This window comes from Ruegeria sp. YS9 (assembly GCF_024628725.1).
Taxonomy (GTDB): domain Bacteria; phylum Pseudomonadota; class Alphaproteobacteria; order Rhodobacterales; family Rhodobacteraceae; genus Ruegeria; species Ruegeria atlantica_C.
The window spans coordinates 1,361,009-1,472,946 of record NZ_CP102409.1; the positions used below are offsets into that span (position 1 = coordinate 1,361,009).

The window sequence follows — 111,938 nt, forward strand, 5'->3', positions numbered from 1 at the left end:
CCTTCGCTCAACACCGGCGTGGTGATCCACGTTCACGACGTGTTTTTGCCCTACGAATACCCCAAGCGCTTCTTCTATGACTGCCCAGGTTGGGGAGAGCAGTACGTGTTGCACAGCTTGCTTCAATCTGGCGCGTATTCAATGCTTTGGCCGGGATATTACCTGCAACAGGATCGGCCCGATGCCGTTGCCGCCTTGCCGTTCCTGGCCGAGGGGCGGGCGCAGAGCATTTGGGTGCAGCTCAAGGAAAACTGAAACCAGAGTGATCCATTGCGGCAAAAGCCCCGTACCCCTTTCCATAACAAGCTGGAGAGGAGAAGACAGCCATGTTCCGTCGTACATTCATGGGCGCAGCCGCCGCACTTGCATTCGCCATGCCGCTCAAGGCTCAGGCCGCTGATATCGTCGACACCGCCGTTGCCGCCGGGTCGTTCAACACTTTGGTTGCCGCCGTTCAGGCCGCAGGTTTGGTTGATACGCTTAAAGGGGAAGGTCCGTTCACCGTATTTGCACCCACGGACGAAGCCTTTGCCGCGCTTCCTGAAGGCACTGTCGAGACGCTTTTGAAACCCGAAAACAAGGATCAACTGGTCGCCATCCTGACCTATCACGTGGTTCCGGCCAAGGTTATGTCCGGTGATATCGCAGGCAAACGCGCCAAGGTTCTGACCGTTCAGGGCGATCGATTGAGCGTCAATGCCAAAAACGGCGTGAAAGTGAACGACGCCAAAGTCGTGCAGGCAGACATTGAAGCCAGCAATGGAGTGATCCACGTCGTCGACGCGGTGATCCTGCCGGAATAAACGCCGGGTTCCGAAAACAACAAAGCCCCGGCGATCGACCGGGGCTTTGGCTTGTCAGAAGGGGGGATCAGACCAGACGAACCTGTGTTCCGACCTTGACCAGCGGATACAGTTCTTCGACATGCTGGTTGTACAGGCCGATGCAACCTGACGAGCTTTGGCGACCGATCTTTCGCGTGTCGTGCGTTCCGTGAACCAGATATGCAGGCCAACCCAGATACATGGCGCGGGTTCCCAGCGGGTTGCCTGGGTCGCCACCTTCCATCCGAAGCGGCAGCGATGGGTCCCGTTCGCGCATCGATGCCGTGGGGGTCCAGCTTGGGAATTCGGTTTTGCGCACGACTTTCGTGTACCCGCGTTTGGTAAGCTCTTCGCTCATGGGTACGGAGCTTGGGTACAGTTTGTAGGTGCCGTCAGGCCCCCAGTAATGGACGGCGCGGCTGGTGATATCGGCCAACAGGCACCCGACGCCCAATTCATCGAAATGGTCCTGCCAGTTCTGCTGCGAGAAGGACGATATGTTGCGCCGGACCGGCAATTGCGTACTGATCGCGTCTTCCGTTTCCGGGAAAGCATCCGTGCTTTGCGCCCGAACAAGGGCAGGTGTTGCCACCAAAGAGGCCACGCCCAGCAAGGCAGAGCGACGGGTCATACGGGATTGGGACAAGTTTGCCTCCGATAAGTTCACTGCTCGGTAATCTGTTGGCGCCAAAATATGGGCATTGGTTGGTTTTTTCCAGAGTGAACCACTTGAATTTCCTGTGACCGGGCGGACGACAGCAGGTTTTTCGGCGGAAAGATGCAAAAAGCCCGGCCGTTGAACGGGCCGGGCTTCAAGCGTCAGGAAGCTGTGGGATCAGTCCATGGCCTTGAAGTTGAACTCGCCACCTTCCTTGATGCCCGACGGCCAGCGTGCGGTCACGGTTTTGGTGCGGGTGTAGAACTTGAAGCTGTCCGGGCCGTGCTGATTCAGGTCTCCGAACATGGATTTCTTCCAGCCGCCAAAGGTGTGATAGGCCAGCGGAACCGGGATCGGAACGTTGATGCCCACCATGCCGATATTGACCCGGCTGGCAAAGTCACGTGCGGTGTCGCCGTCACGGGTAAAGATCGCGGTGCCGTTGCCGTATTCGTGATCCATCGCCAGTTTAAGGGCCTCTTCGTACGAACCCGCGCGCACGGTGGACAGAACCGGGCCAAAGATTTCCTGTTTGTAGATGTCCATCTCGGGGGTCACGTTGTCGAACAGGTGCGGGCCGACAAAGAAGCCGTCCTCATAGCCTTGCAGGCTGAAGTCGCGGTTGTCGACAACCAGTTTCGCACCCTGTTCGACGCCTGAGTTGATCAGGCCCAGAATGCGCTGTTTCGCGGCAGCGGTCACAACCGGGCCCATGTCGACATCATCGCCGGCAGTGTAGGGACCAACTTTCAACTTTTCGATGCGCGGCACCAGTTTTTCGATCAGTGCGTCCGCGGTTTCTTCGCCCACGGGAACAGCCACCGAAACGGCCATGCAGCGTTCGCCTGCCGCACCGAAACCGGCACCAACCAGCGCGTCAGCGGCCTGATCCAGATCAGCGTCGGGCATGACGATCATGTGGTTCTTGGCGCCGCCGAAGCACTGGGCGCGTTTTCCGTTCGCCGTTGCGCGGCTGTAGATATACTGCGCGATCGGGGTTGAGCCGACAAAACTGACGCCCTGAATGATCTCGCTGTCGAGAATGGTATCAACCGCTTCCTTGTCGCCGTTTACGACCTGGAAAACGCCTTTGGGCAGGCCGGCTTCGACGAACAGTTCAGCCAGCATCAGGGGCACGGACGGGTCGCGTTCGGACGGTTTCAGAACAACGGCGTTACCGCAAGCCAGAGCAGGGCCAACGTGCCAGAGCGGCATCATGGCCGGAAAGTTGAACGGCATGATCGAGCCGACAACACCCAAAGGCTGACGCATGGAATACATGTCAATTCCGGGACCCGCGCTGTCGGTAAACTCACCCTTCAGCATCTGTGGCGCACCAATGCAGTATTCGATCACTTCCAGACCACGCTGCAAATCACCCTTGGCGTCTGGAATGGTTTTGCCGTGCTCGCGGCTCAGCGCTTCGGCCAGTTTGTCCATGTCGCGGTTCATCAGGCCGACCATGGCCATCATGACGCGCGCGCGCTTTTGCGGGTTGGTTGCGCCCCATGCGGGCTGGGCGGCGGCGGCGGCCTCGATCGCGGCGGTGGTTTCCGCCGCACTTGCCATCGGGCACTTGTATTGAACTTCGCCCGTTGCCGGGTTGTAGACGTCGTCGAAACGACCGGACGTTCCGGCGACCATTTCGCCGTTCAGGAAATGGGTCAGGTCTTGCATCAATAGCTCCTCCGATAGATTTGCGCGCAGAATAGGCTTGCAGAAATCCGGCGAACAGAGGCAATGTCTCAAAAGAGTTTTGCAAAAATGCAAAAGGGATCAAAATGACCCCAAATTGGGATGATATGCGGATTTTCCTGGCTGTCGCGCGCGAGGAAAGCCTGTCTTCCGCTGGTCGCATCCTGAAGATCGACCCTGCCACCGCCGGTCGGCGCATAGCACGCTTGGAGGCAACGCTTGATTCCACATTGTTTACCAAGTCGCAGCAAGGCTATGTTCTGACCCCGGCGGGACAGCGGCTGTTGGAACATGGGCTGCACGCAGAAGAGGCGATGCGCGCGGCGGCCGGGGCGGTAACAGGGCCAACAAAAACGCTAAGCGGGCAAATCAGGATTGGCGCGCCGGACGGCAGTGCCAACTATCTGCTGCCGCAGGTGTGTGCCAAAATCAGCGACGCAAACCCTGATCTGGACATCCAGATCCTTGCGCTTCCGCGCGTGATCAACCTGTCCCGACGCGAGGCGGATATGGCGGTTACGGTCAGTGCGCCGACCGCCGGTCAGCTGCTGGTGAAGAAAATCAGCGACTACAAGCTGCACATGGTCGCGACCGAAGAGTATCTGAAGCGACATGATCCGATCCGGAGCATCGCTGACCTGAAGGGCCACAGGTTGATCGGCTATATCCCCGACATGATCTTTGACCGGGAACTGGATTACCTGAATGATATTGGCGTTGACCGTGTCGCTCTTGCATCGAATTCGGTATCGGTTCAACTGCGGCAGGTCTGTCTGGGAACTGGCGTTTGCGTGGCGCATGATTTCACCTTGCCGTTCCACCCGGGGCTTCGGAAAATCCTGACGGATCAAGTGAGTTTGACGCGCAGCTTCTATCTGGTCCGGCATCAGGGAGACCAGCGCAACGAGCGGTTGAACCGCTTTGCTGATGCCCTGACACGCGGCATTCGCGATGAAGTGCTTCGTTTGGAAGCAGGCCCCGACGCTTGACAGGTCGCGGCAATCGCGCAACGCTTTGGAATAAGTGTTATTATTCCGGAGGTATTCTTCATGCTAGTTCAGGCCATCCTGAAGTCCAAAGCGACAGATGGTGTCGTGACCGTGGCGTCAACGGCGACAATCTCAGAGGCCTCGAAGATTCTTGCGGACAAGCGCATCGGTACGGTCGTTGTTTCCGACGACGGTGGCGAAACCGCGGCCGGCATATTGTCGGAACGTGACATCGTCCGGGAACTGGCGGCCAGCGGCAGTGGTTGTCTGAACCAACCGGTAAAGTCGTACATGACGCAGAACCTTGTCACGGCGACGCGCCAGACCACCGTGGAAGACATCATGTCCCGCATGACAGAGGGGCGCTTTCGCCACATGCCGGTGGTTGAAGATGGAAAACTCGTAGGCATTGTCACTTTGGGTGATGTGGTGAAGGCCCAGCTTGCCGAACTTGCGATGGAAAAAGATGCCCTCGAGGGCATGATAATGGGGCACTGACGCCACGGGTCGCCCAAGCAATCACTTGCACCCGCAGCAAAGTTATGTTTGCTTGCGCAGAAATTTTGTTGCGCAGGAGGGCGCGATGCGGGTTGGATTGTATCCTGGAACCTTTGATCCCATCACGATGGGGCATATCGATATCATCCGTCGGGCGGCAGCTTTGGTGGACAAACTGGTTATCGGTGTGGCCATCAACCGGGACAAAGGCCCTCTGTTCTCGCTGGAAGAGCGCGTGGCCATGATCGAGGCGGAATGCGCCCGGCTTTCGGAACAGACCGGAACCGAAATCATCGCGCATCCCTTCGAAAACCTTCTGATTGACTGCGCGCGGGATGTAGGCGCGCAAATCATCGTACGGGGCCTGCGGGCGGTCGCCGATTTCGAATACGAGTTTCAGATGGTCGGTATGAACCGGGCTCTGGACGATTCGATCGAGACCGTCTTTTTGATGGCCGAAGCGCGCCATCAGGCGATCGCGTCCAAACTGGTGAAGGAAATCGCCCGGTTGAACGGGGACGTGTCGAAATTCGTCACGCCCCGTGTCAATGATGCGCTGAAACAGCGTTTAGGCTAGGGCACCCATTGCGGCCGCCGTATCCAGCATCCGGTTCGAAAAGCCCCATTCGTTGTCATACCACGCCAGCACACGAACCAATGTGCCATCAGTGACTTTGGTTTCAGCCAGTGAAACGGTCGAGCTGTGCGGATCGTGATTGAAATCAATGGAGACCAGAGGGCGGCTTTCCGCCGCAAGCACGCCGGGGATTCTGGCTGCTGCATCGACGAACAGCTGGTTGACCTCTTCTTCGGTCGTGGGGCGTGAAACCTCGGCCACAAGATCAACGACCGAGACATTCGGGGTTGGAACGCGGATGGCCTGACCGGTCAGTTTCCCTTTGAGTTGCGGCAGCACCAGGCCCACGGCAGCGGCCGCACCGGTTGTCGTGGGGATCATCGACAGCGCCGCTGCTCGGGACAGGTAGGGATCTTTTCCAACTGTATCATGCACCGGCTGGCTGGCAGTGTAAGCGTGAACAGTGGTCATGTTGCCGTGCTTGATACCAAGGCCGGCATCCAGAGCCGCAGCAACAGGAGACAGACAGTTGGTGGTGCAGGACGCGTTTGAGACCACCAGATCCTCGGCGGTCAGTTCGCTATCGTTGACACCAAAGACGATGGTTTTCACACCGCCGTCGCCCTTTGCAGGGGCAGAGATCAGAACTTTCCGGGAGCCGTTTTTGAAGTGACGTTCCGCCGCCTCGCGCGTACGAAACACACCCGTGCATTCCAGAACGACGTCAATATCCGACCAGGGCAGATCCTCGGGATTGCGCTCGCTGCTCAGCCGAATTGGACCACGACCCACGTCCAGACCTGCATCGCTGAGCGTGACCGGGTTGGGGTAGCGGCCGTGAACGCTGTCAAATTCAAACAGGTGCGCGTTCATGTCGGGTTTGCCAAGATCGTTGATCGCGACGATCTCAACGTCCGTACGTCCGCTTTCCATCACCGCGCGCAGAACCCCGCGCCCGATCCGTCCAAATCCGTTGATCGCCAGTTTCAAGGTCATGGTCTGCTCCGTCCAAATGTCTCAGCAAGATGAGTTAGCGCTAACAAAGCCAGATCAGGCGAAATGTCAAGGAAAACCTCAGTCACCGCCAGAAAGCGAGCCAGTCCAGAAAGTCGTAAAGCTTCTTTCCGAGGAAAAGCAGATCTTCGGTGCCATACAGCGCCACATCCAGCATGATACCGCCGAGCAGAAGAAGGCCGAGCCAGATAGCGATTTGGTTGGTCATGGCTGTCCCGAACGTAAAATGCCCGCTCAGATAACCTGAGCGGGCATCAAGGTACAAGCGAAGTCCGAAGGGTCAGTTAAGGCGGCCCATCGCAACAGCAACGTCGGCCATACGGACCGAGAAGCCCCATTCATTGTCATACCAGGCCAGAACGCGGACCATGCGGTCATCGACAACGCGGGTCTGATCCGGTGCAAAGATCGAGCTTTCCTCGGTGTGGTTGAAGTCGGTCGACACCAGCGGAGCGGGCTCATATCCCAGAACGCGCTGCATCGGGCCTTTGGCGGCCTCTTCGACGATCGCGTTGATTTCCGCCGTTGAGGTGTCGCGCGAGGCACGGAACGTCAGGTCTACCGCCGAAACATTCGGGGTCGGAACGCGAATGGCGGAACCGTCCAGACGGCCTTTCAGGTTTGGCAGAACTTCACCCAGCGCCTTGGCCGCGCCGGTCGAGGTCGGGATCATCGACATTGCCGCAGCGCGGGCCCGGTAGAGGTCGCTGTGGCGACGGTCCAGCGTAGGCTGGTCGCCTGTATAGGCGTGGATGGTGGTCATGATGCCGTGTTCGATGCCGACGCCTTCGTCCAGTACCTTGGCCAGCGGGGCGAGGCAGTTGGTCGTGCACGAACCGTTCGAGACCATGTTGTCATTGGCGGCCAGCGTGTTGTGATTGACGCCGAAGACAATGGTCTTGTCCACGTTCTTGCCCGGAGCAGACAGCAGAACCTTGCCAGCGCCACGTTCCAGATGCGTTTTGGCCTTCAGGCCATCGTTGAACTTGCCGGTGCATTCGAGAACGACGTCACAGCCTTCCCAGTCCAACTCGGACATGTCGTAGGTCGAGAACATCTGCATCGGGCCGCGACCCAGATCCATGGTGTTGCCGTCAATGGTGACGTCGCGCGGAAACCGCCCGTGAACACTGTCATATTTCAGCAGATGCGCCGAGGTTTCCAACGGGCCAGTTGCGTTGACTTTGATCACTTCGATGTCGTTGCGCCCGGACGCGGCGATGTGCGACAGGGTGCAGCGGCCAATACGGCCAAAACCATTGATACCGACCTTGATGGTCATATGACGTCTCCAGATGCGCTTGCTTTCAGGGCCATATAGCGGCGAAAAGGGAATCTCAAAAGGGCAAAAACGGCATATTTTTAAGGTGTTAGCGCAAACCTGCGCCGGTTGCGCTAACGCTTGCGCTAGCCGTTGGATCAGGTAGGGTCCGGTTTGCAGCAGCAGATGTGAAGGGAAACGCGATGAGTGGTCTTTTGGCCCTGTTGGACGATGTGGCGGGCATTGCCAAGGTTGCGGCGGCATCAGTGGATGATGTGGTTGCAGCAGCAGGCAAGGCGGGGGCCAAAACCGCTGGTGTGATCATTGATGACGCGGCGGTGACACCGAAATACGTGCAGGGCTTTGCACCGGCGCGGGAATTGCCGATCATCTGGCGCATCGCGCGCGGTTCGGTCTTCAACAAGATCATACTCTTGCTGCCTGTGGCCTTGTTGCTGGCCAATTTTGCTCCGTGGCTGATCACGCCTTTGTTGATGCTTGGCGGGTCATATTTGTGTTTCGAAGGGGCTGAGAAGATTTTTCACGTTCTGTTTCCTCATGGCAGCCATGTCATTGAGGAAGACATGAAGAACCGCGATCCGGGCCATCTGGAGGAACAAAAGGTCAAGGGCGCCATCAAAACTGATTTCATTCTGTCTGCCGAGATCATGACCATTGCATTGGCGGCGATCGAAGCCCCGAACCTGTGGATGCAGGCCGCAACGCTGGCCGTTGTCGGGATCGGCGTGACGGTGGCCGTCTATGGGTCGGTGGCGTTGATCGTGAAGATGGATGACGTGGGGCTGTTTCTGGCGAATAACGCTCCAACTCCCGTTGGTCGTGGTATGGGCCGCGGCTTGGTCAAAGCGATGCCCGGGGTGATGAAAACCCTGTCGATTGTGGGAACCGCGGCGATGCTGTGGGTCGGCGGCTCGATTGTGATCCACGGGATGGAGGTGCTTGGATTTGGCTGGTTGCAGCATCAGATCTACGACTTGGCCAAGGTGATTGCGTATTCCGCACCTGAGGGCTGGACGGCTGCGGTGAAATGGTTGTCCAAGGCGACGATGGATGGGGTTCTCGGTCTGGCCTGGGGATTGGTTTTGATCCCGGTGGCGACCAAGGTCATCATTCCCCTGTTCAGCAAGTCCGATACGTATTGAAACCAAAATGAAAAGGGCGGCCAGGGCCGCCCTTTGCTCGATCAGATGGGACTGATTTACTGCCCCAACAATTCCTTGACTTTGGCAACGGTTGCTTCGGCCGTGATGCCGAAATGCTTGTACAGGTCACCGGCAGGGGCCGAGGCGCCAAAGCTGGACATGCCGATGAAGCCTGCCTTGGCTTCGCGGCCACGCTCGCCCAACAGCCAGCGATCCCAGCCACAGGCGCGCACGGCGGCCTCGATACCGACGCGAACCGGACCGGCGGGCAGTACGCGCTTGCGATAGGCTTCGTCCTGCTGTGCGAACAGCTCCATGCAGGGCATGGAGACGACGCGGGTGCCGATGCCTTCGGCCTCGAGCATCGCCTTGGCTACCATTGCCAGCGAAACCTCTGAACCTGTTGCAATCAGGATCGCCTGACGCTTGCCCTCGGCCTCGGCCAGAACATAGGCGCCTTGTGCGGTCAGGTTCTTGGTCTTGTGATCCTTGCGCACGGTTGGCACGCCCTGGCGGGTCAGCGACAGCACCGAGGGGCTGTCTTTAAAGGTCAGTGCCAGTTCCCAGGCTTCTGCGGTTTCGATTGTATCGGCGGGGCGGAACACATAGGTGTTCGGCGTCGCGCGCGAGATGGCTAGGTGTTCCACCGGCTGGTGTGTCGGGCCGTCTTCGCCCAGACCGATCGAATCGTGGGTCATCACGAAAACCGACGGGATCTTCATAAGAGCCGCAAGACGCATCGATGGGCGGGCATAATCGGTGAAGGCCATGAACGTACCGCCATAGGGGCGGATGCCACCGTGCAGGGCCATACCGTTCATCGCTGCGGCCATGCCGTGCTCGCGGATACCGTAGTGAATATAGCGGCCCTTGCGGTTTTCCGGCAGGAAGACACCCATATCAGCCGACTTGGTGTTGTTCGATCCGGTCAGGTCAGCCGAACCCCCAACGGTTTCGGTCATGATCGGGTTCACGACGTTCAGAACCTTCTCAGAAGAGGCGCGGGTGGCCAGTTTCGGCTGTTCTTCGGACATCTGCTTTTTGAACGCACGAATGGCACCAGCCAATCGCTTGGGGGCCTCAAACGCATAGGCGCGGTTGAACTCGGCCTGCTTGCGCTCGGACAATTGTGCGAAACGTTCTTCCCAAGCGGCACGCTCGACTGCGCCACGTGCGCCAATGGCTTCCCAAGCGGTTTTGACGTTGCCAGGAACTTCGAAAGCGCCGTGGGGCCAGCCATAGGCCTCTTTCGCGGCTTTCAGCTGATCCTGATCTGTCAGTGCGCCATGACCTTTCGAAGTGTCCTGCGCCGCATGACCCAGAGCGATGTGGGTTTCACAGGCGATCATAGTTGGTTTCCTGGACTTTTTCGCCTGAACAATGGCCGCATCGATGGCTTTGGGGTCATGGCCGTCGATTTCGATCACATGCCAGCCCGAGGCCGCGAAACGGCGGACCTGATCGGTGCGATCCGCAATATCGACAGTGCCATCGATGGTGATGTTGTTGTTGTCCCAGAAGACGATCAGTTTGCTCAGCTCGTGGCGGCCGGCCAATGTGATCGCTTCCTGACTGACGCCTTCCATCAGACAGCCGTCGCCCGCGATCACGTATGTATAGTGATCCACGACTTTCTTGCCGTAATGCGCGCGCTGGATTTCCTCGGCCATGGCAAAGCCCACCGCGTTGGAAATGCCCTGACCAAGAGGCCCGGTGGTGGTTTCAACACCGTCGATCAGAAAGTTTTCGGGGTGACCCGCGGTCTTTGCGCCCAACTGGCGGAAATTCTTGATCTCGTCCAGCGTCACATCGGCGTGACCGGTGAGGTAGAGCAGCGAATAGACCAGCATCGAACCATGGCCAGCCGACAGGATGAACCGGTCGCGGTCCGGCCAGTTCGGGGCCGAGGCATCAAATTTCAGGTGCTTTTCGAACAGAACGGTCGCAACATCGGCCATGCCCATGGGCATTCCGGAATGGCCGGAATTTGCGGCGGCGACGGCGTCAAGGGTCAGGGTGCGGATTGCCGCAGCTTTGTCCCAGTGTTCGGGGTTGGCTTTGCGCAGCGCAGTCAGGTCCACGGGCGTTGTTCCTTTGGATAAAAAGCAGATTGCGCGCTCAATACCATTCAGCACCCAAAGTGCAAGCGGAACTGGGCCTTGATTGCACCGGGCGGGTGAAGAGTGCGGCCCAAGTGGTTGAAACCAAACAGTGGGTATTTTCTGTCGCATTCCGTTAGACTGTCAGCAGGCGGGATTCGGTTTTGATTCGGATCACTTCGCGACAGAATGAACCTTGATAAAGAGGTGACAGGGGCATGAGCCAGTTAGAGGAACTACAGCACCGCATTGTTGCGGCGATAGACCGTATCAGTGCGGGCGTCGAGGGGTTGGGCGGTGCGTCCCGGAATGCTGAGGCAAGTGAGAGGCTTCAAGCCGAACTTGAAGACGAAAGAGTCGCCAATGCGCAGCTTCAGGAACGCCTGAAAACCCTGAAGGAGCAGCACGAACAGCAAGTGGACGGGCTGCGTGCCGATCTGGAAGAGTTGAGGACAGCCCCAGCCGACTCTGACGAAACAGATGCGTTGCGCGCAGAGTTGGAAGAAGCCAGAGCAAAAATCACGTCTGTTGAAGCAGCCCGCGCCGAGCTGGCCGAGGCCAAGGCGGCGTTGGACAACAGTGCTGAACTGGAAGCGTTGAAGGCCGAGAACGAAAGGCTGCGTGCCGAACTTGACGGCATCGAAGATCCTTCGGCGTTGAAGGCCGAGCTTGAGCAAATGCGTGAATTGCTTGCTCAGGCAAAAGAAGTTGAGGCGGAAAACAGCCGCCTCAAGGCCGAACTTGAAGATACGGAACGGGTCAATGAACTGAGCGCAGAGCTCGAGATGCTGCGGGCCGAGAGGGCTAGCCATGGCGCTGCGATGTCCCGGCTGGATGACGATCTGCAACGTATGCGCAAGGCGAACGAACAGTTGCGGAATTCGGTCGAAGAATTGCGTTCTGCGGCCGCAGAAGGGCTGACGGATGCTGAATTGCTGAACCGCGCCACCGTCGCCGAGTTGGAGGCGACACGTGCCGCGCAGGCTTCGGACGCCGCCGAAGCACAGGCCGTGCTGGCACGGTTGGAACCTCTGTTGTCGCAGGCGAAACTTGTAGAAGGTGAGGTAGAGTAATGCCCGAGGTAACAATTCATATCGGCGGGCGCGGTTTTGACGTGTCCTGCCGGGACGGGGAAGAGCCCTTTCTGCACGCGGCTGCCAAAATGCTGGATGACGAAGCGCAGGTACTGTCCGATCAGATCGGGCGGATGCCGGAAGCGCGCATGTTGCTGATGGCGGGGTTGCTGCTGGCCGACAAAACGGCGGCAACGGAAGATAAGGTCAAGGCGTTAGAGGCCAAGCTGGCCGAGGCCGAGGCCGAGCTTCAATCGCTGAGAAACGCGCCTGCGCCGGAGCCCGAGCGCATTGAAGTCGCGGTCGTCCCGCCATCCGTCACGGATACGCTGGCAGAACTGGCGGCACGTGCAGAAGCGCTGGCTTCGGTGGTTGAGGAGAAAACAGCACAATGACGCACCTGCGCAATCTCTTCTGCGGTGCTCTGCTTGTTTTCCCGACAACGGCGGCGCTCGCCGAAATCGACATTCTGTCTGTCACCTTTACCTGTGAGAACGGAGTTCCGTTGCCGGTGACCTATTTCAACGCGCCCGACGGTTCAGGCGCGGCGGCGACGATGGTGGACAACACTCTGGTTGCGATGCGCCAGGTCGAAAGCGGGTCGGGCATCCGCTATGAGTCTCTCGGAGCCGAAGGAACCTATATCCTGCGCTCAAAAGGCTGGAACGCATCAATCAGCTATTTGGCGGCAGGCGCCGCCAATGAGCAGGTGATTTATCAGGACTGTTCCAGCCGGTAGGCCGGATTACGCGTTTGCTTCGCGGATTTTGTCGGCTGCTTCCTTGTTGTAGCCGACACCGTTTTCGTCAAACAACGTGTCCAGTTCACCCGAAAGGGTCATTTCGGTGATAATGTCGCAACCGCCTACGAATTCGCCCTTGACATACAGCTGCGGCACGGTCGGCCAGTCGGAATAATCCTTGATGCCCTGACGCACATCTTCGTCGGCCAGCACGTTCACGTCGGTGTATTCGACGCCCATATAGTTCAGAACACCGGCCACGCGGGACGAGAAGCCACATTGAGGCATTTCCTTGGTGCCTTTCATGTACAGCACCACGTCATTGGCTTTGACGGTTTCGTCGATCTGGGTTTTTACATCGGTCATTTTGCGTTTCCTTTGCTCTTCGGCATCATAGCTTTGGCGTAGTCTTGAGGGTCTTTGGGGACACGATACTGCGTGGAATGCCCTTCGCCAGACCCGCCTGAATCATAGTTTGCGTGGATTGTGCGATAACCTATCCCAGGAAGCGATCCGCGCTTTGGTTGCGGTTCGTTTTTGGATCGGCTCCAAGCCAATAGCGCGACAAGCACGACAAAGACAGTGACCGCAATTGAGATTACAATCGCATGTTCCATTTTACTCCGGCACTTTGGTGGTCAGCGCCAGCGCGTGCAACTCACCATCCGGGCCATCCATCTTGCCTTTCAGCGCGGCATAAACGGCACGCTGCTGTTGTACCCGGTTCTTTCCGCGAAAGCTCTCATCCACCACCATGGCAGACATATGAACACCGTCCTGGCCACCGACCTGAATCTCGGCATGAGGAAAGGCTTCGCGCAGCAGGTGTTCGATTTCGTGGGCGCTCATCGGCATGTAGGTAACTCCAGAAGGTCTTTCCCAAGATGTAGAGCGCATGAACCGGGCGTGCAAGGGCACCGGCACATGCAATAACAACGAAACCCGCACCGGTTCACAGCGCGGGTTTCGATTGGTTTTCGTGTCGCGTTGTCAGGCCACGGCCTCGGCAAAGCTGTTGCGGTAAATCGCGGCAAGTTCATCAAGCGAGGCTTCCGAGCTGCCGATCCTGACCGTCTCGCCGGTGAAACGACCAACCGCATTCAGCGGAACACCGGCTTGACCGGCCGCAATCATCAATGCCTCGGCCTGATCGAAGTTGCAGGCAACAAGATAGCGGGCCTGATCTTCACCGAACAGGAATTCAGTCGGGGCGTCGTCCAGACATACGCCAACGCCTGCGGCTTCTGCCAGTTCGAAGGCAGCCAGAGCGATACCACCATCGCTGAGGTCGGTGCAGGCCTTGATCATCTCGCGGTTGGCGCGGATGAAATCACCGTTGCGCTTTTCGGCATCCAGATCGACATGCGGGGCGTCGCCGTCTTCGCGGTTGAACACCTCGGCCAACAGGGCGGATTGACCCAGATGACCCTTGGTTTCACCGATCACCAGCGCGACATGACCTTCGCGCACCTCATTGCCGATGACTTCGTCCGAGTGCTGCAACAGGCCGACTGCACCAATGGTGGGGGTCGGCAGAATGGCCTGTCCGTCGGTCTCATTGTACAGAGAGACGTTGCCCGACACGATCGGCATATCCAACGCGCCGACTGCGGCGCCGATGCCCTGAATGGCGCCGACAAACTGGCCCATGATCTCGGGCTTTTCGGGGTTGCCGAAGTTCAGGTTGTCCGTGGTGGCCAGCGGCTTGGCTCCGACGGCGGTGAGGTTGCGATAGGCCTCGGCCACGGCTTGTTTGCCGCCCTCAAAAGGGTTTGCGCGCACATAGCGCGGGGTCACGTCGGATGTGAAGGCAAGCACCTTGTCGGTCCCGTGGACGCGGACCATGCCCGCACCCAGACCCGGCGTGCGGACGGTATCCGCCATCACCATGGTGTCGTACTGTTCATAGACCCACTGCTTGCCTGCGTAGTTGGGCGAAGCGAGCAGGGCGCGCAGCCCGTCAATCGGGTCGATCTGAGGCACTTCGGCCAGTTCTTCTGCCTCTGGCGTAGGCTCCCATGGGCGGTCATACTCCGGCGCGGTAGAAGACAATTTGGACAGAACCAGATCGGCTTTGACTTCACCGTTATGCATGATCAGGAAGCGGTCTTCGGCAATGGTTTCGCCGACGATCGCGAAATCGAGATCCCATTTTTCGAACACGGCGCGGGCCTCGGCCTCAAGCTCGGGCTTGAGGACCATCAGCATACGCTCCTGAGATTCGGACAGCATCATTTCATAGGCTGTCATGTTTTCTTCGCGCTGTGGGACGTTTTCCAGATCAAGGCGCACGCCAAGGCCACCCTTGTCGCCCATTTCAACGGCCGAGCAGGTCAGGCCCGCCGCGCCCATGTCCTGGATCGAGATCACCGCACCGGTCTGCATCAGTTCCAGCGTCGCCTCCATCAGGCGTTTTTCGGTAAAGGGGTCGCCGACCTGAACGGTGGGACGCTTTTCCTCGATTGTGTCGTCGAATTCGGCAGATGCCATGGTTGCGCCGCCCACGCCGTCGCGACCGGTTTTTGCACCCAGGTAGACGACGGGCATACCTACGCCCGAGGCTGCCGAGTAGAAGATCTTGTCACTGTCGGCCAGACCGGCTGCAAATGCATTCACCAGGCAGTTACCGTTGTAGGCAGGGTGGAAGCGGACTTCGCCGCCGACGCAAGGCACGCCGAAGCAGTTGCCATAGCCGCCGATACCCTCGACCACGCCGTTGACCAGTTGACGGGTCTTGTGGTGGCCGGGTTCGCCAAAGGACAATGCGTTCATGGACGCGATGGGGCGTGCGCCCATGGTGAAGACGTCGCGCAGGATGCCCCCCACGCCGGTTGCCGCACCCTGATAGGGTTCGATGTAAGACGGGTGATTGTGGCTTTCCATCTTGAAAACCACAGCCTGACCGTCGCCAATATCGACCACGCCTGCGTTTTCACCGGGTCCGCAAATCACCTGAGGCCCAGAGGTGGGCAGGGTGCGCAGCCATTTCTTCGAAGATTTGTAGGAACAGTGCTCGTTCCACATGGCCGAGAAAATGCCAAGCTCGGTGAAAGTAGGTTCACGCCCGATGATCTCGAGGATCATGTCATATTCCTCGGGCTTTAGCCCATGTGCGGCAATCAGATCGGGTGTGATGGCGGGCTCTTGCATCTTCTGTCCTGTGTCCAAGTGGGCCGAGATTGCGCGCCTTGTAGGGCAAGCGCGCGCGTGTGGAAAGGGTCAAGACGGCGCAGGTTGCGTCTTTCAAAGAAAAACGGAACCGGCATCACTGCCGGTTCCGAAGGAATGCACCACGGTACTGGCGCAAAATCCAAGGCGTAAACCGTGACGGTTACGCTGACCCCTGGTCTTTGTTGAGTTGAGCTGCGGCTGCGGCGCCTACAGCGGCCTTCTGTTCCGGGGTAAGGTTTTCGGCCTCTTCCTGCCCCGGTATCGCCACGCGCACCTCTCGGCGGGCAAAGTCGATGCCGTTTTCCTTGAAGGCCGCCTTGACCCGGTTGAAGATCTCCTTGCGCAGGGTGAACTGCTTGCCGGGTTTGGCCATGAACTTGCCGCGGATGATCATGCCGACATCGTCGAAGTCGAACACGCCCTGCGATTTGAACGGTTGCAGGAAGCCATCCTTGTGGGTTTCGTCCTCCATCATTTCGGCACCGATCTTCTTGAAGATCTTCTTGACCTTGTTGGGGTCGGTATCGAACGGCACGGTGAATTTCAGCTTCATGATGACCCAGTCGCGGCTGAAGTTTGTCAGCTTCTGAATCTCACCATACGGGATCGTATGCACGGCACCTCGGTGGTGACGCAGTTGCATCGAGCGAACCGAGATCTTCTCGACCGTTCCCATCGTGCCGCCGACGTCGACATATTCTCCGACGCGGAAGGCATCGTCTATCAGGAAGAAAACGCCGCCCACGATGTCAGCAACCAGTTTTTGCGCACCAAAACCGATCGCCAGACCCAGAACACCGGCACCGGCCAAAAGCGGTGTGATATTGATGCCCAATGCGCCCAGCGCCAACAGGCCAAAAATCACGGCAATCGTGATCTGGGCCGTGATACGCATCAGGGGCAGGACCGTCGCCAGACGAGAACCGCCGGCGCCGCCGCCTTCACCGCCGGCTTCTTCGTCCAGCGCCTCGGCCGCAGTCTGTTCCCTGGCCAAACGGCGGTTGATCCACAGCGAGACGACCTCGTTCAGGATATAGCCAACGGCGATGATCAGCAGGAATTCGATCACGGCACCGCCAACTTCGGCACTGACACCGGCCGACGCGACATTGCGCAGGTCAAGGTGCCACGCGCGTGCAATCATGAAGACCACGACCAAGCCCGCGATAACGCGACCAATCCGGATATAGCTGCGTTTCGCGGAACGGTAGGCGCGTTCGGCAAGAGGGCCTTCGCCCGACATGGGCGGTTGCAAATGCCGCACGAGACCACGGATCAGCGTATCCAGCGCAGGGGCAATCAACAACCAGAACATCGTCGTGAAATGCGCGCCGCCGGTCAGCAATCTCAACGTCGCTGGATCACGCTGTGCGACCAGGAATTCGACCAGAAGCCAGATTGCCACCGAAACGCCGATGGCAAAATAGGGGTAATAGTGCGCAACTTCTTCATCGAATTTCGTGTGATCCGGGTCCGTCCCCAGCATCATTTGCGACAGACCTTCACGCGCGGTCCAGGCGATTACGGCGATATAGACGTGAATTGCCGCGTTCAGCCAGAAGCCAATGCGGGTATCGTCACCCGTGATGCCATTGAGCGCGTTGAACCGAACGACGAACAGCGTGAATCCGATAAGGATCAACAATCCGATCAGGTTGCGATGCAGGTACTTGGCCCAGTGGTCGTCGATATTGACCAACCGGAATTGCGGCTTCTCCGGCGCCAGAACAAACCGTGACGCAGCCGCGCCCAAACGCGGCACCCAGATAAGATAGAATACAAACGGTGCAGCATAGGTGATCTGTTCCGTCGTCAGAAGACCGCGGCCAACCGCGCGGATCACGACATAGAATACGATCAGACCGGCGATTTCGCGGCAGAACCGGCGAAACAGGTAACTGACGGCGCCCCAAAGGTCGGCCTCGCCCGCCGCTTCAGTTGCTTCATGCCAGCGACGGGTCAGGAAGATGAACAGCTTTTCCGCTATGAACCCGACGACAAGCACTGAGAGGACAAGCCCAAACAGAGTAAAGACACCAGTCGTTCCGAACGTATCGCTAAAATTGCTGAACGCGGTTATCTGTGCCGTGATGATGTTGGGAGCGGTGGTCAGAACATGCGTCCAGGACGTGACCATGGCTGCCCAGATATCGCTTATCTCAGTCAACGGGTCTTCTACGTTCGCTTTCTCGGCAGCTTGTTTTTCCGCCACGGCATCAAGGCGTTCCAATAGAATGGCGCGAACCTGGTCATCGGACATGCGCGCGACCAGATCGTCGACCTGTTCGGGTGTCAGGTCTTCCGGAATGGTCACAGTAGAAGTTGAACCGGTGTCTTGTGCGTATAGCGGCACCGCCAAGAATATTGCGGAGATGATCGCCAGAACGAGGCGGGGTAGGTGGAACATGTATTTTCCCTCAAACACGAATTTGTATCGTTTTTTGGGGATCATATTCCTATGCGTGTATTTTTCCCAGAGCTTTCGCTGACTTAATGCAGGGTCCGGCCAAAAAAAAGGCCGAGCTATAAGCTCGGCCGTAGTCCAACAGGGAGGTATGAAGATGATGAGCGTTTCAGCATCACCGCCTTCGAGTGCTCATTTAGGGGTCAGTTTGTTAACGTTCAAGACAATTAACCCTGTGATCTATTCATGTCTGATATGCTGTTTGCGCATAGCTACAATTTTCCCATCTGTTTCAATTGCTTGCGCTGCGCGATGATTTCGTCCTGAACAAAGTCACGAAACGCGCCAACGCGCTTTGAGTGTCGCAATTCTTCCGGGTAGGCCAGATAGACCGGAACATCTGCGGCTTCGATGTCTGACAGAATGGGCACGAGGTGCGGAAAATCCTGTGTTACGTAATCGGGCAGAACACCGATGCCCAGATTGTGCAAAACGCCCTGAAGCACGCCAAAATAGTTGTTTACCGTCAACAAGGATGCCGGATTGTAGGTCATCAGGTGGCGCACCATGGCTGCGCCGGCCCCAACCTGCGGTGCCGCAGGGGTCTGGCAGATCAGACGGTGGTTCTTGATCTCTTCCAGGGACTGCAACATGCCGCCGTGGCTTTCGATATAGTCCTGGGTTGCATATAGTACCATCTGAACTGTCATCAGGCGCTTGCGCACCAGGTCGGCCTGGCTGGGCTCTTTCATGCGGATGGCGACGTCCGCTTCGCGCATCGGAAGATCCAGAACGCGTTCTTCAAGCATCAGGTCGATGTTCAGATCAGGGTATTGCTCGTACAGTTTGGGCAAACGCGGTGCCAGCCAGAGTGTGCCAAAGCCGAAGGTCGTCGTGACCCGCAAAACACCAAAGACTTCTTCCTCGCTGTCCCGAATGCGCGCCGCTGCTGCATCCAGCCGTTTCGACATGGCGGATGTGGCGTCGAACAACAACTCGCCCTGTTCGGTGAGAATCAGCCCCCGTGCATGGCGGTGGAACAGTGTGGCATCCAGAGACTCTTCCAATGCGCGGATCTGTCGGCTTACGGCGGATTGAGACAGATTAAGCTTGTCTCCGGCGTGCGTGAGGCTGCCGGCATCCGCCACCGCGTGAAATATTCTAAGCTTGTCCCAATCCATCGCCGCAACTTTCGTTATCTTTCAGAAGCCCTATATGAAATAGGTAACAAGTTCTACATTCAAAGGACGAAATCGTTACATATCAGTGGATAAATTCTATACAGGTCAGAAATTATGACCTAAAATGAACCCAAGTAAAGCACACTGATCTGACGAGGGGAGACGTCTGATGAGCCAGCCACAGATTACGCTGAACGACCGGTTCGATCTTGAGAAAAGCCCGGTTCTTCTGAACGGAACACAGGCGCTTGTGCGCTTGATGCTGATGCAAAAGGCCAGAGACCGGCAAGCGGGTCTCAACACCGCTGGATTGGTCACTGGATACCGCGGGTCTCCTTTGGGGGCCGTAGATCAGCAAATGATGCGGGCCCAGAAGCCGCTGGCCGAAAGCGATGTCACGTTTCAGTTCGGTTTGAACGAAGACCTGGCAGCCACCGCGCTTTGGGGCAGCCAGCAGGCGGGGCTGCGCGGCGACGGCAAATTCGATGGGGTATTCGGGCTTTGGTATGGCAAGGGTCCGGGCGTCGACCGATCCGGTGACGTCATGCGCCACGCAAACATGGCGGGTACAGCCAAACATGGCGGTGTGCTCATGGCGATGGGGGATGACCATACCGGCGAAAGCTCGACGGTGCTGCATCAATCCGAATGGTCGCTGGTCGACATGTATATGCCGATCGTCAGCCCTGCCGGCGTTCAGGAAATCCTCGACTATGGCATTTATGGATTTGCACTCAGCCGATTCGCGGGTGTCTGGGTCGGCCTGAAGACGATGAAGGACACGATCGAAGTCACCTCGGTCGTGGATGGCAGTCCGGACCGGATGCAGGTGGTCATCCCTGAATTCGATATGCCGGATGGCGGATTGAACATCCGGTTGGGGGACACGCCGCACATGCAGGAAACGCGTGTCATCGATTACAAAAGGTTCGCGGCCGAGACGTTTTCGCACGCCAACAAGCTGGACAAACGGATGTGGGGCAAACCCGGCGCCAAGATCGGCTTTGTCGCGGCTGGCAAGAACTGGCTGGACCTGACACATGCGCTTTCGCTTCTGAATATCGATGAAGCCGAGGCCGAGCGTCTGGGCATTACCACCTACAAGGTGGGGCAGACCTTCCCGTTGGATATGGCCGGATTCCACGACTGGGCCGAGGGGCTGGATCTGATCGTGATCGTCGAGGAAAAGCGCAAGCTGATCGAGGTTCAGGTCAAAGAGGCCATCTTTGACGACCGGCGCGGACGCCGGGTCTATGGCTGGTACAAAGGCGGGGCCGGGGCGTTGCACCGGGAAGAACTGTTCCCGACGCGCGGTGCGCTTGACCCGATCATGATCGCTGAAAAGCTGGGCGAAATCCTGATTGAAGAGGGTCGAGAGACCGATGGTATCCGGGCCGGGCTGGCATCTTTGTCAGAAGCGCGCCGGGCTGACAACGCGCAGGAAATTGCGACGCGTCTTCCGTATTTCTGTTCCGGCTGTCCGCACAACAGCTCGACCAAGGTACCGGAAGGCAGCCGCGCCTATGCCGGCATCGGCTGTCACTACATGGTACAATGGATGGATCGCGAGACGACCGGATTTACGCAAATGGGTGGGGAAGGCGCCAACTGGATCGGCGAGGCTCCGTTTTCGACGACCAAGCACGTGTTCCAGAACCTTGGCGATGGCACGTACAACCATTCGGGCGTTCAGGCGATCCGGGCCGCGTTGTCCGCAGGTACCAACATCACTTTCAAGATCCTGTTCAACGACGCGGTCGCCATGACCGGCGGGCAAGAGAATGAAGGCGGCCTGACGGCCGAACGGATCGTTGCCGAGGTCAAGGCAATGGGTGTCCGAGAAGTGGCCCTGGTTTATGACGAAAAGGAAGACGTCAACTTCAAGGCTCTGCCCGACAGCGTCCAGACATACGAGCGTGCCGACCTCATGCAGGTGCAGGAGAAGTTTCGCGAGATCGAGGGCGTATCGGTCATCGTTTATGTTCAAACCTGCGCCGCCGAAAAGCGCCGCCGACGCAAGCGCGGTACATTCCCCGATCCCGACAAGCGGGTGTTCATCAACACCGATGTATGTGAAGGCTGTGGCGATTGCGGTGTACAGTCAAACTGCGTGTCGATCGTTCCCAAACAGACTGAGCTGGGCCGCAAGCGGGCCATTGATCAATCGAGCTGCAACAAGGATTTCTCGTGTCTGAACGGTTTCTGTCCTTCGTTTGTAACGCTTGAGGGCGCGAAAATTCGCAAAGAGGCGACGACCGAAATTGATCTGCCGGATCTGCCGATGCCGGATCTGCCGAAGATCACCGGTACGCACAACGTCGTGATTACCGGCGTTGGCGGTACGGGGGTCGTCACCATTGGCGCGATCCTTGCGCAGGCGGCGCAGATCGACGGAAAAGGCGCGGGCATGATGGAGATGGCGGGCCTGGCGCAGAAAGGCGGCGCAGTCCACATCCACTGTAGATTGGCCAACCGCCCCGAGGACATCAGCGCGATACGCGTCGCCACAGGCGAGGCCCATGCGCTGATCGGCGGTGATCTGGTGGTCTCGGCCGGCGCCAAGACGCTGGGCCTGACGCGCACCGGACGTACGGGGGCCGTCGTGAACAGCCATGAAACGGTGACGGGCGACTTCACGCGTGATACCGAGTTCCGCATTCCGGTGGATCAGCTGGAACTGGCCCTGCAAGCGCGGCTGAAAGAAGATGTTTCGCTGTTTGATGCGACAGAACTGGCGCGCGCGGTGATGGGGGATTCAATCTATTCCAACATGATGATCTTCGGCGCGACCTGGCAGCGCGGACTGTTGCCGGTCAGCCATCAGGCGATATTCGAGGCCATCGAGTTGAACGGCACAGCAGTCGAACGCAACAAGCGCGCGTTTGATGTCGGCCGTTGGGCGGTTCTGCATCCAGACGAAGTACAATCCATCCTTTCGCCAACCGTGGCCGAGATGCCCAAGACGCTGGACCAGATCATCGCGTTTCGCGCGCAGCACCTGACGGACTATCAAGGTGCACGGCTGGCCAGGCGGTACCGCAAGCTGGTGGACAGTGTAGAGGACGCGGATGTGCGCGAAGCGGTGGCAAAAGGCTACCACAAGCTGTTGTCGTACAAGGACGAATACGAAGTTGCGCGCCTTCTTCTGACCAGTCGGGAAAAGGCGGCGGCCGAGTTTGATGGTGACTTCAAGATAACCTTTCACCTTGCCCCGCCGATATTCGGCGGATCGGGCAGCAATGGCAGGCCGAAAAAGCGTGCCTTCAGCGAATCCATCATGACTGCGTTGAAACTGTTGACCAAACTCAAGGCATTGCGCGGCACACCACTGGACATTTTCGGGTATTCATCCGAACGCAAGATGGAGCGCGCCCTGATCCGACAGTATGAAAAGGATATGCGCGAGGTTCTGCCCCTTGTGTCGCAGGGCACCCGTGATGCGATTGCCGCCCTGGCCCGCTTGCCGCTGGATATCCGCGGATTTGGGCCGGTTCTGCGGGAAAATGAGGCCAAGGCTGCCAAACGGCGAGAGGAGCTGCTGGCGGTCATCCGCAGCGGTGGGCCTGAATTGCAAGCCGCGGCAGAGTAATTCGTCACAAGGGTGTCACGATAGCTGGTCAAACCTGTTGCTTGCATTTATTTTGCGCGCAGCAAAACGGAGCCCTACATGTCTTCTCGCCGTCATGTCGTTCGTGACATCTCGTATGCGCATTCCGCCGAAACCAAGGGGGGGCGGCTGGTCATCAGGCTGATGGAGAACACCACGGGACGGTTGCGTCTGATCAAACGGGCGGACGGCTACGAACAAGAAGTTGCAAAGGGTCGGGATTTCTGGTCGGTCATGGTCGATCGCTATGGATTGACCTTGGATGTCGTTGGTGGCGCACTGGAGAATATCCCCAAAGAGGGTCCGCTTATCCTGATTGCAAACCATCCGTATGGAATTCTGGATGGGCTGATGATGGGGCATATATTGTCGCAGACCCGTGGTGATTTCCGGATTCTCGCAAATCGCGTTTTCCGCAAGGCCGAAGACCTGAACCGTATCGTTTTGCCTGTTTCGTTTGATGAAACCAAAGAAGCGGTGAAACTGAATCTGGATACGCGGAAAACCGCATTGAATTACCTCGGCGATGGCGGCGCGATCGGGATTTTCCCTGGGGGTACGGTCAGCACCGGCGTCAATCCGTTCGCGCATCCCATGGATCCGGGGTGGCGCGGTTTCACGGCCCGCATGGTGGCGAAATCCAATGCCACCGTCGTTCCGGTGTTCTTCGACGGGCACACGTCACGTTTGTTTCAGATAGCAAGCCATATGCACAACACCCTGCGCATGGGCTTGCTGATCAAGGAGTTCAAAAAGCGTGTCGATACCCCGGTCAAAGTGGTGATTGGCACGCCTATCGGGCGCGACATTCTGGATCCGCTGGGCAAGGATACGCGCAAGATGATGGATTTCCTGCGCAAAGCGACGTATGAGCTGTCTCCGACACCGCTGAAGTCTTATGACTATGGCTATGAATTTGAGGAACGGCATCGCGCCTGAAGGGGCTAATGGCAGTAGGTATCTTTGATTCCGGATTGGGCGGTCTGACCGTCCTGAGCGCCGCGCAGACACGTCTGCCTGACGTTGATTTCCTGTATTACGCGGACAGCGCGCATGCCCCGTACGGTGTGCGCGATGCCGAAGACATCTATCAGCTGACCCGAAAGGCCGTGCAGGACCTTTGGGATCGCGGCTGCAATCTGGTGATTCTGGCTTGCAACACCGCCAGTGCGGCGGCGCTGCGTCGGATGCAGGAAGAAGGCGTGCCCGACGGCAAAAGGGTTCTTGGTGTCTTTGTCCCATTGATCGAAGCCCTGACCGAACGGCAATGGGGCGACAACTCCCCACCACGCGAAGTGGCGGTCAAGCATGTCGCCTTGTTCGCCACGCCCGCCACTGTGTCCAGCCGTGCCTTTCAGCGCGAGCTGGCGTTCCGGGCAATTGGCGTGGATGTCGAGGCGCAGGCATGTGGTGGCGTCGTGGATGCCATCGAAGACGGTGACATGATCCTTGCCGAGGCGTTGGTGCGCAGCCATGTGGAAGCCCTCAAGCGCAAGATGCCCGAACCGCAGGCGGCCATTCTGGGCTGTACGCATTACCCGCTCATGGCCGAAGCATTTCAGGCGGCATTGGGACCTGACGTGCAGGTCTACAGCCAGGGAGAGCTGGTTGCTGAAAGCCTTGCGGATTACCTGCATCGCCACCCCAACATGCTGGGTACCGGCCCGGGAGGCTTCCTGACGACGGGGAAACCCAATGTGGTGAGCGATCGGGCGACCCAGTTCCTCCGACGACAAATCACATTCGAGGCCGCCTGACTTAGGTCAAGGACGCGGCCGTTCTGCTTTCATTATTCCAAGACCGTCGCATCGGCGGTCGTAACATGTGACACACGTTGAGAAGAGGTCTGACATGACCCATAAAATCGCAATTCTGGGCGCCTCGGGCTACACCGGTGCGGAACTGGTGCGGCTGATCGCCGAGCACCCGAACATGGAAATCGTCGCGCTGGCCGCCGAACGCAAGGCGGGGATGACCATGGCGCAGGTTTTCCCCCATCTGCGCCACATGGACCTGCCGGATCTGTGCAAGATTTCCGAGATCGATTTTTCCCGGATCGATCTGTGTTTTTGTGCCCTACCGCACAAGACCAGCCAGGAAGTGATCAGTGCGCTGCCCAAGGATCTGAAGATCATCGACCTGTCTGCTGACTTCCGGCTGACTGACCCGGACGAATATGAAAAGTGGTACGGAAACCCGCATACCGCGCTCGCGCAGCAGGAAGAGGCCGTTTATGGCCTGACCGAGTTCTACCGCGACGAAATCCGGGACGCACGGCTGGTGGCGGGCACAGGGTGCAACGCGGCAACCGGTCAATACGTTCTGCGGCCGCTTGTTTCTGCCGGGGTGATTGATCTGGACGATATCGTGCTGGATCTGAAATGCGCTGTTTCCGGGGCAGGGCGGTCGCTGAAGGAAAACCTGCTGCATGCCGAACTTAGTGAGGGCACCAACGCCTATGCCGTCGGCGGGACCCACAGGCATCTGGGTGAGTTCGATCAGGAGTTTTCCAAACTGGCCGGGCGTACGGTTCATGTGCAGTTCACCCCGCACCTGATCCCTGCAAACCGGGGCATTCTGGCCACGACCTACGTAAAAGGTGACCCGCTGAGCATCTATGAAACGCTTGCAAAAGCTTATGCGGATGAGCCTTTCATTCAGATGCTGCCGATGGGCGAGACACCGTCGACCCACCATGTGCGCGGGTCCAACTTCTGTCATATCGGTGTTGTGGCAGATCGGATCGAACGGCGTGCGATCGTGATCGCGGCGCTGGATAACCTGACAAAAGGTAGCAGCGGCCAAGCCTTGCAGAACGCCAACCTGATGTTAGGTGAGATTGAAACCCGGGGCCTGATGATGGCGCCGTTATTCCCATGAGGACGGTATGAAAACGCTCAAGAAACGTCGCCGAGTACAGGTCATTCTGGTAGCTATCGTTGCCTTGGTGGCATCGACGGCGTTGATTGGCTATGCCATGCGCGACGGGATCAACTTTTTCCGCTCGCCAAGCCAGGTGATTGCCGAACCGCCCAAGCCGACCGAGGTCTTTCGGATTGGCGGCCTGGTCGAAGAAGGTTCGATCATCCGTGGGCAGGGCGAAACCGTACATTTTGTCGTCACCGACGGCGGCGAAAGCGTCAAGGTTTCTTTCACCGGGGTCCTGCCTGATCTGTTTTCGGAAAATCAGGGCATGGTCGGCACCGGGCGTTACGTGAACGGTGTGTTTGAAGCCACTGAAATTCTTGCCAAACATGATGAAACCTACATGCCGAAGGAAGTCGTGGACGCGTTGAAAGAGCAGGGCGTCTACAAAGAGGCTGAAGAAAGCTGACCTGACCAATATCCATGTTGAGGGCGTTGCGCGCGGGATGCGGGCAGCGCCCTCGGCCGTTCAGGCTTGTTAATTCTTTTTCGGGATCGTCAGTGCCATTCAACGAAATGAGGGCGCTATGCAAACGGTTCGGCAGATTGCCAAGGAAATTGTGCGTCGGGAAGGCGGATTCGTGAATGACCCGGACGATCCGGGCGGGGCAACCAAATATGGTGTCACGATCCACACGATGCGCAGGCTTGGACTGGATCTAACCGGGGATGGGCTGGTTGACATGGCGGATGTCCGGGCGCTTACTCAGCGCGAGGCGGTCGATATTTTTGTTCAGCACTACTTTGAAAAGCCACGCATCGCGCTGTTGCCGGATATTCTGCACGCCCCTGTCTTTGACATGTACGTCAATGCCGGTGCGCAAGCAGTAACAATCCTGCAACGGCTTTTGCGTGAAATGGGGTTTGACGTCGTGGCAGATGGCGTGATCGGCACGCAAACGGCGCAGGCGTGCGAAGACGCGGCCCGACCAGATCCCAACGCGTTGCGCGATGCGTACGGCGTAGCGCGGCGGAACTATTATTTTCGGCTCGCCGACAAACGCCCGGCATCCAGAAAATACGCGCGCACCCGATCTGGTGGCAAAGGAGGCTGGATCAAACGGGCCGAAGAGTTTCTGTCGCCACGCTATCGTCTGACGGAAATTGAATTCAAGGAAAGGGTTGCGGCATGGGGTTGATCTCGGGGGTATTGGCTCTGCTGTTCGGGGGCGGTCGCAACGCTGTGCGTGAGACGGTTGAAATATACCGGGAAAACGCCGAGTCCCGTGCTGAGAGAGCAACAGCGTTGCAAAGCCAGGCAATGATGCAGTTCGGCGGAGAGTTCGTGGTTCCTCAAAAAGGCCTGTTCGACCGCGTCATGGATGGTGTGAACCGGTTGCCGCGCCCGGCATTGGCGCTTGGAACGCTGGGATTGTTTGTTGCCGCAATGGTGGATCCGCTGTGGTTCGCCGAACGCATGCAGGGCATTGCACTGGTGCCGGAACCTCTTTGGTGGTTGCTGGGCGTGATTGTGTCTTTCTATTTTGGCGCGCGCCATCAGAGCAAAATGCAGGATTTTCAGCGGGATATAGGCGCAGCCATGCAACGCCTGCCGACGGTAATGGAGAACATAGAAACGGTGCGGGCCATGCGCAGCGACAGCCCGGGCGTCGCCGACCCCGGCCCCGATGCCAACCTGATACAGAACGCCTCGATTCCTGACGCGAATCCAGCGTTGACCGATTGGCGCAAGCTTCGGGGGCTTTGACCCGCGACACTATGTGCCCCCGGATCATGCGAAAGTTAATGGCCCCCGGTTCGGCCTCGGAGTATATTCCGGGGCATGATTACAGAGCTTGGCCACTTCGCCCTTATCCTTGCCTTTTTCGTCGCCATCGTGCAAAGCGTGGTGCCTCTGATCGGTGCGTCAAAAAACTGGACCGGCTGGATGGCTTTTGCCGAGCCTGCTGCCATCGTCCAGTTCCTGCTGACTGCTTTTTCCTTCGGTGCGCTGATCTGGGCTTTCATAATGTCGGATTTTTCGCTGCGGATCGTGGTCGAAAACAGTCATTCAGCAAAGCCGATGCTTTACAAGATCAGCGGGACGTGGGGGAACCACGAGGGGTCGATGCTGCTATGGGTGCTGATTGTCACTCTGTTCGGAGCGATGGCAGCTTTCTTCGGGGGCGGGTTGCCCCCAAGCCTGAAGGCGCGTGTGCTGGCGGTACAATCATCCATCGCGGTCGCGTTTTTCGCATTCATTCTGCTGACTTCGAACCCGTTTGACCGGCTGGCAATTGCGCCGTTTGACGGGCGGGATCTGAACCCGCTGTTGCAGGATCCCGGTTTGGCCTTCCACCCGCCATTTCTGTATCTCGGCTATGTGGGGCTGAGCATGGCGTTCAGTTTTGCCATCGCCGCGCTGATCGAAGGGCGTATCGATGCGGCATGGGGCCGCTGGGTTCGCCCATGGACGCTGGCTGCCTGGGTGTTTTTGACCATCGGTATCGCGCTGGGGTCCTGGTGGGCGTATTATGAGCTGGGCTGGGGCGGTTTCTGGTTCTGGGACCCGGTTGAGAACGCTTCGTTCATGCCGTGGCTTCTGGCGGCAGCACTGCTGCATTCGGCAATCGTTGTCGAGAAGCGCGAGGCGCTGAAAAGCTGGACCATCCTGCTGGCAATCATTGCCTTCGGGTTTTCGCTGATCGGGACATTCATCGTTCGTTCGGGGTTGCTGACCTCGGTTCACGCCTTTGCCAATGACCCGGAACGCGGGGTGTTCATCCTGTTCATTCTGGTGGTTTTCATCGGTGGGGCGCTGACTTTGTTTGCCGCGCGGGCGCAGGCGATGGAGGCCAAGGGTGTCTTCGGCATGGTCAGCCGCGAAAGCGCGCTGATCGTAAACAACGTCCTGCTGGCGGTCAGCTGTTTCGTGGTCTTTGTCGGCACCATGTGGCCGATGGTGGCCGAGATGATGTTTGATCGCAAACTCTCGGTCGGGGCGCCGTTTTTCAACGCAGCATTCTCTCCTTTCATGGTTTTGTTGGGATTGATCCTTCCCATTGGGGCCATGTTGCCGTGGAAACGGGGACGGATTGGAAAAACGGCCTGGTCGCTGCGCTATGCCTTTGGTCTGGCCTTGGCGATTGCTTTGCTGGTTTGGGCGATGCAGACCGGCCGCAGCGCTTTGGGGCCGGTGGGTCTGTTCCTTGGGGCGTGGATTACGTTTGGCGCCATCGTTGATCTGTGGAGCCGTACGGGGCGCAACGGCAGCCTGAAACGCTTGCTCCGTCTGCCGGGGGCGGATTGGGGTAAAGCCGTCGCTCATACCGGGCTGGGAGTTACCATCTTTGCCATCGCAGGTCTGACTGCGTGGGAGGACGAGGATATTCGCGTCGCCCAACTCAACCAACCTTTCGAAGTCGGACAGTTCACGCTGACATTGCAAGACGTCCGTCAGGTTGAAGGGCCGAACTATTTCTCGACCACGGCGGATGTTCTGATTGAAAAGAATGGCCGCCCGATCGGGACATTGCATCCCGAAAAGCGGGATTACCCCGTTGCGCGGATGCCCACGACCGAAGCGGCGATCGATTATCGTTTCCTCGGGGACCTTTACGTCGTGATCGGCGATCGACAGGCAGATGGTGGCTGGGTGATGCGAACTTATATCAAGCCGCTGGCAAACTGGATCTGGGGCGGCTGTATCCTAATGGCGCTTGGCGGTGTCCTGAGCCTGTGTGACAGGCGCTTCCGCGTGGCCGCAGGCGCAAGAAAAACCCCGGTCGGCGGAGTACCTGCGGAATGAAACGCCTTGTTCTGATTCTGATGATGCTCGCAACCCCTGTCATTGCGGTGCAGCCTGACGAGGTTCTGGATGATCCGGTTCTGGAACAGCGGGCGCGGGATCTCAGCGCCGGGCTGCGCTGCCTCGTGTGCCGCAATGAGAGCATCGACGAAAGCAACGCGGATCTGGCGCGTGATCTGCGCGTGTTGTTGCGGGAACGGTTGGTGGCTGGGGATACGGATGAACAGGCGATCGCATTTATCGTTGACCGGTATGGCGAATACGTACTTCTGAAACCGACTGCCAGCGGCTCGAACCTGTTTTTGTGGCTGGCCGGGCCAATCATGCTGTTGATCGCTGCCGCGGTTGGGCTGAACTTTCTCCGCACCCGGGCCAAGGCCCGTGCTTCGGTGGACTCTGTCGCGTTGAGTGGGGACGAAAAAGAACGTCTGCGTCAAATTCTTGAAGACTGACGCGTGGTTCTGCTTTTCCCGTCCCGTCCGGGCCAGTAAGTGTGCAAAAACACATGGCGCGACGGGAGGGTTTTCATGAATTACGAAACGGTTGCTCTGGAGATTGCAGACGGTCTGGCAGTTTTGACGCTGAACAGGCCGGACAAGATGAACGCCCTGACCACTCAGATGCGTGCAGAGATTACGCACGCCATGAAAGATGCAGCGGTCAAGGCGCGCTGTGTCGTCATCACCGGTGCTGGTCCCGCGTTTTGTTCGGGGCAGGATCTGGGTGATGCGTCTTCAACCGGCAAGATCGATCTGGAACGGTCGCTGCGCGATGAATACGAACCGATGTTGGAAGCGATCCACAATTGCCCGGTACCCACGATTGCCGCGGTGAACGGACCGGCGGCCGGGGCAGGCGCGAACCTTGCCCTTTGTGCCGATGTGGTGATTGCCACGGAAAGCGCCTATTTTCTTCAGGCATTTGCCCGTATCGGTCTGCTTCCCGATGCCGGGGGAACATGGTTCATGCCCCGTCAGATGGGGTTGGCCAAAGCGATGGGCGCGGCCTTGTTTGCCGACAAGATCACTGCAAAGCAGGCGGATGAATGGGGCATGATCTGGGAAGCCGTGCCGGATGACGCTTTCGCCGATCATTGGCGCAAGAGGGCAGAGTATCTGGCAAAAGGACCCACGGCCGCCTATGGCGCGATCAAGCGGGCCATTCGCGGAACGTATGAAAACACCCTGCAACAGCAGCTTGCGACCGAGGCGCACCTGCAAGGCGAATGTGGCCGTTCCAGGGATTTTGCCGAAGGTGTCGTGGCCTTCATGGAAAAACGCCCTCCGAAATTCGAAGGGCGCTGATCAGGCTGGCATCATGCGCGGCGGCGGCGGCGTGTGCGGCGTTCCGGCGCCGCATCGTCATCCGTCCCGTCCGAGGCGGATGTGAACGGACCCAGCGCATCAGTGATCTGATCGAGCGTCGGGCGTTCACCACGCGGCGTGGTGTCCAGCGCCTCACGCATCTTGCGCAGGTGGTCGGGCATGGTTCCGCAGCACCCGCCAATAATCGTCGCGCCGGCATCCCGCGCCATGGCGGCATACTGCCCCATCAGTTCGGGTGTTCCGTCATAATGGATGTGACCATCCACGTATTTCGGAATGCCTGCGTTGCCCTTCGAGATCAGCGGGCGTTCAGTGCCTTGCGCGGCAAAACCCAGCACGGTGCGCAGAATGTCGGACGCGCCGGTGCCGCAATTTGCACCAAAGGCGATGGGAGGATTCGGCAGAGTTTCGACCAGCTGGGCCAGATCGGCCGAGGTGACACCCATCATCGTGCGTCCGGCCGTGTCAAAGCTCATTGTGCCGCACCAGGGCATGTCGGTCAGGGCAAAGGCTTCGGCGGCGGCGCGAAACTCTTCGGGGGCGCTGATGGTTTCCACCCACAGAACATCCACGCCACCGTCTTTCAGCGCTTCCGCCTGTTCGTGGAACATTTCCACGGCTTCCGCGTGCGACAGGCTGCCGACCGGTTCCATGATTTCCCCGGTTGGGCCGACCGATCCTGCAACGACGACTGGTCGTCCGGCCTTGTCGGCGATTTCGCGTCCCAGCTCTGCGCCGATGCGGTTCAGTTCGCCCACGCGGTTGTGGGCGTCATGCAATTTCAACCGTGCCGCCGTGCCGCCGAATGTGTTGGTCAGGAACAGGTCGCTGCCTGCATCAACCGACCCCCGATACAGAGCCCGGATCTTGTCCGGGGCATCCACGTTCCAGAGTTCGGGAGCGTCACCAGATTGCAGGCCCATGTTGAACAGATTCGTCCCCGTGGCACCATCGGCCAGAATGGCGTCATTGGATTCCAGAAGCTTGCTCAGCGCGTTTGTCATAGGGTTGTTCCAGGAAAAGGCGCAAAACGCCGTTAAAAAAGAGACGCCCCGTGTCTCATGACCAAGGCGTCAAATCAAATTCATAAAACTCATGAAGATCATGAGTCAGACGCCGAAGGCTCAGTTGGTCTCGCTCAGGACCTGTGCCTTGGCTTCCGGCAGTAGCTCGGCCATTTTTGCGCGAATTTCATCGTCCGAGGACAGGTTGCCCAGATCGCCCGAAACCTTGCGAACGACATCTTCGTGCCCGGCTTCCTCGAAGTCGGAAATCACGACCGTCTTTGCATATTCTTCGGCGTCGGCACCGGATTTACCCAGTTTTTCAGCAGCCCACAGACCCAAAAGCTTGTTGCAGCGGGCTTGTGCCTTGAACTGCATCTCTTCATCATGGGCAAATTTGGCTTCAAAGGCGTTTTCGCGTTCGTCGAACGTGGTCATAGGGTAAGGACCTCTTGGGTTATGTCTTCTTTCCTGATGATATGACTATACGACGTCTCTTGCGCAAGGGATTTGCGCTGCGTCAAAGCCTCTCGGCTACATGAACTTGCGGGAAATGGGTGCTTGGACTATGAGGACGCCAACGTGAGGGGACTCATTCCCTCTGTGCAGAGTGGAAAGGTCGCTTATGGCGCGTCGCAAGAAAATCTATGAAGGCAAGGCCAAGATTCTGTACGAAGGCCCCGAACCGGGCACGATCGTCCAGTATTTCAAGGATGACGCCACCGCCTTCAACGCGGAAAAGAAGGACGTGATCGACGGCAAGGGTGTGCTCAACAATCGCCTGTCCGAATTCTTCATGACCGGCCTGACCCAGATCGGCATTCCGAACCACTTCATTCGCCGCCTGAACATGCGTGAACAGCTGGTTCGCAACTGCGAAATCGTTCCGCTGGAAGTGATCGTGCGCAACTATGCCGCCGGATCGATGTCCAAGCGCCTGGGCATTGCAGAAGGCACGCAACTGCCGCGTCCGATCGTCGAGTACTGCTACAAGGACGATTCGCTGGGTGATCCGCTTGTCACCGAAGAACACATCGCCGCCTTTGGCTGGGCCAGCCAGCAGGACATGGACGATATCCTCAGCCTCGCCCTGCGGGTGAACGATTTCATGAGCGGTGTGATGCTGGCGGTGGGCATTCGTCTGGTCGACTTCAAGATCGAGATCGGCCGCGTGTTTGAAGGCGACTATCAGCGACTGATCGTTGCTGACGAAATCAGCCCTGACAGCTGCCGCCTGTGGGATATCGAAACCGGCCAGAAACTGGACAAGGACGTCTTCCGCCGCGATTTGGGCAGTTTGACCGACGCCTATTCCGAAGTTGCACGCCGACTGGGTGTCCTGCCCAGCAACAATGTCACCAAACCGACATTGATCAACTGAGCAGGGTTGGGTCGGAACCTCGCCAAAGCGCCGCAACCGTGTTTGCGGCGCCTTTTCGTTCGCGGTTGAATTTGACAGCTTCCCGTTTCCCAAGCATGTTTGCCACGGGCAGGCGCAAAAGGTTCAGGATGGGTGTCAAATGGCGGAACTGTTTGATCAGACAGTATTTCTGAAGTTTCTGGCCGCCGTGCTTGCAATCTTCAATCCGCTTTACAACATCCCGATTTTTCTGAGCATGACGAAGAACTGCTCGGCGGCTGAACGCCGCCACGTTGCGGTTGTTGTCATGATCTCGGTTACCGTCATTGCTCTGACCGCTGTCGTGATCGGGGAAGAAGTGCTTGGGGTGTTCGGCATTGATGTGCCGGCTTTCCGGATTGCCGGGGGGATCATCATTTTCGGTATCGGGATGTCGATGTTGAAGGCCGAAGACCGGCCACCGGGCGATCAGGCCGCGATGGAAGACGGGCACGAGCGGAAACTGAATTTCGCCGTCGTACCGCTGGCGATACCTTTGACCATCGGGCCGGGCACGATTGCCATCACGATCGTTTTTTCGCACCAACTGTCGAACGGCGCCGAAATCGTGACGCTGGGTTCGGCGATCCTGATTGCCTGCGCGATCGTGGGGCTGGGATTGTTGTTCGCAGATCAGATCTCGCGCCTGTTGGGTGAGACAATGATCAATGTCCTGACCCGGATCATGGCAATCCTTCTGGTCGCCGTCGCGGTCGAGATGGTTCTGACCGGCACGTTCCATGCGATTGACGCGCATTATCCGGGATTGGCCAAAGAAGGCGGATAGCTGGATTGCTGCGGCAAACTGCTTTGCAAACAGGGTTGTCGAAAGCCATTTGGCGCGCTATCCCCCGCGCAACGAAATGGGCCTCGGATTGCGGGCCGCAGGTGGAGTTGCCAAAATGAAAGCACGGGTTCATGTGATGCTCAAGAACGGGGTGCTGGACCCGCAGGGCGAAGCAGTTCGGCACGCATTGGGTGCAATGGGCTTTGATCAGGTCGAAGGTGTCCGCCAGGGCAAGGTGATCGACCTTGAACTGGCCGACGGCGCGACCGAAGCAGATGTGACCGAGATGTGCGAAAAGCTGTTGGCCAACACGGTTATCGAACGCTACGAGATCGAACTGGTCTGATGGAATGCGGGCCGCGCGTCTGATCACCTCCCAACAACCGCTCGAGGTAATGACGATCCCGGACCCCGCACCTGCGGAGGACGGCGTGGTCGTGCGGGTGCTGGCCTGCGGCGTGTGCCGGTCAGACTGGCACGCGTGGTCTGGTTCGGATCCGGACGTCGTCTTGCCCATCACCCCCGGGCATGAGTATTGCGGAGAGGTGGTTTCCGTCGGCGCGCGCGTCACCCGGTGGCGTGTCCGGGATCGGGTGATCGCACCTTTCATTCTGGCTTGCGGCCGGTGTCCGGATTGTGCGCAGGGTCATCAGACGATCTGCCCCGATCAGGTTGTACCGGGGTTCACCTGTGACGGCGCTTTTGCGGAATATGTCGCGGTGGCCCATGCCGATGCGAACCTGACGCCCTTGCCGGACAGCATAGCGCCGGACATTGCGGCCGCGTTGGGATGCCGCGTGACGACAGCCTGGCAGGCATTGGTCGGACGGGCACAGGTGCAGGGCGGTGAATGGATTGCCGTCTTCGGCGGCGGTGGTGTCGGGATTTCCACTTTGCTGCTGGGCAAGGCGCTTGGCGCACGTGTCGTGGTTGTCGACATCACGGATGATAAACTGAATTATGCCAAGGCTCTGGGCGCTGACGCGGTGGTCAATGCGGCAACCTGCGATGCGCCGCAGGCGGTGAAGGATCTCACCGGTGGCGGTGCCCATGTCGCGATCGAGGCGCTTGGCGTTGAAGTGACGACCGTTTCCGCAATGCGTTCCCTGCGTAAAATGGGGCGCATGGTGCAGATCGGGATGCCAGCCGGGGATCACACGCAGATGGCGTTACCGATGGATGTTCTTTATTCCGGTCAGCTTTCCGTCTTCGGAACGCGCGGCATGCCAAGTTGGCGCTATCCGTCTTTGCTGTCGCTGATCGCGGGCGGCGGAATTGACCTGAGCCCGTTGGTCACGCGAAAAATATCTCTGAACCAGGTGAGCGCCGAGCTTGCCGCCTTTGACCATCCAACCCCTCCGGGCGTTGCGGTCGTCACCGATTTTGTCTCGTAGGAGGGCCCGCCATGCGCGCAGCCGTAATCGTTTTCCCCGGATCAAACTGTGACCGAGACCTTGCGGTCGCTTTCGAGCAGGCCGGTTTTCAGGTCGACATGGTCTGGCACAAGGATGCCGCGCTGCCGGAAGGCATTGATATCGTGGGCGTCCCAGGTGGTTTTTCCTATGGCGACTATTTGCGCTGCGGTGCAATTGCCGCGAAATCTCCGATCTGCAAGGCCGTGATCAATCACACCGAACGCGGCGGTTACGCCTTGGGGATTTGCAACGGATTTCAGGTTCTGACGGAAACGGGGATCCTGCCGGGGGCGCTGTTGCGCAATGCAGGGCTCAAATACATCTGCAAGACTGTGGGCCTGAAAGTTGAAACCAGCGACAGCGTCTTTACCGGTGGCTATAACGCAGGCGACGTGATCGGTATTCCGATCGCTCATCACGACGGCAACTATTTCGCGGATGACGCGATGCTGGCGGCGCTGAGAGATCAGGACAGGATCGCATTCACCTATACCGAGAACCCCAATGGCTCGGTCGGTGATATCGCGGGGATCCTTTCCGAAAACCGTCGTGTTCTGGGTATGATGCCGCATCCCGAGCGCGCGGCCGATCAAGGGCATGGCGGCACCGACGGGGCGGCGCTGTTCCGCGCATTGTCAGGTGTGTTTGAAGCGGCGTGACTTGAGGTCACGCGCGCCCGCGCGTAACGTCTGATCATGAACTCGGACGTGCGATCAGGCTGGTCAAAGCTGCTGAAACCGTTTCGCGGCGCCCCGTTGGGGTGGCGGCTGCGGCTGGCTGTTCTTGTTTTGATGGTGGCAACAATCGCAACGGTTTGGACCACCAACCGCTTGTTGACTGACAGGTTCACCGAATCCACCCGCAACCGGGCCGAGCTGCGCCTTGCGCTGTATTCCGGCAATTTGCTGAGCGAACTGCGCCGCAACTCGATCGTGCCCCAGTTGCTGGCGCGGGACCCGACCCTGATTTCGGCACTGCAATCCAGGGACTATTCGCTGTCGACGCAGCGTTTGATTTCGTTCGTAGAGGAAATCGGTGCGGCGTCGTTGATGCTGTTGGATGGAGACGGGCGAACGGTTGCGGCGACGGACCGGAACAGGCTGGGTGAGGCGCACCGGAATATTCCTTATTTTGTGGACGCGATCCGGTCAAATGCGACGATCTTTTCCGTTATTCCCAAGGAATCCGGCGGATACAGCTTTGTCTATTCCCGCCGGCTTGAAAACAGCGCGGAAATACTTGGCGTGATCGTTGTCGAAGTTGATCTGCAAAAGTTTGAACAGGCATGGGCCGGTATTTCGGATGCGGTGATGGTCACTGACAGCACCGGAACCATCATTCTGTCCACCGAACCGCGCTGGCGGGGTCTGGATGAGGGGGCGGCCCTGCTGCGTCAACCGCCGCAAGGGGCGATCCAGCGGGCCATTCGCGCAACGACCGACTGGACCGCTTTGCCGCCTGACGCCTACCTTCAAGGCGAGGCGGTAATGCGTCTGGAAACCCGCATCCCGTTCCGCGGCTGGCAAATGACATCATTCACGACCTATGCCTCGATCCGCGAGAAAGTGAACAGCGTTCTGGCGCTCGAGATCATGGGCTTTGCGATTCTTCTGGCGCTGGCGTTCTACGCGCTGAGCCGACGCGCGACGTTGCGCATGACCCTGTTTCAGCGCGAGTCGGCAGAGCTTCGCGCATTGAACGCCAGGCTACAGCGGGAAATCGCTGAGCGCGAACGGGTTGAAAAGACGTTGGATTTGGCCGAACAGACCCTTGCCCAAAGCTCGAAACTTGCTGCTCTGGGTGAGATGTCAGCGGCCGTCAGTCACGAGCTGAATCAACCGCTGGCTGCAATGAAAACCTATCTGGCCGGTGCCCGTCTGCTGTTGCGTCGAAACCGGCCGGAAGAAGCGTTGGCAAGTTTTGGGCGCATCGATGGCCTGATTGAACGGATGGGGGCGATTACGCGGCAGCTCAAATCTTACGCCCGCAAGGGGGCGGATGCGTTTTCACCTGTAAATCTTGGCGAAGCGCTGGCCTCGGCCTTGTCGATGATGGAACCGCAGCTGCGCCAGCGCCATGTGAAGATCACCCAGATCCTGCCGGAAGAACCGGTGGTGGTGATGGGGGACCGGATGCGGATCGAGCAGGTGATGGTCAACCTCTTGCGCAATGCGCTGGACGCCACCAAATCAGTGGCAGAGCCGGATGTGGAAATCATCCTGGCGGCGGGTGACACGGCTGTGCTGACCGTGCGCGACAACGGGCATGGGATCGAAGATATCGAGAACCTGTTCGAACCGTTCTATACCACCAAACAACCCGGAGATGGAGTTGGGCTGGGGCTTGCCATCTCGTCGGGGATCGTGAACGACCATGGGGGACGGCTGACTGCGCGCAACGGCCAATACGGCGGTGCGGTGTTTGAAATGCAGTTGCCAGCACTGGGAAGCGACGGCCTCGAGGCCGCGGAATAACGAGGAATGACTATGGCACAGGCCATGAAAATTGCCATTGTGGATGACGAACAAGACATGCGCCAATCGATCAGCCAATGGCTTGCTTTGTCCGGATATGACACGGAAACCTTTGCCAGCGCGGAAGACGCGCTCAAGGTTCTGGGGCCGGATTATCCGGGGATCGTGATCTCGGACATCAAGATGCCGGGTATGGATGGCATTCAGCTTCTGAAAAAGCTGATGGGTGCCGACAGCACCCTGCCGGTGATCATGATCACCGGTCACGGCGATGTTCCGATGGCGGTCGAGGCGATGCGGGTTGGCGCGTTTGATTTCCTTGAAAAACCGTTCAATCCAGACCGTATGTCCGAGCTGGCCAAACGCGCCAGCAATGCGCGCCGACTGACACTGGACAACCGTGCGCTGCGGCGCGAGCTGTCCGGTGGCACGCAGATCATGAACAAGCTGATCGGTGCCAGCCCGGTCATGGAGCGGCTGCGCGAGGATATTCTGGATCTCGGCCAGGCCGACGGCCATGTGTTGATCGACGGTGAAACCGGTACCGGGAAAACGCTTGTGGCTCACGCGCTTCATGCCGTTGGCAGCCGTGCAGGCAAGAAATTTGTCCTGGTGTCCTGCGCCGCGCTTGAAGAAGATGCACTGGCCAAGCGTCTCTTTGGCCCCATGATGCCCGAGGATGCGCAACTGCCTGCCATCGAAGAGGCGCGGGGTGGAACGCTGGTTCTGGAAGATGTGGAAGCGTTGAGCGATACGTTGCAGGCCAAGCTGCTGAGCGTGATGAACGAGCAGGGCACACCTGCCGAGACCCGGATCGTTGCCATCTCGAACTTGCAGGAGGCGGGCAAGACATCGGAAGACGTGCTGCGCCCGGACCTGTTCTATCGTCTGGCCGCGCTGCGCATCACCATGCCGCCACTGCGGCAGCGGGGCGAAGATATCCTGACCCTGTTTACGCGGCTGAGCGAGCAGTTTGCCGAGGAATACGGTTGCGATGCACCCCAGGTGAGCGCGCAGGAGGCTGCGCAACTGTTGCAGGCCCCTTGGCCCGGCAATGTGCGTCAGTTGATCAACATTGCCGAACGGGCGGTGCTTCAGTCGCGCCGTGGCTCGGGCACCATCGCGTCTCTGTTGATGTCCGATCACGAAGAGATGCAGCCTGTGATGACGACCGAGGGCAAGCCGTTGAAGGAATATGTCGAAGCGTTCGAGCGAATGCTGATCGACAACACGATGCGCAGGCACAAAGGCTCGATTGCGTCCGTCATGGACGAGCTTTGCCTTCCTCGCCGGACGCTGAACGAGAAGATGGCCAAATACGGCCTTCAGCGGTCGGACTATCTGTAAGCGATGCGATTTGGGGGCTCTGCCCCCGTCGCCTGTGGCGCCTCCTCCGGGATATTTTGGGCCAGATGAAGGGGGCTGCACCGTTGGTTTGGGGGCGGAATGCAGTTTGCCCATTGTCTTTTCCACAGGGTTGCTTTTATTGTGGCGGAACGGGCCGGGCGAATTTGACGCCTGCAAGTCCCGAATCTTTGAGTTTCGCTGCTGATCCGTTGGTGAGGGTCAAGACCTCGCGGTTCAGCAGACCGATTATGCCCCTGAAGGGGCAGTGGAGTACCTGAGCCCGGGATCCCCGGGCGAAAGGAATAAATGGGCAGGCAGCATTCAGACGCACCTGTCGGAGAAGAACCGCGATGACGCGCGCGCAACGATTGAGAGAACGGGCAGGGGGCCACAGCGCCAGACCCTGCCGCGCGCCGTCTGATATCGCCCTGACAAGACACCTCCCCAAAAGCGCCTGTCCGCCTGGACAGGTCAGGACAACGCGTTTGGCGCGGTGCACCAAGGACAAATGGCTAAGAAAATGCTTATCGATGCCACCCACGCGGAGGAAACCCGCGTCGTGGTGGTTGACGGAAACAAGGTCGAGGAGTTCGATTTTGAATCCGAAAACAAACGCCAGCTTGCCGGCAACATCTATCTTGCAAAAGTAACTCGGGTTGAGCCATCGCTTCAGGCGGCCTTTGTGGACTATGGCGGGAACCGGCATGGTTTCCTGGCATTCTCGGAAATCCATCCGGACTATTACCAGATCCCCGTCGCCGACCGTGAGGCGCTGATGGAGGAAGAGCGCGCCTATGCCGAGGCAATGAAGGCGCGCGATGAGGCAGAAGAGGCCAAATCCAAGAAGCGGCGGTCTCGGTCTCGCTCGAAGGCTGCTGACGTGAAATCGGATGATCCGGTTGAAACGATGGAGGTTTCGACCGAACCAACCGGCATGGAAACCATCGATCTGGACGAGGGTGAAGAAGCAGGTGTTGAGGTTCCGGAAGGAACGTCGCCGATGGAAGTCGTCGCTGAAACTCCGGTAGAGGAGCCAGTTGACGATGACGTGCCGGCCACTGATGACGCAACCGAAACCGCATCGGATGAGGCTGCGTTAGACGACGTAGCCGAGGAAGCCGCTGAACAGGCTGTCGAGGCGTCGGACGACGACGCGGAGGACCAGGCCGAAGAGGCAGTGGAAGCCGGTGAAGAGGTTCAATCGGAAGGGGAAGAAGCCCAATCCGAGCCCGAGCAAACAGAAGAACTTGTTGAAGCTGCGGATGATGAACTGGACGCGGATGAGGACGGCAGCGACAGCCAAAGCACGGACGCTGCATCAAAAGACGCATCGATTGAATCGGTTGCCGATGAGGATGACAGCGAAGACATTCGGCCGCCACGCAAACCGCGTCCGCGTCGTTACAAGATACAGGAAGTCATCAAAGTGCGTCAGGTTCTGCTGGTGCAGGTTGTCAAGGAAGAGCGCGGAAACAAGGGTGCTGCGCTGACGACCTATCTTTCGTTGGCAGGACGGTATTGTGTTTTGATGCCCAATACCGCACGTGGCGGTGGCATCAGCCGCAAGATTACCAATGCGGCGGACCGGAAAAAACTGAAAGAGATCGCAACGGATATCGATGTGCCGACCGGGGCGGGTTTGATCATTCGAACCGCCGGGGCCAAGCGAACCAAGTCCGAGATAAAGCGCGACTATGAATACCTTCAGCGCTTGTGGGAACAGATCCGGGCGCTGACACTGGAATCCATCGCGCCGGCAAAGATTTATGAAGAAGGCGATCTGATCAAACGGTCGATCCGAGATCTTTACAACCGCGATATCGACGAAGTCTTGGTCGAAGGCGAGGGCGGGTACCGCATCGCCAAGGATTTCATGAAGATGATCATGCCGTCTCACGCCAAGAACGTGAAACGGTATGAAGATGCGCTGCCACTGTTCGCGCGCTATCAGGTGGAAAGCTATCTGGCGGGGATGTTCAACCCGACCGTACAGTTGAAATCCGGTGGTTATATCGTGATCGGCGTGACGGAAGCGCTGGTGGCGATCGACGTGAACTCGGGCCGTGCCACCAAGGAAGGGTCGATCGAGGAAACCGCACTCAAGACCAACCTTGAGGCCGCTGAAGAGGTTGCACGCCAGTTGCGTCTGCGCGATCTGGCCGGTCTTATCGTGATCGATTTCATCGATATGGATGAGCGCAAGAATAATGCGGCCGTTGAAAAGCGCATGAAAGAGCGGTTGAAAACCGACCGTGCGCGAATCCAGGTGGGGCGTATTTCGGGCTTTGGCTTGATGGAAATGAGCCGTCAGCGTCTGCGCCCCGGCATGATCGAGGCAACGACACAGCCGTGTCCGGCCTGTCACGGCACCGGCCTGATCCGCTCGGACGACAACATGGCCTTGTCGATCCTGCGTCAGATCGAAGAGGAAGGTACCCGTCGCCGTTCGCGCGAAGTTTTGGTGCGCTGCCCTGTCAGCATCGCCAACTTCCTGATGAACCAGAAACGAGAACATATTGCGCAGATCGAAGCGCGGTATGGGCTTTCGGTGAGGATTGAAGGGGATATCCATTTGGTCAGCCCGGACTTCTCGATGGAGAAGTTCAAGACGGCCAGCCGGATCGTTCCCGAGGCCACGGCGCCCGTTGTTTCTGTTGATGCGTCACTGATGGATCTTGTCGATTCATCGGACGCGGAAGAGGCCGAAGAGGAAACCGTTCAGACCGAAGAAGAGGCAAAGCCCAAGCGCAAGCGCCGCCGTCGTCGCCGCAAGAAAGGCTCGGGCAATGGCGATGCGCCCGAGCAGATCGCTGAAGAGGGTGAAGCGCCCGCACAAGAAGACGCAGAGAGCGATACGCCTGTCGTTGAAAATGCTGAACCGGCTGAAGCTGAGGCTTCGGAGGAAGAAAAACCGGCCAAGCCCAAGCGCAAACGCGCCCCGCGTCGTCGCAAGAAAGACGCGGTTGCCGAAGAAGTTGCGGAACAGTCTGAAGAACCAGCCGTCACGACGGCGGACGCCGTGACCGAAGAACCGGCAGCCGAGGAAGCCGGTGAGTTCATCGAGGGCGAAAGTGCCGAGGACGTGGCGGAGCAGGTCGAGGTGGCCGCCGAACCAGCCGAAGTACAGGCTGATGCTCCGCTGCCGGCAGAGCAACCTGCAAACGGTGTGGATGCGGCGCCAGCGGTTGAAGAAGCGGATGAGGCGGAAAAGCCGTCCGCGGAAGCTGTAGAAGCCTCTGAAATCACGGAAACCGACGATCCTGCCGAAGACGGGACAGCAGAAGCAACGCCCGAGCCAGTGCTTGAAGGCGTAGCGGAAGAGCCTGAGCCTGTACCGGCCAAGCCCAAACGACGCGGTTGGTGGTCGCTGGGAAGCTAACGAAAAAGGCGGGCTGATTGGCCCGCCTTTTTTTGACCTGAAACATAGGTCAGCTGGATTTTTGGATCAGATAGATCTGATGTGCGCCGTCAGTGTCCTGCGAAAGCAGTCTATGCCCAGCCTCGGCACAAAAATGCGGAACATCCACGATGGCCGCAGGATCATCGGCCAGAACCCGCAGAACGGCACCCTCCGGCATGGATTTCAGTCGTTTGCGGGCTTTCAGGACGGGCAAGGGGCACAACAGGCCCAAGGCGTCCAGGGTATCTGAAATTTCTGACATGATTTTCGGGATAGGGTGAAGTTGTAATATTGTCCAGATTCCGTGCACGAGGATGTGACCGTTTGGCCCCGTGACGGATCGCTCTTCATCACATATGTGCAGAAACATGTTCGGAATCGAAATCATAGACGCGGGACTTCTGCCCGCCATGTTCGTCGCGCTACTGGGTGGCCTGATCAGCTTTCTGTCGCCTTGCGTATTGCCCATCGTACCGCCTTATCTGGCCTATATGAGCGGCGTTACCATACATGAGATGCAGGACGAGGCCCGCGCGCGGCGCAAGGCGACCATGTCGGCGCTGTTCTTTGTCATGGGCCTGTCGACCGTCTTTCTGCTGCTTGGCTTTACCGCATCGGCCTTTGGTGCGTTTGTGCTGCAAAATCAGGTGCTGTTCGCCAAGCTGTCCGGTGCCGTCGTCATCGTCTTTGGCCTTCACTTTCTGAATGTCTTCCGGATTCCTTTTCTGGATCGCGAAGCACGGATTGAAACCGGCGATTCCGGTGGTTCGGTCTTTGGTGCCTATATCCTTGGCCTTGCTTTTGCATTCGGCTGGACCCCGTGCATTGGGCCACAACTGGGGGCGATCCTGTCATTGGCGGCGAACGAAGCGTCGGTCGCGCGTGGTACGTTTCTGCTGGGTGTTTACGCTGCGGGCTTGGGTATTCCGTTCTTGTTGGCAGCCATGTTCCTGAATCGCTCGATGACCGTGATGAACCGGATCAAACCGTATATGGGCACGATCGAGAAGGTCATGGGCGGCCTGCTGTTGTTTGTGGGCATCATGCTGATAACCGGGCTTTTCACCCGCTTCAGCTGGTGGTTGCTGGAGACTTTTCCGGCGCTGGCAAACTTCGGGTGATCAACTGACGCACTTACCTTGACCTCAAGCCTGCGTTAACCTGCGCATCAGAAGGTAAGGGCATGAGCAGTCACAAAAATCAGCCGCAGGTGCGCAGACGTCGGATGTTCTATATTCCCGGCTATGATCCGATGCCGCCCCGGCGATATCGCGAGCTGTATCGCACCGAGTCTCAGAAACAGGCCCGGATCTCGGGGTACGAGATCGCAATCGCCCCAAAGACAACGGACGGACGTTTTGGCTGGCGCGTGACCTCGGAACAAGATGGCCTGACCGTTGAAACGGAATTCGAGGTTCTGGTGTGGTCCGACATCGTGCGCGACAGCATGTCGGTCTCGATCCCGGCGACCTATTGGCAATTGGCCCGCACGGCGTGGATTTACATATCAACCGGTACGTTGTGGCGTCTGATGCGATTGCGCAAGGGCCCGGTGATCGCGGCGTTGTATCCAGTGGCGATGTTGGTGTCTCAGCTGCTGATCGCGCTTGCGGTGGCATGGGCATGCATAGCCATGGCCGGTTGGTGGGGGCTGTTCCCGGGAGCGGCCGCAGCCGTTGCGCTGTTGTTATGGTTTCGCAAGGTCGACAACCGGCTGTTTGCGTATTACCTGATGCATGATTACGCCTATTCAGCGCAGTTGAACGGGCAAATGCCGGTCGAGCTAAGGGACAGGTTGGCTTCGTTCCGAGAGACGATCGAAGCTGCGCTGAAGTCCGATGTGGATGAGGTGCTGGTCGTTGGCCATAGCTCGGGCGCGCATCTTGGGGCGTCTGTTCTAGCCGGGCTGATCCGAAAAACGAACGTGCAGGAGCGGCGGGCAGCACTGTCTTTCCTCAGCTTGGGGCAGGTGGTTCCGATGGTTTCGTTTCTGCCTCGGGCATACGATTTGCGGTCCGATCTGCATTTCCTGTCCACGCGGTCCGAACTCACCTGGATCGATGTCTCGGCCCCCGGTGATGGCTGCGCCTTTGCGCTTTGCGATCCGGTTGCGGTCACGGGCGTGGCCGGCGCCGACAAACGTTGGCCGCTGGTCCTGTCGGCGGCTTTCACGCAAACCTTGTCTCCGGAACGCTGGAAGGTTTTGCGATGGCGGTTTTTTCGCCTGCACTTTCAGTACCTTTGCGCGTTCGACAAGCCGGGAAGCTATGACTATTTCCGGATAACGGCTGGCCCTTTGACGCTGAAGCAAAGGTTTGCGGATCGTGAGGCTTCGCGCAGCCGCATCGAGACGCCTGTGTCCAAGTTCACCTCGGTACGCCCATGACCCCGCCCAAGCCAGACCCGCGCCCTGATAAGGTTTCTTTGCTTCGCTATGTGAAACTGTTCAGACATGACCTGCTGTCGGCGCAGCCAGCCCGGTTGTATCGCGCGTGGATGGCAGAATTCAAAACCCCGTTCTTCCGATCGTTCCTGATCAATCAACCGGACCTGATTCAAACTGTTCTCAGGAAACGGCCTGACGATTTCCCCAAATCCGGCAGGATCAGCGAAGGCCTGCGGCCGTTGCTTGGCAATTCGGTGTTTCTGACCAATGGCGAGGTCTGGAAACGACAGCGGCGGATTATCGATCCGGCGTTCGAAGGCGGGCGTCTGAAGGATACATTCCCGGCCATGCTGGCCGCTGCCGAGGCATGTGTGGAACGGCTGCGACCTTGTGTCGGCGGGGAACTCGAATTCGAAGAACAGACAAGCCATGCCGCGGCGGACGTCATATTCCGCACCCTGTTTTCCGTTCCCATCGAAAACGCTATCGCCAGCCAAGTGTTTGAAAAGTTCCGGGCCTATCAACGCGCGCAACCTTTGCTGAATCTCGCGGCTTTTGTTCCATTGCCAAAGTGGCTGCCCCGGTTTCATTCCAGGGCGACCAAACAAAACGCGCGGGATATCAGGGCGCTGATTGCCGAACTGACCAGAACACGCGCAAAGGCCATCAAGGACGGAACGGCACCTGATGATCTTGCGACCAAGATCATGACGACGGCTGATCCCGAAACCGGACAGTTCTTCGACCCCGACGAGATGGTTGATCAGGTAGCGATCTTTTTTCTTGCCGGGCATGAAACCAGTGCGTCAGCCTTGGCCTGGACGCTGTACCTGATGGCCCTTTACCCGGAATGGCAACAGAAGGTTGCAGATGAAGCCGCCGTTCTGGATGATCCTTCATTTGGCTGTATTTCAAAACTCCGGATCAGCCGGGATGTGTTTCGCGAAGCGCTGCGTCTTTATCCTCCGGTGCCCATGATAGTTCGCGAGGCCACGTGCCCCGAACGGTTCCGTAACCGGGATGTGCCGGTTGGCGCGCAAATCGTGATCAGCCCGTGGCATTTGCACCGTCAGGCGCGTTTGTGGGACGATCCGGATGGTTTTGATCCTATGCGTTGGGGCACGGAAAACGGCAAGCGCTGCCAGCGCGACGCTTACATCCCGTTCTCTGCGGGTCCCCGAGTGTGCACCGGGGCCGGGTTTGCAATGGTCGAAGGGCCGCTGATCCTGTCGATGCTCTTGCGCCGTTTCAGGTTCGAAACAATCCCGGGAAAAACACCTGTTCCGGTCGCGCATCTGACGGTTCGATCCAAAGATGGCATATGGTTGCGCCTGTTTGAGCGCTAACAACCTACCATCGGTTCACGCCCTGTTGTATGCGGGGAGGAACATCGGAATCATCATTGAACGGGAAAACAATATGTCCAAAGCAGAACAGCGCGCGCAGATGATCAACGGCACGGGCTTTATCGCGGCACTGGATCAAAGCGGCGGATCAACCCCGAAAGCGCTTGCGTTGTATGGTGTCGAGGCATCCGACTACAACTCAGACGAAGAGATGTTCGGTGAAATCCAGAAGATGCGTGCCCGCATCATTCTGGCCGACGATTTCACAAAGGACAAAGTGATTGGTGCAATCCTGTTCGAACGTACCCTGGGCGAAGAGATCGAAGGCCGCAAGGTTGCCGATTACCTGTGGTCGGTCAAAGGTATCGTGCCTTTCCTGAAGATCGACAAAGGCTTGGAAGAACAGGCAAATGGCGTTCAGATGATGAAACCGATCCCCGGTCTGGCCGAGACCCTGGCCAAGGCCGATGGTGTGTTCGGCACCAAGGAACGCTCGGTCATTCACGAAGCGAATGCCGACGGCATCGCGGCGGTGGTTGCGCAACAGTTCGACGTCGCCCGCGAAGTCACCGATGCCGGTATGGTTCCGATCGTGGAACCCGAAGTGAACATCCATTCGGAAACCAAGGCCGAAGCAGAAGACATCCTGAAGGCTGAAATCCTCAAAAACCTCGATCAACTGGCCGAGGGTCAGGAAGTGATGCTGAAGCTGACGATCCCGACAAAGGCAAACCTGTATGACGCGCTGGCAGACCACCCGCGGGTATTGCGGGTTGTGGCCCTGTCGGGCGGTTATTCGACGGAAGAAGCCTGCGACCTGTTGAGCCGAAACGGCAAAATGATCGCATCCTTCTCGCGGGCTTTGACCGAAGGTCTGTCGAAGCAGCAGTCAGATGCAGAATTCAACGCGGCCTTGGGTGGCAACATCGACAAGATTTACAAAGCCTCGGTCTGATCCGTCAGACAGGTTTGATGAAAGAGCGGCGCATCTGTGCCGCTTTTTTTCTGCCGATGCAGCCCTCGGCGTGGTCATTGACAAGCCCCATGGCCTGCATGAACGCAAACACGGTTGTAGGGCCGACAAACTTCCACCCCCGTTTCTTGAGATCCTTCGACATGGCCACGGATTCGGGTGATGTGGATGCTGTTTGCGGGGGCGGAGGCGTTTCAGCCTCATAACGCCAGACATAAGCCGCCAGAGATCCTTCGGCGGCCACAAGGTCCTGCGCGCAACGCGCATTGTTGATCACCGCTTCAATCTTGCCGCGATGACGGATGATCCCGGCGTCCTGTAGCAGGCGTTCCACATCTGCATCAGAAAACGCGGCCATCTTGTTGAAATCAAATCCGCAGAAGGCTTTCCTGAAGTTTTCGCGCTTGTTCAGGATTGTCCGCCAGCTGAGGCCTGACTGAAAGCTCTCGAGGCACAGTTTTTCAAACAACCGTCGGTCATCGTCGACAGGGTAACCCCATTCATTGTCGTGATATTCAAAGAATTCAGGCGCGGCCTGACACCATGTGCATCTTTGCTGCCCATCCGGCCCGGTAATGGTGTCGCTCATGGTTGTACCCTTTTTGTTCCAGCTCACGTTACACGTCGAGGCGACGGCGTGACAAGTCTCAATCAGGGTTTCGGAACCAGTTCAGCACAAAGACGCGTATGGCCGATGCAAGACCCGTTTCCGGGTCGCGCTCCACATCAATCTCAGCCGCCAAGACATTGATTGGCTTATCTTGTTCCTGAGCGATCTCGCGAAAAGCACGCCAGAATTCATCCTCGAGTGATACCGAGGTTCGATGCCCTTTCAGGGTCAAAGAGCGTTTGACAGGGCGGCCGCTCATTCGTCCAGCTCATGATTTTCGAGGTCGCGCTTTTGTTTTTTCTGTTGAAGCTTCACGACTTCTTTTTCAGCTTTCGTTCGCCCAAACGCGACGGCGTTCCGGTCGGCGCGGGCCTTTTTCACGGCCCGCGCTTTTTCTTTTCGATACCGGTTCAGATTGACCGGCTTGCCCATCAGTCTTTCGGGCCGATCATCTGTTCGGGGCGGACGACGGCATCAAAGGTCGCTTCGTCCACGAAGCCCAGTGCGATGGCTTCTTCCTTGAGGGTGGTGCCGTTCATATGAGCGGTTTTCGCAACGGTGGTCGCATTGTCATAACCGATTGTAGGGGCAAGCGCCGTGACCAGCATCAGCGATTCCTTCATCAGTTTGTCGATGCGCGGCTCGTTCGCTTTGATGCCCAGCAGCATCCGCTCGGTAAAGCTGTCGGTGGCATCCCCCAGCAACTGGATCGATTGCAGCAGGTTGTAGGACATCATCGGATTGTAGACGTTCAATTCGAAATGACCTTGCGACCCGGCAAAATTCATCGCCGCGTTGTTGCCCATCACATGCGCGGCGACCTGCGTCAGCGCTTCGGCCTGCGTTGGGTTTACCTTGCCGGGCATGATCGACGAGCCGGGCTCATTTTCCGGCAGGATCAGCTCACCCAGGCCGGAACGAGGCCCGGAGCCCAGGAAACGAATGTCGTTTGCGATCTTGTAGCAGCTGCCGGCAATCGTCGCCAAAGCGCCCGACAGGAAGACCATGGCATCATGGGCGGCCAGCGCTTCGAACTTGTTCGGTGCCGTCACGAAGGGCAGGTCGGTGATCTGGGCCATATGGCCTGCGACGGCCTTGTCCCAGCCGTGCTGGGTGTTCAGGCCGGTGCCAACGGCCGTACCGCCCTGGGCCAGTTCATAAATCCCCGGCATTGCCGCGTGTACACGTGCGATCCCCTGACGAACCTGGTGGGCATAGCCACTGAATTCCTGACCCAGTGTCAGCGGTGTCGCGTCCTGCGTATGGGTTCGGCCGATCTTGATGATGTCCTTGAATTCCTCGGCCTTCTGCTCGAGCCCGGACGCCAGTTTCTCAAGCCCCGGAAGCAGCACGTCACGCACGCTCATCGCTGTTGCGATATGCATGGCGGTTGGGAAGGTGTCGTTCGACGACTGTCCCATGTTGCAGTGGTCATTCGGGTGTACCGGGTCTTTGGATCCGATCTTTCCGCCCAGAATCTCGATAGCTCGGTTGGCGATGACCTCGTTCGCATTCATGTTCGACTGGGTGCCCGAACCCGTCTGCCACACGACCAACGGGAAGTTGTCGTCGAACTTGCCCTCGATCACCTCGCCTGCGGCCTGAATGATCGCATCTGCTATCTTTGCGTCCAGTTTGCCCGTTGCCTTGTTTTCCATGGCGCAGGCTTTCTTGATCACGCCCAGCGCGCGCACGATGGCGACCGGCTGCTTTTCCCAGCCGATGGGAAAATTCATGATCGAGCGCTGCGTCTGCGCGCCCCAATATTTGTCGGCAGGAACCTCGAGCGGGCCAAAGCTGTCGGATTCTGTGCGGGTTTGAGACATCGGTCACTCCGTCTGGTATGCAGTTGTATGCCGTTTAGCCGCAGCCACGCCGTGACGCAATCGGCCAGTTGCGCGCACCTTAAACTCAAGGACGTCAAAGGTATAGGCGCAGGGTGCGTCACTTTAATCGCTATTGGCGGGGAATGTGCATTGTTTGCGGACACCTCTGGGCTACAATAGAGAAATGACCGCCCAGGAGGATAAAATGCCAAATTTACATCGCCTTAAGCTTGAGAAAGCTGCCGCGATACTTGCAGTTTGCGCTTTGTGGCTGTCGATTCTGAGTTTGCAGGCCCGCGCGGCAGAGATTACACCGTTCATAGGAGATTATGTCGGTTCAGCCGAAGTAGTGGACGCGGATGGCACGACAACGCCCCGCGACATGAGCGTTTCCATCGTCGAGACCAAGAACGGCTTCAACGTCAGTTGGCGGACGACGACATACAAGCCGGACGGACGTGTTAAGGACCAGAAATTCTCGATAGATTTTGTTCCGTCAGACCGCCCTGATGTGTTTTCGGCGGCGATGAAGCGCAATGTCTTTGGTCACGAAGTGCCATTGGATCCGATGAAGGGCGAGCCGTTTGTATGGGGCCGCATTGTCGGCGACACGCTGACTGTGTTTTCGTTGTTTATAGATGAGGACGGAGGATATGAGTTGCAGCAATTCGACCGTACGCTGGCCGAGGGCGGGCTGAACCTCGCATTTTCACGATTCATAGATGGTAAAAAATCCCGGTCGGTCGAAACTTTTCTGATGAAACGATAAACCCCGCGCCGGGCGGGGTTTGAAGGTTCATTTCCGGAAGCTGTCCAGCGACACGATATCCGCATCGTGATGTATTTCTTCTTCTTCGACTTCGATGTCGTCTTCGATGATCTGATCTTCTTCGATTTCGTCTTCCGGGCTTTCAAAGCGAAGGCCGAATTCCACGGATGGGTCCACGAAAGTCTTGATTGCGGAATAGGGGACGTACAGCGGTTCTGGGGCATCGCCAAAGTTCAAAGTGATGCCAAAGCCGAGGTCACCAACTTCGAGGTTCTCGAACCAGTGCTGCATGACGATGGTCATTTCTTCGGGATAGCGTTCACGCAGCCAGTCGGCGATTTCCACACCATCTTCACGTGTGTCGAAAGTGATGAAAAAGTGATGCGCCCCGGGTAAACCGGTTTCAGAAACTTCCTTCAGCACTGTTTTTATCAGGCCGCGCATGGCGGTGTGCATCAGGTTTCCATAATCGATGCCTTGCGACATGTGTGATCCTCAAAAGTGGTTATGCTCAGCATAGGGGTTTTGTTCGGAAACGAAAGGGCGGGTACGACCGGATTGATCAGATATTGTGTGCAGCCAGGCCGGCAATCGACATCAGGGCAAGCACGGTTCCCATCCCTAATTTCAGTCGAAAAATCAAGGCCCCAGCAAGGATAGTTAGACCGAATGCGGTAAAATTCAACGCGGAAATCTGCGGCGTGGGGATTGCCAGAGGACCCCATGATTTTTCAGACACCGATTCGAAAAGAACATTCAGGGCGAACCACACGGAAAGGTTGAGAATCACTCCGACGACGGCCGCGGTGATTCCATGCAGGGCCGCAGACAGGCGGGGACGCGCGGCCAGACGGTCGAGATATGGGGCCGCAAGAAAAATCCAAAGAAAGCACGGAACGAACGTCGCCCACAATGCAACCGCGCCGGCGGCAAGCGCCAAGGTGTACCCGCCGGTCAGTTGCCCGGTCAGCATGGCGACAAACTGAGTGACAAGTATGAGCGGCCCCGGAGTCGTTTCCGCCAGACCCAGCCCATCAATCATCTGATCCGTGCTGATCCAGTGGTACTGGTCGACAACGGTTTGGGTCATATAGGCCAATACGGCATATGCGCCGCCAAAGGTCACGACTGCAAGTCGGGCAAAAAACCAGCCCAGCTCGCTCAGCAGTTGATGGCCTGTGACGCTCAGAGCGACAAGCGGGCCCAACCAAAGTGGCAACCAGACAGCAATCGTTCGCAGAGACCGCGCCAGTTGTGGTGTTCCTTCTCGTTTCGGCGTTTCAACGGATCCTTTGAAGGTCACATAGCCCCAGAAAGCGGCAGCGAAAATGATCGCCGGAAACGGGAGGTTCAGCAGAAAAATGGACAGGAAAGACAGAATTGCGATTGTCCGATGCTCTCGATCGTTCAATGCCTTGCGCGAAAGGTTGCGAAGCGCCTGCAAAACGATCACGATGACGGTTGCCTTGATGCCCGTGAAGGCCGACTGCACCAAGGGAATATCGCCAAACGCTGAATAGAGCGCGACCAGAACCGCAATCACCACCGCGCCGGGCAACACGAACAAGCTGCCGGCAATCAGCCCGCCGGCAACACCGCGCAGACGCCACCCCGCATAGGTTGCCAGCTGCATCGCCTCGGGACCCGGTAGCAACATGCACAAAGACAGGGCGCGCAGGTACGTCTGTTCATCCAGCCAGGGTCGACGCTCGACCAATTCCTGATGCATCAAGGAGATCTGAGCCGCAGGACCGCCGAAAGACAGCAGGCCGATCCTGCTGAAGACCTTGAAAATCTCGGCCAGTGTCGGTGTCATGACGTTCGCCCGGTGGGCCAGTCATGGCTTTCGTCAAACCCATCGCGCGCCCAGCGATACAGCGCGTCGTAAAGGGTTATCCCGGCCTCCAGGTTTTCATGGTCATCGCGATACTGTCTTGAAAGCCCGACCGAAACCGCCAACAATCCCGCCGCTTCGGGCGCAAGCATGTGCCGGTTCGTGTCCGCTGCCCGGATGACCGTCGCCAACCGGTCCAGTGCAGGAGAGTGAAGATCGAATTCATCCAACATGGTGTCAAACGTGCAATTGTCGCCCCGGTGGCTCCAGAACGTGTTCTCGATATCAAATGGTGACGCCCCGAAAGCAGTCGAAACGCTTTCGACTTCGCCGGGTGCCACAAACAGGAATTTGGCGTCGGGATCAACAAACCTGCGTATCAGCCAGGGACATGCGATTCTGTCGATCTTTGGTCGGTGGCGCGTGACCCACAGCGTATGGCCTCCAATCCGTTCAGGAATGCGGGCTGCGGGTACACGTGGCGCGTCGGTCAATTCGCGCCAGGCCTGCATTCCACCTTCCAGATATTCGGCTTGATGCCCTTCGCTGCGCAGCCAGGAGACAACGCCCTGGCTCAGCTTTTTGCCCTTTTGACAGATAATCACGGCCGAGCGGCCGGAGATCTTGCACAAAAGCCCCCGAAGATCTGTGACCGGGTGCCGGATTGACGCGGGGATCAGATAGGGATCTTCTTCAAAATCGTCATTCAGGCAGACGTCGAATAGAACGGGCGCATTCGGAGTGCCAATCAGACGCAGAAGTTGCTTGGGGGAAATAGAGTTGGGCGATGCCATGGCATGTTTCCTTGTAACCGCGGATACATGCGAAACTTGGGCTGTCGCCTCACGGGGCGTTCGCAATCTTGCCCCATGGCACTTGCTACCGCGCAAGGGTCATGGGGGTCAAGATTGCGTTGTATTCACGCCCAGTCCAGGCGCTGCCCTGTCATGCATACGGGCAGGGTGTCCGATGGAAACTGGCCCAGTTCTTCAAAAAACGAGATGAAGTCAAAATGGTTGTAGGCCTCGACCATCTTTTCGTCTTTGAACCGTGCCATGACCTGGCCCGTGACTTCCAGTGGCGCGCCATTGTCGGCCCGAAAAGTACGAACATGCAGAATGGCAGACACCCAGTCGCCGTTTTCGATGATCTTGGGCAACTCGACCTTGATGTCCCCCAGAATATGGCGGAACGCCATGACCAGATCCCGGAAATCGTCCGCACCGACCTGCATTTCCGGAATCAGCCCCTCGGCCATCGTTTCGGGCGCGAAGAACTGATCAATCGCTTCGGTGTTTCCATTTTCCCAAACTTCGGAGTACCACTTTCTGAGTATCTCTGAATTCGTCATCCCAGTTCTCCTGTCCAAGTGCTGGCACGATGGCAAAAAGGAATGAATAAACTCTGAATCCGCCAAGGGACGGGTAAATAAATTCAGACATGTGGGGGATTAATGCAGGTTTCTGTTGCCAGGTACCTGCGAACCCCGCCTTACGCGGCTAGGCGCAAGGGCTTAAGTTTCGGTCTTGCTACTGCTTACGCAGCAACTGCAACCGGAGCACGATTGTCGTTTGCAATTGTACTGTTTTCGCCGGTAACGGTGGCAGACAGCCGGGACAAAGCTAACCCCTTTAGACGTTCGTCGATCCTATTTCGGCCCCCCGGTTCTGAAAGTGATCCCCAAACGAAGGATGCCCCCAGAAGGTGTATGGTGGAGCCGCCGGGTACCGCCCCCGGGTCCGATCCGCTTATTACGAGCGCGTTTATGTCCATAGTCCCGAAGGACATCTCTTATATAGGTGAGGTGATGGATGGATGCAAACTCAGAATGAAGTCTGCCGTATCCTATATTTCCAATCCGTTAGGAGGCTTTGTTGAAGTTTGCAGAGATAAGCCAAACCGCCAGAACCAGTTCGATTCCCCCAAAGATCAACGCCCTGGCCAAGGGGGGATTGTCCAGCGCGACCGATACAAATCGGCCCAGCGCTGCACCGGAATAGACAATGCCCAGCATGACATAGGCCATTGGGTTGTTCAGCCAGATAACGGCGATCCCGGTCACAACAAACAAACCACCGACCGAGGCGCGCATCTCGGACAACCCCATCGTGCTGTTGGTCGGGGCCAGATCCAGGGCCGACGCGGTGTGGGCCGGGGCTAGAAACCCGAACGCGCCGAACCCGATGGTCAGCAATGCTGCAATGACGTTCAGAGTTGCGACCATGGCGGCCTCCTGGGTTCAGGCCGCATAGGCGGCGTCAAAGAAATCACGTTCCAGCTCGATGGCGCGATGAAACAGTCGCGTGACCTCGGCCTGTTCAGCCGCATCCAGCGTCGGCCAGACGTTGTCCAACTGACTGCGCAGATATTCCACGACGCTTTCGAACCCTTCGCCCGCATGTAGCGTGATCCATTCCGCAAACCAGAACGGCAAGCCGTCTTTGGGCGGGTTTTCCGGGCTGGCCCAGCCTAGGTAAACCCATTCCGCCACGACGAGAACCGCCAGCATGTTCTGATAACGGCCAGAGGCTGCGGCTTCGGCCATCAAATCCTGAAACGCGCGTGTGGCGGGCGCGGGCTCGGTGCTGGGCTCAGTGCCCAAAGCGTCCATAGCGCGCAGGAAATAGGTGTTCTCGGGGCCTGTGATCACCGCCAGAAACTGCGCGGCCGGGACGCTGTCTGCAAGGGTCGGCGCATGCGCGATGGCGCTGGCCAAAAGACGCACGAAGCCGTCGACGAACTGATAATCCTGTTGCAGGTACCAGCGCATTTTATCCTCGGGCAGGGTGCCGTCAGACAGTTCGCGGGTGAAGGCCTGGGTTGTGGCGGCCGTCCAGTCGTCGATTTTACCCTGACGCAGCACATCGGTTGGGCGGGTTTGGTCCTGCATTCGGAAGCTCCGTTTTGTCTTGATGCAGACAAAGCGCGTTTCAAAACAAAGTACAAGGTCAGCCGAGTGCGGACCAAAGACCCAGACCACCGACCAGAATGAGGCTCAGGGCCCAGATGAGCTCCAGGTTGAACCAGCTGCGCGACAGGAATTGCAGGCCAAGCCAACGATAGACCGCAAAGGCCAACAGCCCGCCACCCAGAACCATGGCGGCCGTATGCAGCGCGGCGACGCCCAGAACCAAAAGGGTGTTCGTCGTCATGATCTGGGAAATCGCTTGATGTCCCGCGTCCAGTTCATCCACGGCACAAAGGCCCAGATAAATTGGAACCAGCATCAGGGCGGCCCCGTGGGCAAGCGCCACCAGAAAAGACCAAAGCGCAAGCCTGCTTGGCGGGATCCGCGAAAGAAAGCGGGGATGACGGCGGGTTATCGCGATGTACAGGCCCATGCCAATGACGACCAGGGCCGCGCCGATACGGATTTCATTTTGATAATCGACCAGTACGGCCATCAGGGCAAAAGGTAGAAGTACGCCCAGCATGGCCACGAAATGCCCACCAGCCAAAGCCGCGAGTGCGCTCCACAGGGCGGATTGGCGTTGTTCCATCAGAGCCGAAGACACCGCCAGCGGCCAGCCCATGCCGGGGTTCAGGCCGTGATAGGCGCCGCTCAGAACAACGGCCAGCCACAGGCCAGCCGTTGATGACATCAGAACGTCCAATTCAGACCGACGGATAGCAGAAGCTGTCGGTTGAACAGTCTCCGCCCTCCAACCGGATCTGGTGGCTGCGATAGCCCTTGGGGAACTCCACCCAGAACTTCGGATCCAGCGTCAGCCCGCCATTCTCGCCGACATCAGCCTTGACCATGGCCGCACCGCCTTCCTCGGGGTAGAACTGGTCGTCCCACGTGGAATAGAGCGAATTGGTCCAGTAGACGCGTTTGCCGTCGCGGCTGATTTCGACCATCTGTGGACCATATCCAAACGTCTGGCCGTTGGGGTGTTTGGTCTTTTTTACAATCCCTCCAATTTCGACCTTGCCGGCAAGGGTGGGGTTCATCGGGTCGGATACATCGTATTGATGCATCTCGCCGGTACCCCAGCAGGCGACGTAGAGGTACTTGTCGTCCAGGCTCAGGTCGATATCGGTAACCAGCGGCGGAACGGCAGAGAAGCCCTTCAGAAGCTCAGGAAGATCATCGGGATCAGCGGGTTGCGGATCGATTGTTATGGTCTTCTTGGCTTCGAACGTGCCGTCTTCATTGCGCCACCAGGTGAAGATTGCACCTTGCAGGTTCGTTGTATCGACGACAACGCCGCAGAACCCGTATTGCTTTACGGGATCATGAGCGGGACGGATTTCCAAGGCCATCTGATGGTTTTCACCCAGATCGATGGTTTGAATATTCGTCCGGTTTCGAAGGTTCCAGAAATGGATGCGGTGGCCGTATTTATTGGACAACAGGTCTTCGGCCACCAGCCCGTTTTCGAATTGCGGTGGCAGGCCCCATTCGGAACTGACCATGTAGTCACGCGGCAGGTTCCACCAGAAATCATAATGCTTGTCCTGTACGCCGCGCTCGATCTCATAGCGCCCGATGATGTCGAAGGTTTCGCAATCCATGATGAAAATGCCCGGAGGGCCATCTGTGCCGTCGGGGCCACCACCGCCAAGGGTGCTGACATAGATCCCCTCGGGCCCGCAATGGATCGTGTGCGGACGGGAATACCCTGTCTTTGCAAAGACTTCTTCGGGTTCGATGATCTTGTGAATCTTGGCTTCGAGCGGGTTTTTGACATCGATGACATAAATCCGGCTGGACCGGATGCCCGGAATGATCAGATAGCGCCGCTCCAGAAACGCGTGACCGCTGAGCGGCGACAGGGCCGAAGAACAGGCGTTCCAACCGAAATGGTGAAACTCGTCGCCCTTTTCGGGCATGATCACCTGATGCACGATCTTTCCGAAATCGTCCGAGCTTGGATCGACATTCACAACCGCCAGTCCGTCGGGTTGTGAAAAGTCAGGGCTGAGCATCAGCGTGAATGCAAGTGTCTCAGCGGGGCCCTCCATCGCCAGTTTTGCGGATGGATAAAAACTTGGGTCCGGTCTTTGGTTCATAACGTCCTCCCGTAAGTCATTGAACTTCAATTCATATTGAAAGTTCCGATCTTGGCGCCGGATGACAATCTGCCTGCTCGTGTGCCCCTTGTTCTGATCTTGTTTCGAATGCGGCTCTCAGGTCGGTTTACGTTTGCTTTCGACCACGTCGTGGGCCAGCCGTCGTGTGTAATGTTCCAGATCAATAAGTGCGGTGTCTACGGTGTCCGCGTCTTTTGCCTCTAGCGCGTCCACTATTCTGCTGTGCAGTCCGATGATCTCTTCGCGGGATCGCGCCGTGAAGGTGATCATATTCATCAAGGGCTGCATCGCTTCCACGGCGCCCGCCAGCTGATAAGACAGGACCGGGTTTCCAGCCCCATCCACCAGCGCGCGATGGAAAGTCACGTCCGAGGCGCAAAAGGCTTCGTCCGTCAGGCCCGGTTGGGACTGGCGGAATATTTCCGCCCGCATGGTCGCCAGGTGATCTGCCGTGCGCCGCTGCGCGGACAAGGGCGCACAGGCCCTTTCCAGGGCATATCGCGCCTCGCATGCGGTATCGAAGCTGACCGCATTCATCGACAGCAGCAATGTCGAAGTCGTGACTTGCTGAGAATAGGCATCCTCAAAGCTCAGGCGATTGACAAACGCCCCGCCGGAAGCGCCGCGTTGGGTGCGGATCAGCGACTGCGCTGCCAGTCGTTTCAGCGCCTCGCGCACTGTGGGGCGAGAGACCTGGAACTGATCCGACAGTTCGGCTTCGGAGGGCAGGCGCGCGTCCACGATCAGCTCACCCGAAACGATCGCATCCCGAATGGCCTGGGCGATCTGGGCAGACAGGTCTGCGGTTTTTCGGGGCGCGGTTTTCATCTTCAGACGACCTTGGGCAAATTTTTATTTGTCTGACATTTAAAAGTCTGACATTTGAAAAGCAAGGGAGTTGAGTCGGGAGGCCGAAGTGAGTCGTACGTGGCTGCGCAGCGGAATGTGGCTGGGCTTTTTTGTTCTGATCCTGTGGGCGTGGTGGGTCATGTTCTCGATGAGCCGGGACATGGACCTCGATCTGATCGGCCGTCCGGGGCCGATGGGGCAGGCGATGGCCGCGATGGATCCGCGCATGGATATGTACATGCCCATGGCCGAGTTCGGCCCGCTGTTTTCAATGTGGGCGATCATGATGGCGGCCATGATGCTGCCGACCCTGATCCCGACCCTGCGCAGTTACGATGACCTGATCCGCAGTGCAAATGGCAGCCGCGCCGGCTGGCTGGGGGTTCTGGCCGGGTACTCCGTCGTCTGGGTCGGGTTTGCGGCTCTGATCGCAGGAATTCAGCTGGTTCTGCTGTTTGGCGGCGTTGTCGATATGCTGGGAATTGCCAAATCCGGCTGGGTCGCGGGCGGTCTGATGATTGCCGTGGGCGCCTTTCAGTTTTCCCGCGTCAAAGAGGTTTGCCACGGTGTCTGCCATGCCCCGATGACCTATTTCCTGGGGCATTGGAGAACCGGTTTTGCAGGTGGCGTGCGCATGGGCCTGGGTCTTGGTGCCTTTTGCGTCGGCTGTTGCTGGGGCTTCATGGCACTTGGCTTTGTCGGCGGTGTCATGAGCCTGTTGTGGATGGGGCTCGCGACCCTGTTCATGGTTTTGGAGAAACTTCCTCAGATCGGGCACGCCGTGACCCGTCCGATGGGGTTTGTGCTGATTGCGGGCGGTCTTATCCTGCTCGTGTATCCAATTAGCTACGGAGGATAAACCAATGGCTAAAAACAGAAAACCAGACGCCGATCGGCTGCCCGTCAGTCAGCGCATCGACAGCCGCATGCCCAATCCCAAGCGGCGAGAGATGAGCCCGACGGAATGGGCCATCAAGGGCGAGCTGATCCTGAACTGTTCATGTGACGTGTTCTGCCCCTGCGTGGTGTCACTGGGCGCGCATCCTCCGACGGAAGGTCATTGTCATGCGTGGATGGGTATCATCGTTGATGAGGGCCACTATGAAGGCGAGGATCTGTCGGGCCTGAATGTCGGGTTGCTGGTCGATATTCCGGGCCGGATGGGTGAAGGCCAGTGGAAAGTCGCCGCTTATGTCGACGAGCGCGCAAGCGGCAAGGCTTATAACGGTTTGTTGCAAATCTTCAGCGGTCAGGCGGGCGGCACCACCGGTCTGTTTACCATGCTGGTCAGCGAGATCATTGGGGCGGAACGAGCTCCGGTCCAGATTGAGCGTGACGGAAACAAACGTCGGATCGCGATTGGTCGCAAGATCCAGGGCGAGATCGAGATGCTTGCGGGCAAGGATCCGGAGCATCCGGTGATGGTTTCAAACTCCAAATACTGGATGGGACCTGACATCATCGTGGCGCGTGGCACCAAATCGAAGGTGCGCGACTATGGCCGGGTCTGGGACTTTGGCGGCAAGTCCGCTGAAATCTGCCCCATCGACTGGCACGGGCCCAAATGATGATCACGGGTGGGTATGCGCAGGAAATGGCGCGGTACAATCACTGGCAGAACAAGCAGTTGGCAGAGTTTTTGCAATCTCTGACACCGAAGGAACTGACACTTGAACGCGGGGCGTTCTTTGGCTCGATCATGGGCACGGTAAACCACTTGTTGTGGGGCGACTGGATGTGGATGTCGCGTTTCGAAAAGCGCGACGGGCCCGACGGCACTATTCACAATGCCGGCGGGGGTATCCATGAAAGTGTATACCTGTGCCCGGACCTGCAAAGCTGGTTGGCGTTACGCGAAAAGATCGACGCGCGTATCCTGAACTGGGCCGAAGGGTTGGGGGATGATCCGCTGACCGGCTCGTTCACGTGGTATTCCGCCGCGAAAGAGGCTGATGTCACAATGTCTTACGCGTTGTGCGTGATCCATTTCTTCAATCACCAGACCCACCACAGGGGACAAGTGCATAAAATGCTGACCGAGACGGGCTCGGAAGCGCCTGTGAGTGATATCGTCTTTATGCCTCAGGAGGTATGAATGCCACAGATTTCCGCGTCACGCCGCTTGCGGCGCACTCCGTTCTCTGAAGGGGTCGAAGCTGCCGGGGTCAAGGGCTATACGGTCTACAACCGTATGTTGTTGCCGACGGTTTTTGAAAGCGTTGAAGCCGATTACCGGCACCTGAAGAACCATGTGCAGGTCTGGGATGTGTCGTGCGAGCGGCAGGTTGAATTGCGTGGCCCTGATGCTGCGCGCCTGATGCAGATGCTGACCCCGCGTGATCTGCGCGGTATGCTTCCGGGGCAGTGTTTCTATGTGCCTATCGTTGATGAGACAGGCGGCATGTTGAACGACCCGGTCGCGGTGAAGCTGTCTGAAGACCGCTGGTGGATCTCGATTGCAGACAGCGATCTGTTGCTGTGGGTCAAGGGTATCGCCGTTGGCTACCGTCTGGATGTGCTGGTGGACGAACCGGACGTGTCGCCGCTTGCCGTTCAGGGCCCGAAGGCGGACGAGCTGATGGCCCGTGTCTTCGGGGACCGCGTGCGCGACATCCGGTTTTTCAAATTTGATATGTTCGAGTTCGAGGGGCGCGATCTGGCCGTCGCGCGATCCGGTTATTCGAAACAGGGTGGTTTCGAGATATACGTGGAAGGTGGCGATATCGGCATGCCTTTGTGGAACGCCCTGTTTGCCGCCGGCGAAGACCTGCACGTGCGCGCGGGTTGCCCGAACCTGATCGAACGCATTGAGGGCGGTCTGTTGTCCTATGGGAACGACATGACCGATGACAACACCCCGCATGAATGCGGTCTGGGAAAGTTCTGCAACACGCACACCGCGATCGGCTGCATCGGTCGGGACGCTCTGTTGCGTGTCGCCAAGGAAGGGCCGGTGCAGCAAATCCGACCTATCGCCATTGATGGTGATCCGGTGCCGGGTTGCGATCGTCCCTGGGGTATGTTTGCGGACGGAAAGCGTGTGGGGCAGGTGACTTCGGCGGCCTGGTCTCCGGATTTTGAAACCAATGTGGCGATCGGTATGGTGCGCCTGAGCCATTGGGATGCCGGGACGGAACTGGAAGTGGAAACACCGGCCGGGATGCGCCGCGCGACCGTGCAATCGCATTTCTGGATCTAGCAGAGCCAAGGACGCTGCCGCGTCGACCTCGGGATATTTTGAACCAGCTGCCGACATGGGCTGGTCACTGAACACGAAAGGAATGACAGATGTTCAATGCACTTGTGATGGACAAGGATGAAGAGAGCGGAATTGCCACCGGCTCGATCAAACAATTGTCGGTGGATGACCTACCACATGGTGATGTCACGGTTGCGGTCGAATATTCCACGGTGAACTACAAGGACGGCCTGTGCCTGTCTCCGAAAGGGGGCGGGCTGGTGCGAGCCTATCCACATGTCCCCGGCATTGATTACGCCGGCACGGTCGAAGCCTCATCGGATGACCGCTACAAACCCGGTGACAAGGTTGTTCTGACCGGATGGCGCGTGGGCGAGGCTCACTGGGGCGGCTATTCGCAAAAAGCCAACGCGCGGGCCGATTGGCTGGTGCCGCTGCCCGATGGGCTGACAACGCGTCAGGCAATGGCCGTGGGCACTGCCGGGTTCACTGCGATGCTGGCGGTCATGGCGCTGGAGGATCATGGGCTGACCCCGGATCGTGGACCGGTATTGGTGACCGGGGCCGCGGGCGGTGTCGGGTCGGTGGCCACGGCCATTCTTGGCAATTTGGGCTATGAGGTCGCTGCGGTCACCGGACGGCCCGAAACCGGGGACTATCTGAAATCACTTGGTGCGACGACCATTGTGCCGCGCGACGACCTTAACGAGACCACAAAACGCCCCCTTGAAAGCGAAACCTGGGCGGGCTGCGTTGATGCTGTGGGCGGTGCCATGCTGGCGCGTGTTCTGGGCCAGATGAAATACGGATGCTCCGTTGCCGCGGTTGGTTTGGCAGGGGGCGCTGCTTTGCCTGCGACAGTGATTCCGTTCCTGCTGCGCGGTGTGAACCTTTTGGGTATCGACAGCGTGATGCAGCCCTATGACAACAGGGTGCGCGCGTGGAAACGGATCGCCACGGATCTGCCGATGGACAAGCTTGAAGCGATGGTTCAACCGGCCGGTCTGTCCGATCTGCCGCAATTGGGCGCCGACATTCTGAAGGGCCAGGTCAAGGGGCGTGTCGTGGTGGACGTGAACGCCTGAGGCTGACCCATGAACTCGACCTGGCCGGAGGAACTCGGCCAGGTTCCGGAAAAACGATGTTTGTCCGAATTGGTCGCAACACCTCTGGCCATTGATACAATTCCCGATCATGATTGCTATACATCCCAATTGCGATGGCGTAAGACCCATCCAAAGAGTACCTGAAGACGGGGAGTGAGCAGAATGTCTGACGACTTCGAACTGGACACCGATGATCTGCAGCGCCGCATGGATGGCGCAATGGCCAATCTGAAAACCGAATTTGCATCATTGCGAACAGGGCGTGCTTCGGCCTCGATGCTGGAACCTGTCATGGTTGACGCTTACGGCTCGATGACACCGATCAACCAGGTGGGCACCGTGAACGTGCCCGAACCGCGTATGGTTACTGTAAACGTCTGGGACAAGTCACTGGTCGGTAAGGTCGAAAAGGCCATCCGCGAAAGCGGCCTTGGTATCAATCCGCAATTGAACGGCACCATCATAATGCTGCCGATACCCGAATTGAACGAAGAACGCCGCCGCGAATTGAGCAAGGTCGCGGGTCAGTACGCGGAAAGCGCGCGCATTGCGATCCGCAACGTGCGTCGCGATGGCATGGATCAGATCAAGAAGGCCAAAGCGGACGGCATGTCGGAAGATGACCAGAAGCTTTGGGAAAGTGAAGTTCAGGACATGACGGATGAGATGATCAAGGCCGTGGATACTGCGCTTGAAACCAAGCAAGCCGAAATCATGCAGGTCTGAGCCGGACTGATGCCAAAAGACCCGCAAACCGAGCTGGAGTCCGGCCCGCGCCATGTGGCCATCATCATGGATGGCAATGGTCGTTGGGCGCAGGCGCGCGGCCGTCCCCGGCTGTTCGGCCACCATGCCGGGGCGCGGCGCGTGCGCGAGGTTGTCGAGGCCTGCCCGGGATTGGGAATCAAGTACCTGACGGTGTTCGCGTTTTCGACTGAAAACTGGAAGCGGACCCAGGTCGAGGTGGCTGGTCTGATGAACCTGTTCCGCCGCTATATCATCAAGGAAACCCGGACACTTGCGGATAATGGCATCCGGGTTCGGTTCATCGGAGACCGGGTCCGGCTGGATTCCAAGTTGATCGAGTTGATGGACTCGCTGGAAGAAGAAACCAAAAACAACGATCTGGTTCATTTGACCGTCGCGCTGAATTACGGTGGGCGCGACGAGGTCGCGCGCGCCACCAAGCGTCTGGCGCGGGATGTGGCAGAAGGGCGGCTGAAACCCGAAGAGGTGGATGAAGAAACCCTTCCCAAGTATCTGGATACGCGTGTTCTTCCTGATCCCGACCTTGTGATTCGAACCAGCGGTGAAGCGCGGATTTCAAATTTTCTTCTGTGGCAGTCGGCTTACTCGGAATACGAATTCATCGATACGCTCTGGCCGGACTTCACTGCTGATGAACTGGCCCGTCTGTGCCAGAATTACGGCTCAAGAGATCGGCGGTTCGGAGCGGTTCTGGCATGAGAGACGGCCGATGGTCTGACCTGACAACACGGGTTCTTTCTGCTGCTGTTCTGGTCGTGATCGGATCAATCGAGGTCTGGCTTGGCGGGTGGTGGTTCGAAACCTTCATCGCCGCAGCCTGTGGTCTGATGACGTGGGAATTGGTTCGGATGATTGACCCGCAGGCCCGCGGCGTGGCCGTGCAATTGGGAATTCTGACAAGCGTCACCGTGGTTCTCAGCTATCATCTGCCGCCGATTTATACTTTGCCGGTCGTACTCGCGCCAGCGCTTGTGGGTGTGGGGCAGATCAGTCGCTCGAAGGTTCTGTTCGGGCTGTTTGTGGTCTGGATCGTCGGGGCCGGGCTGGGTTTCATTTCTATCCGGGAAAGCTTCGGTTTTGGCTGGATGGTTTGGCTGATCGCGGTCGTGGTCGCCACGGATGTCGCGGGCTATTTCGTGGGCAAGGCGGTTGGCGGCCCGAAGTTCTGGCCCAAAGTCAGCCCGAAGAAGACGTGGTCGGGAACCGCCGGCGGGTGGGCCGCCGCGGCATGTGTCGGCGCGGTTTTTGCAAGCATGGCCGGCTTTGGATTCGCTTTTGTCGTTGTTTCCGTTTTTGCCTCAATGGCAAGCCAGGCCGGTGATATTGTTGAAAGCGCAGTCAAACGTAAGTTCGGCGTCAAAGACAGTTCGAACCTGATACCGGGTCATGGCGGCTTTCTGGATCGGTTTGATGGCATGATGGGCGCCGCGCTGTTTGTTCTGATCGCAGGGCTGATCTATTCGCCGGGTGAAATGTAATGCGAAAGGTATCTGTTTTCGGGGCCACCGGGTCGATCGGGCAGAATACGATTGATCTGATTTCGCGCGCACCGTCCGAGTATGACGTCGTGGCTTTGACCGGTGGCGCCAATATTCAAAAACTTGCGGATGATGCGCGTCGGTTGGGTGCTGATATTGCCGTCACCGCTCATGAAGACCGGCTTGATGACCTGCGTTCCGCTTTGGCCGGCAGTGGCGTCGAGTCGGCTGCGGGCCCCGGCGCCATCGTCGAGGCTGCGGCACGTCCGGCGGATTGGACTATGTCGGCCATTGTCGGCTCGGCCGGGTTGGCACCGGGAATCGAAGCGTTGAAACAGGGAACGACCCTGGCACTGGCCAACAAAGAGACATTGGTCTGCGCCGGGTCATTGGTTCTGGAAACGGCCAAACAGCATGGTGCGCGATTGCTGCCGGTCGACAGCGAACATTCGGCGGTGTTTCAGGCTCTGGTCGGTGAAGACGTTGAAACAGTCGAGCGTGTGATCATCACCGCCAGTGGCGGGGCGTTCCGTGATTGGCCCCTGAGTGAACTGGTAAACGCGACTGTGGAACAGGCCTCCAGCCATCCGAATTGGGATATGGGGCAGCGTATCACCATCGACAGCGCCTCCATGTTCAACAAAGCGTTGGAAGTCATAGAAACAAAAGAATATTTCGGTGTCGAACCGGATCAGATCGAAGTGCTGGTGCATCCGGAATCCATAGTACACGCCCTTGTCGGGTATCGTGATGGTGCGATGATGGCCCATTTGGGGGCACCCGATATGCGCCACGCAATCGGTTACGCGCTGCATTGGCCCGAAAGACGGGACTTGCCGATACAGCGGCTTGACTTGGCCCAGCTGGGGCAATTGCGTTTCAATGAACCGGATTTGGCGCGGTATCCGGCCCTGAAGCTCGCGCGGGACGTGATGGAGCGTGGCGGCCTGGCAGGCGCTGTTTTCAATGCCGCCAAGGAACGCGCGCTGGATCATTTTATCGCACGCCGGATCGGGTTTCTGGATATGGCTGATGCCGTCGCCGCGGTCCTGGACAGGTTTGACGCGTCAGACAGCCTTATTGATGCCCCGATGACCCTTGATAACGTACAGCAAACCGACCATCTGGCACGTCAGTGGGTCGATGACACTGTGGTGGAACGAGCAGGATAGAATTTTGGACGTACTTTCGCTAATCCCCCAATTTGGCAATCTTCTCTGGACGATTGTCGCGTTTGTCATCGCGTTGTCGGTCATCGTCGCGGTGCACGAATACGGACATTACATTGTGGGGCGCTGGTCCGGTATCCATGCCGAGGTCTTCTCGATCGGGTTTGGCCCGGTTCTGTGGAGCCGTATCGACAAGCGGGGAACCAGATGGCAGATCGCGTTGCTGCCGTTTGGGGGCTATGTAAAGTTCCTGGGCGATGCCAATGCCGCATCCGGCAAGGATGAAGAGGCGATGGAAGGCATCGCAACCCAAAGCCCGGAAGAGCTGCGCCGCACCATGCACGGCGCCCCTTTGTGGGCGCGTGCCGCCACGGTCGCGGCCGGGCCTGTCTTCAATTTTGCAATGTCCATTCTGGTTTTCGGTCTGATCTTCTGGTCACAGGGCGTATCGAAAGAGCCGCTGACAGTCGGATCGTTGAAACCCTTGCCCGGCACCGTGCAGGAACTGAGAGAAGGTGATGTGATCACGGCCATCGCCGGTATTCCGACACCTGATTACGATGAAGAGGGGGCCTGGCAGGACTTTATCGAGGCGCTGCCTGTGGAACCGGTTCTGGACTACACGGTTATCCGGGACGGTGAAACCCTGGATGTTCAAGCACCATGGATGTTTCCACCCCTGATCCGCCAAGTGGCCCCACGCAGCGCGGCGATGGATATTCAACTGAAACAAGGCGATGTCATCACGGCGGTGAACGGGGAACCGATCTTTGCCTTCGAGCAGCTGAAGGATTTTGTCGAAGGGTCCGACGGCCGGGTTCTGCTTTTGGACGTCTGGCGGGATGGATCCGAGCTGGAATTCGCATTGGCCCCCCGACGCACGGATGAACCTCAGCCGGAAGGCGGTTTCGTCACCCATTGGCGGATTGGGATCATTGGGGGCATGATGTTGGAGCCGGCAACTGAACCGGCTGGTATTCTGGATTCACTGACCGGCGGTGTCAGGCAGACGGGTCGCATTATCGAAGGGTCGCTGTCGGGCATGTGGCACATGGTGACGGGTGCAATCAGCACCTGCAACATCTCGGGACCGATCGGAATCGCCGAAACCTCGGGGGCAATGGCCAGCCAGGGGGCGCAGAACTTCATTTTCTTCATCGCGGTTCTGTCGACGGCGGTCGGATTGCTGAACCTGTTTCCGATCCCGGCATTGGATGGCGGGCATCTCGTGTTCTACGCCTATGAAGCCATTGCAGGGAAACCACCCAGTGACGGGGCCTTGCGGGTGCTCATGGGGCTAGGGATCACGATAATCCTCACCCTCATGCTGTTTTCAGTAAGCAACGATCTGTTCTGCTGATTGTGGCGCTCGGTGCAAAATTGAGCCGCATTATCGCCTTATTTGAGCGCTATTCTCTTTGCGTCTGAGGGAAAAGCCATGACCAAAACGCTGAAAAAATCGTATCAGAGCTTTAGCTTCCTGTTCGTGTTGAATTGGGATGTTCTGCTGAGCTTTGCGGTTACGGCTTTGGCTATGGCAGGTGCCGCCTATCTGGCGGCCATGTGATTCTTGCTGAAATCAACGTCGACAAATTGACTGGCAGTCTGCGCGGTTGCTTCGATTTCGCCTTTTGACAAGCTCATTCAATCCCGCTACTCAGCATTAAAGTCTTAAATTCTGGGTAGAGCATAAAATGACTGACAGGCGAGGGGCGGGCACATCCTGCGGGCAGCAAATGCCAACAAACAATATTTTGTGGCAGGCGCTAGCGGTTCTTTTCCTTTTTGTTGCTGCAAGCTTAATGACTTTTCCGCATGCAGCACAGGCGCAAAACTTTACGATCAATTCCTTTGACGTTGAGGGCAATCGCCGGATCGAAACCGGTACGATCATCGCCCGAACGGGAATCGAACCTGGCCAGACCGTAACTGCGGGCCAACTCAATGATGCCTATCAGCGTTTGCTTGACAGTGGTGTATTTGAAACAGTCGAACTGACGCCGCGCGGCTCGACGCTGGTCATCACGGTTCAGGAATATCCGACGATCAACCAGATCAGCATCGAGGGCAACGCCCGTGTCAAGGACGACGTTCTGCTGGACGTCATCGAATCTCAGCCGCGCCGCGTCTTTACCCCTCAGGTGGCCGAGTCTGACGCCGATATGATTGCTGAAGTGTACTCAGCCCAAGGCCGTGTTGCCGCGACCGTGATCCCTCGGATTATCCGCCGCAGCGACAACCGGGTTGATCTGGTTTTTGAAGTGGCCGAAGGCACGACCATCGAGGTGGAACGTGTCAGCTTTGTCGGCAACCGTGCCTTTTCCGACCGACGCTTGCGCCGCGTTCTGGAAACCAAGCAGGCAACGTTTCTGCGGACGTTCTTCCGGAACGACACGTTCATCGGCGATCGTATCGAGTTCGACAAGCAGGTCATCCGGGACTTCTACCTGTCACGAGGCTATGTCGACTTCCGCGTGAACAGCGCCAACGTCGAATTTACCCGTGAACGGGATGCGTTTTTCCTGGTGATGAATGTAACCGAAGGCCAGAAATTCTCGTTCGGTAAGATCACGACCGTCAGTGAGATTCCGGGCGTGGATCCGGCCCCTTATCAGGACGCGTTGAAGATCAAGCCCGGCGTAACCTATACACCGTCTCTGGTTGAAAACTCCATTACACGCCAGGAACGTCTGGGTCTGAAACAAGGCGTGGATTTCCTTCGGGTGGAACCACGTGTCACACGCAATGACCGCGATCTGACTTTGGATATCGAATTTGTCCTGACAAAAGGTCCTCGGATTTTTGTCGAGCGGATCGATATTGAAGGCAACACAACCACCCTGGACCGGGTGATCCGCCGTCAGTTCGACACCGTCGAAGGAGACCCGTTCAATCCCCGCGAAATCCGTCAGGCCGCCGAGCGCATCAATGCCCTGGGTTTCTTCGCTGTCGCGGAAGTCGAACCGCGCGAAGGATCTTCGCCCAGCCAAGTCATTCTGGATGTGGACGTTGAAGAACAACCTACCGGCTCGCTGAGCCTTGGCGGCAGCTACTCGGTTACGGACGGTTTCGGGATTGCGGTCGGTCTGAACGAATCCAACTTCCTGGGTCGTGGCCAGAACCTCGGTGTGTCGATCTCGACCGCGCAGGACTCGGAACAATACACGCTCAGCTTCACCGAGCCTTACCTGCTGGGCCGCAAGCTGCGCTTTGACATTGGTCTGGGGCTGTCGGCCACCAATTCCGGGTTTGCAAGTTACGACACAAGCAGTCTTTTCTTTGCACCACAGCTGACCTATGCGATTGGTGAATTGTCGGCGTTGCGGCTCCGTTATCGCTGGGACCGCAGCGAGATGACGCAGCAGGACAACGAAGTTAACGGTGCGGTGATTGCTTCTGAAATCGCGCAGGGCAAACGGACGTCCAGCTCTTTGGGACTGTCGTACATTTATGACAGCCGTCTCGGCGGTCTGGACCCCAATACCGGCTTTCTGTTCGAGATTGGCGTTGATGCCGCCGGACTTGGTGGGGACAACAAATACTTCAAGACCACGGCGCGTGGTATCGCGCAAACCCGAGTATGGAACGAAGAGGTGGTGCTTCGGGCAACGATGGAGCTGGGCGCTCTGCACTGGCGCGGAAACGATTTCAGCCGCACTGTGGACCGGTTCGTGCTGGGGCCCAATACCTTCCGGGGTTTCGAACCAGCGGGTATCGGACCGCGTGACCTGTCCAACGGTCAGGATGACGCAATCGGGGGCAACTATTACTGGGTTGCCCGGTTCGAAACCGATTTCCCGCTAGGACTGCCCGAGGAATTGGGGCTGCGTGGTGGCCTGTTCTATGATGTCGGCAACCTCTACAACATCGACAACGTCAATACGGCAGGTTCAACTATTGTAGGTGCAAACGGATCGATCCGCCACGTGATCGGCATTTCGGTGCTGTGGGAAACTCCGTTCGGGCCGTTGCAGTTCAACTTTTCGCAGCCTCTCAAGAAAGAATCTTTCGACAAGGAGCAGAACTTTGACTTTACGATCCAGGCCCGGTTCTGATCCGCGATGCTGAACAGATTGCTTGGCAGAACACGGGGCCCGCTTTGGGCCCTGTGTGCGTTTTTGACGATGGTCCTGGCGCCTTTGGCAGATGCTCAGCAGCTTGGTGTGCCTCAAGCCAGTGTGGTCACCCTGTCCAGTGAAGAGCTGTTTGCCAAGTCTGCCTTCGGACAGCGCGTTTTGCGCGAAATCGAAAAGGAAAGCGCGTTACTGGCCGAAGAAAACCAACGGATTGTCGCGGAATTGAGCCGCGAAGAAAAGGAACTCACCGAGCAGCGCGCCATCATGACGGCCGACGAGTTCCGCCCCCTGGCCGAGGCGTTTGATCTCAAGGTTCAGTCCCATCGCGAGGGGCAAAGGGCAAAGCTGGACGTTCTGGCCCGTCGCAGCGAAGAAGCCCAGCAGACCTTTTCCGAGATCGTGCGCCCCGTACTTGTCGATCTGTTGCGCGAAATTGGGGCCAGCGTGATGATCGAGCGATCCAATGTCGTCGTCAGCACTTCCGACATCACCGAAGCCGCGATCCTCCAAATAAACGCCGCGATTGGTGATGGAAGCGATTTGCAAGAGGGGCAGGGCGAATAGGTTCGCTTGCCCTTGCAGTGCTGTATTGCTAACCACGCAAAAAAAGAAACATCCAAAACGGGATATCTGCACCATGAGCACAGAAACCAAAAGCGCAGACATTCAGCTGATCCAGAGGATTCTGCCGCACCGCTATCCGTTTTTGCTTGTCGACAAGGTGGTAGATATTTCGGGCTATCAGTCGGCGCGCGGAATCAAGAATGTCACCATGAATGAACCGCATTTTCAGGGGCATTTCCCCGGTACGCCGATCATGCCGGGCGTCACCATTGTCGAGGCAATGGCACAGACCGCCGGTGTGATGCTGGGTGTTGGAATGGACGTCATCGACACCGAGCTGTTGATTTACTTTATGAGCATCGACAAGTGCAAATTCCGTCGCAAGGTCGTGCCCGGTGATGTGCTGGAAATGCATGTGGAAACCGTGCGCGGGAAAAAAGGCGGCAAGCTGTTCAAGTTCAGCGGCCGTGCCACCGTCGAAGGTGACGTGGCCGCCGAGGCGGAATTCTCGGCCTATGTCGACTGGGATATGGAAAAAACAACATGAACGGAGTCCATCCCAGCGCAATTATCGAAGACGGTGCGCAGATTGGACAGGATTGCATCATCGGTCCCTTCTGCCATGTGGGCGCACAGGTGAAACTGGCCGATCGGGTCGAGTTGAAATCGCACGTGGTCGTGACGGGTGACACCTCGATCGGCGAAGATACCGTTGTGTTCAATTTCTCGGTGATTGGTGAGATCCCTCAGGATTTGAAGTTCAGTGGCGAAAACACCCGTCTTGAGATTGGCAAACGCAATCGCATTCGCGAGCATGTGACAATCAATACCGGAACCCAAGGTGGCGGTGGTGTCACGCGGATCGGTGACGACTGCCTGCTGATGGCGGGGGTTCACGTGGCCCATGATGTTCAGATCGGCAACCGTGTGATCATGGTCAACCATGCAGGCGCGGCGGGGCATTGCATCGTCGAAGATGACGTGATCGTCGGCGGCATTTCCGGGCTGCATCAATGGGTGCGCGTTGGACGCGGGGCCATTATTGGCGCGCTGACCATGGTACCCAAGGATGTTATTCCTTATGGCCTGGTACAGGCGTCGCGAGGTGAGCTGGATGGCTTGAACCTTGTCGGTCTCAAGCGCAAGGGTGTATCACGCGAAGATATCTCGGCGCTGCGCGCGGCCTTCAAGGAATTGTCCGACGGCGAAGGCACCTTTATGGATCGCGCCAGTCGGATCGGTGAAGGCAACGAAAGCGACTATGTGCAGCAGATCGTGGATTTCGTCACCGGCCATAGTGACCGATCATTCCTGACCCCGAGGAAATAGGGTCATGCTTGCGTTGATTGCGGGAACTGGGGCGCTGCCGACCGAAGTTGTTGCGCAGTTGGCAGAACGTCCCCTGATCTGCGCGATGGAGGGGTTTCTGCCGGACACCCTGAGCGCAGATGTCGTGTTTCCTTTGGAACAGTTGGGCAGTTTCATCGCTGACCTGAAGACGCGGGGCGTGACTGAAATCTGCCTTGCCGGCGCTGTTCGGCGCCCGCCAATCGACCCCTCGCGCATCGACGCCGCGACGCTGCCGTTGGTTCCGATCATCCAAAAAGCCATCCTGTCCGGGGATGACGGAGCTTTGCGCGCCGTGATCGGAATTCTCGAGGGGGCCGGTCTACACTTGCGGGCCGCGCATGAGATCGCGCCCGGTTTGTTGCCGCCTGTGGGATGTCTGACCGAGGCCCAGCCCTCGGATGCCGATATGGCCGACGCTGACCGCGCCGCCGGGATTCTTCGGGCAATGGGGGCGGCTGATACCGGGCAGGCCTGTGCCGTGTCCAAAGGGCAGGCGCTGGCTATCGAGGGGGTGTTCGGTACCGCGTGGATGCTGCACTCCCTGACGCAACGCCCCGACGCAGGCGGCGGCATTCTGTTCAAAGGTCCCAAACCCGATCAGGATCGGCGCGCCGATTTGCCCGCTATCGGGCCGGAAACCGTCACCGATACGGTTGCGGCAGGTTTGTCCGGGATCGTATTGGAAAAAGGCGGTGTGCTGGTTCTGGAAAAAGATCGTGTCATCGCTGAATGCAATCGCCTGGGTCTGTTCCTTTATATCCTCGAGCGGGCGGTCTGATGCGTGTCTTTCTGGTCGCCGGTGAACCTTCGGGTGACCGGTTGGGCGGTGCGCTGATGGAGGGGTTGAAAACCCTGGTGCCTGATGTTGAATTCGACGGGGTCGGTGGCCCGTTGATGCAAGCGCAGGGTCTGCGCAGCCGGTTTCCCATGTCCGAGCTTTCGGTCATGGGGCTTGTTGAAGTTCTGCCGAAGTTTTTCCACCTGAAACGACGTATTTCCGAGACAGCACAGGCGGTGCTAGACACGAAACCGGATGTATTGATTACGATAGACAGCCCTGATTTCAGCTTGCGCGTCGCCAAGATCGTCAAAGCCAACAGCAAAATCCGAACCGTGCATTATGTCGCGCCCAGTGTCTGGGCCTGGCGCCCCGGGCGTGCAGACAAGATGGCAAAGGTCATCGATCATGTGCTGGCGCTTCTTCCTTTTGAACCTCCGTACATGGAGCGGGCAGGGATGGACTGCGACTTTGTCGGTCATCCTGTGGCCAGCGAGCCGATTGCCACACCAGACGAGATCGCGGCCTTTCGGAACCGCTTCGATCTGGCTGACGCCCCAATCCTGCTGGCTTTGCCCGGGTCACGGCGGGGTGAGATCGAACGCCTTGCAGAGTCTTTCGGCGGCGCGTTGCGGTTGTTCGTCGATGCCCACCCGAATTACCGCGTGGTGATCCCGACCGTTGGTGCGACAACCGATCTGGTAAATGAGGTGGTGCGAAAATGGCCCGGCACCCCCGTGGTGCTGGACCCTCGCAATGCAGGCGCAGAGCAAGCCACAGCCGACAAACGTGCAGCCTTTGGCGCCGCAGATCTTGCCCTGGCGGCCTCGGGGACGGTTTCGCTGGAACTTGCGGCGCAGAATACGCCGATGGTGATTGCGTACAAACTCAACTGGCTGACGCAGAAGGTGGCAGAACGGATGGTCAAACTGGACACCGTTACTCTGGTCAATCTGGTCTCGGACACGCGCGCCGTGCCGGAATGCCTGCTGGATGATTGTCAGCCTGAAAAGATCGCCGAAGCCTTGCGAAAGGTAGCCGACGCACCCGACGCGCAACAGCACGCCATGAACCTGACAATGGACAGGTTGGGGCGAGGGGGCGAAGCACCCGGCTTGCGCGCGGCGCGGGCGGTTTTGAACAGAATGCAGCCACGCAATGCTTGATCACGCGCTGTTTGGAGTCTCTGCGGGGATCGCGATGATCTCTACCAATCTGGACAATCTTGCTGTCTTGTTGGGCTTGATTCTGGTGATGGAACAGCGCCGTGCGATCGTGGGCTTTGCGGTCGCTCAGACGATCGTACTTTCCCTGGCCATGACCGTGGCCGTGGGCCTGAACCAGAGCGGCCTTCCGTTTTGGATCGGCTACCTTGGCCTTGTCCCATTGGTGTTTGGCTTGCGCGGAATCTGGCATCAGTTTCGCGAGGCGGACAACGAAGGTGCTGTGTCAAAAGGGGCCGTTACTTCGGTGGTGACGCTTTTCCTGAGCCTCTCGATAGACAGTTTTGCGGTAATGACCCCTCTGCTTGCGGATTCGGCGCCGTCCTATCGGGTCGTGGCGTTGATCGGTGCCGCCAGCGCGGCCGCCTTGCTGGTTGTTGTTGCGGCATGGGGGGCACCCCACGCCAAAAGCCTTGGCCCGCGCGTTGCCCGGCTGGATCGGATTGCGCCATATATCATGGTCTGCGTCGGGCTCTATATTCTCTTCAACTCTCCCACCGACATGCTGTGACCCGGCAAAGAGAGCGCTTCGTCTCGCATATGTGACCTGCAAAGGTCTGTTGCAGTGATGCAGGTCCAAGGTATCGTGATTCAGAAAAAGGAGCTTTCGACATGACCCGCATTCCCCCTTTGTCGGATCAGGACATGACCGCCGACGCGCGCGCATCCCACGCAGCATTGGGCGCGTATGGTCCGTTTGACAACTGGGCCCGCGTTGCGGCGTATTGCCCTCCGGTTCTGAACCATGTCACGGGAATGCTGACAACCTTGCGAGAGCAGGAGAACCTGCCGCGCCGTGCGTTGGAACTGGCCATGGTGACGGTTTCGAAACTGAATGCCTGCGATTATTGCGTCTCGCATCACACACCGCTGCTGGCCGTGGCGGGGCTGAGCCCCGAAGGTGCGGCGCGTCTGCCAGACGTCGAGGATCATCCGGAACTGGATGCCTGTGACAAGGCGGTTGTCCGCTATGCCAAAGCCGTGACGATCCGGTCGGGCCGCATGAAGGATGCCGAAGTGGCGGAGCTGAGGGAATGGTTCACGGATGCTCAGATCGTCGAACTGACCTGGCGCATCGCCTTGTGCGGTGCGTTCAATCGGTTCAACGATGCATTGCAGATTCAGATCGAACCCGAGGTCAAACCGGTTTCAGCTTAATACCCGCGCCAGATCCAGCCGCCGCCGAATACGCGGCTGCCCTCGTTCGCGTAAAACACACAGGCCTGCCCTGGCGAGATACCTTCCTCGGGGGTCAGCAGTTCGACCTCGGCCGTGGTGTCCGACAGCGGCCGAATGATCGCCTCGCGCGGCGGGCGGGTCGAGCGGACCTTGACGGACAGGTGCCATTCATCGCGTGACGTGAAGGGTTCATCGCCCAGCCAGTTGATCTCGCGCACCGGAACGACGCGCGTTGCCAGCATCTCTTTCGGGCCGACAACGACCTGCTTTTTGTCGACGTCCAGTTTGACGACGTAAAGCGGCTCGCTGAGGCCGCCGATGCCAAGACCGCGACGCTGCCCGATCGTATAGTGGATTACACCGTTGTGCTGCGCCAGAACGCGGCCATCGGCGTGAACGATCTCGCCGGGTTCCGCAGCTCCGGGGCGCAGTTTTTCGATGACGCTGGCATAGTTGCCGTCAGGTACGAAGCAGATATCCTGACTGTCGGGCTTGTCCGCCACGGACAGCCCATACTGCGCCGCCATCTCACGGGTTGCGTCTTTTGACGGCAGGTGGCCCAGCGGGAAACGCAGGAAGTTCAGTTGCTCGGGTGTGGTCGAGAACAGGAAATAGGACTGATCGCGATTGGCGTCTTCGGCGTTGTGCAGTTCCGGACCGTTGGCGCCCATCTTGCGCTGAATGTAGTGGCCGGTAGCCATGCAGTCTGCCTCGAGATCCTTGGCGGTTTCCAGAAGATCCTTGAATTTCACGCGCTCGTTGCAGCGGATGCAGGGAACCGGCGTTGCGCCTGCCAGATAGCTGTCGGCGAACTCGTCGATCACGGCATCCTTGAAGATGTTCTCGTAATCCAGAACGTAATGTGGAAATCCACGCTCTTCCGCCACGCGGCGCGCATCATGAATATCGATTCCAGCGCAACAGGCACCTTTCTTGGCCAACGCCGCGCCGTGGTCATAAAGCTGCAACGTCACACCGACCACATCATAGCCCTGATCGGCCAGATAGGCCGCGACAACGGAACTGTCGACGCCTCCCGACATCGCCACAACGACCCGCGTTTCCGAGGGCGGTTTGGCAAAGCCAAGCGAGTTCAGCGGGGTCTCGGTATCGAGGGCCATTGCAGATTCCAGTCCGGGTTAAGAAAGACCGGCAGAATATATGAAAATTCTACACACTCTCAAGGGGCGGTTTCACGCGACTTTAAGTAGGCTGAGGTCAGCTTTGGTGCAGCAAGAAGGGTAAAGCGATGTATTTGCACAAAGTTGAAGGGCCAAGGTCTGTTGCTCTGCCGGATGGATCCATTTTGACGCATGCGGATTTACCGCCGGCGAACACAAGGCGATGGGTGGCGTCACGCAAAATTCTTGTCGTGCGCGGCGTGCTTTACGGGCTGATCAGCCTGTCTGACGCAAAAAAGAAATACGGCCTGAGCGACGAAGAATTCAACGGTTGGGTTTCCTTGGTCGCGGAACACGGCGTCGAGGCGTTGAAAGCGACGGCGCTAAAAAAGTATCGACAACCTAAAGGAGAGCGTGAATAAATGATTCAACGGTAACGTCAGATTAACCATTCTTGGTCAGGTTTAATTTCAATTGGAATTATTGACCCGAATTGGAGCAGTGAAAAATGCGCATACTTCTAGTCGAGGATGATCCGACCACGTCCAAAAGCATCGAATTGATGCTGACGCATGCGAACCTGAACGTCTATGCGACGGATCTTGGCGAAGAAGGAATCGATCTGGCGAAACTCTATGACTACGACCTGATCTTGCTGGATCTGAACCTGCCGGACATGAACGGGCATGAGGTTCTGCGCCAGTTGCGGATCGCAAGGGTGGAAACGCCGATTCTGATTCTGTCCGGCGCTGATGATACTGAAAGCAAGATCAAAGGCTTTGGATTTGGTGCGGATGATTATCTGACCAAGCCCTTCCATCGCGAAGAATTGGTGGCGCGCATCCATGCCATTATCCGCCGTTCCAAAGGGCATTCGCAGTCGATTATTCATACAGGGCGTATTGCGGTGAACCTTGATGCAAAAACCGTGGAAGTGGATGGCAAGACCGTTCATTTGACCGGCAAGGAATACCAGATGCTCGAGCTGCTCAGCCTGCGCAAGGGGACGACTCTGACCAAGGAAATGTTTCTGAATCACCTCTATGGCGGCATGGATGAACCCGAGCTGAAAATTATCGATGTGTTCATCTGCAAACTGCGCAAAAAGCTCAGCAATGCGACCGGCGGTGAGAACTATATCGAAACCGTCTGGGGCCGTGGCTATGTGCTGCGAGATCCGCAAAGCAACACGCTGGACGAAACACGGATGGCAGTCGGTCTCTGATTTGAAACACCAGTGCCGCCGGTGGTCCAGGGCGGCACATTGCACTCACGGCTCAGCACGTCTGGACCTGGCCATGGCCTCGCCCTATCACTGAGGTCCAAGTACGCGTGACAGGGCGAGGCCATGAGTAAACCGATTTCCATATCCGAGCTGACAGAAGATGAGGCACGTGCCGAACTTGCACGTCTGGCCGAACTATTGTCGAAAGCGAACACGCTGTATCACACGGCTGACGCGCCTGACATGTCGGATGCCGACTATGATGCTCTCAAACGGCGCAATGCCGAGATAGAAGCGCGCTTCCCTCACCTCAAGCGTCCCGACAGCCCGACGGATCAAGTGGGTGCAAAGCCTGCTGATGGTTTTTCGAAAGTCACGCACGCCGTGCGCATGATGTCGCTGGGCAACGCTTTCGATGATGAGGACGTGGCAGATTTCGACAGATCGATCCGGAAATACCTGGGCCTTGGCTCTGGGGAAAGCCTTGCCTACACGGCCGAACCCAAGATTGATGGCCTGTCCCTGTCATTGCGGTATGAAAACGGTCAGCTTGTTCAGGCTGCGACGCGTGGAGATGGTGAAGTCGGTGAAAATGTAACGGCCAATGCCCGCACGGTATCCGATATCCCGCAACACCTGCAAAACGCGCCCGAGGTTCTGGAAGTCAGGGGTGAGGTTTACATGTCTCATGCGGATTTCGAGGCGTTGAACGCGCGGCAGGCCGAGCGAGGCGGCAAACCCTTTGCCAATCCAAGAAACGCGGCGGCGGGGTCTTTGCGGCAACTGGATCCGGAAATCACGCGCTCGCGCCCGCTGCGTTTCTTTGCTTACGCCTGGGGAGAGGTTTCGGAACCATTGTCCGACTCGCAGATGGGGGCGATCGAGCGGCTTAAATCACTTGGTTTTTCGACGAATCCGCTGATCCGTCTGTGCGCAACGACGCAAGAGATGTTGGAGCATTACCGGGATATCGAAGCGCAACGTTCCACCTTGGGCTATGACATCGACGGGGTTGTCTACAAGGTGAATGATCTGTCGCTTCAGGCGCGTTTGGGGTTTCGCTCAACCACACCGCGATGGGCGATCGCACACAAGTTTCCGGCCGAACTGGCCTGGACGAGGCTGGAGGCGATCGACATTCAGGTCGGTCGCACAGGCGCGCTTAGCCCGGTTGCCCGGTTGCATCCAGTGACTGTGGGTGGTGTTGTCGTGTCCAACGCCACATTGCACAACGAAGACTATATCGCGGGACGCGATGCCAAGGGCGGCACGATCCGCGATGGCAAGGATATACGTGTCGGTGACTGGGTTCAGGTATACCGCGCCGGGGATGTGATTCCGAAACTGTCAGATGTTGATCTGTCCAAACGCCCGGCCGGTTCGCAGCCCTTTATCTTTCCGACGCGCTGTCCGGAATGTCAAAGCGAGGCGATCCGTGAAGAAGGCGATGCAGTCCGCCGCTGCACCGGTGGCTTGATTTGCCCCGCGCAGGCCGTTGAAAAACTGAAACATTTCGTCTCGCGCAAAGCGTTTGACATTGAAGGCCTTGGCGCGAAACAGATCGAGATGTTCTATGATGATCCGATCCTTCCGATAAAGACTCCGGCGGATATCTTTACATTGGAACAGCGTGACAGGGCCAATCTGGCTCGGCTGAAAAACCGGGATGGGTGGGGGGAAACCTCGGCCAGAAATCTGTTTGCCGCGATCGACGAAAAGCGGACCATTCCGTTTGCGCGCCTGTTGTTTGCTTTGGGTATTCGACATGTAGGTGAAGTCGGAGCACGCGATCTGGCGCTGTATTACCGCGATTGGGAGACCCTGACACAAGCCCTGGACACCGCGCGCGCGGCAGCTCTGGCGCAGCGGCAAGCGGATGCGGCGGAAGATGCCGAACGGGCGGCCGCGCTGGCAGAAGGTCGTCGGGCGCGTGTCAAGGAAGCCCGGGATGCTGCCATCGCCGCGGCGTGTGTTCCGCCGGATGCCAATGCCGCCTGGGCGGAATTGATCGGAATTGACGGGATCGGCGCAACGCTGGGTCTGTCTCTCTCCGATGCGTTTTCGAACGTGGAAGAGAGGCGCGCGTTCGATACGTTGCGCAAGGAATTGAAAATAATCGCACCTGATGCGCCCGCCTCAGACAGCCCGGTGGCTGGCAAGACGGTTGTGTTCACCGGGACGTTGGAAAAGATGACCCGCGCCGAGGCCAAGGCCCGGGCCGAGGCGTTGGGTGCGAAGGTTTCCGGTTCCGTCAGCAAGAAAACCGATATTCTGGTCGCCGGGCCCGGTGCAGGTTCGAAAGCCAGGAAAGCGGCAGAGCTGGGTATCGAAACCCTGGATGAGGATGGCTGGTTGCAGCTGATCGAAGGCGCATGAGCGGGAGGCCGGAACAGCTGTTCCCGCTGTTTGCGGGGCTGGAAACACTCGAGGGCGTTGGCCCCAAAACCGCGCAAGTCCTGGAACAGGCCGGCGTTGAGAGCCCACGCGACGTTCTGTTCGGCTTGCCCTATGCCGTCGTCGACCGACGCCGGCGAGAGACGATTCAGGGCGTCGATCTGCCCGCCACGTTGACCGTCGAAGTGACGGTCGGCCCACACAGGCCGCCGCGCAACAAGGGAGGCGCTTACCGCGTGCATGTCGAAGACAGTCAGGCCGATTTTCAGCTGGTGTTCTTTCACGCGCGCGGTGACTATCTGAAGAAAGTGCTGCCTCAGGGCGCGCGCCGTGTGATCTCGGGCAAGCTGGAGCTGTTCGACGGCATGGCTCAGATGGTGCATCCGGATCATATGTTGCCGGTCGAGCAAGCCGGTGAGATTCCGGAATTTGAACCGGTATACCATCTGACACATGGGTTGACCCAGAAAACGGCGTTCAAGGTCAGCCGCAGCGCGTTGGCGCGTGCGCCTGAGCTGGCGGAATGGATCGACCCTGCGCAGATGGCACAGCAAAACTGGCCGGATTGGATTTCGGCAATTCGAGCCGGTCACAATCCTCAAGGGGCTGATGATGTCTCAGCGTTTGCGCCCGCGCGTCAGCGTCTGGCCTATGACGAGCTGTTCGCGCATCAGATGACGTTGGCTCTGGCGCGTCAGCGAGAGCGGAAATCCCGTGGTGTCGTCAGCGTAGGGACAGGCGCGTTGCAATCCAGGGTGTTGGCCAGTCTTCCTTATCGTCCGACCGGCGCGCAAAGCCGCGCGATCGAGGAAATCGCGGCCGATATGGCATCGGACGCCCGCATGAACCGATTGTTGCAGGGTGACGTGGGGGCCGGCAAGACATTGGTGGCCTTCATGGCCCTTCTGATCGCGGTCGAGGCAGGCGGACAGGGCGTGATGATGGCCCCGACCGAGATCCTTGCGCGCCAACATCTGGAAGGGTTGCGCCCGTTGGCGGAAGAGGCCGGAGTGGTGCTTGAACTGCTCACCGGGCGTGACAAGGGCGCAGAGCGGCGCGCCAAGCTTGAGGCTTTGAAAAATGGCAATATCCAAATTCTGGTCGGCACCCATGCCGTGTTTCAGAGTGATGTTGAATTCAAAGCGCTGCGCTTGGCCATAGTTGATGAACAGCATCGGTTTGGCGTGCGTCAGAGGATGGAGCTGTCGGAAAAAGGGCAGGGCGCGGATGTATTGGTGATGACTGCCACACCTATTCCACGCAGTCTGGCGCTGGCGCAATATGGCGACATGGATGTGTCGGTGCTGGACGAAAAGCCGCCGGGGCGCAAACCGATCAAGACGGCGATAGTCAGCACGCAGCGCATGGACGAGGTCGTATCCCACCTGCGTCGCGCGATTGATGAGGGGCGGCAGTGCTATTGGGTCTGCCCCTTGGTCGATGAATCAGAGGTTTCGGACCTGACGGCCGCTGAAGAACGATTCAAACGCTTGCGTGCCATATTGGGCGAAGGTGTGGTCGGGCTGGTTCATGGGCAGATGCCGCCGGCCGAAAAAGACGCGGCAATGTCTGCATTCCAGAATGGGGCCACCAAGGTTCTTGTGGCCACGACCGTCATTGAAGTGGGGGTCAACGTGCCCAATGCCACGATCATGGTCATCGAACGGGCCGAAATCTTTGGTCTGGCCCAACTGCATCAATTGCGCGGTCGCGTGGGCCGTGGTGATGCGGAATCGACGTGTTTGTTGATGTATCAACCACCGCTCAGCGAGGGGGGACGTAAGCGGTTGGAGGTTCTGCGCGAAACCGAAGACGGGTTCCTTATCTCGGAAACCGATCTGGAAATGCGTGGTGCCGGGGATCTGATCGGAACCGCTCAGTCCGGTCTGCCGAAGTTCCGCATTGCGGATCTAGAGCGTCAGGCGGGCTTGATGGCCGTGGCCCAATCCGATGCCCGGGCATTGCTGAATGCGGATCCCAAGCTGACCTCGGACCGGGGCCGCGCGGCGCGCGTAATTTTGTGGCTGATGAAACAGGATCAGGCGATCCGTTTGATTTCAGTAGGTTAGGCAGGAAGTTCCAAAAAGATCACAAATGTTCTCAAAAAGTTCTTTACCGACTCGGGTAAATATGAGAACAAAAGGTCAACAAAGGATTAAAACTCTGACCGGAGGTGACCCTATGCTGACCCAGATCAAGACCGTATTCAGCCGCTCGCAATCGACAATCCTACAGGATGCCGTGGGCGTGATGTCTCTGGTCGTGATCTTGATGGTCGCCCTGCACCTTCCGGTTGGATTCTAAGCCTTTCTGCCTGCGATCTCGTGCCGAAAAAACCGCGCTGTCATCCCCATTTCAGTCAAGGGTGACCTGCCTGTCCCAAACCCCTTGAGGGGCCATGCCTCGGCCCCGTGCGGTAATCCGGACCCCACGCGAGACACGCAATGCCTGCCGCCGCCCTTTCGCCCGGAAGGTGCGGCGGCTTTTTTACAGCTGGCCGGTTTTGAAAATCTCAAGCAATGCGGACAGGACCGAATTGACCGCGACCGAGGCCAGGATCATCCCCATGATACGGCTGATGATCGCTGCTCCTGAGTGACCAATCAGGCGAATGATCGGTTCCGCCAGAAGCATGAGAATAAAGGCAACAACCAGAACCAAGAGCATGACCAACGCGGTAATTCCTTGATCTACCGCACTGTATCGATGGTTGTCCGTCAGGATGACGACCGCCAGCATCGCACCGGGTGAAGCCAGAGATGGAACGGCAAGAGGAAATATCGCGGGATTCTGCTTGTGGTACTTGTCTTCCTGATCCTCTTCTGCCTGACGCTGTTCTATTTCCTGTTTGCTTTCGCCAAAGATCATGGTCAGAGCGAACAGAAACAGGATGATACCGCCTGCGACCTGAAATGAATTCAAACCGATATCCAGCGCTTCGATCAGCAGTTGCCCAAACACTAGGAAGAACAAAAGAACACCGGCACTTATTATCGATGCCAACAAAGCTATCTTGCGACGCGCGGCGGCCTCCAGCCCCGCAGTGACGGCAATGAAAACGGGAATTGTACCAATCGGGTCAATGACGACCCAAAGGGTCACGAAATGCTCAAGCAGATTATTCAATACCCATCCCTCCTTAAATCTGTGCGGAAGGTAAACGGGTTTGTCTCAAATAGCTACAATCAGGCGCAATGGGCCTGTTCCGCCTTCGCCATGGCTTCCGCAGTGGCGTCCAGTGCCAGCAGTATTGACGCGTGGCGGTTCTTGTAGTCCCGCGCCGGCATCAGGACCTCAAGACCGTCAAAGGGCGCGTCCGGGGCGGGGCCATCCTTTTTCAACATCGCAGCAAGCTGATCGCGCGCCGCTTCGACCTGAGCACGCGTTGCGCCAATGATCGCGTCGCCAACCACCGAAGCGGATGCCTGACCCAACGCGCAGGCTTTGACGTCCTGTCCGAAGGCGCTGACGCGACCATCCTGAACCTTCAGATCCACCGTCACGGTAGAGCCGCAAAGAGGCGCGCGTTTCTTGACCGTTGCATCCGGGTTTTCCAACCGGTCCAGATGCGGGATGTCCGCCGCCAGCGCCAGAATGCGTCCGGAATACAGCTTGATCAGGTCGTTCTCCCCGCTCATGGCTTTCCCTCGTCGTGTGTTCCTCATACATAGTGGCCAGCCCAACGGATGCAAAAGGTTTTTGTCATGTCTCACCCCGTCGCGTTTGATCCATCGACTCTGAAATATAACGAAGCGGGACTGATTCCGGCAATTGCGCAGGACCAGGTGTCGGGTGAAGTTCTAATGATGGCATGGATGAATGCGCAGGCCGTTGAAAAGACACTGGAAACGGGCAGGGTGACCTATTGGTCACGCTCGCGTCAGTCCTTCTGGATCAAGGGCGAAACCTCGGGCCATGTGCAGGAACTGGTGGACTTCCGCATCGATTGTGACCGCGATTGCCTGTTGGTTCTGGTGCGTCAAACCGGTGCTGCCTGTCACACCAACCGCCGGACGTGCTTTTATACTGCGGTGCGGGACGGGGCCGAGACCGAACTGATGGCCCCGATGGAGTAACCGAGCCAGATCAAAGCCCCACCATGTGCCGGATGTCTGCCGGGCTGGCACCTTCGGCCCGGTATTTCGCGATCGCACGCGCATCGTCGCGTTTCGCCAGCCGTTTGCCGGCGTCATCGCGGACCAGATCGTGGTGGAAATACTCGGGTGTAGGCAAATCCAACAGCACCTGAAGCAGAACATGGATGCGGGTGGCTTCGAACAGATCCTGACCGCGAACCACACGGGTGATCCCCTGGGCCGCGTCGTCAAGAACGACGGACAAATGGTAGGACGTGCCCATGTCTCGGCGAGCCAGAACGATATCGCCCACACTGGTTTCCATCTCATCCGGGGTAAAAGCAATTGTTCCTGTTTCGCCACCGGGGCCGGAGCCCAGTTCCAAGAATTGGAACCTGTCCGGATCGCGGATTGTTCGACAGGCTTTGGCAACGTCCAGTCGCAACACTTGGTCTCTTGGATGAGGGTTCTGGCGTAAGTCTTTACCCTGTTTTACTTTTCGGCACGTACCTGGATAGATAATTCCGTCTGGCCCAAGCAAGGGCGCGCCTTCCTGGGGCGCGCTTGCGGCGGCGGCAATATCTTTGCGATTGCACAGGCAAGGATACAGAAGACCCTTTTTCCACAACCGATCCAACGCGCGATCATAGATACTCAGCCGATCTGATTGACGCAGAACCGGTTCCGGCCAGGTCAGCCCCAACCAATTGAGGTCATCGTAGATCTGATCCTCCCAGTGCGGACGCGAGCGGGACCGATCGATATCTTCGATGCGCAGCAAGAACTGTCCATTTTCGGATCTGGCCATGTCGCTGGCGATCATCGCAGAATAGGCGTGCCCAAGGTGAAGTGGACCGGTCGGGGATGGCGCGAAACGCGTTACGAAAGTCACGCTTTTTCTAATACATACACGTCAGAGTTAAGGTTGATGCCGGGCAAGTGCGGCCCGTATTCACGAAATAGCAAACGTGCGGCACCCATGTCGACCCAATCCGTCACGCGGCAGGTGAATTTGTGATCTGACAGCGCATGGTCGTTCAGTGAAAACGCCAACATCCCACCTTTTGGCAAGGCATGCATCAACAGGTCGAATGTCTCGGGCGGCGCCGCGCCCTGGCCGATGACACCGATGGCCGTGATCACCGAATACGCTTCGGGCCTGAGCGGGGCTGGCTTGGTGATGTCAAACCCGGTAAGGGTTCGGTAAACACCCTTGGCCTCTGCCTCTTCCAGCATTTTGGGGGTGGGGTCGATACCATCGATGACCTCAAATCCCGCCGCCCGCAGGGCGAGACCGGAAAGCCCCGTTCCGCAGCCGAAGTCCAGAATCGGCGTTTGGGGGTGAGGGTGGAATTGCCACAAAGCCGCGGCCACCCGTCCCGGGGTTGCATATCCCTGTTCCGCGACCTCTTTTTCGTAGGTCGCGGCCCAGTTCTGATAATGCGTTTCAGTGTTTTCGGGCGTGTCGAGATTGTAGGTGCTGTCCAGGAACTTGTCGCTCATCCCGTCATGCTAGGCCGAGATCACGCCGCGCGTCCAGTTAGCATTGATCCAACCAGGTTTGCCATTCTGTCTTGGCGCGATCGGTATAGGCCTTGTACCGGTCTTTCCGGCCGCGCCGCCCGCCTTTCAGGCCGTCCACAGGGCGGAACAGGCCAAAGTTTACGTTCATCGGCTGAAACGTCTTGGCTTCGGCCCCGCCGGTAATGTGATGGATCAACGCACCCATTGCACTGTCTTTGGGTACTTCGGGCAAGTCACGCCCCAGTATTTCCGCGGCGGCCATGCGACCGGCAAGCAATCCCATCGCGGCGCTTTCAACATAGCCTTCGACGCCCGTAATCTGGCCGGCAAAGCGGATGTTGGGCTTGGATTTCAAGCGCATCTGTGCATCGAGCAGGGTGGGAGAGTTGATGAACGTGTTGCGGTGGATGCCACCCAGCCGGGCAAAGCTGGCGTTTTCCAGACCGGGGATCATGCGGAACACGTCGGTCTGGGCTCCGTATTTCATCTTGGTCTGGAACCCTACGATGTTGAACAATGTGCCCAATGCGTTATCGCGCCGCAACTGAACAACGGCATGAGGTTTGACGTCAGGCGCATGAGGGTTTGTCAACCCAACCGGCTTCATCGGACCGTGGCGCAGGGTCTCGCGTCCGCGTTCGGCCATGACTTCAATCGGAAGACAGCCATCAAAATAGCCTGCGGTCTCACCTTCGTGAAACTCGGTTTTGTCCGCAGCCAGAAGGGCGTCGATGAAAGCCTCGTATTGAACACGGTCCATCGGGCAGTTCAGGTAAGCCGTGCGCTCTTCCTCGGTCTCGCCTTTGTCGTACCGGGATTGCATCCACGCTTTGCTCATGTCGATGCTGTCGGCGTAGACAATGGGCGCGATCGCATCAAAAAACGCCAGCGCGTCCGATCCCGTTTCCGCCCGGATGGCTTCCCCCAATGCGGGTGAGGTCAAAGGGCCGGTCGCGAAGATCCACTGCCCATCATCGGGAAGGGTGGTCACTTCTTCGTCTGTTACCGTCACACGCGGATGTGCGCGGAGTTTTGCGGTGACCGTTTCGGCAAACGGGTCGCGGTCCACGGCGAGCGCACCACCGGCCGGCAGGCGATGTTCATAGGCTGTGGTCATGATCAACCCATTGGCTGCCCGCATTTCCCAATGCAGCAGGCCGACGGCATTCTGTTCATCGTCATCCGATCGGAATGAGTTTGAACACACCATTTCTGCCAGGTTTCCTGTCTGATGTGCGAAGGTGCCAACGGTGGGACGCATTTCATGAATGATCACGTCAACGCCCATTTCAGCGGCTTGCCAGGCCGCTTCGGACCCGGCCATTCCACCGCCCACGATATGCAAAACTTGTGTCATGTGCAGCCACATAGGGCACCGCACAGACAGGCGCAACTGCCGTATTTTTTGTGACTGATCTGGTGGAGGGGTCTTGGGGTCGCCGCTGCGGGAATGTCAGCGCTGGTGAGAGAGACCAGCTGGAGGGACCTTCCGCCCACGGCGACCCAAAAGTGTACTGAGGCCTTAGCCTCGACCCAGCTTTGCCACAGAGTTGCCCTTTTGGAAAGTGCTAAAATGAAAACAGTGGCAAAAAATGTTCAAAACAATTGCGTCATTGGGTCCAATTCGGGGGGCGCTTTTCAATAAAGGCGGAAATGCCTTCTTCTGTATCGCGGTACAACATATTCTGCGCCATTGCGTCTCCGGTATAGGCATAAGCCTGATCCAAAGGCATTTGCAGCTGTTGATAGAACGCTTCCTTGCCGATCTTCACGGCCACGCCAAGCTTGGATGCGACCAGTTCCGCCAGCCCGTTGGCTTCTTGTTCCAGCGCCTCTTCAGGAACGACACGGTTTACCAGGCCCAGATCGGCGGCGCGTTCCGCTGAAATGAACTCGCCGGTGGTCAGCATTTCAAAAGCCTGCTTTCTGGGGATGTTGCGGCTGAGAGCCACCATCGGCGTGGAACAGAACAGGCCGATATTGACCCCGTTGACGCCAAACCGTGTACCTTCCGCGGCCACCGCCATGTCGCAGGTTGCAACCAGCTGACACCCGGCGGCGGTCGCAATGCCATGGACTTGCGCGATAACGGGTTGCGGCAGGGATTGGATCGACATCATCATCCGGGCGCAACGGGAAAAGAGATCTTGAAAGTAGGCCTTGCCGCCATCTTCCGACTGGCGTCCGGCCGTCATCTGTTTCAAATCATGCCCGGCACAAAACGCCTTTCCTGCCCCCGACAGGACCACGGCCCGGATCGCGCTGTCGTCGCGCAGTGCATCAAGCTCGGCTTGCAGCGCAGCCAGCATCTCGTCACTCAATGCGTTCAGCCGGTCCGGCGCGTTCATCGTAAGCCTTGCAACCGCGCCAGTGTCGTTACGTTCCAGAATTGTCATCTTGCCCTCCGATCCCAAGTTGGGCCAACTCTAGGTCGGCAAGAGCAGGAGGGGAAGTATGGCTTTGGAAATGAACCGGGACGAACTGTCACAATACCTCAAAGAGGTGTTCCCTCAGGTGCACAAGGATTTCGTCGTCGAAGACTTGACCGAAGACACGATCACCATGCGCCTTGTGGTTCAGGACCAACACCTGCGCCCCGGAGGCACGGTGTCAGGCCCGTCGATGTTCGGGCTTGCCGATGTCAGTGTCTATGCGATGGTTCTGGCGCGAAAAGGGCGTCAGTCATTGGCCGTCACCACCAACAGTTCTTTTGATTTCCTGCGCAAACCGGATGGTGGCGCCGATATGATTGCGGCCTGTCGTCTGTTGAAGCTGGGAAGAACACTGGCCGTTGGGGATGTGCTTTTGTACTCGGAAGGCAGTGATCTTCCGGTTGCGCGGGCAACGATGACCTATTCCCTGCCGCCGGTAGGGTCTGCTGCCGCGAATTTCGGATAAAAAAGGCCGGGGACAGGCCCCGGCCCAGGAAGAGGTCCCAATAAATTGGGACTGGGGATCAGTCAGGGGTGCCAGAAAAAGCGCTTTGTTTCCCGGCCAGCCTGATGGCGGGTCAGCCCGACGTCCTGAAGCAGACGGTCATCCAGATAGCCCAGATTGACGCGGCTGCGGCGGCGGCGTTCCCATTGAGTGACCGCCGCCGCAAACCGCACGGCCAGAGCAGCGAGCAGAGGCAGCCGTGGGCTGTCGTTCAGCAGCAGAAGGGCGGGGGTGTGCATTGTGCGTGTCATCTCGGAATTCCTTTCAAATTGTATTGACACAAAACAGTATTGCTTGGTACATAAGTTTGATACATTTGAAATTGTGTCAAAGGCAAAGGAAGAATTGTAATGGGTACAATTTGGCCAAGCGCGCTGCCAAAGTCCAAGGGGCCAAAGTATACTTTGGTTGCCGACACAATACGAAAAGCTATTGATAACAAAACTTTGGATATCGGCACCAAACTGCCACCGGTGCGGGAGCTGGCGTATCGATTGCAAATTACACCCGGCACTGTCGCGCGCGCCTATACGATTCTCACCGATGAGGGGTTGCTACAAGCCGAGGTCGGACGTGGTACATTCGTAGCCCCGCCAAAATCTCCGATTCTGGATGATGTCTGGTCCCGGCAGCTTCATCTGGCCGAGGCGCAGAACACCCACCATGTCAGCCTGTTCAGCCCCAGGCTGGTGGATATTGGGCAGGTGTCGTTGATCCGCGAGTGCTTGCAGAAAGTCTCTCAATCCGATCCCGCATTATTCATGAACTACCCCACACGCGATGCGTACCAGCCCATGCGACAGGCTGTGGTTGACTGGCTGTCGGATCTTCCGCTGGGGCCACTGAACGATGATGACATTGTCCTGACCCATGGGGGGCAGAATGGGCTATGCTTGGTGTTTCAAACCATCCTGCAAGGGCCCAAGCCGGTCGTTTTGGTTGAAGACCTGTCTTACGCCGGTTTCCGTCGTGCCGGAGAGTTGATGCGCGCCGAGGTGGTCGGAATTCGGATGGACAAATGGGGTATCGATCCCGAAGCAATGGAACATGTTCTGCGCCAAACCCCGGCGCAGGCGGTATGCGTGTCACCCGAAGTTCAAAACCCGACCGCAACACACACGCCTTTGGAAAGACGCAAAGAAATCGTTGAGATCGCACGGAAATTTGATGTCCAGATCGTTGAGGATGATTGCTATCGAATGGGGGACGCCAAAGAACCCAGCTTTCGCGCCCTTGCACCCGAGCGAGGGTGGCACGTGTCGTCCATTTCAAAGATACTCACACCGGCGCTGCGCGTGGGTTTCGCCATTGCTCCAAAGGATCGCAGTGTCGATCTGCGTCGATCTGCCGAATATGGGTATTTTGGCTTGGCTCAACCCCTGGCCGAACTCACGCGGTTGCTGCTGTCGGACCCGCGTACCCGCCAAATTGCCCAGGATGTGCGCAAGCGGATGGGTGACTATGTCCGGATTACCGTCAATGCGCTGGGGGGGTTCGATCTGAACTGGGCTCCGGACGTGCCTTTCGTCTGGCTGAACCTGCCATCGGGGTGGCGCTCTGCCGCGTTCAGCCGCGCGGCCGAACGAGAAGGCATTCAACTCAGATCAGCGGATGAATTTGCCCTGCGCGATGGGCGCGCGCCGAATGCAGTACGCATCGCCATGAATGGTCACGTTTCTTTGGAACGGTTCGAAGACGCAATGCTGAGGCTGCGCGCGTTGCTGGACAATCCACCGGAACAGATCAGCGTCTAGCATTCAGGTCAGCGGGGGCGGATCGCCAAAAAATCCGGCCAGATGAGCGATCTTTCCATCTTCGTCCAATCGAATGAAATCATGCCCGGCCACCATGATTGCGCCGTCGGGCGCCACCATATGCCAAGTGAAGTGAACGACATCGTGGTGCGAAACCGGACTGCTGGTGATTTCAACGCGCCCATTCGAGCTTTCAAGAATCTCTCCAATATGAGCATTCAAACGCTCACGCCCCGAAACATCAGCTGTTGGATCCACATATCGACCGTTTTCCGCAAAACAATGCGCCAAGAACTCAAACCGTTTTCCTGAGGACTTTTCCTGCCAGGCGGCACCGTAACTTTCAATTGTGTACATCAAATCCTGCATGCAACTCTCCGTGGCTGGACGCGATCAATTCCTACCTAGTGTATCAGAGTGTTGAATTTGGGAGAATTCCACATCAGAAATATGGGGTAAAATAATACCTATTTTGTAAGTTATTGTTTTAAAACTATTTAAATAGCATTGGGTCGCTTGACGTCGCAATCGTGGGTGTCTAGATACGCATCCATCGAATTCGGGCCGCCTCGCTTGGGGCGGTCTTTCACATCAAACAGGACTATCCTGCCATGAAAACCTTTTCTGCAACACCTGCAGACATCGACAAGAAATGGATCCTGATCGACGCCGAGGGCGTTGTTCTGGGCCGTCTTGCCTCGATCGTCGCCATGCGTCTGCGTGGCAAGCACAAAGCGTCGTTCACCCCGAACATGGACATGGGCGACAACGTCATCGTGATCAACGCTGACAAGATCCAGATGACCGGCAAGAAGCGCGAAGAGAACTTCTACTGGCACACTGGCCACCCGGGCGGCATCAAGTCGCGCACCAAACAGCAGATTCTGGAAGGTGCACATCCCGAACGCGTCGTGACCCAAGCGGTCAAGCGCATGCTGCCGGGCAACCGCCTGTCGCGCAAGCAGATGACCAACCTGCGCGTTTATGCCGGTGCCGAGCATCCCCACGAGGCGCAAGCGCCCGAAGTTCTGGACGTCAAGTCCATGAACAAGAAAAACACCCGGAGCTAATGACCGATGGCTGATCAGATCAATACTCTCGAAGAGCTGAGCGCCGTCGCAGGCGTTGAAACCGTGGCCGAAGAAGTCATCGTGCGTGAACCCGTACGTGACGAGCTGGGCCGTTCCTACGCCACCGGCAAGCGTAAAGACGCTGTTGCCCGCGTCTGGATCAAGCCGGGTTCCGGCAAGGTCACCGTGAACGGCAAGGATCAGGACGTCTATTTCGCACGTCCCGTTCTGCAACTGATCCTGCGCCAGCCGTTCCAGGTTGCTGGTGTCGAAGGCGAGTTCGACGTTGTCGCCACCGTCAAAGGTGGTGGCCTGACCGGTCAGGCCGGTGCGGTCAAGCACGGCATCTCGAAAGCGCTGCAACTGTACGATCCCAACCTGCGCGGCGCCTTGAAAGCCGCTGGCTTCCTGACCCGCGACAGCCGCGTTGTGGAACGTAAGAAATTCGGTAAGCGCAAAGCCCGCCGTTCGTTCCAGTTCTCGAAGCGTTAATTCGCCGGGAAAACCCAATAAGAAAGGGCTCGCAATTGCGAGCCCTTTTGCATTGTTTTTGCGGGAAATCTTATTCTTCGTAAACCAGCTTCCACGCGCCGTTTTCAACGACGTTGACGAAAACCGTATCCGCCCCCTGGTGATCGTCCGGGCCATAGGAAATATGGTTGCCGACCAGATCATCCTGATAGTCCAGTGACTCCATCGCCTCGATAAAGCTGTCATGCGTCAGGTCAGGGCCCGCGGCCTCAAGCGCTTTGACCATCATTTCGGCGGCGGAATAGCCCAACATGGCGAATCCAACCGGGTCTTCGCCCGTGGCGGCCTTGTATTCTTCGATAAACGCCGCCGGGGCAGGTTGATCTGCACGCGCCCACAGATCCTGCCACGAGGCTGCCGCATAGAACCCGTCAGTCACCCCTCCGGGAACCTGTGCCACGACAGTCAGGAAACTGGCCGAAGTGCCGAGGAACTTCATGTCCGTCAGGCCCATCTTCTTGGCGGTGCCAACAACGGTGATCGCCTGACGCACCCCAAGCGCCATGGTGACGATATCGCAGCCTTCTTCCTTGAGCTTGCTGAGCGATCCGACAAAATCCGTCTCATCCGGCTTGTGGGTCGTTTCAGATCCAAAACCGATCCCGGCCTCTTCGGCGCCGGCCTTGCTGCCTTCAAGAATTTCTTCACCGAAATCTGTTGGCAGATACATGGTGCAGACCGTCTTTGATCCAAATTCGCCGGCCAGATATTTCACACCGACACGCGCCTGATCATAGTAGGTCGAGAAAGACGTGAACTTGTTCCGCATCGGCTCCTGCAACATCTGACGCGCGGCGGTCAGAGGTGCAACGTTGGGAATACCCTTGGGATCCAACAGCTTGAACCCGGCCATGTTCATCGGCGTGCCAAGCGATTGCAGCATGGCGAACACCTTGTCGCGGTTCAGCAGCTTGTTGTAGCCCTGCATCGCACGCGGCATCTGATAGCCGTTGTCCTCGACCACATAGCGGATTTTGCGCCCGTGTATGCCACCGGCTTCGTTCACGCGGTCGAATACCACGTTGGCACCTTTGGTTGCCGGAACACCCACTGCGGCAAAGATGCCGCTCAGGTCGTTGACGGACCCAATGACTATCTCTTCGTCCGTAACGCCCTGTGTCTGAGCCGAACCGATGCTTGCCGAGGCGGTCAACGCCGTGGCTGCGGCCAGCCATTTGAGTGACTTCTTCATCTTTCTCCTCCCGAAAATTCTTAGGCTAAGTGTACATGTCTTCAATCAGATGTCCGTGTTTCTTTTCGACCAGGCCGCGTTTCAGCTTCATCGTGGCGGTAAGCTCTTCATCCTCGGCGGTCAGCAGAACGTCGATCAGGCGAAAGTCCTTGATCTGTTCGACCCTCGCGAAATCCTCGTTCACGGCGGCCACTTCGGCGCCGATCAGTTCGCGCACCTCGGCCGCGGCGCAGAGCGAAGCAAAGTTCGAGAATGGGATTTTCTGGTCCTGCGCATATTTCTCGACATTTTCCTGATCGATCATGATCAGCGCCGTGAGGTATTTGCGCCGATCACCGATGATCACCGCGTCCGAGATGTAATGGCTGAACTTCAGACGGCTTTCGATTTCGGCCGGGGTGATGTTCTTGCCGCCGGCGGTGATGATGATGTCTTTTAACCTGCCGGTGATGGTGACAAAACCGTCCTCGTCGATATGCCCCATATCGCCGGTACGCAGCCAGCCGTCGGCGGTAAAGCTTTCCGCCGTCTTGGCGTTGTTGCGCCAATAGCCCTGAAAGATGTTCATGCCCTTGAGCTGAATTTCACCTTCGTCCGAGATACGGATATCGCACCCCGGGACGACCTTGCCGATGGTCCCGATCTTGTTGCTTTCCACTGTGTTGAGTGTTGCAAGGCCGGACGTCTCGGTCATGCCGAAGCCCTCGACGATCGGCACTCCGATGGCCCAGTACCATTTCAACAAATCCGCCGAGATAGGCGCGGCACCCGTGCCACCCCGGCGCAGCTTGTCCAAGCCCAGCATCCGGCGCAAATTCTTCAGAACCAACTGATCCCAGAACCAGAACCGGGCCGCGATGACGGCGGGAACGGGTTTTCCCGAACTCACGTAATCGGCCCGGCGCGCGCCGGCCTTCAGGGCAAGACCGTATGCCATTCGACCCAGCGCCGTTGCATCCTGCGCCAGGATTTGCACCTGCGCATGGATCTTTTCCCAAACTCTCGGCACTGCCGTGAAGGTCGAGGGCGAGACCTCTTGCAGATTTGCAAACACCGTCTCGGGGCTTTCCGCGAAATTCACGGTGCAGCGGGCGGCCAGCGGGAAATAGACAGACACGTCGCGTTCCAGAATATGGCAGAGCGGCAGAAAACACAGCTGTTCGTCACTGGCCTGTGTTGGCAGTGACCAGGCACCGGCCTCAATGCCGGCCAGGATGTTTTCATGGCTCAACATCGCACCCTTGGGTTGGCCGGTGGTGCCAGATGTGTAAACCAGCAAAGCTGTGTCCTGAGGTTTGGCCTGTGCGATTTCGGCTTCGAACCGCCCCGGATCTTCCTGTTCGGCCTGCTGGCCCAAAGCGTAAAGGTCGTCGATCATCATGCAGCGTGGATGGGTCAGGTCATGCAAGCCCTCGCCCTCCAGAATGATCACCTTGACCAGATCCGGAACCTCGCTTTCGACTTCCAGAAACTTGTCCAGATGTTCTTCGTCCTCGACGATCAGGAACTTGCTGCCACTGTCGTTGACCAGATATTGCAACTGATTGGCGGAATCCGTGGTGTAGACGCCAGAAGAAATGCCCCCGACGCACTGAATGCCCATGTCGAACCACATCCATTCCTTGCGGTCCTCGGACAGGATCGAAACAACGTCTCCGCGCTTCAAACCCAGCTTTCGCAGGGCAAGCCCGATCCACTTGGCGTGCTGCCAGTAGTCGGCCCAGGAATATGACTTCCAGATGCCCAAGTCCTTTTCACGATGGGCCGTTCGATCCCCCAGTTCCGCACAACGGCTTTGAAACAGCGCACTGATGGTGGTGCACCCATCCACGCGCAAAGGGCGTTGTCCGGGTGTTGCATTAAGCTCAATGCCGTTGATCCTGATCTGCGGGGCGAGGGGCGTCGCATCCATCTTGCTTACCTCCACGTCTTCTTGCGCTTCCAACGGCGGTTTTCGCGCGCGCCTTCTTCCCGCACGCCTAGATAGAAGTTCTGGATGTCCTCGGACTTCAGCAACTCATCCGCAGCGCCGTCCATGACGATGCGTCCAACCTCCATCACGTAACCATGATGCGCCAGTTCCAATGCAGCATTGGCGTTCTGTTCGACCAGTAGCATTGTCATATGCTGTTCTTCGTTCAGACGCTTCAGAATGGCGAATATTTCCTGCACCAAAAGCGGTGACAGACCCAGTGACGGTTCATCCAGCAGCATGATGCGGGGGCGGGCCATCAGCCCACGTCCGATTGCCAGCATCTGTTGCTGCCCACCTGACAGGGTGCCGGCCTCTTGCGTGCGGCGATCTTTCAGAACGGGAAAGTAACTGAAAACCAGCTCGCGATCCTGGTCGATCTGCGCCTTGTCCGATCGAGTATACGCGCCGAGGCTCAGGTTTTCATCGACGGTGAGCAGGGGAAACACCTCGCGCCCTTCGGGCACATGCACAATCCCGCGCTGGACGACTGTATGCGGCTCGGCCCCCTGAATGTCGTCTCCATCAAAGGTGATCGTGCCTTTTTCCGGGTCCATCACACCCGAGACGGTTTTCATCAACGTCGTCTTGCCGGCACCGTTTGCGCCAAGGATCGAGACAATCGCACCTTCGTGAACATCCAGAGAAACGCCACGAATGGCCATTATCGGGCCATAAAAGCTTTCGACATTTCGGATTTTCAGGATTGGCGCGCTCATGAGGCTTTCCCCAGATAAGCTTCAATCACCGCCGGGTGCGATTGAACTTCGGCCGGGGTTCCAAGCGCCAGTTTGGCACCATCTGCCATGGCCAGAACCCGGTCTGACACGCCCGAGACCAGGCCCATGTCATGTTCTACCATCAAAACGGTGATGCCCATCTGCCGTCGGATATCATCGATCCACCAACGCATGTCTGTTGTCTCCTCGACGGACAACCCCGAGGCCGGCTCATCCAGTAGCAGCAATTTGGGGTCGGTTGCCAAAGCGCGAGCAACTTCAACCACTTTGCGTACGCCGTAGGGCAGCCCGGATATCATCTTGTCGCGATAGGTTTGCAGGTCGAGAAAATCGATGATCCGTTCCACTTTCTCGCGGTTTTCCAGTTCCTGTTGCTTTGCGGACGGGGTGAACAGAATCTCGGAAATCAGGTTTGTCCTGCGGTGGCGGTGCCGCCCGACCAGCAGGTTTTGCAGAACGGTGGCGTGTTCGAACAGTTCGATATTCTGGAAGGTCCGCGCCACGCCATAGGCGGCGACGCCGGACGGTTTGACCTGAAGCAGATCATGCCCGTCAAACCGGATCGCCCCGTCAACGGGATCGTAGAACCGGGAAATCAGGTTGAAAACAGTGGACTTGCCCGCACCGTTTGGACCGACGATGGCGAAAACCTCACCTTCCCGAACATCGAATGACAGGTCATCCACCGCCGTCAGGCCGCCGAACTTGAGGGTGACATTTTCGAACTCCAGCAAGCTCATCTCAGACGCTCCGTCTTGAGATAAGACTTCTGCCGTTTGAACATGTCCTTTCGATAGAAGGGGAACAGCTCGAACCAGGTGCGGATTTTCAGCCAGCGGCCATAGATGCCCATGGGTTCGAACAGGATGAAGGCAATCAGTATCATGCCGAAGATGCCGAACTCCAATCCCGGAATGGCCACCGTACTGCCACCGAACAGAGCGCCGGCATATTCTTTTGAGATAGACAGAAACTGCGGCAGGAACCCGATCACGATCGCGCCCAGAAACGCGCCGTGGATCGACCCAAGCCCACCGATCACGATCATCATCAACAATTGGATCGAGATCAGAACACTGAAGGTTTCGTTGTTGAACGCTCCGGCGAACAACCCCATCAGTGCCCCGGCCCAGCCCGTCACCGCGCAGGACAAGGCGAAAGAGATCATCTTTGTCCGCGCGATATCGATTCCCATCGCCTGGGCCGAAACCTCAGAGTCGCGCACAGCGATAAAGCTGCGGCCCAAAGGCGCGCGCAGCAGGTTGATATATCCCAGTGTGACCAGAACGGCGACGGTCAGGACCAGCCAGAAGAACTGATCGGGCGTTCCCCAGCGGTCTACCAGATGGCCGAAGATTTCGACCCCGCCGACATACTTGCCCGCAACACCGCCGGTGATGGGTTCGGACAGAACGATGATGTCGTCCATCAGGATCGAAAGCGCCATGGTGAAGATGGCCAGATAGATGCCATGCAGGCGCAGGGCAGGGATCGCGACCGTCACGCCCGCTATCCCGGTCAGAATGCCCGCCAGCGGGAAAGCAACCAGAAAGGGCACCCCGGCTTCTATCAGGGCGACGTTGGCATAGCAGCCAAAGGCCAGAAAGGCCGCGTGGCCCAGACTGACTTGCCCTGTATGCCCGGTCAGGATCATCAGACCCAACCCGGCAATGGCCCAGATCAGGACGTTGGTCAGTTCACCCAGATAGAACTCGTCAAGCCACCAGGGGGCTGCGGCAACAACCGTCAGAAGGATCAGATACAGGACAAGCTGATAGCGGTCTTTCCACGGGCGGATATCCTGCATGTAGTCGGTTTTGAAGACGATCCGCATGGCTCAGACCTTTTTGACCCGAACCTGACTGAACAACCCGTTGGGGCGAAAGATCAGCACGGCAAGCAGCAGGGCGTATGGCGCGATCTGGCTGTAACCCGCCGCGATATAGCGGCTGGCAAAAGGTTCGATCACGCCGACGATAAGTCCACCGGCCAACGCACCGGGCAGGCTTCCGAATCCTCCGATAACGGCGGCGGCAAATGCCTTGATGCCCAGTAATCCGGTTGTCGGATCCACCGCGCCCTTGGCGGCGAACAGAATGCCCGCAATCCCCGCAACGACACCGGCCAGCGCCCAGATGAACCCCTGAACCCGCTTGACAGGTACACCCATGTAATACGCTGCCAGCTGGTTCTGCGACGCCCCCTGCATCGCCAGCCCAAGTTTGGAGCGTTTGAAAAAGACGTAAAGGCCCCATGTCAGCAGGATGGTCACGACGATCACGGCGACATCCTCCAGCCCCAGCACAAGGCCGCCAAAGCGCAGATCTTTCCCCGCCAGCGGGTTTTGCAGTGTTTGCGGTTCGTGCCCCCAGATCAATCCGGCCACGAAACGGATCACAAAGCCCAGGGCGATGGTCAGGATAACAACGGCGGTCTGACTTTCGCCAAACAGGCGACGGATGATCAGGCGATCCAGAAGATATCCCAATGCGCCCATGATCCCCAGTGATATCGGCAGGGCCAGCCAGAACGGCAGACCCATGTACTCGGTATTGGTCAGGCCGATGGAGACAAAGGCCCCCAGCATCATGAAATCGCCCTGCGCGAAATTTACCGCTTCGGTCGCCTTGTAGATCAGAACAAAGCCAAGCGCGATCAGGCCATAGACACACCCGTTTGCCAGTCCGCTGATCAGCAGCTGTGCGTTATCCAAACTGTCCTCCCTCGACCGGTTTGCCGGTGTCGCGTTCTGCCCGCGCGTATCCTGCGGTGACGCGGGTTTGTTCTACTATGGCGTGATAATCACCTTGCCGTCACTCTTTTTCAGCGCATCCGCCAGATTTGGCACAAGATTTTTCAGCCTAAGATGTTCCGAAACATCCGTTTTCCAGCGCCCGTCGGCAAACCGGGCCTGAACCTCGGCCACGACGCGCATCTGATCAGCGGGCGGGGTCGACATCATCCAGTTCGTCAGCCAGAAGCCTTCGATCCGCTTGCTCATGAAGATCAGTTGACCGGTCTGCGTCAGCGTCGGCGCCTCGGTAGACAGCTTGCCATAACTGATCCAGCGCGCCCGGTTGGGCATGGCGCAGAACAATTGTTCAGACAACTGGTCCGTCACGGCATCCAGAAACACGCGCGGTTTCAGCTGCGCGCTCAGATCCGCAAACTTGGCGACAACGTCTTCATCGGTTGTCACCAGCACTTCGGCCGCGCCAAGATCTTTCAACATCCCTGTCGTCTCGGCCCGGCGCACCAAAGCGATCGGCTTCAACCCCAGGTCGCGGCCAAGGCTGCACATCAGCTTGCCCAATTGGCTGGTCGCGGCTGATACGACAAAGGCATCGCCGTCGGCCTTGGCCATATCCACCATGGCCATCGCCGTCATTGGATTGACGATCTGAGCAGCCCCATCATCGTCCGAGATATCAGGGCGCAGCGGGATGCACATCTGCATCTGCGTAACGACATATTCCGCCCAGGCCCCCGATCCGGCGGCAACAAACGCGACGCGTTGCCCTTGCAGGGCTTCGGCGCCCTTGCCGGCGGCCACGACGTCTCCGCATCCTTCAAAGCCGGCGGTGGATCCCTTGACCCTCGGCTGCCCGTATTCACCCTTGATGAAATGCAGATCTGACGGATTGACCGAAGCCGCGCGCAACCGGATCAGCACCTGACCCGGGCCGGGTTCCGGCGTGGGAACTTCGGCTTCTTCCAACCAGTCGGCGGCGTTTTCAATGGCCGGTCCGGTGGCCGTGCCGGAATACCCGTCATGCTTCAGGATTGCGGCGAACATTGTCTGGGGCAGGTCGGTCATCGGATCATCCTTGAAATGGCTAAAGCACAGCGCGCACCATATCTGGAAAGCCCCCGATAGTACGGGCAAGGTGCAGGCTGTTTGTCAGGCACAGCCAATCAAAAGCCGCGAAGGAGGTCAATTCAACGACGCCCTAACGTAGGGGCAGCGCAGATGCGCCCTTGGGAAAGGCCGACCCGTGGATCGGCCTTCAAAACTTTACTGTTGGGTCAGCAGGTTGGTCAGTTCCTGAATTTTCTGAACAATCGTTTCAGGCGAGTCCTTGATATCATTTACAATCTTGATCGCCTGATCCTTCGGATCGGTGGCCAGAGTGCTGTCCTGAAGGGATGCCATAATGCCATCATAGTCGAAGTTGGTCGGGTCCAGCTTGCCTTCCTGAAACCATGAGTTCAGCAACTCCTGCCCCTGACCGGCCAGCGCGGCCACCTGATCGCTGGCCTCCTGGGCGGTGTCAGCGGCCTGATCCGCCAACGACGAAGCTGCTTCGGCGGCTTGTTCGGTCGCGGCATCAACAGCGTCAGAGGCAGCGTCCTGTGCGGATGAAGCCGCGTCTGTCACCGCTTCGGCGGCTTCTTCTGCCGCCGTTTCCAAACGTTCAGCGGGTGTGGGTTCGGGTTGATTCAGATAGAAATACCCGCCAGCGCCAATTGCGGCGATGACGATGGCAAGAATGAGAGTACGCGACATGTGTGTCTCCTTTGGAAAATGTGTCGCCGGGATGCGCCAAAAATAACTCAGGTACAAAGGGGAATTCCCAATAATTCTCAGCAGAATAGAGTATAAGCCGGGCTATGCTCATTGCCCCTGGAAACGCGGCAAGAACACGCCTGCACAAAGGTGACGCGCCCTGTTTTGGCAGCGATCCGCCGGGAAAGGACCGCAGACGCAACCAATTTTCAGGCGTTTCTTGTGGGCCAAAAAGGCAGCATTGAGCCTGCATTGGGATAGTGGCGGAGAGACAGGGATTCGAACCCTGGGTGGGCTTGCACCCACAACGGTTTTCGAGACCGCCCCGTTCGACCACTCCGGCACCTCTCCGCGGGGGTCTGTGAGGGGGGGATTTAGTGAGGAACGGGCAGGGGTGCAAGCAGAAAATTCGGGATTTTGCGAAACCGGGGATTTTCCGTTGCCTGCCAGCGCAAAACTCCTAGTCTGATAGGTATGACACAGTTTCTACGCCGCTCTGCCTTTTGGTTTCTGGCCCCGCTCTTTGCGCTTGTTCTGATCCCTTTGGAACTTTCCGCCGCCAGCCGCGATCGGATAGAGGCCTTTCTGACCACAACCGGGTTTGACGTCGCCCTGGAAAGCATCGCGCTGAGCTCGAGGTCCGCCCCTCAGATGCTGGGGATCGACCCTGAGGGATTTGGCTCGGACTGGGCCCGCCTGGCGGACGAAGTCTTTGACGTCGGCGCCATGCACGAGACTGCGGTTTCCATTCTCGAACAAACCCTGAGTGATGAGGCGCTGACGCACGCGGTAGACTTTTATGCTTCCGACCTGGGTCAGCGCCTGGTCGAGGCCGAAAACGCCTCGCATATGCTTAAGGACGATGAAGCCAAGCAGTTGGAAGGTCAAAAAATCATTTCAGACCTGATCAAAGACGGATCGCAACGGGTCGAAAGTTTCAAGCGCATGAACAACGCGATCGATTCGACCGGCACCGCAGTGCGGGCCCTGCAAGAAATTCAGGTGCGTTTTCTTCTGGCAGCCAGCGCATCAGGTGTCATCGAACTGCAACTGGATGCCGATGAATTGCGTGCGCTGATGAAGCGGAACGAAGCCGGTATGCGCCAGTCGCTGCAACTGTCCAGCCTTGCGGGCGCAGCTTACACCTATCAGGACTTTTCCGATGCGGATGTCGACTCGTATGTCGAGGCGCTGGAACAACCCCTGATGCAGGAAGTGTATGAATTGCTGAACGCGATCCAATACGAGATCATGGCCATGCGGTTCGAAGTTCTTGCGGCCCGAATGGCCGAGCTGCATCCCGCACAGGATATTTGATGCACCGCGTTTTTCTGACGATTGCGTTTGTTCTGTGGGGCGCACAATTGCTGGCCGATCAAAGGGTCGACCGGCTGGCGCAGGCCATGCACCTTTCGCATGTGATGGAAATTCTCGTACAGGAAGGGCAGGGGCACCGCGAGGAACTTGACGAAACGCTGTTGGACAATACCGGCGGCGCATATTTTGAAGCGCAGGTCAAAGATATCTACGACCCGGTCTGGATGCAGCAATTCCTGACGGATGCCTTTGAGGCAGGTCTTTCAGTTGCGCAGCTTGATCAGGCGATCCTGTTTTTCGAAAGCGATCTTGGTCAGACGATCGTGTTGCTGGAAAACTCGGCCCGGCAGGCGATGTCGGACCAGGCCATCGAGGACATGGCCCGTGAATCCTATGAGTCCGTTGAACGCGACTCGACTCGGTTCGAGTTGGTCGATGAGTACATCCAGGCCAATGACCTTGTCGAAAAGAACGTTCAGGGGGCGCTGAGTTCAGATTACAGCTTCTTTCAGGGTCTTGATATCGACGCGCAAGGCGACGATCAGGAATTGCTGGCCGAACTTCTGTCACAGAAAGAGAGCCGCGCAGCTGAAACCGAGGCGTGGCTTTATTCTTTTCTTCTGATGGCCTATCGGCCTCTGGACGAGACCCAGATGCGCGAGAATATTGCGTTTTCCAGAACCGAAACCGGGCGCGCCCTGAATGAGGCGCTGTTCGACGGCTTTGACCGCATGTTCAACGATATATCTTTCCGGTTGGGACGGGCGGTCGCACAGACGCTCAGGGCGTCTGATCTCTGACGACGCTTTGGTGTTGACTTTTCCCGGCGATCCATGGATAAGCGCGCATCCCGGCCGGTATTCCGCGCCGGGTATCGTTATTATTTGACCCTTGGGATGTCCTGATGGTCATTCACACAGCCCGAAAAGGGCGCGCTGTTCGAGGTGGCTTTCAAGTGTCTTGGAGCCGGAAACTCCCGTAAGGGGACCACAGAACGCGGTTAGACAAAGGAAAGACGCATGTTTGCGGTCCTCAAGACTGGCGGCAAGCAGTACAAGGTTCAGGCGGGTGATATCCTCCGCGTTGAAAAGCTGGCTGCCGACGCAGGTGAAAAAGTTCAATTCAACGATGTTCTGATGCTGGGTGGCGACGCTCCGGTCGTTGGCGCACCGTTCATCGAAGGCGCAGGCGTTCAGGCCGAAGTGATCGAACAGATCAAAGGTGACAAGGTCATCAAGTTCGTCAAGCGTCGTCGTAAGCACAGCTCGAAGCGTACCGTTGGCCACCGTCAGAAGCTGACACTGGTCAAGATCACCGACATCCTGTCGTCGGGCGCTGACAAGTCGGGCATCAAGGCTGCAACCGGTTCGGCTCCGGCTGGCGAAGCGGCACCTGCTGCAAAGCCTGCCAAGAAAGCCGAAGCCAAGGCAGAGGCACCTGCCGCTGCTGCTGCGGACGATCTGACCAAGCTGAACGGCGTCGGCCCTGCCGCCGCCAAGAAGCTTGCCGAAGCCGGAATCGAGAGCTTTGCCGCTCTGGCCGCCTTGTCGGACGAGCAGATTGCTGCTATCGAAACGGTCAAAGTGAAACCCGAATGGGTTGAGCAGGCCAAAGAGCTGGCCAAAGGCTAAGGAGAGAGAGAATGGCACATAAAAAAGCTGGCGGTTCCTCCCGTAACGGCCGCGACTCAGCGGGTCGTCGCCTTGGCGTGAAACTGTATGGTGGTCAGGCCGCCATCGCAGGCAACATCATCGTGCGTCAGCGCGGCACCAAGTTCTGGCCGGGCGAAGGCGTCGGCATGGGCAAGGATCACACCATCTTTGCAACCACAGATGGCGCCGTAAAGTTCCACAAGGGACTGAAAAACCGCACCTTCATTTCGGTCCTGCCAGTGGCGGAGGCCGCAGAGTAAGCCGAAACCCAGAAGGTTTAAGAAAAATTCATGGGGGACCGGCACAAAGTGCCGGTCCCTTTTTCGTTTTAACGCAGTCGTGATCAAACAAACCGATGACAGTCGCAACCACCAGTTTCCTGATCTTTGCCGCCAGCCAGGTCGGCACGCCGGGACCGGCCAACATGGTCCTGCTGGGTACTGGTGCGCGTTTTGGCTTTCGCGCCGCGTTGCCTTTTGTCGGGGGTGTTATCCTTGGGAAGCAGCTGATCATTTGGCCGGTCGGTTTTGGGTTGCTGCATCTCGCGGATCAGGCACCCGCGGTGTTTACGGTGCTTAAATACGCGTCAGCGGCCTATATTTTTTGGCTGGCGTGGAAGATTGCCAACACGCGGTTGTCGCGACAGCAGGCTGAGGGGAACGCCCCTGGCTTTCTGGCCGGGCTGATTGTTCATCCGCTCAACCCCAAGGCCTGGGCCATGATCATTGCCGGGTTCACCGGGTTCGTGGCTGCGGGCACCCCCAGTTTCGAAGCGACGGTTACGATTGCTCTGTGTTTGTTGTTTTGCCAGGTGATCCTTCATCCGATCTGGACTTTTGCGGGCGATAGAATTGCCCACGCGGTTGAAGGACGACCCGTTGAAAAATATCTGATGTGGACATTGGCAGGCCTTACGGTTGCGTCCGTACTTTTCGTGTTGTTCGGAGGAGGAACACACCCATGAAACTTGAAACAATAATAAATCAGCCGGTCATAGAAACCGAGCGGTTCGATCTGCGTCCTCTGCGTCGGTCGGATATGGGGCTGATCGAGCACTATGCCGGTGATGAGCGTGTGGCACGTATGACAACCAGTATCGCACATCCTTTGGCCCCCGGCTCGACCGAGGCCTTTGTGACGCGCTCGATGGCCGAGGACCGGGACGAGGACGTCTGGGTCATGGATGCCACCAAGGACGGCGGTCCGGAACTGATTGGTCTGATCACGCTGAAACGGCTGGATCGGAATCAGTCCGAAGTCGGCTATTGGGTTGCACCGATCTATTGGAATACCGGCATTGCCTCTATGGCTGTCGAAGCACTGGTAAATGCCAACCCGCTGAAAAACGCGACGATGTTTGCCAGTGTGTTTCAGGACAATCCGGCCTCGGCCCGGGTCCTGACTCATTGCGGGTTCCAGTATCTTGGCGATGCAGAAAGCTATTCGGTGGCGCGTGATGCGAATGTGCCCACCTGGACGTACAGCAAAAAACTCTGACTTGTGGCCGATGGGGCCTTTGCAGTAGGGGACAGACCATGAAATTTCTCGATCTTGCAAAGGTCTACATCCGGTCCGGGGCCGGCGGTAGCGGCTGCGTCAGCTTCCGACGCGAAAAGTACATCGAATACGGCGGCCCTGATGGCGGGGACGGCGGTAAGGGCGGTTCCGTCTGGGTCGAGGTCGTGGACGGGCTGAACACCCTGATCGACTTCCGCTATCAACAGCATTTCTTCGCCAAGAACGGCCAGCCGGGCAGGGGGCAGCAACGTACCGGCAAGGACGGTGATGACATTGTCCTGCGCGTGCCCGTCGGCACCGAGATTCTGGACGAAGACGAGGAAACCGTCATCTGCGATCTGACCGAAGTGGGCCAGCGTGTTCTGCTGGCCAAGGGCGGCAATGGCGGTTTCGGCAACCTGCACTTCAAATCGGCCACCAACCAGGCCCCCCGGCGTGCAAATCCGGGGCAGGCAGGCATTGACCGTACGATCTGGCTGCGTCTGAAACTGATTGCCGATGTAGGACTGCTGGGCATGCCGAATGCAGGCAAATCGACCTTTCTTGCAGCCACGTCAAACGCGCGGCCCAAGATCGCGGATTATCCGTTTACCACGCTGCACCCCAATCTGGGTGTCGTGGGGGTCGACAACGTGGAATTCGTGGTGGCCGACATCCCCGGCCTGATCGAAGGCGCCCATGAAGGGCGCGGGATCGGAGATCGCTTCCTTGGTCATGTCGAGCGCTGCGCCGTGCTGCTGCATCTTGTCGATGGTACCTCGGAAACGGTTGCCGATGACTACCGCACGATTATTCACGAGCTTGAGGCCTATGGCGGCGAACTGGCCCAGAAACCCCGGATCACCGTTCTGAACAAGGTTGATGCGTTGGATGATGAAGAACGTGATCTGGCCAAAGCCGAACTGGAAGAGGCCGTTGGCGGCCCCGTGATGACGATGTCCGGCGTTGCTCATCAAGGTGTAACCGAGGTTCTGCGCGCGTTGCGCGGCCAGATCGATGACAATCGTGTTCGTCAGAAACCCGCTGAGGAGGCGCAGCCTTGGCAACCCTGACTTCTGCGCGCCGATTGGTTGTCAAAATCGGGTCAGCTTTGCTGGTTGATCGCGAAACCGGCCAGTTGCGCAATAAATGGTTGTTTTCGTTGGCGCAGGATGTCGCGTGGCTCAAGGGGCAGGGGACAGATGTAATCCTTGTCTCGTCCGGATCTATTGCACTGGGACGCGGCGTTTTGGGGCTGTCCATGGCGACATTGCCATTGGAAAAGTCGCAAGCTGCCGCTGCCGTCGGGCAAATTCGTCTGGCGCGTGCATATGAAGAGGCATTGACGCCTCATGGGATTACCACGGCTCAGGTTTTGGTGACATTGGAAGACAGCGAGGATCGTCGCCGCTATCTGAATTCACGGGCGACCCTGGAAACTTTGCTGGGCTTGGGTGTCGTACCGATCGTCAACGAAAACGACACCGTGGCAACGGATGAGATCCGGTATGGCGACAACGATCGTCTGGCCGCGCAAATCGCGGTAACGGTCGGGGCGGATCAGTTGATCCTGCTGTCAGATGTCGATGGCTTCTATTCGGGCAACCCCAACGAGGACGCCTCGGCCACGCGTTTCGAAACGATCGACATGATCACGCCCGAGATCGAAGCCATGGCGGGCGATGCGGGCTCTGGCCTGTCAAAGGGCGGAATGAAGACAAAGCTGCTGGCCGCCAAGATGGCCACCGCGGGCGGTTGTGCGATGGCGATCACGGAAGGATCGGTTCTGAACCCTCTGAAAACGCTGGAAAATGGCGCGAATTCGACGTGGTTTACCGCAACGCTGGACCCGCATGCTGCGCGCAAACGCTGGATTTCAGCAATGAAACCGCGTGGCGAAATCACCATCGATGAAGGGGCTGCCAACGCGCTGGCAAATGGCAAAAGCCTGTTGCCCGCAGGTATTGTCGAAGTGACCGGCGATTTCGGGCGCGGCGACCCCGTCGCGATCCTTGACCCCAAAGCTCGCCGGCTGGCGCAGGGAATCAGCCGTTACACCGCGCAGGAGGCTGACGCGATCAAGGGGCGCAAGTCGTCCGAGATCGAGGCGACCCTTGGATATCCCGGCCGTGCGGCCTTGATCCACCGGGATGATCTGGCCCTGTAGATACTGAAAAAGACGACCTGAAAGGCACGCGACATGAAAGATTTCGACAGCATTCCGGCTCTGATGGCTGATCTTGGAAAACGTGCCAAAGCGGCATCGCGCGATCTGGCTTTTGCGAGCTCTGAACGCAAACATGCCGCCCTGATTGCGGCAGCCGACGCGGTTTGGGCCAATCGGGCGCAGATCATCGAAGCCAACCGGAAGGATCTGGAGTTCGGCCGCGAGAAGGGCCTTAGCCCGGCGATGATGGACCGCCTTATGCTGGATGAGGCGCGTGTTCAGGGCATGGTCGATGGTTTGCGGGCGGTGGCTGATCAGACCGATCCGGTGGGCGAAGTGCTGGCCGAATGGGACCGTCCGACTGGATTGAATATTCAGCGCGTACGCACCCCGCTGGGTGTGATCGGCGTGATCTATGAAAGCCGCCCGAATGTCACCGCTGACGCAGGCGCGCTGTGTCTGAAATCCGGAAATGCCGTTATCCTGCGCGGAGGGTCCGAGAGTTTTCATTCTTCGACCGCGATTCATGCCTGCCTGGTTGAAGGGCTGAAGGCCGCCAATCTGCCGGAAGATGCGATTCAACTGGTGCCGACACGTGACCGCGCGGCGGTTCAGGAATTGCTGACCCTGACCGACTATGTCGACGTCATCGTTCCGCGCGGCGGCAAGGGGTTGGTCGGGCTGGTCCAGCGTGAGGCCCGTGTGCCTGTCTTTGCGCATCTTGAAGGCATCGTGCACATCTATGTCGACAAGGGTGCTGATCCGCAGAAAACACTGGACGTGGTGCTGAACGCCAAGACGCGCCGTACCGGCATCTGCGGCGCTGCCGAATGTCTGCTGATTCATCAGGACATCGCCGAAACGCTGGGGCGAGACGTGATCGCCGCACTGCTGAAAGCAGGGGTCGAAGTTCACGCCGAAGGCACACTTGCGGTCGAGGGCACAGTTTCCGCGACGGCGGAGGATTGGGGAAAAGAGTTTCTGGACAGCGTGATCGCGGCCAAGCCCGTCGCTGATATCGACGCTGCCATTGCGCATATCCAGCGATACGGATCAAACCATACCGATTGTATCATGACCGAGGATGACACGGCCGTAGCCCGTTTCTTTGAGCGCCTCGATAGCGCGATCCTGATGCACAACGCTTCGACTCAGTTCGCCGATGGTGGCGAGTTCGGGATGGGCGCCGAGATCGGTATCGCCACGGGCAAAATGCATGCCCGCGGCCCGGTGGGGGCCGCCCAGTTGACCAGTTTCAAATATCTGGTGCGCGGAAACGGAACGATTCGGGATTAAAAACGCAGCGCTACGCGGGTTGCGGCGGTTTCCACCGCAACGCGCCGACCCATCGCATTTGCGGTTTCGGGCAGCAGAGCGAACTGGACCTGCGCGGGTGTAATCTTGTTGGGAAACCGGCCGGTTGCAACGTGTTTCCACAGTTCAGTGTCCACGTTCAGCTTGTCCGCTGTCCCGATGACCGACCATTTTCCATCCTGGGTCGTGATTTCGACTGTGCCGCCCAGTGGCATGGCGCTTTCGAAACACATGATTGCCAAAAAGGCCAGTTTGACCTGATTTCGGGGCACGGGTTCCTTCAGATTCCAGATAACCCTCACCCGTCCGGTGCGTTCGATGTCCTTGAGCAGCTCGGCCACTTCGGCACGGCCCAGCGGCTGTTCTCCTGCTGATCCGAAGGCAACCCGGAAAAACCGGATACGCGCGCCCGCACTGCCGACACTGCCCGAGATCAACTCCATCTCGGGGCCCTGGACAGCGCCAACCATGTCCAACAGTTCCAGCCCGTTGGTGATCGCCCCGATCGGGCTGATCAGATCGTGGCAGATCCGTGAGCCGATCAATTCAGCCAGGTTGACGTTCGTGTTGCCCATGCGTACCTCCTGCGGTATCTGCCGCAGGAACCGGAAGCCCCAAATGACAGACATGAATGCTATTCTTGCACCGGGCATGTTTGTTCGCCACCCGGATTTCCCCGAATGGGGCGTCGGACAGGTTCAGTCCAACATCGCAGGCAAGATCACCGTGAACTTTCGCGAGCAGGGGAAAGTGGTAATCGACGGAACGCGCATCGCCCTGATGCCGGTCTTTGATCCGTGAAACTGGTTTAAGAAGAGTTAACAGAAAAGGCCAGATGCCCACTTGTTGCCTTCCCCTGAGGAACTGGGGTATCAGCCGCGTTGATAAAACAGGATCGATAAGTCTGACATGCCGGACGCTGGCCCCTCGTTCACGATCAAATTGGCAGAAACCCAGGACGAACTGCGCGCCGCGCAGCGGTTGCGCTATGACGTGTTTGTGCGTGAACTCGGCGGCGGGGGTGAGCTGATCGATCATGTGACCGGGCTGGAACGGGACCGGTTTGATCCCTATTTCGATCACATGCTGGCCATCGATGATGCGACCGGAGAAGTTGTCGGCGTTTACAGGCTGTTACCGGGGGATCGCGCCGCTGACTTGGGGCAGTTTTATTCCGAGGACGAATACGATCTGAGCGTTCTCAAGCAAAGTGGCCGCAAGTTGCTGGAACTGGGCCGGTCCTGCCTGCACAGGGACTACCGGGGCGGTACGGCCATGTATCATCTCTGGAATGGTCTCTCTCGGTATGTGGCCGAACGTCAGATCGAAGTTCTGTTCGGCGTCGCCAGTTTTCATGGCACGGATGTGCAGGAACTGGCCCAGCCATTGTCCATGCTGCATCACAATCATCTGGCACCGCCAGACCTGCGGGTGAGGGCTCAGCCGAGCGTGTTTCAGACCATGGATCTTGTCGCACCGGACGGGCTGGATCGCCGCCGCGCCATGGTGCAGGTTCCGGCCCTGATCAAAGCCTATCTGAGGCTTGGCGGTTTTGTGGGTGAAGGGGCGTTCATCGATCATACCTTCAATACCACCGATGTGTGCCTGATCCTGGATACGACCCGTATGAACGAGCGGCAGAAGCGCATCTATGGCGGGGCTTGATCCGGTGAATGATCCGCTTTGGAACAGTGAGGATGCGCCGGATCCGATCGAACTGGGTTTTGTCGGCTGGATTCTTGTGATCCTGAGGGGCTTGCCCCTGGCCATCCTTGTGTTCGGTGGGCTGCTTGTTCTGTTGGCCATTCGACTGATCGAGCTGCCGCTTTGTGGCGTTCGACGCCCTGTCACACCGTTCATCAGCCAGTTCGTGTGCCGAAACGCGTTCCGAATCCTAGGAATCGGATTCCGCTGCTCGGGTGCGTTGATGAAGGAACACGGCGCAGTTGTTGCCAACCACACATCCTGGCTGGATATCTTTGCCCTGAACGCCCGCAAAAGGGTCTACTTCGTGTCCAAGGCAGAAGTCGCAAACTGGCCGGGTATCGGATGGTTGGCACGGGCCACCGGAACCGTATTCATCGAGCGGGATCGCAAAAAGGCGCGCGAGCAGACGGCGATCTTCGAAGAACGTCTGAAGGCCGGACATAAACTGTTGTTTTTCCCCGAGGGCACCTCGACCGACGGATTGCGCGTTTTGCCATTCAAAACAACGCTCTTTGCCGCTTTCTTCGCGGATGAATTGCGGGGTTTCATGTATGTGCAACCGGTCTCGGTGATTTTCCACGCGCCGAAAGGTCAGCCTGACCGGTTCTATGGCTGGTGGGGCGATATGGATTTCGCGCCCCATCTGCTCAAGACATTGGGCGCGCGCAGGCAGGGGTCCGTTGAACTGATCTATCACTCTCCCGCCCGGGTCAGGGATTTCGCCAACCGCAAGGAACTGGCGGCCCATTGCGAGGCGGCAGTGCGCCACGCGCATGCATTGGCGCGGCTTGAAAAATAAGGCTTTGACCCTTGCACTGCCTTTAAACCTGCCGTATACGCGCGCCATTCAAACCCGCAGGCGGGGTTTGGGCCTTGTAGGGGAGACATCCCTATCTGGCCCGCCGGTTGGAGCATTCGCTTCTTTCACCCCCGCCGAGGCGTAAACCGGAAAAGGAAAACATAGCATGGCTCTTCCCGAGTTCACCATGCGTCAGCTGCTGGAAGCTGGCGTGCACTTCGGTCACCAGACACAGCGTTGGAATCCCCGCATGGGCCCGTTCATCTACGGCTCGCGCAATGGCATCCACATCATGGACCTGACCCAGACCGTTCCGATGCTGGATCAGGCTCTGCAGGCTGTTCGTGACACCGTCGCAAAAGGTGGCCGCGTTTTGTTCGTTGGTACCAAGCGTCAGGCTGCTGGCCCGATCGCTGAAGCCGCTGAAAAGTCGGCTCAGTACTACATGAACCACCGCTGGCTGGGCGGCACGTTGACCAACTGGAAAACCGTTTCCCAGTCGATCAACCGTCTGAACCAGATCGACGAAGCCATGGAATCGGGCGCCGAAGGCCTGACCAAGAAAGAGCGTCTGGGCATGGAGCGTGACCAGGCTAAGCTGCAGGCGTCGCTGGGCGGTATCCGCGAGATGGGCGGCGTTCCTGATCTGCTGTTCGTCATCGACGTTAAAAAAGAAGCACTGGCGATCGCCGAAGCCAACAAGCTGGGTATCCCGGTAGTGGCTGTTGTCGACACCAACTGCTCGCCCGACGGCGTTGACTACATCATCCCCGGCAACGACGACGCAGCCCGTGCCATCGCTCTGTACTGCGACCTGGCCGCGCGTGCCGCTCTGGACGGTATGACCGCTCAGATGGGTGCAGCAGGCGTTGACCTGGGCGCGTTCGAAGAAGCTCCGGTTGAGGAAGTGGTTGCTGAAGAAGCACCCGCAGAAGAAGCCGCACCGGAAGCCAAAGCCGAAGCGTAAGCTGCCCGTCACGTAAATGACATATGGGGCAGGGTAGACCTGCCCCAATTCCGTTTGAATTGAGGAGAGCCTAAAGATGGCAATCACAGCAGCAATGGTTAAAGAACTGCGCGACTCGACCGGCGCAGGCATGATGGACGCGAAAAAAGCGCTGACTGAAACCGGCGGCAACATG

General features: G+C 58.0%; 120 protein-coding genes, 1 tRNA gene and 1 other RNA gene (2 of these 122 running past the window's edge). 75 read left to right on the top strand and 47 right to left on the bottom strand.

Annotated features, from left to right (window positions below; translation table 11 throughout):
- On the top strand, positions 1–255 hold the 3' end of the coding sequence (locus NOR97_RS06900) for a class I SAM-dependent methyltransferase (protein ID WP_257600656.1). Its footprint begins 597 nt before the window's first position; the window shows 255 of its 852 coding nt (coding positions 598–852); its start codon lies beyond the left edge, outside the window; the stop codon is at positions 253–255.
- A gap of 71 nt (positions 256–326) precedes the next feature.
- A complete protein-coding gene (locus NOR97_RS06905; protein ID WP_170344465.1) occupies positions 327–803 on the top strand; it encodes a fasciclin domain-containing protein in 477 nt (158 codons plus the stop codon).
- 67 nt (positions 804–870) lie between these two features.
- Here NOR97_RS06905 and NOR97_RS06910 read toward each other — a convergent pair whose 3' ends face one another.
- Together NOR97_RS06910 and NOR97_RS06915 are read right to left on the bottom strand one after the other, a co-directional pair.
- On the bottom strand, positions 871–1,455 hold the full coding sequence (locus NOR97_RS06910) for a L,D-transpeptidase (protein ID WP_171116564.1): 585 nt from the start codon (positions 1,453–1,455) through the stop codon (positions 871–873).
- A 204-nt stretch (positions 1,456–1,659) separates the two neighbouring features.
- Complete coding sequence (locus NOR97_RS06915; RefSeq protein WP_170344463.1) at positions 1,660–3,159, bottom strand: CoA-acylating methylmalonate-semialdehyde dehydrogenase; 1,500 nt, start codon at positions 3,157–3,159, stop codon at positions 1,660–1,662.
- Between the two features lie 104 nt (positions 3,160–3,263).
- Between NOR97_RS06915 and NOR97_RS06920 the strand changes: the two genes are divergently transcribed.
- From NOR97_RS06920 to coaD, 3 genes are all read left to right on the top strand, one after another.
- Positions 3,264–4,166, top strand: a complete 903-nt coding sequence (locus NOR97_RS06920) for a LysR family transcriptional regulator (RefSeq protein WP_170344461.1) — start codon at positions 3,264–3,266, stop codon at positions 4,164–4,166.
- Between the two features lie 60 nt (positions 4,167–4,226).
- Entirely contained in the window at positions 4,227–4,664 is a 438-nt protein-coding gene (locus tag NOR97_RS06925; RefSeq protein ID WP_170344460.1) for a CBS domain-containing protein, read from the top strand.
- An 85-nt stretch (positions 4,665–4,749) separates the two neighbouring features.
- A complete protein-coding gene (coaD, locus tag NOR97_RS06930) occupies positions 4,750–5,241 on the top strand; it encodes a pantetheine-phosphate adenylyltransferase (protein WP_257600657.1) in 492 nt (163 codons plus the stop codon).
- Here coaD and gap (NOR97_RS06935) read toward each other — a convergent pair.
- The 3 genes from gap (NOR97_RS06935) to gap (NOR97_RS06945) all read right to left on the bottom strand — a co-directional run bounded on the left by gap (NOR97_RS06935) (position 5,233) and on the right by gap (NOR97_RS06945) (position 7,537).
- A complete protein-coding gene (gene gap / locus NOR97_RS06935) occupies positions 5,233–6,237 on the bottom strand; it encodes a type I glyceraldehyde-3-phosphate dehydrogenase (protein ID WP_257600658.1) in 1,005 nt (334 codons plus the stop codon). The two genes, coaD and gap (NOR97_RS06935), sit on opposite strands and share 9 nt — an antisense overlap.
- Positions 6,238–6,319: 82 nt before the next feature.
- Complete coding sequence (locus tag NOR97_RS06940) at positions 6,320–6,463, bottom strand: hypothetical protein (RefSeq protein WP_170344457.1); 144 nt, start codon at positions 6,461–6,463, stop codon at positions 6,320–6,322.
- A gap of 72 nt (positions 6,464–6,535) precedes the next feature.
- On the bottom strand, positions 6,536–7,537 hold the full coding sequence (gene gap, locus NOR97_RS06945) for a type I glyceraldehyde-3-phosphate dehydrogenase (RefSeq protein WP_257600659.1): 1,002 nt from the start codon (positions 7,535–7,537) through the stop codon (positions 6,536–6,538).
- A gap of 182 nt (positions 7,538–7,719) precedes the next feature.
- Between gap (NOR97_RS06945) and NOR97_RS06950 the strand changes: the two genes are divergently transcribed.
- A complete protein-coding gene (locus NOR97_RS06950; RefSeq protein ID WP_257600660.1) occupies positions 7,720–8,679 on the top strand; it encodes a DUF808 domain-containing protein in 960 nt (319 codons plus the stop codon).
- A 56-nt stretch (positions 8,680–8,735) separates the two neighbouring features.
- On the opposite strand, the gene tkt is transcribed toward NOR97_RS06950, so the two are convergent.
- Positions 8,736–10,760: a transketolase gene (gene tkt / locus NOR97_RS06955; protein ID WP_257600661.1), complete on the bottom strand. Its 2,025-nt coding sequence runs from the start codon at positions 10,758–10,760 to the stop codon at positions 8,736–8,738.
- Positions 10,761–10,996: 236 nt separating this feature from the next.
- Between tkt and NOR97_RS06960 the strand changes: the two genes are divergently transcribed.
- From NOR97_RS06960 to NOR97_RS06970, 3 genes are read left to right on the top strand one after another with little or no spacing between them, the layout of a single operon-like run.
- Complete coding sequence (locus tag NOR97_RS06960; RefSeq protein WP_257600662.1) at positions 10,997–11,851, top strand: hypothetical protein; 855 nt, start codon at positions 10,997–10,999, stop codon at positions 11,849–11,851.
- Positions 11,851–12,246: a cell division protein ZapA gene (locus NOR97_RS06965; RefSeq protein ID WP_117869062.1), complete on the top strand. Its 396-nt coding sequence runs from the start codon at positions 11,851–11,853 to the stop codon at positions 12,244–12,246. Before NOR97_RS06960 ends, NOR97_RS06965 begins: the two co-directional genes overlap by 1 nt.
- Positions 12,243–12,590: an MliC family protein gene (locus NOR97_RS06970; protein ID WP_257600663.1), complete on the top strand. Its 348-nt coding sequence runs from the start codon at positions 12,243–12,245 to the stop codon at positions 12,588–12,590. Before NOR97_RS06965 ends, NOR97_RS06970 begins: the two co-directional genes overlap by 4 nt.
- A gap of 6 nt (positions 12,591–12,596) precedes the next feature.
- On the opposite strand, the gene grxD is transcribed toward NOR97_RS06970, so the two are convergent.
- From grxD to NOR97_RS06995, 5 genes are all read right to left on the bottom strand, one after another.
- Positions 12,597–12,959, bottom strand: a complete 363-nt coding sequence (grxD, locus tag NOR97_RS06975; RefSeq protein ID WP_171116094.1) for a Grx4 family monothiol glutaredoxin — start codon at positions 12,957–12,959, stop codon at positions 12,597–12,599.
- Positions 12,960–13,211: 252 nt separating this feature from the next.
- A complete protein-coding gene (locus NOR97_RS06980) occupies positions 13,212–13,448 on the bottom strand; it encodes a BolA/IbaG family iron-sulfur metabolism protein (protein WP_257600664.1) in 237 nt (78 codons plus the stop codon).
- A gap of 135 nt (positions 13,449–13,583) precedes the next feature.
- Positions 13,584–15,743: a phosphoribosylformylglycinamidine synthase subunit PurL gene (gene purL / locus NOR97_RS06985; protein WP_257600665.1), complete on the bottom strand. Its 2,160-nt coding sequence runs from the start codon at positions 15,741–15,743 to the stop codon at positions 13,584–13,586.
- 181 nt (positions 15,744–15,924) lie between these two features.
- Positions 15,925–18,171 carry a mechanosensitive ion channel family protein gene (locus tag NOR97_RS06990; protein ID WP_257600666.1) on the bottom strand — a complete coding sequence of 749 codons (2,247 nt, stop codon included), beginning with the start codon at positions 18,169–18,171 and terminating at the stop codon, positions 15,925–15,927.
- Between the two features lie 269 nt (positions 18,172–18,440).
- Complete coding sequence (locus tag NOR97_RS06995) at positions 18,441–19,349, bottom strand: LysR family transcriptional regulator (RefSeq protein WP_170344440.1); 909 nt, start codon at positions 19,347–19,349, stop codon at positions 18,441–18,443.
- A 169-nt stretch (positions 19,350–19,518) separates the two neighbouring features.
- On the opposite strand from NOR97_RS06995, the gene NOR97_RS07000 reads away from it, so the two are divergent.
- From NOR97_RS07000 to NOR97_RS07045, 10 genes are all read left to right on the top strand, one after another.
- Positions 19,519–22,938 (top strand): indolepyruvate ferredoxin oxidoreductase family protein, encoded by a 3,420-nt coding sequence (locus tag NOR97_RS07000; RefSeq protein ID WP_257600667.1) that lies wholly within the window; start codon positions 19,519–19,521, stop codon positions 22,936–22,938.
- Positions 22,939–23,016: 78 nt separating this feature from the next.
- Complete coding sequence (locus NOR97_RS07005; RefSeq protein ID WP_170344436.1) at positions 23,017–23,895, top strand: lysophospholipid acyltransferase family protein; 879 nt, start codon at positions 23,017–23,019, stop codon at positions 23,893–23,895.
- Between the two features lie 8 nt (positions 23,896–23,903).
- Positions 23,904–24,713, top strand: coding sequence for a glutamate racemase (locus NOR97_RS07010; RefSeq protein WP_170344434.1), 810 nt, complete (start codon positions 23,904–23,906; stop codon positions 24,711–24,713).
- 94 nt (positions 24,714–24,807) lie between these two features.
- Positions 24,808–25,836 carry an N-acetyl-gamma-glutamyl-phosphate reductase gene (gene argC, locus NOR97_RS07015; protein ID WP_257600670.1) on the top strand — a complete coding sequence of 343 codons (1,029 nt, stop codon included), beginning with the start codon at positions 24,808–24,810 and terminating at the stop codon, positions 25,834–25,836.
- A 7-nt stretch (positions 25,837–25,843) separates the two neighbouring features.
- Complete coding sequence (gene ccmE, locus NOR97_RS07020) at positions 25,844–26,290, top strand: cytochrome c maturation protein CcmE (RefSeq protein WP_170344431.1); 447 nt, start codon at positions 25,844–25,846, stop codon at positions 26,288–26,290.
- Between the two features lie 118 nt (positions 26,291–26,408).
- The gene (locus tag NOR97_RS07025) at positions 26,409–27,020 is read left to right on the top strand and encodes a holin-associated N-acetylmuramidase (RefSeq protein ID WP_257600671.1); all 612 of its coding nucleotides are present in this window, start codon (positions 26,409–26,411) and stop codon (positions 27,018–27,020) included.
- A complete protein-coding gene (locus NOR97_RS07030; protein WP_170344427.1) occupies positions 27,011–27,589 on the top strand; it encodes a holin family protein in 579 nt (192 codons plus the stop codon). Before NOR97_RS07025 ends, NOR97_RS07030 begins: the two co-directional genes overlap by 10 nt.
- Before the next feature lie 75 nt (positions 27,590–27,664).
- Positions 27,665–29,629, top strand: coding sequence for a heme lyase CcmF/NrfE family subunit (locus NOR97_RS07035; RefSeq protein WP_170344425.1), 1,965 nt, complete (start codon positions 27,665–27,667; stop codon positions 29,627–29,629).
- A complete protein-coding gene (locus NOR97_RS07040; RefSeq protein ID WP_257600672.1) occupies positions 29,626–30,081 on the top strand; it encodes a cytochrome c-type biogenesis protein in 456 nt (151 codons plus the stop codon). Before NOR97_RS07035 ends, NOR97_RS07040 begins: the two co-directional genes overlap by 4 nt.
- Before the next feature lie 75 nt (positions 30,082–30,156).
- Complete coding sequence (locus NOR97_RS07045; RefSeq protein ID WP_170344421.1) at positions 30,157–30,933, top strand: enoyl-CoA hydratase-related protein; 777 nt, start codon at positions 30,157–30,159, stop codon at positions 30,931–30,933.
- 11 nt (positions 30,934–30,944) lie between these two features.
- Here the strand turns inward: NOR97_RS07045 and bmt are convergent, their stop codons facing one another.
- Together bmt and NOR97_RS07055 are read right to left on the bottom strand one after the other, a co-directional pair.
- A complete protein-coding gene (gene bmt, locus NOR97_RS07050) occupies positions 30,945–31,958 on the bottom strand; it encodes a betaine--homocysteine S-methyltransferase (RefSeq protein ID WP_257600673.1) in 1,014 nt (337 codons plus the stop codon).
- A gap of 120 nt (positions 31,959–32,078) precedes the next feature.
- On the bottom strand, positions 32,079–32,396 hold the full coding sequence (locus NOR97_RS07055) for a DUF1476 domain-containing protein (protein WP_257600675.1): 318 nt from the start codon (positions 32,394–32,396) through the stop codon (positions 32,079–32,081).
- A 187-nt stretch (positions 32,397–32,583) separates the two neighbouring features.
- Between NOR97_RS07055 and purC the strand changes: the two genes are divergently transcribed.
- The 8 genes from purC (at position 32,584) to NOR97_RS07095 (ending at position 42,759) form a co-directional block, all read left to right on the top strand.
- Complete coding sequence (gene purC / locus NOR97_RS07060; RefSeq protein WP_117869044.1) at positions 32,584–33,339, top strand: phosphoribosylaminoimidazolesuccinocarboxamide synthase; 756 nt, start codon at positions 32,584–32,586, stop codon at positions 33,337–33,339.
- Positions 33,340–33,478: 139 nt separating this feature from the next.
- Entirely contained in the window at positions 33,479–34,144 is a 666-nt protein-coding gene (locus tag NOR97_RS07065) for a MarC family protein (RefSeq protein WP_170344416.1), read from the top strand.
- Positions 34,145–34,259: 115 nt separating this feature from the next.
- On the top strand, positions 34,260–34,490 hold the full coding sequence (gene purS, locus NOR97_RS07070) for a phosphoribosylformylglycinamidine synthase subunit PurS (protein ID WP_117872765.1): 231 nt from the start codon (positions 34,260–34,262) through the stop codon (positions 34,488–34,490).
- Positions 34,491–34,494: 4 nt separating this feature from the next.
- Complete coding sequence (locus NOR97_RS07075; RefSeq protein ID WP_257600678.1) at positions 34,495–35,538, top strand: zinc-dependent alcohol dehydrogenase family protein; 1,044 nt, start codon at positions 34,495–34,497, stop codon at positions 35,536–35,538.
- 11 nt (positions 35,539–35,549) lie between these two features.
- Positions 35,550–36,218: a phosphoribosylformylglycinamidine synthase subunit PurQ gene (purQ, locus tag NOR97_RS07080; protein ID WP_257600679.1), complete on the top strand. Its 669-nt coding sequence runs from the start codon at positions 35,550–35,552 to the stop codon at positions 36,216–36,218.
- Between the two features lie 132 nt (positions 36,219–36,350).
- On the top strand, positions 36,351–38,033 hold the full coding sequence (locus NOR97_RS07085; protein WP_371809329.1) for an ATP-binding protein: 1,683 nt from the start codon (positions 36,351–36,353) through the stop codon (positions 38,031–38,033).
- Between the two features lie 12 nt (positions 38,034–38,045).
- Entirely contained in the window at positions 38,046–39,380 is a 1,335-nt protein-coding gene (locus NOR97_RS07090; protein WP_050603452.1) for a sigma-54 dependent transcriptional regulator, read from the top strand.
- Positions 39,381–39,888: 508 nt separating this feature from the next.
- Positions 39,889–42,759: a ribonuclease E/G gene (locus tag NOR97_RS07095; protein WP_257600680.1), complete on the top strand. Its 2,871-nt coding sequence runs from the start codon at positions 39,889–39,891 to the stop codon at positions 42,757–42,759.
- Positions 42,760–42,808: 49 nt separating this feature from the next.
- Here NOR97_RS07095 and NOR97_RS07100 read toward each other — a convergent pair whose 3' ends face one another.
- Positions 42,809–43,042 (bottom strand): sulfurtransferase TusA family protein, encoded by a 234-nt coding sequence (locus tag NOR97_RS07100; RefSeq protein ID WP_257600681.1) that lies wholly within the window; start codon positions 43,040–43,042, stop codon positions 42,809–42,811.
- A gap of 106 nt (positions 43,043–43,148) precedes the next feature.
- Between NOR97_RS07100 and NOR97_RS07105 the strand changes: the two genes are divergently transcribed.
- From NOR97_RS07105 to NOR97_RS07120, 4 genes are all read left to right on the top strand, one after another.
- The gene (locus NOR97_RS07105; RefSeq protein ID WP_210092321.1) at positions 43,149–43,901 is read left to right on the top strand and encodes a cytochrome c biogenesis CcdA family protein; all 753 of its coding nucleotides are present in this window, start codon (positions 43,149–43,151) and stop codon (positions 43,899–43,901) included.
- 62 nt (positions 43,902–43,963) lie between these two features.
- Positions 43,964–45,166: a hypothetical protein gene (locus NOR97_RS07110; RefSeq protein WP_257600682.1), complete on the top strand. Its 1,203-nt coding sequence runs from the start codon at positions 43,964–43,966 to the stop codon at positions 45,164–45,166.
- On the top strand, positions 45,163–46,512 hold the full coding sequence (locus NOR97_RS07115) for a cytochrome P450 (RefSeq protein WP_257600684.1): 1,350 nt from the start codon (positions 45,163–45,165) through the stop codon (positions 46,510–46,512). The genes NOR97_RS07110 and NOR97_RS07115 overlap by 4 nt, the downstream gene beginning before the upstream one ends.
- Positions 46,513–46,585: 73 nt before the next feature.
- Complete coding sequence (locus tag NOR97_RS07120; protein ID WP_170344395.1) at positions 46,586–47,467, top strand: fructose bisphosphate aldolase; 882 nt, start codon at positions 46,586–46,588, stop codon at positions 47,465–47,467.
- A gap of 4 nt (positions 47,468–47,471) precedes the next feature.
- Here the strand turns inward: NOR97_RS07120 and NOR97_RS07125 are convergent, their stop codons facing one another.
- From NOR97_RS07125 to fumC, 4 genes are read right to left on the bottom strand one after another with little or no spacing between them, the layout of a single operon-like run.
- On the bottom strand, positions 47,472–48,074 hold the full coding sequence (locus NOR97_RS07125) for a DNA-3-methyladenine glycosylase I (protein WP_257600685.1): 603 nt from the start codon (positions 48,072–48,074) through the stop codon (positions 47,472–47,474).
- A gap of 58 nt (positions 48,075–48,132) precedes the next feature.
- The gene (locus tag NOR97_RS07130; protein WP_170344392.1) at positions 48,133–48,354 is read right to left on the bottom strand and encodes a ribbon-helix-helix domain-containing protein; all 222 of its coding nucleotides are present in this window, start codon (positions 48,352–48,354) and stop codon (positions 48,133–48,135) included.
- Positions 48,351–48,527, bottom strand: coding sequence for a DUF4169 family protein (locus tag NOR97_RS07135; RefSeq protein WP_257600686.1), 177 nt, complete (start codon positions 48,525–48,527; stop codon positions 48,351–48,353). Before NOR97_RS07135 ends, NOR97_RS07130 begins: the two co-directional genes overlap by 4 nt.
- On the bottom strand, positions 48,527–49,921 hold the full coding sequence (fumC, locus tag NOR97_RS07140; protein ID WP_257600687.1) for a class II fumarate hydratase: 1,395 nt from the start codon (positions 49,919–49,921) through the stop codon (positions 48,527–48,529). The genes NOR97_RS07135 and fumC overlap by 1 nt, the downstream gene beginning before the upstream one ends.
- A gap of 205 nt (positions 49,922–50,126) precedes the next feature.
- Between fumC and NOR97_RS07145 the strand changes: the two genes are divergently transcribed.
- Positions 50,127–50,690, top strand: a complete 564-nt coding sequence (locus NOR97_RS07145; protein ID WP_170344388.1) for a hypothetical protein — start codon at positions 50,127–50,129, stop codon at positions 50,688–50,690.
- Between the two features lie 27 nt (positions 50,691–50,717).
- Here the strand turns inward: NOR97_RS07145 and NOR97_RS07150 are convergent, their stop codons facing one another.
- From NOR97_RS07150 to NOR97_RS07195, 10 genes are all read right to left on the bottom strand, one after another.
- Complete coding sequence (locus NOR97_RS07150; RefSeq protein ID WP_152457909.1) at positions 50,718–51,176, bottom strand: SspB family protein; 459 nt, start codon at positions 51,174–51,176, stop codon at positions 50,718–50,720.
- A 76-nt stretch (positions 51,177–51,252) separates the two neighbouring features.
- A complete protein-coding gene (chrA, locus tag NOR97_RS07155) occupies positions 51,253–52,506 on the bottom strand; it encodes a chromate efflux transporter (protein WP_257600688.1) in 1,254 nt (417 codons plus the stop codon).
- On the bottom strand, positions 52,503–53,318 hold the full coding sequence (locus NOR97_RS07160) for a sulfurtransferase/chromate resistance protein (protein ID WP_257600689.1): 816 nt from the start codon (positions 53,316–53,318) through the stop codon (positions 52,503–52,505). The genes chrA and NOR97_RS07160 overlap by 4 nt, the downstream gene beginning before the upstream one ends.
- 125 nt (positions 53,319–53,443) lie before the next feature.
- Positions 53,444–53,875 (bottom strand): ester cyclase, encoded by a 432-nt coding sequence (locus NOR97_RS07165; protein WP_170344384.1) that lies wholly within the window; start codon positions 53,873–53,875, stop codon positions 53,444–53,446.
- A gap of 101 nt (positions 53,876–53,976) precedes the next feature.
- Positions 53,977–54,349: a transfer-messenger RNA gene (gene ssrA / locus NOR97_RS07170) on the bottom strand.
- A 36-nt stretch (positions 54,350–54,385) separates the two neighbouring features.
- Positions 54,386–54,748 carry a DUF4345 domain-containing protein gene (locus tag NOR97_RS07175; protein WP_257600690.1) on the bottom strand — a complete coding sequence of 121 codons (363 nt, stop codon included), beginning with the start codon at positions 54,746–54,748 and terminating at the stop codon, positions 54,386–54,388.
- A gap of 15 nt (positions 54,749–54,763) precedes the next feature.
- Positions 54,764–55,414, bottom strand: coding sequence for a TenA family protein (locus NOR97_RS07180; RefSeq protein WP_257600691.1), 651 nt, complete (start codon positions 55,412–55,414; stop codon positions 54,764–54,766).
- Positions 55,415–55,472: 58 nt separating this feature from the next.
- Positions 55,473–56,126, bottom strand: a complete 654-nt coding sequence (locus NOR97_RS07185; protein ID WP_170344381.1) for a hypothetical protein — start codon at positions 56,124–56,126, stop codon at positions 55,473–55,475.
- 13 nt (positions 56,127–56,139) lie between these two features.
- On the bottom strand, positions 56,140–57,540 hold the full coding sequence (locus NOR97_RS07190) for a selenium-binding family protein (RefSeq protein ID WP_257600692.1): 1,401 nt from the start codon (positions 57,538–57,540) through the stop codon (positions 56,140–56,142).
- 117 nt (positions 57,541–57,657) lie between these two features.
- On the bottom strand, positions 57,658–58,389 hold the full coding sequence (locus tag NOR97_RS07195) for a FadR/GntR family transcriptional regulator (RefSeq protein ID WP_171231673.1): 732 nt from the start codon (positions 58,387–58,389) through the stop codon (positions 57,658–57,660).
- 115 nt (positions 58,390–58,504) lie between these two features.
- Here NOR97_RS07195 and NOR97_RS07200 point away from each other — a divergent pair, with 115 nt between their 5' ends.
- The 19 genes from NOR97_RS07200 to NOR97_RS07290 all read left to right on the top strand — a co-directional run bounded on the left by NOR97_RS07200 (position 58,505) and on the right by NOR97_RS07290 (position 75,279).
- On the top strand, positions 58,505–59,269 hold the full coding sequence (locus NOR97_RS07200; RefSeq protein WP_257600842.1) for a DUF2182 domain-containing protein: 765 nt from the start codon (positions 58,505–58,507) through the stop codon (positions 59,267–59,269).
- Positions 59,270–59,273: 4 nt separating this feature from the next.
- Positions 59,274–59,978, top strand: a complete 705-nt coding sequence (locus tag NOR97_RS07205; protein ID WP_152457918.1) for a DUF1326 domain-containing protein — start codon at positions 59,274–59,276, stop codon at positions 59,976–59,978.
- Complete coding sequence (locus NOR97_RS07210; protein WP_306979746.1) at positions 59,975–60,505, top strand: DinB family protein; 531 nt, start codon at positions 59,975–59,977, stop codon at positions 60,503–60,505. Before NOR97_RS07205 ends, NOR97_RS07210 begins: the two co-directional genes overlap by 4 nt.
- Positions 60,506–61,609: a dimethylsulfoniopropionate demethylase gene (locus NOR97_RS07215; RefSeq protein WP_257600693.1), complete on the top strand. Its 1,104-nt coding sequence runs from the start codon at positions 60,506–60,508 to the stop codon at positions 61,607–61,609.
- Positions 61,610–61,698: 89 nt separating this feature from the next.
- Positions 61,699–62,694: an acryloyl-CoA reductase gene (acuI, locus tag NOR97_RS07220; RefSeq protein ID WP_170344375.1), complete on the top strand. Its 996-nt coding sequence runs from the start codon at positions 61,699–61,701 to the stop codon at positions 62,692–62,694.
- Positions 62,695–62,877: 183 nt separating this feature from the next.
- The gene (gene frr / locus NOR97_RS07225; protein WP_170344373.1) at positions 62,878–63,441 is read left to right on the top strand and encodes a ribosome recycling factor; all 564 of its coding nucleotides are present in this window, start codon (positions 62,878–62,880) and stop codon (positions 63,439–63,441) included.
- Between the two features lie 9 nt (positions 63,442–63,450).
- A complete protein-coding gene (locus NOR97_RS07230) occupies positions 63,451–64,182 on the top strand; it encodes an isoprenyl transferase (protein WP_170344372.1) in 732 nt (243 codons plus the stop codon).
- The gene (locus NOR97_RS07235; RefSeq protein ID WP_257600694.1) at positions 64,179–64,961 is read left to right on the top strand and encodes a phosphatidate cytidylyltransferase; all 783 of its coding nucleotides are present in this window, start codon (positions 64,179–64,181) and stop codon (positions 64,959–64,961) included. The genes NOR97_RS07230 and NOR97_RS07235 overlap by 4 nt, the downstream gene beginning before the upstream one ends.
- The gene (dxr, locus tag NOR97_RS07240) at positions 64,961–66,133 is read left to right on the top strand and encodes a 1-deoxy-D-xylulose-5-phosphate reductoisomerase (RefSeq protein WP_257600695.1); all 1,173 of its coding nucleotides are present in this window, start codon (positions 64,961–64,963) and stop codon (positions 66,131–66,133) included. Before NOR97_RS07235 ends, dxr begins: the two co-directional genes overlap by 1 nt.
- A gap of 4 nt (positions 66,134–66,137) precedes the next feature.
- Complete coding sequence (rseP, locus tag NOR97_RS07245) at positions 66,138–67,490, top strand: RIP metalloprotease RseP (protein WP_257600696.1); 1,353 nt, start codon at positions 66,138–66,140, stop codon at positions 67,488–67,490.
- Positions 67,491–67,568: 78 nt separating this feature from the next.
- Positions 67,569–67,697, top strand: a complete 129-nt coding sequence (locus tag NOR97_RS07250; protein WP_256367495.1) for a hypothetical protein — start codon at positions 67,569–67,571, stop codon at positions 67,695–67,697.
- Positions 67,698–67,932: 235 nt separating this feature from the next.
- Positions 67,933–70,185, top strand: a complete 2,253-nt coding sequence (gene bamA / locus NOR97_RS07255) for an outer membrane protein assembly factor BamA (RefSeq protein ID WP_374041609.1) — start codon at positions 67,933–67,935, stop codon at positions 70,183–70,185.
- Positions 70,186–70,254: 69 nt separating this feature from the next.
- A complete protein-coding gene (locus tag NOR97_RS07260; RefSeq protein ID WP_257600843.1) occupies positions 70,255–70,770 on the top strand; it encodes an OmpH family outer membrane protein in 516 nt (171 codons plus the stop codon).
- Positions 70,771–70,843: 73 nt separating this feature from the next.
- Positions 70,844–71,317: a 3-hydroxyacyl-ACP dehydratase FabZ gene (gene fabZ / locus NOR97_RS07265; protein ID WP_117869011.1), complete on the top strand. Its 474-nt coding sequence runs from the start codon at positions 70,844–70,846 to the stop codon at positions 71,315–71,317.
- The gene (lpxA, locus tag NOR97_RS07270; protein WP_257600698.1) at positions 71,314–72,099 is read left to right on the top strand and encodes an acyl-ACP--UDP-N-acetylglucosamine O-acyltransferase; all 786 of its coding nucleotides are present in this window, start codon (positions 71,314–71,316) and stop codon (positions 72,097–72,099) included. The genes fabZ and lpxA overlap by 4 nt, the downstream gene beginning before the upstream one ends.
- A gap of 4 nt (positions 72,100–72,103) precedes the next feature.
- On the top strand, positions 72,104–72,898 hold the full coding sequence (locus NOR97_RS07275; protein ID WP_257600699.1) for an LpxI family protein: 795 nt from the start codon (positions 72,104–72,106) through the stop codon (positions 72,896–72,898).
- Positions 72,898–74,064 carry a lipid-A-disaccharide synthase gene (gene lpxB, locus NOR97_RS07280; protein WP_257600700.1) on the top strand — a complete coding sequence of 389 codons (1,167 nt, stop codon included), beginning with the start codon at positions 72,898–72,900 and terminating at the stop codon, positions 74,062–74,064. Before NOR97_RS07275 ends, lpxB begins: the two co-directional genes overlap by 1 nt.
- 34 nt (positions 74,065–74,098) lie before the next feature.
- A complete protein-coding gene (locus tag NOR97_RS07285; RefSeq protein WP_257600701.1) occupies positions 74,099–74,632 on the top strand; it encodes a hypothetical protein in 534 nt (177 codons plus the stop codon).
- A 101-nt stretch (positions 74,633–74,733) separates the two neighbouring features.
- Positions 74,734–75,279 carry a carboxymuconolactone decarboxylase family protein gene (locus NOR97_RS07290; protein WP_257600702.1) on the top strand — a complete coding sequence of 182 codons (546 nt, stop codon included), beginning with the start codon at positions 74,734–74,736 and terminating at the stop codon, positions 75,277–75,279.
- On the opposite strand, the gene mnmA is transcribed toward NOR97_RS07290, so the two are convergent.
- On the bottom strand, positions 75,276–76,421 hold the full coding sequence (gene mnmA, locus NOR97_RS07295; protein ID WP_257600703.1) for a tRNA 2-thiouridine(34) synthase MnmA: 1,146 nt from the start codon (positions 76,419–76,421) through the stop codon (positions 75,276–75,278). The genes NOR97_RS07290 and mnmA overlap by 4 nt on opposite strands.
- Before the next feature lie 128 nt (positions 76,422–76,549).
- Here mnmA and NOR97_RS07300 point away from each other — a divergent pair, with 128 nt between their 5' ends.
- The 5 genes from NOR97_RS07300 to NOR97_RS07320 all read left to right on the top strand — a co-directional run bounded on the left by NOR97_RS07300 (position 76,550) and on the right by NOR97_RS07320 (position 82,344).
- Entirely contained in the window at positions 76,550–76,843 is a 294-nt protein-coding gene (locus NOR97_RS07300; RefSeq protein WP_170344350.1) for a DUF1153 domain-containing protein, read from the top strand.
- 86 nt (positions 76,844–76,929) lie between these two features.
- On the top strand, positions 76,930–77,646 hold the full coding sequence (ctrA, locus tag NOR97_RS07305; protein WP_152457936.1) for a response regulator transcription factor CtrA: 717 nt from the start codon (positions 76,930–76,932) through the stop codon (positions 77,644–77,646).
- A 123-nt stretch (positions 77,647–77,769) separates the two neighbouring features.
- A complete protein-coding gene (gene ligA / locus NOR97_RS07310) occupies positions 77,770–80,022 on the top strand; it encodes an NAD-dependent DNA ligase LigA (RefSeq protein WP_257600704.1) in 2,253 nt (750 codons plus the stop codon).
- On the top strand, positions 80,019–82,109 hold the full coding sequence (gene recG, locus NOR97_RS07315) for an ATP-dependent DNA helicase RecG (protein WP_257600705.1): 2,091 nt from the start codon (positions 80,019–80,021) through the stop codon (positions 82,107–82,109). Before ligA ends, recG begins: the two co-directional genes overlap by 4 nt.
- 112 nt (positions 82,110–82,221) lie before the next feature.
- On the top strand, positions 82,222–82,344 hold the full coding sequence (locus NOR97_RS07320) for a hypothetical protein (protein ID WP_256367496.1): 123 nt from the start codon (positions 82,222–82,224) through the stop codon (positions 82,342–82,344).
- 183 nt (positions 82,345–82,527) lie between these two features.
- Here the strand turns inward: NOR97_RS07320 and NOR97_RS07325 are convergent, their stop codons facing one another.
- Positions 82,528–83,166, bottom strand: a complete 639-nt coding sequence (locus NOR97_RS07325; RefSeq protein WP_257600706.1) for a MarC family protein — start codon at positions 83,164–83,166, stop codon at positions 82,528–82,530.
- A 59-nt stretch (positions 83,167–83,225) separates the two neighbouring features.
- Positions 83,226–83,678: an iron-sulfur cluster assembly scaffold protein gene (locus tag NOR97_RS07330; RefSeq protein WP_257600707.1), complete on the bottom strand. Its 453-nt coding sequence runs from the start codon at positions 83,676–83,678 to the stop codon at positions 83,226–83,228.
- A gap of 48 nt (positions 83,679–83,726) precedes the next feature.
- Here NOR97_RS07330 and hisI point away from each other — a divergent pair, with 48 nt between their 5' ends.
- Positions 83,727–84,116 (top strand): phosphoribosyl-AMP cyclohydrolase, encoded by a 390-nt coding sequence (hisI, locus tag NOR97_RS07335; RefSeq protein ID WP_170344343.1) that lies wholly within the window; start codon positions 83,727–83,729, stop codon positions 84,114–84,116.
- Between the two features lie 10 nt (positions 84,117–84,126).
- Here hisI and gluQRS read toward each other — a convergent pair whose 3' ends face one another.
- The 4 genes from gluQRS to NOR97_RS07355 all read right to left on the bottom strand — a co-directional run bounded on the left by gluQRS (position 84,127) and on the right by NOR97_RS07355 (position 88,036).
- Complete coding sequence (gene gluQRS / locus NOR97_RS07340; protein WP_170344342.1) at positions 84,127–85,008, bottom strand: tRNA glutamyl-Q(34) synthetase GluQRS; 882 nt, start codon at positions 85,006–85,008, stop codon at positions 84,127–84,129.
- Entirely contained in the window at positions 85,005–85,619 is a 615-nt protein-coding gene (locus NOR97_RS07345; RefSeq protein ID WP_257600708.1) for a class I SAM-dependent methyltransferase, read from the bottom strand. Before NOR97_RS07345 ends, gluQRS begins: the two co-directional genes overlap by 4 nt.
- Before the next feature lie 37 nt (positions 85,620–85,656).
- The gene (gene trmFO, locus NOR97_RS07350; RefSeq protein ID WP_257600709.1) at positions 85,657–86,997 is read right to left on the bottom strand and encodes a methylenetetrahydrofolate--tRNA-(uracil(54)-C(5))-methyltransferase (FADH(2)-oxidizing) TrmFO; all 1,341 of its coding nucleotides are present in this window, start codon (positions 86,995–86,997) and stop codon (positions 85,657–85,659) included.
- Between the two features lie 253 nt (positions 86,998–87,250).
- Positions 87,251–88,036 (bottom strand): enoyl-CoA hydratase, encoded by a 786-nt coding sequence (locus NOR97_RS07355; RefSeq protein WP_170344339.1) that lies wholly within the window; start codon positions 88,034–88,036, stop codon positions 87,251–87,253.
- A 58-nt stretch (positions 88,037–88,094) separates the two neighbouring features.
- Here NOR97_RS07355 and NOR97_RS07360 point away from each other — a divergent pair, with 58 nt between their 5' ends.
- On the top strand, positions 88,095–88,538 hold the full coding sequence (locus tag NOR97_RS07360; RefSeq protein ID WP_257600710.1) for a PaaI family thioesterase: 444 nt from the start codon (positions 88,095–88,097) through the stop codon (positions 88,536–88,538).
- 62 nt (positions 88,539–88,600) lie between these two features.
- Here NOR97_RS07360 and NOR97_RS07365 read toward each other — a convergent pair whose 3' ends face one another.
- Entirely contained in the window at positions 88,601–88,828 is a 228-nt protein-coding gene (locus NOR97_RS07365) for a DUF1127 domain-containing protein (protein ID WP_257600711.1), read from the bottom strand.
- A gap of 99 nt (positions 88,829–88,927) precedes the next feature.
- On the opposite strand from NOR97_RS07365, the gene NOR97_RS07370 reads away from it, so the two are divergent.
- On the top strand, positions 88,928–90,331 hold the full coding sequence (locus NOR97_RS07370; RefSeq protein WP_257600712.1) for a PLP-dependent aminotransferase family protein: 1,404 nt from the start codon (positions 88,928–88,930) through the stop codon (positions 90,329–90,331).
- Positions 90,332–90,334: 3 nt separating this feature from the next.
- Here NOR97_RS07370 and NOR97_RS07375 read toward each other — a convergent pair whose 3' ends face one another.
- Entirely contained in the window at positions 90,335–90,700 is a 366-nt protein-coding gene (locus NOR97_RS07375; protein ID WP_170344334.1) for a nuclear transport factor 2 family protein, read from the bottom strand.
- A gap of 242 nt (positions 90,701–90,942) precedes the next feature.
- On the opposite strand from NOR97_RS07375, the gene rplM reads away from it, so the two are divergent.
- Entirely contained in the window at positions 90,943–91,401 is a 459-nt protein-coding gene (rplM, locus tag NOR97_RS07380) for a 50S ribosomal protein L13 (RefSeq protein WP_152457950.1), read from the top strand.
- Between the two features lie 6 nt (positions 91,402–91,407).
- Positions 91,408–91,893, top strand: coding sequence for a 30S ribosomal protein S9 (rpsI, locus tag NOR97_RS07385; protein ID WP_152457951.1), 486 nt, complete (start codon positions 91,408–91,410; stop codon positions 91,891–91,893).
- Positions 91,894–91,963: 70 nt separating this feature from the next.
- Here rpsI and NOR97_RS07390 read toward each other — a convergent pair whose 3' ends face one another.
- The 9 genes from NOR97_RS07390 to NOR97_RS07430 form a co-directional block, all read right to left on the bottom strand.
- On the bottom strand, positions 91,964–93,124 hold the full coding sequence (locus NOR97_RS07390) for an ABC transporter substrate-binding protein (RefSeq protein WP_257600713.1): 1,161 nt from the start codon (positions 93,122–93,124) through the stop codon (positions 91,964–91,966).
- Between the two features lie 25 nt (positions 93,125–93,149).
- Positions 93,150–95,036, bottom strand: a complete 1,887-nt coding sequence (locus tag NOR97_RS07395; RefSeq protein WP_257600714.1) for a long-chain fatty acid--CoA ligase — start codon at positions 95,034–95,036, stop codon at positions 93,150–93,152.
- 5 nt (positions 95,037–95,041) lie between these two features.
- Positions 95,042–95,815 (bottom strand): ABC transporter ATP-binding protein, encoded by a 774-nt coding sequence (locus NOR97_RS07400; protein WP_170344329.1) that lies wholly within the window; start codon positions 95,813–95,815, stop codon positions 95,042–95,044.
- A complete protein-coding gene (locus NOR97_RS07405; protein ID WP_257600716.1) occupies positions 95,812–96,576 on the bottom strand; it encodes an ABC transporter ATP-binding protein in 765 nt (254 codons plus the stop codon). The genes NOR97_RS07400 and NOR97_RS07405 overlap by 4 nt, the downstream gene beginning before the upstream one ends.
- Entirely contained in the window at positions 96,573–97,670 is a 1,098-nt protein-coding gene (locus tag NOR97_RS07410; protein ID WP_170344325.1) for a branched-chain amino acid ABC transporter permease, read from the bottom strand. The genes NOR97_RS07405 and NOR97_RS07410 overlap by 4 nt, the downstream gene beginning before the upstream one ends.
- A gap of 3 nt (positions 97,671–97,673) precedes the next feature.
- Positions 97,674–98,549, bottom strand: coding sequence for a branched-chain amino acid ABC transporter permease (locus NOR97_RS07415; RefSeq protein WP_257600717.1), 876 nt, complete (start codon positions 98,547–98,549; stop codon positions 97,674–97,676).
- A gap of 75 nt (positions 98,550–98,624) precedes the next feature.
- Complete coding sequence (locus NOR97_RS07420) at positions 98,625–99,653, bottom strand: alcohol dehydrogenase catalytic domain-containing protein (RefSeq protein ID WP_257600718.1); 1,029 nt, start codon at positions 99,651–99,653, stop codon at positions 98,625–98,627.
- A gap of 198 nt (positions 99,654–99,851) precedes the next feature.
- Positions 99,852–100,343, bottom strand: coding sequence for a hypothetical protein (locus NOR97_RS07425; protein ID WP_257600719.1), 492 nt, complete (start codon positions 100,341–100,343; stop codon positions 99,852–99,854).
- A gap of 261 nt (positions 100,344–100,604) precedes the next feature.
- Positions 100,605–100,694: transfer RNA gene (locus tag NOR97_RS07430), tRNA-Ser, on the bottom strand.
- A 123-nt stretch (positions 100,695–100,817) separates the two neighbouring features.
- Here NOR97_RS07430 and NOR97_RS07435 point away from each other — a divergent pair.
- From NOR97_RS07435 to NOR97_RS07475, 9 genes are all read left to right on the top strand, one after another.
- Entirely contained in the window at positions 100,818–101,660 is an 843-nt protein-coding gene (locus tag NOR97_RS07435; protein WP_257600720.1) for a DUF2059 domain-containing protein, read from the top strand.
- Positions 101,660–102,460: a DUF2059 domain-containing protein gene (locus tag NOR97_RS07440; protein WP_257600721.1), complete on the top strand. Its 801-nt coding sequence runs from the start codon at positions 101,660–101,662 to the stop codon at positions 102,458–102,460. Before NOR97_RS07435 ends, NOR97_RS07440 begins: the two co-directional genes overlap by 1 nt.
- A gap of 219 nt (positions 102,461–102,679) precedes the next feature.
- Positions 102,680–103,291, top strand: coding sequence for a 50S ribosomal protein L21 (locus tag NOR97_RS07445; protein WP_152457962.1), 612 nt, complete (start codon positions 102,680–102,682; stop codon positions 103,289–103,291).
- A gap of 11 nt (positions 103,292–103,302) precedes the next feature.
- On the top strand, positions 103,303–103,572 hold the full coding sequence (rpmA, locus tag NOR97_RS07450) for a 50S ribosomal protein L27 (RefSeq protein ID WP_039535512.1): 270 nt from the start codon (positions 103,303–103,305) through the stop codon (positions 103,570–103,572).
- A 95-nt stretch (positions 103,573–103,667) separates the two neighbouring features.
- On the top strand, positions 103,668–104,276 hold the full coding sequence (locus NOR97_RS07455; RefSeq protein ID WP_152457963.1) for a LysE family translocator: 609 nt from the start codon (positions 103,668–103,670) through the stop codon (positions 104,274–104,276).
- On the top strand, positions 104,273–104,809 hold the full coding sequence (locus NOR97_RS07460) for a GNAT family N-acetyltransferase (RefSeq protein ID WP_152457964.1): 537 nt from the start codon (positions 104,273–104,275) through the stop codon (positions 104,807–104,809). The genes NOR97_RS07455 and NOR97_RS07460 overlap by 4 nt, the downstream gene beginning before the upstream one ends.
- Before the next feature lie 38 nt (positions 104,810–104,847).
- Positions 104,848–105,882: a GTPase ObgE gene (gene obgE, locus NOR97_RS07465; RefSeq protein WP_170344313.1), complete on the top strand. Its 1,035-nt coding sequence runs from the start codon at positions 104,848–104,850 to the stop codon at positions 105,880–105,882.
- Positions 105,870–106,976 carry a glutamate 5-kinase gene (proB, locus tag NOR97_RS07470; RefSeq protein ID WP_257600723.1) on the top strand — a complete coding sequence of 369 codons (1,107 nt, stop codon included), beginning with the start codon at positions 105,870–105,872 and terminating at the stop codon, positions 106,974–106,976. The genes obgE and proB overlap by 13 nt, the downstream gene beginning before the upstream one ends.
- A 33-nt stretch (positions 106,977–107,009) precedes the next feature.
- Entirely contained in the window at positions 107,010–108,272 is a 1,263-nt protein-coding gene (locus NOR97_RS07475) for a glutamate-5-semialdehyde dehydrogenase (RefSeq protein WP_170344310.1), read from the top strand.
- Here NOR97_RS07475 and NOR97_RS07480 read toward each other — a convergent pair.
- The gene (locus NOR97_RS07480) at positions 108,269–108,865 is read right to left on the bottom strand and encodes a histidine phosphotransferase family protein (protein WP_170344308.1); all 597 of its coding nucleotides are present in this window, start codon (positions 108,863–108,865) and stop codon (positions 108,269–108,271) included. The two genes, NOR97_RS07475 and NOR97_RS07480, sit on opposite strands and share 4 nt — an antisense overlap.
- A 43-nt stretch (positions 108,866–108,908) precedes the next feature.
- Between NOR97_RS07480 and NOR97_RS07485 the strand changes: the two genes are divergently transcribed.
- From NOR97_RS07485 to tsf, 5 genes are all read left to right on the top strand, one after another.
- Positions 108,909–109,091 (top strand): DUF3553 domain-containing protein, encoded by a 183-nt coding sequence (locus NOR97_RS07485; RefSeq protein WP_050602459.1) that lies wholly within the window; start codon positions 108,909–108,911, stop codon positions 109,089–109,091.
- Positions 109,092–109,199: 108 nt separating this feature from the next.
- Entirely contained in the window at positions 109,200–109,955 is a 756-nt protein-coding gene (locus tag NOR97_RS07490; RefSeq protein ID WP_170344307.1) for a GNAT family N-acetyltransferase, read from the top strand.
- On the top strand, positions 109,942–110,796 hold the full coding sequence (locus NOR97_RS07495) for a 1-acyl-sn-glycerol-3-phosphate acyltransferase (protein ID WP_257600724.1): 855 nt from the start codon (positions 109,942–109,944) through the stop codon (positions 110,794–110,796). Before NOR97_RS07490 ends, NOR97_RS07495 begins: the two co-directional genes overlap by 14 nt.
- A 166-nt stretch (positions 110,797–110,962) precedes the next feature.
- Entirely contained in the window at positions 110,963–111,763 is an 801-nt protein-coding gene (gene rpsB, locus NOR97_RS07500; protein WP_170344303.1) for a 30S ribosomal protein S2, read from the top strand.
- Between the two features lie 76 nt (positions 111,764–111,839).
- Positions 111,840–111,938 carry the 5' end (the start) of a translation elongation factor Ts gene (gene tsf / locus NOR97_RS07505; RefSeq protein WP_152457972.1) on the top strand. 777 nt of this gene lie beyond the right edge of the window, so 99 of the gene's 876 nt are visible here — the first part of the coding sequence; the start codon lies at positions 111,840–111,842; its stop codon lies beyond the right edge, outside the window.

Coding starts and splice junctions, on each gene's coding strand:
- NOR97_RS07095 (WP_257600680.1), top strand. CDS start 39,889: ATGGCTAAGAAAATGCTTATCGATGCCACCCACGCGGAGGAAACCCGC.
- NOR97_RS07190 (WP_257600692.1), bottom strand. CDS start 57,540: ATGAACCAAAGACCGGACCCAAGTTTTTATCCATCCGCAAAACTGGCG.
- NOR97_RS06915 (WP_170344463.1), bottom strand. CDS start 3,159: ATGCAAGACCTGACCCATTTCCTGAACGGCGAAATGGTCGCCGGAACG.
- frr (WP_170344373.1), top strand. CDS start 62,878: ATGTCTGACGACTTCGAACTGGACACCGATGATCTGCAGCGCCGCATG.
- NOR97_RS07230 (WP_170344372.1), top strand. CDS start 63,451: ATGCCAAAAGACCCGCAAACCGAGCTGGAGTCCGGCCCGCGCCATGTG.
- NOR97_RS07480 (WP_170344308.1), bottom strand. CDS start 108,865: ATGGGCAACACGAACGTCAACCTGGCTGAATTGATCGGCTCACGGATC.
- rpsB (WP_170344303.1), top strand. CDS start 110,963: ATGGCTCTTCCCGAGTTCACCATGCGTCAGCTGCTGGAAGCTGGCGTG.
- NOR97_RS07215 (WP_257600693.1), top strand. CDS start 60,506: ATGCCACAGATTTCCGCGTCACGCCGCTTGCGGCGCACTCCGTTCTCT.
- NOR97_RS07010 (WP_170344434.1), top strand. CDS start 23,904: ATGGCAGTAGGTATCTTTGATTCCGGATTGGGCGGTCTGACCGTCCTG.
- fabZ (WP_117869011.1), top strand. CDS start 70,844: ATGAGCACAGAAACCAAAAGCGCAGACATTCAGCTGATCCAGAGGATT.
- NOR97_RS06970 (WP_257600663.1), top strand. CDS start 12,243: ATGACGCACCTGCGCAATCTCTTCTGCGGTGCTCTGCTTGTTTTCCCG.
- NOR97_RS07495 (WP_257600724.1), top strand. CDS start 109,942: ATGGCGGGGCTTGATCCGGTGAATGATCCGCTTTGGAACAGTGAGGAT.
- NOR97_RS07395 (WP_257600714.1), bottom strand. CDS start 95,036: ATGGATGCGACGCCCCTCGCCCCGCAGATCAGGATCAACGGCATTGAG.
- NOR97_RS07460 (WP_152457964.1), top strand. CDS start 104,273: ATGAAACTTGAAACAATAATAAATCAGCCGGTCATAGAAACCGAGCGG.
- rpmA (WP_039535512.1), top strand. CDS start 103,303: ATGGCACATAAAAAAGCTGGCGGTTCCTCCCGTAACGGCCGCGACTCA.
- NOR97_RS07090 (WP_050603452.1), top strand. CDS start 38,046: ATGGCACAGGCCATGAAAATTGCCATTGTGGATGACGAACAAGACATG.
- NOR97_RS07420 (WP_257600718.1), bottom strand. CDS start 99,653: ATGACCGACCTGCCCCAGACAATGTTCGCCGCAATCCTGAAGCATGAC.
- NOR97_RS07120 (WP_170344395.1), top strand. CDS start 46,586: ATGTCCAAAGCAGAACAGCGCGCGCAGATGATCAACGGCACGGGCTTT.
- dxr (WP_257600695.1), top strand. CDS start 64,961: ATGCGAAAGGTATCTGTTTTCGGGGCCACCGGGTCGATCGGGCAGAAT.
- gap (WP_257600658.1), bottom strand. CDS start 6,237: ATGACCTTGAAACTGGCGATCAACGGATTTGGACGGATCGGGCGCGGG.
- NOR97_RS07065 (WP_170344416.1), top strand. CDS start 33,479: ATGGCGGAACTGTTTGATCAGACAGTATTTCTGAAGTTTCTGGCCGCC.
- NOR97_RS07275 (WP_257600699.1), top strand. CDS start 72,104: ATGCTTGCGTTGATTGCGGGAACTGGGGCGCTGCCGACCGAAGTTGTT.
- NOR97_RS07040 (WP_257600672.1), top strand. CDS start 29,626: ATGAAACGCCTTGTTCTGATTCTGATGATGCTCGCAACCCCTGTCATT.
- NOR97_RS07400 (WP_170344329.1), bottom strand. CDS start 95,815: ATGAGCGCGCCAATCCTGAAAATCCGAAATGTCGAAAGCTTTTATGGC.
- fumC (WP_257600687.1), bottom strand. CDS start 49,921: ATGTCTCAAACCCGCACAGAATCCGACAGCTTTGGCCCGCTCGAGGTT.
- mnmA (WP_257600703.1), bottom strand. CDS start 76,421: ATGGCCCTCGATACCGAGACCCCGCTGAACTCGCTTGGCTTTGCCAAA.
- chrA (WP_257600688.1), bottom strand. CDS start 52,506: ATGACACCGACACTGGCCGAGATTTTCAAGGTCTTCAGCAGGATCGGC.
- NOR97_RS07485 (WP_050602459.1), top strand. CDS start 108,909: ATGACAGACATGAATGCTATTCTTGCACCGGGCATGTTTGTTCGCCAC.
- NOR97_RS07425 (WP_257600719.1), bottom strand. CDS start 100,343: ATGTCGCGTACTCTCATTCTTGCCATCGTCATCGCCGCAATTGGCGCT.
- ccmE (WP_170344431.1), top strand. CDS start 25,844: ATGAAAACGCTCAAGAAACGTCGCCGAGTACAGGTCATTCTGGTAGCT.
- NOR97_RS07300 (WP_170344350.1), top strand. CDS start 76,550: ATGTATTTGCACAAAGTTGAAGGGCCAAGGTCTGTTGCTCTGCCGGAT.
- NOR97_RS06960 (WP_257600662.1), top strand. CDS start 10,997: ATGAGCCAGTTAGAGGAACTACAGCACCGCATTGTTGCGGCGATAGAC.
- NOR97_RS07045 (WP_170344421.1), top strand. CDS start 30,157: ATGAATTACGAAACGGTTGCTCTGGAGATTGCAGACGGTCTGGCAGTT.
- NOR97_RS07030 (WP_170344427.1), top strand. CDS start 27,011: ATGGGGTTGATCTCGGGGGTATTGGCTCTGCTGTTCGGGGGCGGTCGC.
- gap (WP_257600659.1), bottom strand. CDS start 7,537: ATGACCATCAAGGTCGGTATCAATGGTTTTGGCCGTATTGGCCGCTGC.
- NOR97_RS07390 (WP_257600713.1), bottom strand. CDS start 93,124: ATGAAGAAGTCACTCAAATGGCTGGCCGCAGCCACGGCGTTGACCGCC.
- lpxA (WP_257600698.1), top strand. CDS start 71,314: ATGAACGGAGTCCATCCCAGCGCAATTATCGAAGACGGTGCGCAGATT.
- purC (WP_117869044.1), top strand. CDS start 32,584: ATGGCGCGTCGCAAGAAAATCTATGAAGGCAAGGCCAAGATTCTGTAC.
- NOR97_RS07210 (WP_306979746.1), top strand. CDS start 59,975: ATGATGATCACGGGTGGGTATGCGCAGGAAATGGCGCGGTACAATCAC.
- NOR97_RS07260 (WP_257600843.1), top strand. CDS start 70,255: ATGGTCCTGGCGCCTTTGGCAGATGCTCAGCAGCTTGGTGTGCCTCAA.
- NOR97_RS07440 (WP_257600721.1), top strand. CDS start 101,660: ATGCACCGCGTTTTTCTGACGATTGCGTTTGTTCTGTGGGGCGCACAA.
- NOR97_RS06940 (WP_170344457.1), bottom strand. CDS start 6,463: ATGACCAACCAAATCGCTATCTGGCTCGGCCTTCTTCTGCTCGGCGGT.
- NOR97_RS07180 (WP_257600691.1), bottom strand. CDS start 55,414: ATGCAGGACCAAACCCGCCCAACCGATGTGCTGCGTCAGGGTAAAATC.
- NOR97_RS07330 (WP_257600707.1), bottom strand. CDS start 83,678: ATGAGCGGGGAGAACGACCTGATCAAGCTGTATTCCGGACGCATTCTG.
- NOR97_RS07110 (WP_257600682.1), top strand. CDS start 43,964: ATGAGCAGTCACAAAAATCAGCCGCAGGTGCGCAGACGTCGGATGTTC.
- NOR97_RS07025 (WP_257600671.1), top strand. CDS start 26,409: ATGCAAACGGTTCGGCAGATTGCCAAGGAAATTGTGCGTCGGGAAGGC.
- NOR97_RS07165 (WP_170344384.1), bottom strand. CDS start 53,875: ATGACGAATTCAGAGATACTCAGAAAGTGGTACTCCGAAGTTTGGGAA.
- NOR97_RS07475 (WP_170344310.1), top strand. CDS start 107,010: ATGAAAGATTTCGACAGCATTCCGGCTCTGATGGCTGATCTTGGAAAA.
- NOR97_RS07185 (WP_170344381.1), bottom strand. CDS start 56,126: ATGTCATCAACGGCTGGCCTGTGGCTGGCCGTTGTTCTGAGCGGCGCC.
- NOR97_RS07375 (WP_170344334.1), bottom strand. CDS start 90,700: ATGCAGGATTTGATGTACACAATTGAAAGTTACGGTGCCGCCTGGCAG.
- NOR97_RS07195 (WP_171231673.1), bottom strand. CDS start 58,389: ATGAAAACCGCGCCCCGAAAAACCGCAGACCTGTCTGCCCAGATCGCC.
- NOR97_RS07145 (WP_170344388.1), top strand. CDS start 50,127: ATGCCAAATTTACATCGCCTTAAGCTTGAGAAAGCTGCCGCGATACTT.
- NOR97_RS07370 (WP_257600712.1), top strand. CDS start 88,928: ATGGGTACAATTTGGCCAAGCGCGCTGCCAAAGTCCAAGGGGCCAAAG.
- NOR97_RS07160 (WP_257600689.1), bottom strand. CDS start 53,318: ATGGCATCGCCCAACTCTATTTCCCCCAAGCAACTTCTGCGTCTGATT.
- NOR97_RS07345 (WP_257600708.1), bottom strand. CDS start 85,619: ATGAGCGACAAGTTCCTGGACAGCACCTACAATCTCGACACGCCCGAA.
- purS (WP_117872765.1), top strand. CDS start 34,260: ATGAAAGCACGGGTTCATGTGATGCTCAAGAACGGGGTGCTGGACCCG.
- NOR97_RS07290 (WP_257600702.1), top strand. CDS start 74,734: ATGACCCGCATTCCCCCTTTGTCGGATCAGGACATGACCGCCGACGCG.
- rpsI (WP_152457951.1), top strand. CDS start 91,408: ATGGCTGATCAGATCAATACTCTCGAAGAGCTGAGCGCCGTCGCAGGC.
- NOR97_RS07150 (WP_152457909.1), bottom strand. CDS start 51,176: ATGTCGCAAGGCATCGATTATGGAAACCTGATGCACACCGCCATGCGC.
- lpxB (WP_257600700.1), top strand. CDS start 72,898: ATGCGTGTCTTTCTGGTCGCCGGTGAACCTTCGGGTGACCGGTTGGGC.
- ligA (WP_257600704.1), top strand. CDS start 77,770: ATGAGTAAACCGATTTCCATATCCGAGCTGACAGAAGATGAGGCACGT.
- NOR97_RS06965 (WP_117869062.1), top strand. CDS start 11,851: ATGCCCGAGGTAACAATTCATATCGGCGGGCGCGGTTTTGACGTGTCC.
- NOR97_RS07405 (WP_257600716.1), bottom strand. CDS start 96,576: ATGAGCTTGCTGGAGTTCGAAAATGTCACCCTCAAGTTCGGCGGCCTG.
- NOR97_RS06990 (WP_257600666.1), bottom strand. CDS start 18,171: ATGTTCCACCTACCCCGCCTCGTTCTGGCGATCATCTCCGCAATATTC.
- bmt (WP_257600673.1), bottom strand. CDS start 31,958: ATGACAAACGCGCTGAGCAAGCTTCTGGAATCCAATGACGCCATTCTG.
- NOR97_RS07360 (WP_257600710.1), top strand. CDS start 88,095: ATGGCTTTGGAAATGAACCGGGACGAACTGTCACAATACCTCAAAGAG.
- NOR97_RS07035 (WP_170344425.1), top strand. CDS start 27,665: ATGATTACAGAGCTTGGCCACTTCGCCCTTATCCTTGCCTTTTTCGTC.
- NOR97_RS07410 (WP_170344325.1), bottom strand. CDS start 97,670: ATGCGGATCGTCTTCAAAACCGACTACATGCAGGATATCCGCCCGTGG.
- NOR97_RS06920 (WP_170344461.1), top strand. CDS start 3,264: ATGACCCCAAATTGGGATGATATGCGGATTTTCCTGGCTGTCGCGCGC.
- NOR97_RS06995 (WP_170344440.1), bottom strand. CDS start 19,349: ATGGATTGGGACAAGCTTAGAATATTTCACGCGGTGGCGGATGCCGGC.
- NOR97_RS06925 (WP_170344460.1), top strand. CDS start 4,227: ATGCTAGTTCAGGCCATCCTGAAGTCCAAAGCGACAGATGGTGTCGTG.
- obgE (WP_170344313.1), top strand. CDS start 104,848: ATGAAATTTCTCGATCTTGCAAAGGTCTACATCCGGTCCGGGGCCGGC.
- NOR97_RS07250 (WP_256367495.1), top strand. CDS start 67,569: ATGACCAAAACGCTGAAAAAATCGTATCAGAGCTTTAGCTTCCTGTTC.
- NOR97_RS07355 (WP_170344339.1), bottom strand. CDS start 88,036: ATGACAATTCTGGAACGTAACGACACTGGCGCGGTTGCAAGGCTTACG.
- argC (WP_257600670.1), top strand. CDS start 24,808: ATGACCCATAAAATCGCAATTCTGGGCGCCTCGGGCTACACCGGTGCG.
- NOR97_RS06905 (WP_170344465.1), top strand. CDS start 327: ATGTTCCGTCGTACATTCATGGGCGCAGCCGCCGCACTTGCATTCGCC.
- NOR97_RS06980 (WP_257600664.1), bottom strand. CDS start 13,448: ATGCCGATGAGCGCCCACGAAATCGAACACCTGCTGCGCGAAGCCTTT.
- NOR97_RS07100 (WP_257600681.1), bottom strand. CDS start 43,042: ATGTCAGAAATTTCAGATACCCTGGACGCCTTGGGCCTGTTGTGCCCC.
- NOR97_RS07085 (WP_371809329.1), top strand. CDS start 36,351: ATGGTGGCAACAATCGCAACGGTTTGGACCACCAACCGCTTGTTGACT.
- NOR97_RS07320 (WP_256367496.1), top strand. CDS start 82,222: ATGCTGACCCAGATCAAGACCGTATTCAGCCGCTCGCAATCGACAATC.
- purL (WP_257600665.1), bottom strand. CDS start 15,743: ATGCAAGAGCCCGCCATCACACCCGATCTGATTGCCGCACATGGGCTA.
- NOR97_RS07205 (WP_152457918.1), top strand. CDS start 59,274: ATGGCTAAAAACAGAAAACCAGACGCCGATCGGCTGCCCGTCAGTCAG.
- NOR97_RS07055 (WP_257600675.1), bottom strand. CDS start 32,396: ATGACCACGTTCGACGAACGCGAAAACGCCTTTGAAGCCAAATTTGCC.
- NOR97_RS07175 (WP_257600690.1), bottom strand. CDS start 54,748: ATGGTCGCAACTCTGAACGTCATTGCAGCATTGCTGACCATCGGGTTC.
- NOR97_RS07435 (WP_257600720.1), top strand. CDS start 100,818: ATGACACAGTTTCTACGCCGCTCTGCCTTTTGGTTTCTGGCCCCGCTC.
- NOR97_RS07075 (WP_257600678.1), top strand. CDS start 34,495: ATGCGGGCCGCGCGTCTGATCACCTCCCAACAACCGCTCGAGGTAATG.
- purQ (WP_257600679.1), top strand. CDS start 35,550: ATGCGCGCAGCCGTAATCGTTTTCCCCGGATCAAACTGTGACCGAGAC.
- NOR97_RS07235 (WP_257600694.1), top strand. CDS start 64,179: ATGAGAGACGGCCGATGGTCTGACCTGACAACACGGGTTCTTTCTGCT.
- NOR97_RS07455 (WP_152457963.1), top strand. CDS start 103,668: ATGACAGTCGCAACCACCAGTTTCCTGATCTTTGCCGCCAGCCAGGTC.
- NOR97_RS07490 (WP_170344307.1), top strand. CDS start 109,200: ATGCCGGACGCTGGCCCCTCGTTCACGATCAAATTGGCAGAAACCCAG.
- NOR97_RS07115 (WP_257600684.1), top strand. CDS start 45,163: ATGACCCCGCCCAAGCCAGACCCGCGCCCTGATAAGGTTTCTTTGCTT.
- ctrA (WP_152457936.1), top strand. CDS start 76,930: ATGCGCATACTTCTAGTCGAGGATGATCCGACCACGTCCAAAAGCATC.
- NOR97_RS07105 (WP_210092321.1), top strand. CDS start 43,149: ATGTTCGGAATCGAAATCATAGACGCGGGACTTCTGCCCGCCATGTTC.
- bamA (WP_374041609.1), top strand. CDS start 67,933: ATGACTTTTCCGCATGCAGCACAGGCGCAAAACTTTACGATCAATTCC.
- coaD (WP_257600657.1), top strand. CDS start 4,750: ATGCGGGTTGGATTGTATCCTGGAACCTTTGATCCCATCACGATGGGG.
- acuI (WP_170344375.1), top strand. CDS start 61,699: ATGTTCAATGCACTTGTGATGGACAAGGATGAAGAGAGCGGAATTGCC.
- NOR97_RS07005 (WP_170344436.1), top strand. CDS start 23,017: ATGTCTTCTCGCCGTCATGTCGTTCGTGACATCTCGTATGCGCATTCC.
- NOR97_RS07000 (WP_257600667.1), top strand. CDS start 19,519: ATGAGCCAGCCACAGATTACGCTGAACGACCGGTTCGATCTTGAGAAA.
- grxD (WP_171116094.1), bottom strand. CDS start 12,959: ATGACCGATGTAAAAACCCAGATCGACGAAACCGTCAAAGCCAATGAC.
- trmFO (WP_257600709.1), bottom strand. CDS start 86,997: ATGACACAAGTTTTGCATATCGTGGGCGGTGGAATGGCCGGGTCCGAA.
- NOR97_RS07130 (WP_170344392.1), bottom strand. CDS start 48,354: ATGAGCGGCCGCCCTGTCAAACGCTCTTTGACCCTGAAAGGGCATCGA.
- NOR97_RS07365 (WP_257600711.1), bottom strand. CDS start 88,828: ATGACACGCACAATGCACACCCCCGCCCTTCTGCTGCTGAACGACAGC.
- recG (WP_257600705.1), top strand. CDS start 80,019: ATGAGCGGGAGGCCGGAACAGCTGTTCCCGCTGTTTGCGGGGCTGGAA.
- NOR97_RS06910 (WP_171116564.1), bottom strand. CDS start 1,455: ATGACCCGTCGCTCTGCCTTGCTGGGCGTGGCCTCTTTGGTGGCAACA.
- NOR97_RS07285 (WP_257600701.1), top strand. CDS start 74,099: ATGATCTCTACCAATCTGGACAATCTTGCTGTCTTGTTGGGCTTGATT.
- NOR97_RS07200 (WP_257600842.1), top strand. CDS start 58,505: ATGTGGCTGGGCTTTTTTGTTCTGATCCTGTGGGCGTGGTGGGTCATG.
- NOR97_RS07135 (WP_257600686.1), bottom strand. CDS start 48,527: ATGGGCAAGCCGGTCAATCTGAACCGGTATCGAAAAGAAAAAGCGCGG.
- hisI (WP_170344343.1), top strand. CDS start 83,727: ATGCAAAAGGTTTTTGTCATGTCTCACCCCGTCGCGTTTGATCCATCG.
- NOR97_RS07125 (WP_257600685.1), bottom strand. CDS start 48,074: ATGAGCGACACCATTACCGGGCCGGATGGGCAGCAAAGATGCACATGG.
- NOR97_RS06950 (WP_257600660.1), top strand. CDS start 7,720: ATGAGTGGTCTTTTGGCCCTGTTGGACGATGTGGCGGGCATTGCCAAG.
- NOR97_RS07445 (WP_152457962.1), top strand. CDS start 102,680: ATGTTTGCGGTCCTCAAGACTGGCGGCAAGCAGTACAAGGTTCAGGCG.
- rplM (WP_152457950.1), top strand. CDS start 90,943: ATGAAAACCTTTTCTGCAACACCTGCAGACATCGACAAGAAATGGATC.